This window comes from Mesorhizobium sp. M0340, from assembly GCF_040321535.1.
Classification (GTDB): Bacteria; Pseudomonadota; Alphaproteobacteria; order Rhizobiales; family Rhizobiaceae; genus Mesorhizobium.
Genome location: NZ_JAMYRR010000003.1, coordinates 113,847 through 226,755, shown reverse-complemented (window position 1 = coordinate 226,755; position 112,909 = coordinate 113,847). Strand labels below are relative to the sequence as shown.

Genomic DNA, 112,909 nt, shown 5'->3' with positions numbered 1-112,909 from the left:
TGGGGCGTTGCCCAATAGACACAGCTGGCGGGCGAAGAGCGTTGGATCGCTGCCCTCTTCGGTCAGGTGCCGGCATGGTTCCAAGGATTCATGCCGTGACCTTGGAGCGCCGCAATCTCCGCAAGAGGGCTTGCCCAAGCCTGGAGAGATTGGTTCAGTCGACGCGGTAACTGTAAACACAGCTCGAGGTGTACTGAGATTCAGGTCAGGCCGAGCCGAAAATGGCGGCTTCCGGGAACCGGAGCGGAGCGCACGTTTCTTACGTGAGCACCGGAAGCCGCCGTTTGCAGGCCGGCATCACCTGAATATCAACACACCTTAGAACGGCAGCTTCATTCCCGGCGGGATCGGCAGTCCCGCGGTCAGCGCCTTGGTCTTCTCCTGCATGATCTGCTCGACCTTGGTCCTGGCGTCGTTGTGGGCAGCGAGGAGCAGGTCCTCGAGAATCTCGACCTCGTCCTCCTTGAACAGCGCCGGGTCGATCTTCAGCGACTTCATCTCGAATTTGCCGGTCAGCGTCACGCTGACCAGGCCGCCGCCGGCCTGTCCGGTGGCTTCCAGCGTGGCAATCTCATCCTGCATGGCCTGGAACTTGGCCTGCATTTCCTTTGCCTTGCCCATCAGGCCGAGAAGATCTTTCATCGCACGGTCCTTTGCAGTTGGTGCTGGTTGTTCAGGTTTCGTCGTCGTCGGCCGGCGGCTCGACCGGCACTTCGGCCTCTGCCGCATCGGCTTCCGGCGCGTCGGGAATGCGCACGTCGATGATCTTGGCGCCGGGAAAGCGCGCCAGGATGGCGGCGACCGTCGGGTCGCTCTTGGCATCGAGGAAGGCGTTTTCGCGCTTTGTCGATTCCATCTCGGCCAGCGTCTGGCCGCCCTCCTCCTTCGACAGCGACACCAGCCAGCTGCGGCCCGTCCAGGCGCGCAGCTTGGCGGTCAAATCGTTGAGCAGCATCTTCGGCGCATCGTCGGTCAGGCTGACGTCGATACGGCCGGGCTCGATGCGCACCAGGCGCACGCAACGCTTCACCAGCACCTTGAAGGCCATGTCGCGCTGGGCGTCGGCAAGGGCGACAATATCGGCCAGCGATTTCACCGGCACCGGCGGCGCCTCGACCACCGGCTCCGGCGGAGCAACGAAGTTGGTCGGCACGGGCTCGGCCTCGACCAGGCGCATCGTCTGCGCCCCGCCATTGGCCGTCGGCATCCGCGTCTGCGCCACGGCACCGGCACCACCGCTTGCAGGCGCATGGTTTGCGGGGCCGGGGCTTGCCGGCGCGCCATTCACGCGCGGCGCGGCGCCCGGCGGCGAAACGCCGTTCTCCAGCGATTTCAGCGCCTCGTCCAGCGTCGGCAGGTCGGCGGCATGCGCCAGCCGGATCAGCACCATCTCGGCGGCGCTGACCGGGCGGTTGGAGGTCTGCACCTCGGGAATGCCTTTCAAGAGCATCTGCCATGTCCGCGACAGCACCTTGACCGACAGCGTGCTGGCGAAATCGGCGCCGCGCCGGCGCTCGTCCTCGGACAGCGAGGCGTCGTCGATGGCAGCCGGCACGAAACGCAGACGGGTGACCAGATGGTTGAACTCGGCAAGGTCGGTCAGCACCGCGGCAGGATCGGCGCCGGTATCGTACTGGGCACGGAATTCGGCAAGCGCGGCGGCGACGTCGCCCTTCATGACATGCTCGAACAGGTCGACGATGCGGGCGCGGTCGGCAAGGCCGAGCATGGCGCGCACCGCTTCGGCGCTGACTGCGCCGCCGCCATGGGCGATCGCCTGGTCGAGGATCGACTGCGCATCGCGCATCGAGCCTTCGGCCGCGCGGGCGATCATCGCCAGCGCATCGTCTTCAACTTCGATGCCCTCCAGACCGGCTATCCTGGCAAGGTCGGCCTTGATCATTGCCGCATCGATGCGCCTGAGGTCGAAACGCTGGCAGCGCGACAGGACGGTGATCGGCACCTTGCGGATTTCGGTGGTGGCGAAGATGAACTTGACGTGCGGCGGCGGCTCTTCCAGCGTCTTCAGCAGGCCGTTAAAGGCCTGGTTGGAAAGCATGTGCACTTCGTCGATGATGTAGACCTTGTAGCGCGCCGATACCGGGGCGTAGCGCACACGCTCGATGATGTCCCTGATGTCGTCGATGCCGGTATGCGAGGCGGCGTCCATCTCGATGACGTCGACATGCCGGCCTTCCATGATCGCCTGGCAATGCTGGCCGAGCACGGCAAGGTCGACGGAAGGCTGGTCGACCGTCGGTGTTTTGTAGTTCAGGGCCCGCGCGAGTATGCGCGCGGTCGTCGTCTTGCCGACGCCGCGCACGCCGGTCAGCATCCAGGCCTGGGCGATGCGGCCGGTGGCAAAGGCATTGGTCAAGGTGCGGACCATCGGCTCCTGGCCGATCAGCTCGGAGAAATTCGACGGTCGGTATTTGCGCGCCAGCACGCGGTAGGCGGCAGGCTTGTCCAATTTTCCGGCCTCGTTTCCGGCTTCGCTCATTCGCCCGTCAAGCTCCAAGGGCTGCCACTGGAGGCGGCCGATTCCTGCGCATAGTTTCGCCCGCACGGCTTGGCGCCGTCAATGTCGGGGCAAAAGGCGAAGAGGCGGGAGGCTGGAACAATGACCCGTTCCGGGCTCGTTAGGGCTGCTTCCTTCCGGACCTGACCCGGTTGGCGAGTGGACCGTCCACCACCAACCTCCCAGCCTCCATATCGGCAATCCGGCGATGAAATGCAAGTGCGGATGACAGGGGCCCTGAGCGACGGCGAAAGCTGAAACCAAAAACCCGCCTCGGCGGGCGGGTCGTTGGTGCGAATAATCACCATAGCGGGATTAGTAGCATAGCTGCCGGCACAAAGCAAGAACAAAATGTGGCCGCGATCAAAATCGTCGACCTCGGCGGGGCAGCGCCAACCTGATGCAATTTGCCCGGGCTTCACTTCTTCGCGCACAATCAGCGCCGCGACGGCCAATGTTGCTTGCTGCCCCTTGCGGCCCTTCGGAAGCCGCTCTAGCGTCGATAGAGTTAAAAAAACGTCCAAAAGTGAGGGAAACGCCGATGCTGCCGGGCCTCAAGGCCGGATTCACGCTTGACGCCCAGCTGGAAGCCGACAGCGAACAGCTGATGTGGCTCGGCCTGTGCGAATTGCGCGTCATGAACGACCGCCGCTGGCCATGGCTGCTGCTGGTGCCGCAGCGGCCGGGCATCGAGGAAATCCACGATATGACGCCGCTCGACCAGGCGATGCTGACCTTCGAGACCAATATGGTGGCGCTGGCGCTGAAGCGGGTGACCGGCTGCACCAAGATCAATACCGGTGCACTCGGCAACATCGTGCGCCAGTTGCATGTACACGTTATTGCGCGCTCGGAAGGCGATCCCGGCTGGCCCGGCCCAGTGTGGGGGCACGGCCTGCGCGAGCCCTATCAGCGCTCCGACCTCCGCAAGTTTGCGGAAAAGATCAAGGCAGCGCTATAAGCCTCCCCCGTGTCCATCTTGAACCTTCCCGAGTCTGCATGAGCTTTCGCCTGTTTGACGCGCCCTTGCGCGAGCCGAGCCAGTTTGTCGGCTTCGCCGGCAACATTATCGACCGGCAGTCCGAAAACCGCGCCGACGATTCCGTCGAAAAGGCGCTCGCCGATCCTTCGGCGCGGCTTTTGCTGATGCGTGGCGGCCGGCTCTATCTGAAGCTTGCGCAAGGCGCATTCGACCCCTGGTTCGGCGTGGCCGAATGCCGGCCGCTCGAAGCATCGCTCGAAAACGGCGTGCTGCTCGGTTTTTCCGAAAGCGGCCCGGTGCTGGCGGTGCCGGCCGGAGTCGAGCCCGAGCAGCTTCCCGAGACGATCAAGGCCATCGACTATCGCTCGGTCTATATGCAGGGGCTGATCGACGAAGCGGCCGCCGGCGCGCTGGCGCAAGGGGCGGCGCTGCTTGCCTGGCATGCCAGCCATCGCTTCTGCAGCAAGTGCGGCACCGAAGCCGAGATGCGGGCGGGCGGTTACAAGCGGCATTGCCCGGCCTGCGGCACGGAGCACTTTCCGCGCACCGACCCGGTGGCGATCATGCTGACGGCGACGCGCGAAAAATGCCTGCTCGGCCGCGGTCGGCATTTCGGGCCCGGCATGTATTCGGCGCTCGCCGGTTTCATCGAGCCGGGCGAGACGATCGAGGCGGCGGTGCGCCGCGAAACCCTCGAGGAAGCCGGCATCCGGCTTGGCCGCGTCGTCTACCACGCCAGCCAGCCCTGGCCGTTTCCCTATTCGCTGATGATCGGCTGCTTCGGCGAACCGCTCAACGACGATATCCACCCCGACTTCAACGAGCTGGAAGATTGCCGCTGGTTCTTTCGCGACGAGGTGCTCTCGATGCTGGCCCGCGAGCATCCGGGTGGCCTGGTGACACCGCCGAAGGGGGCGATCGCCTATAATCTCATCCGCGCCTGGGCCGACAGCGCGTGATACGAAGACATCGCAGGAGCAAAAAATGATCCGTCACACCGTCGTGTTCACGCTAAAGCACCCGCCGCATTCGCTCGAGGAAAAAAGGTTCCTCGCCGACGCCAAGACGATCCTCACGGCGATAAAGGGCGTCACGCATTTCGAGCAGTTGCGGCAGGTCAGCCCCAAGAACGACTACCGCTTCGGCTTCTCGATGGAGTTCGCCGATCAGCGGGCTTACTCCGGCTACAACGACCATCCCGACCACGTCGCCTTCGTCCGCGACCGCTGGATCCCGGAGGTCGAGGCGTTTATGGAGATCGACTACGTGCCGCTCGGCTGGGGCTGAGACTGGAAAGCGACGCTCTAAAAAATCAATACCCCGCGTCGCGATCCACCACATTTTCCAGCGCTTCGCCGCGCTCGAAGGCGTCCATCTGACGCAGCATGATCGGCGCCAGGTGGACCGGATCGGAAGTTGCCGCCGCGTGCGGCGTCACGAACACTTTCGGGTGGCTCCATAGCGGGCTGGTCTTCGGCAGCGGCTCGACCTCGAACACGTCGAGGCTGGCTTCCTTCAGCGTGCCGTCGTCCAGCGCGCGCAAAATGTCGGCGTCCTTCTGCAGCCTGCCGCGCCCGGCATTGATCAGCACCGAGCCGCCGAGGCCGTTGCGCTTGCGCAGCTCCTTCAGCACGCCGTGGTTGATGATGCCGTGCGTCTGTGGCGTCAGCGGCAACAGCACCACCAGGATATCGGTGGCGTTGAGGAACGGGATCAGGCCGGCCTCGCCCGCGTAAGTCGAGACACCTTCCATCGGCCGATCGCTGCGCGACCAGCCATTAACGGGAAAGCCGAGCGACAACAGCACCGATGCCGCCGCGCGGCCAAGCGTGCCGAGCCCCATAATGCCGACCGAGATGTCGCCGGCCGGTCGCTGCTGCGGCTCGTGCCAGATCTTCTTCTGCTGCTGGGCGCGGTAGAGCATGCCCTGGCGATGGTGGTCGAGCACCCGCCAGACGACGTATTCGGTCATGTACTGGGTAAGGTTGTCGGCGACCACCTTGACGACCGGTACGTCGGGCAAGGTGGGATCGGCGAAAATGTGGTCGACGCCGGCGCCGATCGAGAAGATAGCCCGCAGATTGGGTAGCGACGACAACAGGTTCGGCCGCTGTTTCCACACCACCGCATAGGTAATCGAGGGATCGCCGGCGCCATTCGGCTCGAGCACCACTTCGCGCTCCGCCGACAGCAGTTCGCGCCAGCGCAGCGGATGAATACCGGTGAGGGCAAGCAAGATGCGGCCTTTTTCCATTGCGGATTGTTTTTCCCTTTTACCAACAGCGTTCGCGTCCGGACTCGCAAGGGCGCGGCAGCGTTTTGATTTTGTGCATGATCTCTGGCGAAAATCTACTCGCTGACGATACCGACCGGCGCCGTTTCGATCTTGAAGGCGGCCGAGATCAACGCCTTTGTATAGTCGGTCCGCGGGTTGCCGAAAATCTGTTCGGAAGGACCGGCCTCGACGATCCTGCCGTTGCGCATGACGATGACTTCGTTGGCGAGCGCGCGGATGACCCTCAGATCGTGGCTGATGAAGAGGTAGGCGAGGTCGTGCTTGGCCTGCAGGCTGCGCAAGAGGTCGACGACCTGCGCCTGCACGCTCATGTCGAGTGCCGAGGTCGGCTCGTCCAGCATGACGAAACGCGGGTTGAGCACCATGGCGCGCGCGATGGCGACGCGCTGGCGCTGGCCGCCGGAGAATTCGTGCGGATAGCGATTGCGCGTCGCCGGATCGAGGCCGACTTCCTTCAGCACGTCGACGACACGCTCGTCGCGCGCATCAGGAGACAGTTTCGGCTCGTGGATCTTCAACCCTTCCTCGATGATCTCGGCGACCGACATGCGCGGACTGAGCGAACCGAACGGATCCTGGAAGACGATCTGCAACTCGCGCCGCAGCGGCCGCATTTCGCTGAAGGACAGTTGATCGATGCCGCGTCCGTTGAACTGGATGGTCCCGGTCGACGAGATCATCCTGGCCAGCGCCAGGCCGAGCGTCGTCTTGCCTGAGCCGGATTCGCCGACGACGCCAAGCGTCTGGCCGGCTCGCACGGTGACGTCGATGCCGTCGACCGCCTTCACATTGTCGACGGTGCGCCGGAAGAAGCCCTTCTTGATCGGAAACCAGACCTTGACGTCCTTGCCGACCATCACCGGCTTGGCGGCCTGGTTGGCCGCCGGCGGCTTGCCTTTCGGCTCGGCGGCAAGCAGATGCCGCGTGTAGGCGTGCCGCGGATTGGCAAATATCTCCTTGGTCGGGCCGGTCTCGACGATCTTGCCCTTGGTCATCACGCAGACCCGGTCGGCGATCTTCCTGACGATGCCGAGATCGTGGGTGATGAACAGCATCGACATGTTCTTGCGGCTTTTCAGGCCGGCCAGCAATTCGAGGATCTGCGCCTGGACGGTGACGTCGAGCGCCGTCGTCGGTTCGTCGGCGATCAACAGTTCAGGCTCGTTGGCGAGCGCCATGGCGATCATGACGCGCTGGCGCTGGCCGCCGGAAAGCTGGTGCGGATAGGCGTCGAGCCGTTTTTCCGGTTCCCGGATGCCGACCTCGTGCAGAAGTTCCAGCGTGCGCGCCTTGGCGTTGCGATCGCCCAGGCCCTGGTGCAGCTTCAGCACCTCGACGATCTGCTGCTCGATCGTGTGCAGCGGGTTGAGCGAGGTCATCGGCTCCTGGAAGATCATGGTGATCTTGTTGCCGCGCACGCGGCGCAAGTCTCTCTCGTCCGCGGCAAGCAGGTCGGCGCCGAGGAACAGGATCTTTCCCGACGGGTGGCTGGCGGTCGGATAGGGCAGCAGCTTCAGCACCGACAGCGCGGTGACCGACTTGCCGGAGCCGGATTCGCCGACCAGCGCCACCGTCTCGCCCTTGGCGAGGTCGAAGGAGATATGGTCGACGGCGATCGACTGGCTGCCGCCTTGCGTGAAGGCGACGCTGAGATCCTGGACCGAGAGGAGAGGGGCGGTCATCTGAACGTCTTGCGCGGATCGAAGGCGTCGCGGGTGGCCTCGCCGACGAAGACCAGCAGCGACAGCATCAGCGAGATGACGACGAAGCCGGAAATGCCGAGCCAGGGGGCGTTGAGGTTGCGCTGCGCCTGCTTCAACAGTTCGCCCAGCGAGGCGGAGCCGGGCGGCAGGCCGAAGCCGAGATAGTCGAGCGAGGTCAGCGTCGAGATCGAGCCGCTGAGCAGGAAGGGCAGGAAGGTCAGCGTCGCCACCATGGCATTGGGAAGCAGATGCCGGAACATGATGGTGATGTTGGGCACGCCGAGCGCGCGCGCCGCATTGACATATTCGAAGTTGCGGGCGCGCAGGAACTCGGCCCGCACCACGCCGACCAGCGCCACCCAGGAGAACAGCAGCATCAATCCGAGCAGGATGAAGAAGCCGGGCGGCAGGATGGCGGCGACGATCAAGAGCAGGTACAGCACCGGGATCGCCGACCAGATCTCGATGAAGCGCTGGAACAGAAGGTCGGTCCAGCCGCCGAAATAGCCCTGCAGGGCGCCGGCCGCCACGCCGATCAGCGCCGAGCCGGCGGTCAGGATCAGGCCGAACAGCACCGAGATCCTGAAGCCGTAGATGACGCGCGCCAGCACGTCGCGGGCCTGGTCGTCGGTGCCCAGCCAGTTCCAGTTGCCGACGTTGCAATTGGGGTCCGCTTCCCCTTTCGGATACTGGTTGCACCGCGTCTTCTTGTCGTAGAGCCAGGACGGCTTGGTCGGTGCGGCTTCGGGAATGGCGTTGTTGACGGTCTGGTAGGAGTAGCGCACCGGCGGCCAGACCATCCAGCCATTGGCATTGATCTCGTCCTGGATGACCGGGTCGCGGTAGTCGGTGACCGCATAGAAGCCGCCGAACTTCTCCTCGGGATAGGCGACCAGGACCGGAAACAGTATCTCGCCCTTGTAGGAGGCGATTATCGGCTTGTCGTTGGCGATCAGTTCGGAAACCAGCGACAGCACGAACAGGAACAGGAAAATCCACAACGACCAGTAGCCGCGCCGGTTGGACTTGAAGTTCTGCAGGCGCCGCTGGTTGAGCGGCGACAGAAAGGGCCGCGCGATCCGAGGCGGCGCCGTTTCGGCTGTCGCCTGCGCCATCAGACGTCTCTCCGCTCGAAGTCGATGCGCGGATCGACCCAGGTATAGATCAGGTCGGACAGCAGCCCGACGAACAGACCAAGCAGCGAGAAGATGTAGAGATTGGCGAAGACCACCGGATAGTCGCGCTGCACCACCGAGTTGAAACCAAGCAGGCCGAGGCCATCGAGCGAAAAGATGTTCTCGATCAGCAGCGACCCGGTGAAGAATGCCGAGATGAAGGCACCGGGGAAACCGGCGATGACGATCAGCATGGCATTGCGGAAGACGTGCCCATAAAGCACCTGCCGCTCCGACAGGCCCTTGGCGCGGGCTGTGACCACATATTGCTTGCGGATTTCCTCGAGGAAGGAATTCTTGGTGAGCAACGTCGTCGTGGCGAAGGCCGACAGCACCAGCGCCGTCAGCGGCAGGGTCATGTGCCAGAAATAGTCGACAATCCGCTGCGGCCACGACAGCTGGTCCCAATTGTCGGAGGTGAGGCCGCGCAGCGGAAACCAGTCCCAGAACGAGCCCCCGGCAAACAGCACCATCAGCAATATGCCGAACAGAAAGCCCGGAATGGCGTAACCGACAATGACGACGCCGCTGGTCCAGACGTCGAAGGTGGAGCCGTCCTTGACTGCCTTGCGGATGCCGAGCGGGATCGAGATCAGATAGGACAAGAGCGTGATCCACAGCCCGATCGAGATCGACACCGGCATCTTTTCCAGGATCAGGTCGAGCACCGAGATGTCGCGGAAATAGCTGTCGCCGAAATCGAAGCGGAGATAGTTCCACAGCATCATGCCGAAGCGCTCGAGCGGCGGCTTGTCGAAACCGAACTGCTTCTCCAGCTTCTTGATGAATTCCGGGTCGAGCCCTTGCGCGCCGCGGTATTTCGAGCCGACGTCGCCGGCGACATCGAAATTGGCGCCGCCGGCATCACCCCCGCCGCCGCCGAGGCGATCACTGCCGCCCTGGTTGGTCAGCCTGGCGATGACCTGCTCGACCGGCCCGCCCGGCGCGAACTGGATGACGGCGAAGGATACCGCCATGATGCCGAACAGGGTCGGGATCATCAACAGGATGCGGCGCAGTATATAGGCGCCCATCAGGTTCCCTGCCTCGCTTGTGCGAAAATGTCAGGCTTTGCCAATCTTTGCCGCCTTGTCTTTGTCGAACCACCATGACGTCTCGACCGGAAAGTCGTAATCCGGCTTTTGAGCGGGAAAGCCGAACATGTCCCAGAAGGCTGCTCGGTGATTCGCCAGATGATATGTTGGAATCCAGTCTAGCCGCGCGCGCAAGACCCGATCGAGCGCGTTGAGCGCGGTGACGAGTTCGATCCGGCTCTGCGCCTTGCCGGCTGCCTCGATCAGCGCGTCGATGGCTTTGCTTTCCGTACCCGGATAGTTGCGCATCCCCGGCGTTTTCGCCATTCGGGAAGCGTAGAGAATCTCCAAACCGTCGGCGGTGGGCGTCGCTCCGATCGACCATGCGAGCATGTTGAAGTCGAAGTCGAAATTGCTCTGCCGCGCCTCAAATTGCGTCGAGTCGACCTGCCGGATCGAAGCGTCGATGCCGATCGCCTTCATATTCTCGGACCACGGCGCGAAAATACGAACGAGACCCTCGTCCTGGGCAAGCATTTCCACGCGCAGGCGCTCGCCTTTGTCGTTGACGACGAAATTGCCCGCTCGCTTCCAGCCGCCTTCGGCAAGCAGCCTCGAAGCCTCGCGCAGCAGCTTACGGTCGTGCCCGGAACCGTCGGAGACGGGTTGCATCACCGGTTCGCCGAAGGTCTCCGGCGGCAACTCGGCTCGAAACGGCTCCAGCAGGGCCAACTCCTTGGGTGAGGGCAGGCCCTTGGCCTTGTAATCCGATCGCTCGAAGTTCGATTGCGAACGCTCGTAGGAGTCGAAAAACAGAACCCGCCTGGTCCATTCGAAGTCGAAGCAATAGGCGATTGCCCGTCTCACGCGAATGTCGCGGAACTGCGGACGGCGCTGGTTCAGCGCGACAGCCTGCATAGATGGTGTTTTCTCGCCGGGAAATTCGCGTTTGACGACCCTGCCATCCTTCAGTGCTGGAAAGTCGTAGCCGGTCGCCCATACCCGCGAGGTGAACTCCTCGCGAAAATGCGTGTCACCTTTCTTGAACGCTTCAAACGCCGCCTGGCGATCAAGGTAGAAATCGATACGGATGCTGTCGAAATTATAACTGCCGCGGTTCACGGCCAGGTCGCGGCCCCAATAGTCGGCGACGCGTTCATATTCGACAGTCTGCCCGGCCACCACCCGTCCAACCCTGTATGGTCCGGAGCTGAGCGGTGGCGTCATCGTCGAGGCGTCGAAATCATTGGCCGTGTAGAAGGCTTTGGACACGATCGGCATCACGACGATGGCGAGGATATTCTGCGCGGACTGTTGGCCGTTGAAGGTGAGGTTGACTGTAAGCGGATCGATCGCGACCGCTTCCGTCATATGCCGCAGCGCTTGGGAAAGGTTCGGATGTCCCCGGTCTTTGTAGAGGGTCAAGGCGAAAGCAATGTCGTCGGCGGTCAGCGGCGACCCGTCATGGAAGCGCGCTTGTGGCCGCAGGCTGAAGCGGTAGCCATTGCGGTCCTGCGACAAGGTAACGGATTCGGCAAGCAGGCCGTAGACCGCATCCGGTTCGTCGACTGCCCTTGCCATCAGCGAATCGAAGCAGAGCTCGGTGCGCGGCGGCGAATCCCCCTTCAACACCAGTGAGTTCAGCGTGTTGAAAGTCAGGAAGCTTTGATTGAGGGTGGAGTTCGGCGGGGCGAAATTCATCCGGCCGCCCTTGGGAGCGTCCGGATTGACATAGTCGAAATGCGTGAAATCCGGAGGATATTTGAGATCGCCAAAAGCCGACAACCCGTGCAGTTTCACGCCGGTTGGAATGGCCGCGAAAGCCCGGCCGGGCAGCAGCGCTGCGGCCGCGGCGGCACCGCCCAGGGCGAGGAAGTCGCGACGGGGCAGCGCCGCCATCAATTGCCGCTCTTGTATTTGGCCGCCAGCGCCTTTTCCTTGGCCGGGTCGATCCACCAGGAATTCTGGTCGACGCCGCTATAGGCGGGCTGCTTTTCCGGCATACCGAACTTGTTCCAGTAGGCGAGCCAGACCACGGCGCGGTAATATTGCGGCACGACGTAGAAATTCCACAACAGCACCCGGTCGAGCGCATGGGTGGCGGCAACGAGATCGGCCCGGTCGGTGGCATAAATGATCCGGTCGACCAGCGCATCGACGACCGGATTCTTGATGCCGGCGTAATTGCGCGATCCCGGCGAATCGGCGGCCTTGGAGCTCCAGAAATCGCGCTGTTCATTGCCGGGAGAGTCCGACTGGCCGAGTATCGAGGTGACCACGTCAAAGTCGAAATGGGTGACGCGGTTGATATACTGGGTCTGGTCGATCAGGCGCAGCGTGGCGTCGACGCCGATTTTGCGCAGATTGGCGATATACGGGCTGGCGATGACCTGATCGGTGTCGTTCCAGCCGAGGATCTCGAATTTGAACGGTTCGCCGGTCTTGGCGTTGACCATCTTGCCGCCCTTGATCACCCAGCCTGCCTTGGCGAACAGATCGACCGCGGCCTTCAGGTATTTGCGCTCCGCCTGCGGGGTGTCGTAGACCGGCAGCTTGAATTCCTGGGTGAAGACTTCGGGCGGCAGCTTGTCGCGGTACTGCTCCAGGATCTCCAGTTCCTTGCCTTGCGGCAGGCCGCTCGACGCCAGTTCCGTGCCCTGGAAATAGCTGCTGGTGCGGGTGTTGGAACCGAAGAACAGGGTCCGGTTCATTGTCTCGAAGTCGAACGGGTACATCAGCGCGGCGCGCATCAGGCGATCCTGAAACATTGGGCGCCTGGTGTTGAGCATGAAGGCCTGCATCGGTTCCGGCGACGCGGTCTTGAATTCCTTCTTGATGACGTCGCCGGCCTGGACAGCCGGGAAATTATAGGCCGTGTTCCAGCGTCTCGAACTGTTCTCCGGCTTGATGTCGTCCAGCCCGCCCTTGGTGAAGGCCTGCCAGGCGGCATTGTCGTCGAGAAAATAGGTGAAACGCTGCCTGTCGAAATTCTCGCGGCCGATTTTCACGGGCAGCTTGGCCGCCCAGTAATCGGGCACGCGCTGCCAGATGATTTCGGAGCCCGGCTTGAAGCTGGCGACCTTGTAGGCGGCCGAGCCGAGCGGCGGCTCCTGCGTCGGCCTGGTGACGTCGCGTTTCTTGCCGCTGGCGTCCGTGCCTTCCCACCAGTGCTTGGGCAACACGACGAGGTCGCCGATGATCTTCGGTAGCTCCCGGTTGCCTTTCTGACTGAAGTGGAACTCGACCTCGCGGTCGGAGATGGCGACGGCGTCGGTGACGTTCTCGAAATAGCGGCTGTATTGCGGACTGTTGGCCTTCAGCACCTGAAACGACCAGATCACGTCGTCGGTGGTGATCGGCTGGCCGTCATGCCACTTGGCCCGCGGGTCGAGCCGGTAGGTCGCCGAGGAATAGTCGGCCGGATATTTGTAGGCGTCGGCGATCAGCGGATGGCTGGTGCTGCCTTCGTCGGTCGCCTGCTCCATCAGCGTGTCGTAAAGCAGGCCGCCGCCGAACTGCGCGAAGCCGGCGGCCGGCGAACCCTGCACGATGTAGGGATTGAAGCTGTCGAACGTGCCAAGCACCACGGAATTCACCGTGCCGCCCTTCGGTGCATCCGGATTGACGTAATCGTAATGCTGGAAATTGTCGCCATATTTGGATTCGCCGATCAGCGACGAGGTCGTGCGCCATTCGTCCGCGAAGGCCACCTGCAGGCCGCCGGCAAAGGCAGCCAGCATCAGCACTGATTTCAGAAGCGTCCGCGCTCGGCCAACCGTCATGCGTTCTCCTCTTCGCGATATAGCGCCGTCACCATAGCGTCTGGGCCCAATCTAGATCATTTGGCGGCGCTGAAAACCGCAACCGAGTGGCTTTGTCGTCGCATATGCATTTTCCCTAACGAAAAAGCCGGGCTGAACCCGGCTTTTTCAAGGATTATGTCATTACAGTTTTGTTATTTTGCGGGTGCGGCCGGAGCGGCCGGAGCCGCGCCTTCTGCCGGCTTGGCAGGGGCTGCACCTTCGGCCGGCTTGGCGGGCGCGTTCTCGGCCGAGGCGCCGGGCGCCGGCAGCGGCTTCGGATTGTCCGACAGCGTGCGCAGATAGGCGATGACGTTGGCGCGGTCCTCATCCTTCGGCAGGCCGGCGAAGCCCATCGCCGTGCCCTTCACGAACTTCTTCGGCGAGGTGATGAAGTGGTTGAGATTGTCGTAGGTCCACTTCTCGCTGCCGCCCTTGGAGAACTCCTTCATGCCGGCCGAATAGGCAAAGCCCTCATGCTCGGCGACCGGACGGTCGATGATGTCCCACAGATCGGGGCCAACCTTGTTGGGGCCGCCTTTTTCGCCGGAGTGGCAGGCCTGGCATTTCTTGAAGATGGCGGCACCCGCTTCGGCGTTGGCGGTGGCCAGCAGCTCGGCGATCGGCTTGGCCTCCGCGGCTGGAGCGGCCGGGCCGCCTTCGGCGGGCTCGGTCGCCTCGATGGCGAAGCCGGGCTTTTCCGGCGTCGGCGAGGCAAACAGCGCGTCAGATACGATGCCAACGGAAAAGACGATGAACACCGTGCCGAGGAAACCGGCGAGCAGCTTGTTGACTTCGTTGGAATCCATACGCCCCAGGCTCCCTTTTCCGGCGGACCGATCCGTCCACTCCGTCCGTCGGTATCGTGAACCACCCTGCGAGGCGGTCAAATCGCGCGGAAACTAGGTCTTTTGCTCCGGCGTTGCAACACCTATAAGGACGCTGCCAGTGAGACCTTTTGCCACTTTTGTCCCCCTCTTTTTCGAGCCCCTGCCCGCCTCATGTCCACGCTCATCCTGATCCCGGCCCGCATGGCCTCGACCCGCCTGCCGGGCAAGCCGCTGGCCGACATTGCCGGCACTCCGATGATCGTCCACGTCGCCCGCCGTGCTGCCGAGGCGGGGCTCGGCCGGGTGGTCGTCGCCACCGATACGCAAGGCGTTGCGGAGGCGGTGCGCGCCCATGGTTTCGAGGCGGTGATGACGCGGGCGGACCACGAAACCGGCTCCGACCGCATCTTTGAAGCGCTGACCATTCTCGACCCTGGCAACAGCGTCGAGACCATCGTCAATGTGCAGGGCGATCTGCCGACCATCGACCCCCTTGTTATCGGTGCCGCGCTGAAGCCTTTCGAGAACGCGGCGGTGGATATCGCCACGCTCTGCGTCGAGATCGTCCGCGATGAGGAAAAGACCAATCCGAACGTCGTCAAGCTGGTCGGCTCGCCACTCTCGACGACGCGGCTCAGGGCGCTCTATTTCACCCGCGCCACCGCCCCTTGGGGCGAAGGCCCGCTCTACCATCATATCGGCCTCTATGCCTATCGCCGCGCCGCACTCGAACGCTTCGTTGCGCTAAGGCCGTCGCCTCTGGAGCGCCGCGAGCGGCTCGAGCAGTTGCGGGCGCTGGAGGCTGGCATGCGCATCGATGCCGAGATCGTGCAGTCGGTGCCGCTTGGCGTCGATACGCCGGACGATCTCGAACGCGCCAGGGCGCTCCTTTCCAACTAAGAAATTCCCCCAATTCCCGAGACTCCGCGCATGCCTGAAAAGACCAACAAAATATCCTTCCAGGGCGAGCCGGGCGCCAATTCCGACACCGCCTGCCGCAACATGTTCCCGTCGATGGAGCCGTTGCCGTGCCCGACCTTCGAGGACGCCTTCAACGCCGTCGAGACCGGCAAGGCCGATCTGGCCATGATCCCGATCGAGAACACCATTGCCGGCCGCGTCGCCGACATCCATCACCTCTTGCCGGAATCGAAGCTGCACATCATCGGCGAATACTTTCTGCCGATCCACTTCCAGCTGATGGTGCTGCCGGGCGTCAGGCGCGACGAGATCAGGACCGTGCACAGCCACATCCACGCGCTCGGCCAATGCCGCAAATACATCCGCAAGAACGGCTGGAAGGCGGCGGTTGCCGGCGACACCGCGGGCGCCGCCAAGATGGTCGCCGCGATGAAGGACCGCACCATGGCCGCGCTGGCGCCGGCGCTGGCCTCGACCCTCTACGGGCTCGACATCATCGAGGAGAATGTCGAGGACACCGACAGCAACGTCACCCGCTTCGTGGTGCTGACCAAGAACAAGCAATGGGCCGAACGTCCCTCGGCCGACGCCAAGATGATGACGACCTTCATCTTCCGCGTCCGAAACGTGCCGGCGGCGCTCTACAAGGCGATGGGCGGGTTTGCCACCAACGGCATCAACATGACCAAGCTGGAAAGCTACCAGCTCGGCGCGTTTACAGCGACGCTGTTCTACGCCGACATAGAGGGCCATCCCGACGATCCGCTGGTGAAGCTGGCACTCGACGAGTTGCGCTTTTTCTCGCGCGAAATGCGCATTCTCGGCGTCTATCCCGCCAGCGCCTCGCGCGAGCAGTGGAAGGTGGCGGATTAGGATCCGGTCAGGTCAGGCCGAGCTTGTTCTTTTTGGCCGGCTTGCCGCATTCGCGGCGGGCAATCGACCGGTTCATGGCGTCGATCTTGCCGCTCGCCTGGTCGGCGTCGCGCTTGGCTTTTGAGCGCATATCCGGCGTGAACGGGCCAAAGCCCGTCGCCGGGTTGGAGAAGGACGGCTTGGCGTCCACCGGTAGATGATATTGCTGCGCCAGGCCGTTTCGTTGCGCCAGCAATTGATCGCAAGGCACCTTGTCATACAGCAGCGAGGACTGGACGTTTTCGTCTTGCCGTTCGGACATCGAATTGCCGACGCAGCCGGCCATCGCCAGGCAAGATGCCAAGACCGTCATGTTCCAGCGCATGAACGTGCTCCTTGTCTTTCGCCGCTGCGGCTTCTCATGCGCAGCGGCAGAAGTCTTAGCCAGATTTTACGCTGCCGGAAAGCAACCTTGCCACTACGGCCAGCCCTTCGACCGGTTCGCGGCGATCCTGCCGGATGATTGTTGCCTGCAGCGACAGGATCGAAAAGCCGTCGGCATCCAGAACCCGCTCTATATAGCCTTGCGAATGCGCGTAGCGGCGCGACGGCTGCAGGGCGAAGCCGGCGCGGTCAGACGATTCTCCGCCCGGGAGCGTCTCGACGGAGAACGCAAACAGACCGCCGCCGGCAAGCATTCCGGCAATCTTGTTCACCACCCTGTCGAGTGCGCCGACATAGATGAACACATCGGCCGCCGTCACCAGATCGGCTTTCGGGCCAGAATAGCAAAAATCCTGCAGGTCCGTCTTGACGAGCAGATCGTAGAGGCCTTTGGCGCGCGCCTGCCTCAGCATGCCGGCCGAGATGTCGTAACCCTCCAGCCGATCGGCGATCGGCCGCAGCTTCTGGCCCATGAGGCCGGTGCCGCAGCCGAGATCGCGCGCCAGCGAAAACCGGCCCGGCCGTGCTGCCTGAATGGCGCGGTCGAGGCATTCGGGCAGACGGTAGCCGAGCCTGTCGACCAGCTCACCCTCGAAGCTTTCGGCATAGTGGTCGTAAAGCGTCTCGACAAAGGCGCTGGGCGGCGCCTGGGCCGCGGCTGCCCTGCCGATCAATTGCAGCTTGAGCACCGCGCCGAGCCTGTCCGCCGGGTCGAGCCGCAGTGCCGTCGTCCAGGCCTGCGCGGCATGATCGGGCGCGCCCGCCGCTTCCTGCATCTCGCCGAGGCGGAACCAGCCGGCTGGCCATTGCGGCGCCAGTTCGAGCGCGCCGAGCAGCAATTCCGCGGCGGCCGCATGATCGCCGGATGCATAGAGCATTTCGGCATAGTCGGCGCGGCGGTCGGCGGTCAAATCGCCGGACGAGGTCTGGAGCGGTTTCATCGTGATCGAGTTCCGCCGGGTGTTTGCAGCCGGCTTGCGCTCTATGCTGGAGTCAGCAGTGACTTACAACAGGCTTCCCGCGCCGGAATTAGCGCCTATCTTGGGGCCATGCGCGCCAGCGACCTGCTTCATCCCCGGCCGGAAGGGCTGTATTGCCCGCCCGGCGATTTCTTCATCGACCCGGTGCGACCGGTCAACCGGGCGCTGATCACGCATGGCCATTCTGACCATGCCCGTTCCGGCCACCGCTCGGTAATGGCGACGCAGCAGACGCTCGATATTATGGGGCTGCGTTACGGCGAAGGTTTTGCCGGAACGACGCAAGCCGCAGTGCTCGGCGAGACGATTGCGCTTGGCGGTGTGGCCGTCAGCTTTCACCCGGCCGGCCATGTGCTGGGCTCGGCGCAGATCAAGGTCGCGCATCAGGGCACATGCATCGTCGCGTCCGGCGACTATAAGCGCCAGAAGGACGCAACCTGCGAGCCGTTCGAGCCGCTCAAGTGCGACGTCTTCATCACCGAGGCGACGTTCGGCCTGCCGGTGTTTCACCATCCACCCGATTCCGAAGAGATCGCCCGGCTGCTGAAATCGACCGAACAGTTTCCCGAGCGCACGCATCTGGTCGGCGCTTATGCGCTGGGCAAGGCGCAGCGTGTCATGCGGCTGCTACGCGATGTCGGCTACGAAAAGCCGATCTACATCCATGGTGCGCTGGCCAAGCTCAGCGAATATTACCAGAGCCAGGGCATCGATCTCGGCACATTGGAACCGGCGACCGTCGAGACCGGCCAAAAAAGCGACTTTGCCGGCGCCATCGTCATCGGCCCGCCATCCGCCTTCGCCGATCGCTGGGCGCGGCGTTTTCCCGATCCGATGTCGTGCTTCGCCTCAGGCTGGATGCGCATCCGCCAACGCGCCAAGCAGGGCGGCGTCGAGCTGCCGCTGATCATCTCCGATCACTCCGACTGGGACGAGCTGACAGCAACGATCAAGGAGACCGGCGCGGAAGAAATCTGGGTGACGCATGGCCGCGAGGAGGCGCTGGTGCGCTGGTGCGAACTCGAAGGCATCGCCGCCAGGCCGCTGCATCTCGTCGGCTACGAGGACGAGGGCGATTGATGGCAATTGTTGAACCACCAATCGCGGGCGCCGCGATCCTTCACACCCCCCTCTGGCCTGCCGGCCATCTCCCCCACAAGGGGGGAGATTGGCTTCTTCGCCGCCGCGCTCATTCCAGCGACGTTCGAGATTGGCGAAACCAGTCGCGACATCCGATCTCCCCCCTCGTGGGGGAGATGTCCGGCAGGACAGAGGGGGGCGCGAAGGATCGCAAACTTCCCCCCTTGGCGCCCCTCCCATGAACCGCTTCGCCGAGCTTCTCGACCGGCTGGTGCTGACGCCGTCGCGCAACGGCAAGCTGACGCTTTTGACCGACTATTTCCGCAGCGTCGAGGATCCGGATCGCGGGCTGGCGCTGGCGGCCATTACCGGCGATCTTTCCATCGCCGCGGTCAAGCCGGCAATGCTGCGCACGCTGGTGGTCGAGCGCATGGATCCCGTGCTGTTCGGCTATTCCTACGATTATGTCGGCGACCTGGCCGAGACCGTGTCGCTGGTCTGGCCGCAATCGCCTCTCGATATTGCGAACCACGCGCCGACGCTGGCCGAGGTGGTGGCCAAGCTGCAGGCGGCAAGCCGTTCCGACGGGCCACAGGTGCTGGCCCGGCTGCTCGACAGCGCCAGCACGTCCGCGCGCTTTGCCATCATAAAGCTGGTCACCGGCGGCCTGCGCATCGGTGTTTCGGCGCGGCTCGCCAAGCAGGCGCTGGCCGATTTCGGCAAGGTCGATATCGCCGAGATCGAGGAACTCTGGCACGGGCTGACGCCGCCTTATGCGGCTCTGTTCGCCTGGCTGGAGGGCAAGGCGGAAAAACCCAGGAAGACGGCGCTGGCGCTGTTCAGACCAGTGATGCTGTCGAACGCCGTCGGCGACGGCGACCTCGAAAAGCTCGACCCGGCCGACTACGCGGCCGAATGGAAATGGGACGGCATCCGCGTCCAGGCGGTTTGCGAAGGCGGCATTCGCCGGCTCTATTCGCGCACCGGTGACGATGTCTCCGGCGCCTTTCCGGATCTTGCCGAGGCGATGGATTTTTCAGGCGCCCTCGACGGCGAGCTTCTGGTCGGTGACCCCAGGCAGGCGACGGGCACGTTCTCGGACCTGCAGCAGCGGCTGAACCGCAAGAGCGTGTCACCCAAGATCCAGCAGCAATACCCCGCCTTCATGCGCTGCTACGATGCGCTGCAGATTGGTGACGAGGATGTGCGCGGACTTCCCTTCCGCGAACGGCGCCGCCGGCTCGAGGCCTTCGTCAGGACGCTCGATCCGAGTCGCTTCGATCTGTCGCCGCTGGTCGAATTCACCACCTGGCAGGCGCTGGAGGAATTGCGCCGCAAGCCGCTGCATCCGGTAATCGAAGGCGTCATGCTGAAGCGCTGGGATTCGCCCTATGTGGCCGGGCGACCGAAGGGCCCGTGGTTCAAATGGAAGCGCGATCCGCACACGGTCGACGCCGTGCTGATGTACGCCCAGCGCGGCCACGGCAAACGCTCGAGCTTCTATTCCGACTACACATTCGGCGTCTGGTCCGGGCCGGAAGGATCGGAGGAGCTGGTGCCGGTGGGAAAAGCCTATTTCGGCTTCACCGACGAGGAACTGAGGCAAATCGACAAATATGTCCGCGACAATACAATTGAGCGCTTTGGCCCGGTGCGCTCGGTACGGGCCGACCGCAGACAGGGCCTGGTGCTGGAGGTGGCGTTCGAAGGGCTTAACCGTTCGACGCGGCACAAATCCGGCGTCGCCATGCGCTTTCCGCGCATTTCGCGGCTGCGCTGGGACAAGCCGGCCGCGGAAGCCGACCGCATCGAGACGCTGCAGGCGCTGCTCGATAGTTAATGCATGTCGCGCAAAAAGTGTGCAGCGGTTTTGCGGTAACGACATGCATCAAAACAAGAACCTAAACTGCGTCGCATGAGGCCGGTCCGAACGCGACGTGCTTTACGGAACGACCGAGACGCGAATCTCGTAGATGTCGACCGACTTGCCCTGCTTGTCGAAGTCGGAATTGATGGCGATGGTGCCGGCAGCACCCGGATGCTTGTCGGGAAAGCGCACGTCGAACAGATATTCATTGCGCTCGCGACCGACGGCATAGCGCTTGCGGCCGCAGTCGCCGAGTTCGCCGAAATTGCAATCGACGGAAATCTGCGTCTCCTGGCCCTCCTCGGAGCGCGCGATGATGTCGAATGTGGCATGCTTGCCGGCGAGTTTTTCCAGCACACCTTGCCCGACGTCGAAGCTGATGGCCGAACCGGATGCACCCGAGCGGATGCGCAGGAAGGAACCGCTTTCGTCCTGGATAACGTCGGCCTTGGCGTCCGACGGTGCATTGACCTGCGTCGGGTCACCCGGCGAAAACACGTTGATCCAGTCGCGCGCCTGGTCCGCCTCGCCCTGCTTTGGCGGCGAAGCGGTGTTGTCCGGCGTGAAATCATCGCCGTCGACCGTTGGCGGCGCTTCCGGCGGCGCCGTGTCGAGTTCGGTCGCCGATTTGAAGACGCCGGTCTGGTTGGCGAAATAAAGGCCGATGCCGGCGGCTGCGAGCAGCGTCACGCCGAAGAAGATCGCGGTCAAAGGCAGGCGCCGCCGCCTCGCCCGCCGGTCGTCGCGGTCGGGCGTCACTTCCGCGTCGTCGGTTTCGGCTTCGGTCGGAGCCGAGGCCCCCATGTCGATCGCCGGCGCCTCGGGAACAGGCGCATCGGGCATTATGTCGGGGACGACCGGCAGGACGCGCGACCGGGGCGCATCGGATTCGGGCGACTGCGCCGGACCGTCAACGACGACATCGGGCGACGGCGCGGGCTCGGCTTCGGCTTCGGCCGGAGGCTCCACCTCCGGTGCTGCCTCCAAACTGTCGGTCGGCGCGGCGACGTCGGCAACCGCCGGCAGGAATTCCGATTCGATTTCGGTGATCTTCGCCTGGACCGCCTTGCGGCGCTTGATGGCGACTTCCACGGTGACGTTTGGATTGGCCTGCAGGGCACGGTCGAGTGCCGCGAAAGCCGATCGGTAGACCCGCTCGCGAAACGCCCGGTCGTCGGCATTGCCTTTCTCGAAGGCGTTGCGGATCGCTTTTTCGATCGCGTCCAAACGAATTCCCTCTGCAATTTCACTCACATTGTCATGATCGTTAGCCGCAGGCGACCAATCAATCAACAAGCGAGCGGGTGCATTCTGCCTTGCCGGGGGAAACAAAGCTCATTTCGGCGGTTTTCGGTAAAGAAATCAACCTTTTTCGCTGATTCTTCCGTCACGGCCACGACGTGACGGACGGGGCGGCCTGCCGATACGGCATCGCATCGGCGCGGCGGCTGCCCTTGTGCCCGTCCTGGGACGGAGACGAATTGCTCGTCCTGAATTCGCGGCAGCCATCTTGAATTCGCGGCCGGTTGCGTCTATCACCCAGCCCATCTTGGAAGCACGGCTTCCCGGGCCGCTTTAGCTCAGTTGGTAGAGCACATCATTCGTAATGATGGGGTCGCGTGTTCGAGTCACGCAAGCGGCACCAAACGACCTTTCCCGCACGCCTGCTTCAACCAGCGCTCAGCCGAGTGGAAAAGCTGATGCTGCCGAGACGAGGGCGAGCATTGCCAGCATGATCCCCGCCGCCCGGCAGATGACGCGATGATGCCGCATCGCGGCAGCGCGCACGGGCGGACGCGAAAGCGCGACGGCCAGAAATCCGTACCAGCCTATGTCGATGATGGCGACGATGGCCGCGACCATCAGCATCTCGTTCGAGGTCCGGATCGGCAGCATCAGTCCCATGAAGGCGACGGCGAAGAAGGCGGCGGTTTCAGGTGAGAGAATGCTGATGAGAAAACCTCCGGCAAACAATCCGGCCTGCCGAGGCGCTTCGCCGATGGCCGGCGGCGCCGTTCTGGCGATGCGCTGGGCCATCCAGCCAAGGGCCGCCGCACCGGCGATCTTGACCGCCGGCACCGACAGCGACCCGGAAAGGTGAACGGCGCCGAACGCCACCAGGATCGCCAGCACGGCGGTTCCGGCGCCAATCCCGGCCACGAGCGGGATCGTCCTGCCAAAGCCGTGCAGGGAGGCAAGGCTGCCGGTCGCGAGTCCAATAGGGCCTGGCGTGATCATGATCACCGTATATGCCGCCAGGAATTGCAGCATGGCGGTCGACAGAAGAAGCGAATTCGACATTGCAGCCCCCGTTTGTTGCGTCGATCACAGGGCGGCGAGGAATTCTCGGCGCCCCAGCGACCGGACGCCGGCGGCGGTTTCCCGCACCGCCGCCGTTGCCCACCTTCTCCCCCGGATCGTGACGGCGTCGTGGTGTCGGGAGGTTCATCCACGCTGCGAGCAGAAGCCTACGCGCAGCGGTGGGCATGCAAATCGGTGCCGCCACCCATTTTTAGGCGGACGATCTCCCAGTTTTCGGGAAAATGTTGCTGCGGGAACTACCCAGAGCCTGTCCCATCCCGACAGAACGGGCTGGGATCAATATCCAGTCTGGTGCGGTTCCAGCGGATGAGTGCCCGTCAGCAGCCACGGCTCGCCGCGCAGGCGCAGGAGGATTTCCATGCGGTTTGTGGTATGAGCTTGCCGAGCAGCGAGGACGCAACAGTGGCGCCGTAGGGCGGGGTATGGTGAGAAGCTAAATGATCATAAAAGCATCTTTCTAGGTAATGTTAATCTCTTCTATGAAAAGTCAGCGTGAGAAAGAATTGATAACTATCATGCTGGTTTTATTTCTGTATTCGTTGGCTTTATAACTATGGTCTTTGCTTTTGTGCTTGCGACTATTCAGGAGAATAAGATTGCGGCGAAGGCGACACCTTGGCCGGTGGTTGAGTCCAGGGTTGTAGATAGATTGACTGCGGCTCCTGATCCTGTCGCGTATAATATAAGAGTGAGTTACTTGTTCGATACCAAGAAATACGACTCAGTAGCTAGGAATTTTTATAGAAAAGAGACGACCAATAAACATGTCGGAGACACTGTGCTCATAAAGGTAAATCCAAGAAAACGGATGAATGCGTACTGTTTTCGTAGGAGTCTGTCGGCAAGGAAGGGGACGCCGGCGGCGGTTCCCCGCACCGCCGCCGTTGCCCGCCTTCTCCCCCGGACCGTGAAGGCGTCGCGGTGTTGGGAGGTTCATCCACGCTGCGAGCAGAAGCCTACACGGAGCGGCAGGCATGCAAATCGGTGCCGCCACCCATTTTTAGTTCTGGCCTAAAGTTCAACAGAGGAGAAAAATGGAAAAGGAAGACGATGTCCTAAGCGACCTGAGCTATGTCGCCGAAAATCTCGATGATGTGGCAAAGGAAACGATCGTCCTGGTGCTGGAGGCGGCGATCGCTGAGATCATTGGCCTGAGAATTGCCGTGCAGACTGCCGCGTCGAAGGCGACATGGACGACAGACTGAGTTGCAGCCGGGTCGAACGAGCGCCTCAGCTTGGCGAGGTGTCGCCCAGCGACGCCACGGTCTTCAGCGCGCCGTCGAGCATGTCGCCCTTCTCGTCCTTCAGCGCCGCTTCGCGCAGGCGCCGGATCCAGTCGGCGGCGTCCGGGCGGCCCTTGACCAGGTCGAGCGCCGACAGCACCCGGTCGAATTTCGACTGCGCGCGGGCGTGGGTGTCGCTGTAACCCTTGATCAGCCGGCGGCAGTTGAGGATCTCCGTACCAAGCGCGTAGTCCTGGCCGACCTGGCCCAGCGCCAGCGCATACCAGCGATCGAGATGCGCGGTCTCGACCTTGTGGCGCAACAGGCGGCGGCGCCAGCGGCGCAGGCCGCCGATGAACCACAAAGCGGCAAAGCCGGCGAAACTGTCGGTGCGGATGTGGCGGCCGCGATTGATGCGGCGGTCGAGAAAGGCGGCGAGCTTCGGCCGGTCCTCGATGTAGCTGCCGAGCCCGGCCGGCAGCGTGCCGCAGAATTCCTCGATGCGCGGATGGAAATATTCGGTCACCTGCAGGACTGAGCCTTGCTTGACACCGACTTCGCGGCGCACGCGCTGGTCGCGCGTCGAGCGTGTCTTCAGATCGGCGACGCGGATCATGTCGTCGTAGCACATGGCGTTGGCCAGATGCTTGGCCGCGGCGATCGACAGCACGTAGTCATGTTCGGCATTGTCCAGGACGACCGCCCGGTCGAACCGGTCGAGATACTCGCCGCCATAGGCGATGTCCTGGTAGTCGACGACTTTTTTCAGGCCGCGAAGCGCCATGTCGTGCACGGGTAAAGGCAAAGCAGCGACGCGCGCCGCCAGTTGTTGCCAGCCCTTCAACAGGCTTTCCGGGCCGCTGACATTTGTCGCCGCGCCCGAGCGGGTTTCAGCGGCCGCCGGCTGTGCAGTCTTGTCGCCCGAAGGCGCACTCGCGATGGCGCGCGCCCGATCGTAGGCGGCGGCGAAGGCGGCAAGGCTTGCCTTGACGCCGCGGCCGCCGGCGCCGATGGCCCGCTCATAGCTCTCGCGTGTAAACGGCAAGGCATCGGACCCGGCCAGCGCGCCGAGCAAGCTGGCCGAGATCATCGAGCCGTTATCGACGGCGATCTTCTCCATGTCGAAGGCGATGAAGCGCTTGGCCGCGGCTTCAGCCGTGGCATGCACCTTCGAGGACGATGCGCGGCCGTCGCCGGGTTCGATCTTCTCGGAGACCGCTGCGATGCGGTGCGACGAGGCGATCAGCGTGGTGCGCTCCGGCGTGACGAACCCGCGGATGATGGCGCGGCCGGCTTCCATCAGTTCGGCGGCGATCAATATATCGACGTCGCCCTGCGACGGCGACAGCGCGAAGACCGGCAGCCGGCCGGTGTCGCGGCACATTTCGACATAGTAGATGGTGGCGCCGGTGCGCTGGGCGACGCCGGCAACCGAGGTCGATTGGGCGACGTAGCCGTTGCGCTCGGCGACGTCGGTGATCCAGTCGGCCAGCACGCCGCCGCCCTGGCCGCCGACCGCTAGCACGGCAAGCTTTATGACGCGCTCATCGTCCAGCGCGCCGGCCTTGGAACGGGTTGATGGGACAGCGTCAAGCATCGGCGAATATCAGCCGCCGGCTCTCGCGGCGGCGCTGCAAGAGGCGGATCGTGGCGCGCCGCGCGGCTTCAAGCAAACGGTCCCAGCGGCTTGGATTATGCACCACGTCGGCTCTGTAGAAGGATGGGCACAGCACCGCCGCATCGGCAACCTCGCCGCAATTGCCGCAGCCGACGCAGCTCTGGTCGATATGCGCCACCGGATCGTCGCGCAGCGGGTCATCGAGCGACTTCACCGACAGCGACGGACAGCCGGAGAGCCGCATGCAGGCATGGTCGCCGGTGCAGATGTCCTCGTCGACGCCGAATTTCGGCTTAACGACCCGCTCACCGCCCTTGATCGCCTTGTCGACCAGCGGCTTTTCGCGGCGCTGCCGGTTGAGCATGCATTCGGACGAGGCGACAATGACTTTCGGGCCCTTCTCGTCCGTCGTCAGCGCCTCGCGCAGCGTGTCCTGCATCCTGGTTACGTCGTAGGTGCGGTCGATGTGGCGCAGCCATTTGACGCCCATGCCCTTCACCGCCTCGGTGATCGGATGCTTGGTCGATTTCGTCTTGTTGCCGGCGCGGGACGAAAGGATGTCCTGCCCTCCGGTCGCGGCCGAATAGAAATTGTCGACGATGACGATGACGCCGTCGTTCTTGTTGAACACGGCATTGCCGACCGAGGAGGTCAGGCCGTTGTGCCAGAAGCCGCCGTCGCCGACGAAGGAGATCGAGCGACGCTTGGCATCGGGCGAGTTGAACGCCGAGGCCGAGGCCGGCCCCAGCCCGTAGCCCATGGTAGTGGCGCCGAGCTCGAAAGGCGGCATGATCGAGAACAAATGACAGCCGATGTCGGAGGCGATGTGGTGCTTGCCCAGCTCCTGCTCGACCAGCTTGGTGGCGGCGAAGATCGGCCGCTCCGGGCAGCCGACGCAGAAGCCGGGCGGCCGGCCCGGGACGACGTTGATCAGGTCGGCGGTGTCGAGCCCGTCGCCGATCTTGTTGGGCGCGCGGACCTCGCTTGGCAGCAGATGCGGGATGGTGGCACGCAGGAACGATCCGATGCCGTCGAGCATCACCTGGCCGGTATATTCGCCGGCCATAGGCAGATGTTCCTTGCCGACGAGCTTGGTGCCGCGGCCGGCCTTGTGCAGCATCGCGGCAAAGGCCTGTTCGATGTAGTTGGGCTGGCCTTCCTCGACGACGAGCACGGCGTCCTTGCCTTCGCAGAAGGACAGGAATTCGTCATCAACCAGCGGGTAGACGGCGTTCAGCACATAGAGCGGCACGTCGGTGTCGCCATAAGTGTCGGCGAGGCCGAGCCGCTGCAGCGCCCGGATGACCGAATTGTACATGCCGCCCTGCATGACGATGCCGACCGAGCCGTGCTCCGGGCCGAAAAACTCGTTGATCTTATTGGTACGGATGAAGTCGACCGCCGCCGGCCAGCGTTTCTGCACCTTTTCCTTCTCGTGCAGGAAGGACGCGGGCGGCAGCACGATGCGGCCGGTGTCGCGGCGCGGCGCCTCGAGCGCATCGGCCACTGTCATTGCCGGGCGCTTGTTGTCCTTGGCGATGAAATGGCCGTGGACATGGCAGCAGCGAATCCGGACCTGCAGCATGACCGGCGTGCTGGAAACCTCGGACAGCTCGAAGCCGTCCTCCACCGCCTCGACGATCGACGGCAGGTTCGGGCGCGGGTCGAGCAGCCAGACCTGGCTCTTCATGGCGAAGGCGTGGCTGCGCTCCTGCATGATCGAGGAGCCTTCGCCGTAATCCTCGCCGACGATGATCAATGCACCGCCAGTGACGCCGCCGGAAGCGAGATTGGCGAGCGCGTCGGACGCGACATTGGTGCCGACCGTCGACTTGAAGGTGGCCGCGCCACGGATCGGATAGTGCACCGATGCCGCCAGCATGGCGGTGGCGGTGGCTTCCGAGGCGCTTGCCTCGAAATGCACGCCGAGCTCGCCCAGAATATCCTGCGCGTCGGCCAGCACGTCCATCAAATGGCTGATCGGTGCACCCTGATAGCCGCCGACATAGCCGACGCCGCATTGCAGCAGCGCCTTGGTGATGGCGAGAATGCCTTCGCCGGAAAACTCCTCGCCGGCGCCGAGCCTGAGCTTTTCGACTTCCTTGGCAAAAGACCGTTCGGCCATTTTTTGCTCCTTCCGTTGCCGCCCCGATGGCGGCGCGTACGATCAGATGTCGTGCTTGCGAATGTTCTTCAGCATTTTTTGCAATGTCGCGATCAGCGCCGCGTATTCGGCATCGTCGACATCATCGAACATTGCCTCGAAAGCGTCGTGCATGGCCGGCCAGGCGCGCGCGAACTCGGCGCGGCCATCGTCGGTCAGGAACACATGGCGGATACGGCTGTCGGTGACCCCCTGCTCGCGCCGAACAAACCCTTGTCCCTCCAGCGTGTCGAGCGTGCGGCTCAAGGTCGACTGCTCGATGACGGTATAGACCGAGAGATCGTTGACGGTGACGCCATCGGTGACCGACAACACGGCCAGCGTGCGCACCTGCGGAATGGTCAGGCCTTGCTTGCGGAAATTGTCGCGCAGCGTGGCGTTGTAGCGGCCCATGATGCGGTTCATCAGATAGGGCGCGAACTGCTGCAGGCCGATCTGGCCCAAAGTCGAGATGCGCTGGCGTTTTTCAACCTTCTGTTCCATCACAGCCTCCCCGCCAGGAGAAAGCCGGAGCCGCCGCCCAAGCCAGCACCCGGATGGGTCGAGGCGCCAATGTGGTAGAGACCCCTGACCCCGGTTTCGTGATTGCGGCTCGTCTTGAGCGGCCGCCACAGAAACGACTGGTCGATGGTCGAGGAACCGCCATAGGGGTCCCCGCCGACCAGATTGACGTTCATCGTTTCCAGGTCGGCCGGCGAACAGGCGCGGCGTGCGATGACGCTGTCCTTGAACCCATCGATATGGCTGGCGAGGATCGCTTCGGCACGGTCGGCATAGGCTTCGCGCAGCGCCTCGGTCCAGCGACCGTCTGCCGGTGTTTGCAGTTTGCCGGCGGCATCGCCCTTGATATGGCGTGGCGCCTCGGGCAGTTGCAGCCACAGGACCGCCTTGCCGTCCGGGCAGCGCGATGGGTCGAGTACGTGCGGCTGGCCGACGCAGATGGTCGGCACCTCCGGCAGCATGCCGCGCACGGCTTCGTTGCAGGCCTTCGAGACGCCGTCGAGCCCCGGCGTCAGATGCAGCAGCGCGACCTTGTCCAGGCCCTCGCCGCGCCATGCCGGCGGCTTGTCCAAGGCATAGTGGATCTGGAAATTGCCCTTGCCATAGCGGTATTTTTGCGCTGCCTCGACGTCGGCTTTCGGCGCCGCGTCGCCGAGCAGCCGCCCGTAGAGCTGGGTCGGCGTGACCGAGCAGATGACGCTCTTGTTCACGCTGATCGTTTCGCCCGAAGCCAGCCGCACGCCGGCGGCGCGGCCTCCGCTTTGGACAATAGCCGCGACGTCGGCGCCGGTGCGGATTTCGCCGCCACGTTCCCTGATCAGGGCTTCGAAGGCAGACAGCAGATTCCTGGCACCGCCCTTGACGATCGGCGCGCCGGCCGCCTCAAGCGCGAAGGCGATGACCTTGGCGATCTGGCCGGAGAACGCGTCCTCAGGCCCAAGGCCGGCATGCAGCACCCAGGGCGCCCACAGCGCGCGCATGGTTTCCGACTGGTAGGTGCTTTCCAACCAACCGCGCGCCGGCACCAGCGCGCTGCCGAGAAAGGCGGCAAGGCCACGCGGGCCGCGCCGCCAGGCTTCGCCCGCGAGCAGCCTGGCCGTCCGGTAAGACCACAGGCTTCCGCCGAGCAGACTGAACAGCAGGCCAGCATTGCGCTCGATCTCGCCGACATCGCTGCGGTGCCGGTCGCCGTCGCCCGCGGCAAGCGCATTGGCCGCCGTGACATTGGCGATACGATCGGTGCGCAGGATGGCGTGGCTGCCGTCCGGGCGCAGCACGCCGGTCGGCGTGGAGGTGTTGCAAAACTCCAGGCCGTGCCGCGCCAGATCCTTGCCCAATGCCGCATAGGCCGGCGAGGTGATGAACAGGACAAAGGTCGTCGCCATCACGTCGTGGATGAAGCCGGGCGCGGTGATTTCTTCGGTGCGCATGCAGCCGCCGATGCGGTCGTTGCGCTCGAGCACCAGCACCTTCGCCCCCTTGCCGCCAAGCATCGCCGCGCAGACCAGCGCGTTGATGCCGCTGCCGACGATGATGTGATCGGGAGCGCTCATCGAGGGTTGCTCCTAACCGGCAGGAGTTCAATTGCAGAGATTGGCGCTCTACGGCGCCCCCCTCTGTCCTGCCGGACATCTCCCCCACTCGGGGGGAGATTAGCGGCTTCGGCGCTCCGCTCGTTCCTACGACGTTGAAGATTGGCGAAGGCAGTATCGACGGCCGATCTCCCCCCTAGAGGGGGAGATGTCCGGCAGGACAGAGGGGGGCGCCGTAGAGCCGCAGCCTTGCAAGACTGCCGCTCCCAACTCGTCACCACAGCATTGCCTGCAAGCATGATCTTCTCCCGAAGACCGCCAGTTGCCCTATTGTCTCGGCACGAGTGCCAGTGCGCGGATCGGGCTGCCGGTGCCGTGCTCGATCTTGAGCGGTGCGGCGATCAGGATCGCGCCCTTCGGCGGCAGCCGGTCGAGGTTGCACAGGCTGGCGAGCCCATAGCGGTTGGCCTTGTGCATCAGGCTGTGCGCCGGGAATGGCGGCTCCATTCCCCCTGCTTTGCCAGCATCCGTGCCGATCGTCTCGCTGCCCCAGCCCTTGATGTCCTTGCTGATCAGATACTGGATGGCCTCGGCCGTCGGTCCGGGCGTGTGCGGTCCGGTCTCATTGGCGTTGAGGAACTCGGCTTCCGAGCCGTTGCGCTTGTACCAGTCGGTGCGCATCACCACCCATTCGCCCGCGTTGATAGCGCCATGTTCGGCTTCCCAGGCCTTGATGTGGTCGACGGTGAGCAGGAAGTCGTGATCGGCGGCGGCTTGCTTCGAGCAGTCGATGACATTGACCGGGCCGACGAAATTCTGAACCGGAATGGTGTCGGTGGCACCGTCCGGATAATCCTTGCCGGTGATCCAGTGCTGCGGCGCGTCGAAATGCGTGCCCGAGTGTTCGCCGAGCTTCAGCCAGTTCCAGGCCCACCACGGACCGTTCTTGTCATAGTGGGAGATGGCGTGGATCTCGACCTTCGGCGTGTCCACCGCCAGCTCCGGCGGCAGCTTGATCAGCGGCGTGTTGGGCCCGAGCGGCGCCGTCAGGTCGACCACCTGGATGGCGCCTGAAAGAAGCTGGCCGGCGACGTCGCCGAGGAGTTGTTGTGTGTCCATGGTCTCTGTTCCCTCTTTCTCGATGGTGCTGAAGGCTCTCGCGGCCCTTAATATCCTACTAGACGAAAACATATGCATCTGCAATTATCTTTAAGCATAAAGGAAATGGGACGGGGCGTGAGCGAGTTCGACGCCATATTTGTCGGGGCAGGTCACAACAGTCTGGCATGCGCCGCGCATCTGGCGTTCAAAGGCTGGAAAACAGCGGTTTTCGACCGCAATCCAACGATCGGCGGCGCCGTCCAGACGCGCGAATTCACGCTTCCAGGCTTCCGGCACGATTTCGGCGCAATGAATCTGGGCCTGTTCGCCGGCTCGGCCTTTCACAGGAAATATGCAAATGAATTGAAAACCCACGGGCTGGAATTCGTGCCGGTGGCCGACTGTTTTGCCAGCGCCTTCCCCGACGGTCGCTGGTTCGGCGTCAGCAGCGACCTGGAGAAGACCACTGGACGGATGACCGCCTTCTCCGCGACCGACGCAGCCACATGGCGCCGTCTGGTTGCGGCATTCCCGGCGGAGGCCGAGCATCTGTTCCGGCTGCTGGGCTCGCCGATGAGTGGGCGTGCGCTCGCCGGCACGGCCTGGAAGCTCTGGCGCAAGAAGGGTATTGGCGGCGCGCTCGATACCGGCCGATTACTGCTTTCCTCACCCCGCGCGTGGCTCGAGCAGACTTTCGAGTCACCGCATGTCAGGGCGACGCTGGCCACCTGGGGCATGCATCTCGATTTCGCGCCTGACATCGCTGGCGGCGCGGTATTTCCTTACCTCGAATCCATGGCCAACCAGTGCTTCGGCATGCTGCTCGGCAGAGGCGGCGCCGACACGATCATCCGCGCTTTGTCGGGCATGCTCACGGCCGCCGGCGGCAAGATCGTCACTGGGGCTGATGTCGCCGAGATCACGGTTTCGGCCGGCAAGGCGACCGGCGTGCGGCTCGCTTCCGGCGAGACTCACACCGCCACCAGGGCCGTCATCGCCGGTGTCGCGCCCAAGGCGCTGCCCGGGAAACTGCTGCCCAATGGATCGGGCGACGCCGGCTTCGACACGGCCATGAAAAAATTCCGCCATGCGCCGGGCACGATGATGATCCATCTGGCACTCGACGATTTGCCGGACTGGCGCGCCGGCGCCGAGCTTCGGCAGTTCGCCTATGTGCATCTCTCGCCGTCGCTCGACGCCATGTCGCGAACCTATCAGCAGGCGATGGCAGGCATGCTGCCGGACGAGCCGGTGCTGGTCGTCGGCCAGCCGACGGCGGTCGATCCGTCGCGCGCGCCGGACGGCAAGCATGTGCTCTGGGTGCAGGTGCGCATGCTGCCGGCCGAGATTGTGGGCGATGCGGCGGGCATGATCGCGCCGGCCCACTGGGACGAGGCCAGGGAGCACTACGCCGAGCGCGTCCTCGACATTATCGAGCGCTATGCGCCCGGCCTTCGCCGGAAGATCCTCGGCCGCGCCGTGTTCTCGCCCATCGACCTCGAACGCGAGAATCCCAACCTGGCCGGCGGCGACCAGGTCTGCGGCAGCCATCATCTGGTGCAGAATTTCCTGTTCCGGCCGGCGCGCGGTTACGCCGGCTGGAACACGCCGATCGGCAATCTGCACCTGACCGGGGCGGCAACATGGCCGGGCGCCGGCACCGGGGCGGCGTCGGGCTTCATGCTCGCACAACAACTTGGCGGGAGGTAGGCTCCATTTTTCATCCAGGGTGAAGGAGGACAAGGCGCGCGGTTGCCCAAGGAGCCTGAACCCACCGATTGACAACGACACCGCGCATAAAAGCAACAGGGGAACGACCATGACAATCAACAGACGAGAATTGCTCGGATACGGCGCGGCCGCACTTGGCGCCACGGCCCTCGGCCTGCCGCAAATCGCCAAGGCTGCCGGCGAACTGACTATCGCCTACAACGTCAACCTGCCGTCCTGGGACCCGACCACCGGGCCTTCGGCGGTCAACCCGACCATCCAGGGTCTCTATCAATCGGTGTTCGACCAGTTCATCCCGCAGAAGCCGGACCTTTCTTTCGCGCCCGGCCTGCTCACCGAATGGGGCTGGAACGAGGATCGCAGCAAGATCATGATGACGGTGCGCGAGGGCGTCACCTGGCATGACGGTTCGCCATTCACGGCCGAAGACGTGGTCTGGTCGCTGCAGCGGGCGGGCGATGAAAAGACCGGCAACCCGATCCAGTTCGTCTGGAAGAACGTCAACAACTTCAAGATCGACGGCAACAAGATCACCGGCGACGTCGTGCAATTCGACCCGGTGTATTTCAAATGGATGTCGTTCCTCACCGGCTACATCATGCCGAAGGCCTATTACGAAAAGGTCGGCGCCGAGGGTTTTGAGAAAGCCCCGATCGGCACCGGGCCCTATATGGTCGACAAATTCGAGCGCAACGCCTTCCTGCGGCTCAAGGCCAACCCCAACTACTGGGGCGGCAAGCCGGCCTTCGAAAGCGTAACCATCAAGTTCGTCACCGATGCGGCGAGCCGCGTCGCCGAGATCGAGTCCGGCTCCTCGCAGGTGACTCTCGAAATCCCCTATGAGGAATATGACCGCCTGATCGCCAAGGACGGACTTGCCGGCTCATGCAAGAATGTTTCCGACATCGGCATGATCTTCTTCAACGACATCGACGTGATGCTGGACAAGAACGTGCGCCAGGCGGCGGTGATGGCGGTCGATAAAAAGCTTTTGGTCGACCGGCTGCTGCGCGGTTACGGCCAGGCCATCGATACGCTGGAGACGCCGGAATACGCCGCCTACGATGCGTCGATCAAGGCCGAACATAACCCGGAAAAGGCCAAGGAATTGCTGGCCGCCTCCGGCTATTCGCCGGAAAAGCCGGTCAAGTTCACGATACAGACGACCAAGGGCTTCAAGCCCAAAGACTACGAGATGATCCAGGCGATCGTCGGCATGTGGCGCAAGGTCGGCATCGAGGCGACGATCGAGGTCTACGAGATCGCCAAGCATTATGAGTTGCGCGCCGCCGACAAGCTGGCGCCGGCCGCCTTCTACAATTGGGGCAACGCCATCGGCGACCCGACCACCTCGACCGGCTTTGCCATGTATGGCCCCAGCCCGCATTCGGTGTGGGACAGTCAGGATCTGATCGACATGATCAACCCGCTGTGGGGCGAGAAGGACGAGGCCAAGCGCATTGCCGGCTGGAAGGCCGTCGACAAGTACATTGCCGAGCAGGCCTATGTACTGCCGCTGATCCAGTATGCGCAGCCAATCGTGCATGCCAAGGGCGTCAATGTGGTGCAGCATGTGTCGGGCGCGCTGTTGCCGGCGCTGATGAGCCCTGCCTGAGACAGCCTTCGGCTTGCCGCGCGCCGTCCGGAATGACGGCGCGCATTTTCTGTCACGGGCGACCATGCTGCTGCAAAGATTCCTGATCCGTCTTCTGACGATGGCGATCACGCTGTTCGGCGTGGCCGTCGTCGTCTTCGTCGTCATTCGTGTCGCGCCAGGCGATCCGATCGCGATGATGCTGCCGCCCGGTGCAACCGATGCCGACATCGCGCGTCTGCGCGCGCTTTACGGGCTGGACAAGACCATCGTCCAGCAATTTTTCATCTGGCTGGCAGGTGTCGTCAGGGGCGATTTCGGCACTTCGATTTCGCTCCGGCAGGATGTTCTGGGCCTGGTCTTCAACCGCCTGCCGGCGACGCTGGAACTCGCGATCGTCGCGCTCTTGATGGCGCTGGCGATCGGCGGCACGACGGCGATCCTCGGCGCGCGCGAACGCGGCACCGCGGTCGAGGCTGGCATCGACATCGCCAGCGGTGCGGCGCTCTCGATTCCCGATTTCCTGTGGGGTTTGGTGCTGATCCTTTTGTTCGGCGTGCTGGTGCCGGTTTTCGACATTTCCGGCCGAGTGTCGCCGCAACTCGATCTGCCCTTCGTCACGCAGTTCTATTTGTTCGAGAGCATCGTGCGGCTGCGCTTCGACCTGACCAAGGATCTGCTGGCGCATGTGCTGATGCCGGCCGTGGCTCTGGCGCTGCCACTCGCCGCGATCATCTCGCAGCTGCTGAAACAATCGCTGAAGGAAGTGCTCGACCTCGACTATGTCCTGCTGGCGCGGGTAAAGGGCTTTTCGGAAACGCAGGTCATCCTACGCGAGGCGTTGAAAAACGCCGCCCTGCCGACGCTCACTCTGGTCGGCGTGCAGTTCACCTTCCTGATCGGCGGCACGGTCATCGTCGAGCGGCTATTTTCCTATGAGGGTCTCGGCAACATGGCGATCGATGCCGTCATCAACCGCGACCTGCCGCTGATCCAGGGCATCGTGCTGGTGTTCGCGCTGTTGTTCGTGCTGATCAACCTTAGCGTGGACATGATGTATGCGCTGCTTAATCCGAGGCTGCGCCATGGATGAGGCCCGCATTTCAAGACATGGCTCGCGGGCACGCCTGTGGCTGGCCGGCGGCTGGCTGCTGATTGCGCTGCTGGCCGCGATTTTTGCGCCGTTGGTCGCGCCGCAGGACCCACTGGCGCAGGATTTGATGCTGGAGCGGCTGCCGCCGTTCTGGCTGAGCGGTGCTGAGCCCGGCTACTGGCTCGGCACCGACAGCCTCGGCCGCGATCTTCTGTCACGGCTGATCTTCGGTGCCCGCATCGCCTTCATCGTCGCCTTCGCGGCAGCCCTTGCCGCCTGCCTGGTCGGCTCGACGCTGGGGCTGATCGCCGGCTATTTCGGCGGCTGGGCCGACCGCATCATCTCGCGTATCGTCGATGTCTGGATGGCGTTTCCCCCGGTGCTGTTTGCCATCCTTCTGGTCGCTGTGCTCGGCACCGGCTTGAGCTCGGTTATCATTGCCATTGCCGTCATCGACTGGACGCGCTTCTGCCGGGTGATCCGCGCCGAGACGATGGGCCAGTCGCGCATGGACTATGTCGAGAGCGCCCGCATCGCCGGCTACGGCCGCATCGGCATCATGCTGCGCGAAGTGCTGCCCAATGTGGTGCCGTCGATCGTGGCACTGCTGTCGCTGGAGATGGGCATTGCCGTCATCGTCGAGGCGATCCTGTCCTTCGTCAATCTATCGATCTCGACCGACGACCCGACCTGGGGCGGCATCATCGCAGAGGGTCGCCTATCGATCCATCAGGCCTGGTGGGTGCTGGTGTTCCCGCTGGTCACCCTGATCCTCACGGTGCTGTCGTTCAGCCAGTTCGGCGAAGGTCTCAGGGCACGTTTCGATCCGGTGCTGCGATGAACGCGCTGGCGAAATCCTGCCTCGACATACGCGACCTTAGCGCGGTGCTGCCTAATGGCTTGCGCGTGTTGCGCTCGGTATCGCTTTCCGTTCAACCCGGCGAGGTCCGCGCGCTGGTCGGCGAGAGCGGCGCCGGCAAGACGATGATCGGCAAGGCGGTGCTCGGTGTGCTGCCAGCCAGCGTGCGCATTGTCGAAGGCGACATGCTGCTCGAGGGCGAGGACCTCGGCAAGCTTCAGCCGAAGGCAAGGCGCACGCTGATCGGCGCGCGCACCGCGCTGATCCCGCAGGACCCGCTGACCGCGCTCAATCCGTCACGGCGAATCGGCCCACAGATGACCGACCGGCTGGTGCGCATCCTCGGCTGGAGCGGTGAGAAGGCCGATACACGCATCCGCCAATTGCTGGACGAGGTGCAGATCCGCGACCCCGAGCGTGTCCTCAAATGCTATCCGCACGAGCTGTCCGGCGGCATGCGCCAGCGCGTGCTGATCGCCGCGGCGTTCGCAGCCGAACCAAGGCTGATCGTCGCCGACGAGCCGACCACGGCGCTCGACGTGACCGTGCAGAAGCAGATCTTGCGGCTGATCGCGCAATTGCAGCGCGAGCATGGCACGGCGATCCTGTTCGTTACCCACGATCTCGGCGTCGTCGCCAAGATCAGCCAGAAAGTTTCGGTGCTCTATGCCGGCAAGGTGGTGGAGGAGGCCGAGACGGCTGCTCTCTTCGCTGCCCCGCAGCACCCCTATACGCGGGCGCTGATGGCCGCGACGCCGCGTTACACCGATCCCCTCGCTTCGCTGAAACCCGTGGACGAGGCGGTACTGGCCGGGCTGGCCGCGGAGATCGCCGCGGCCGATCAGGCCTGGAGGCACCCGCATGGCTGAGCCGCTGTTTTCCGTGCGCGGGCTGAAGGTTGCCTTACCGGACATGACGCGCAAGCCGTTGTTTGGCCGCGCTCCGCTGGCCGAGATCCTGAAAGGCCTGGACTTCGATCTGCCTAGGGGATCGGTGACCGGCATCGTCGGCGAATCCGGGTCGGGGAAATCGACGCTCGGCCGCGCGCTGGTGCGTCTGCTGGAGCCCAGCGCCGGCACGGTCAGCTTCGACGGCCGCGACATCACGCATCTGCCTGAGGCGGAGCTACGGCCCGTGCGCCGCAATCTGCAGATGATCTTCCAGGACCCGATGTCGTCGCTTAACCCACGCCGCACCATCGCCAGCATCATCGCCGCACCACTCAAACAGAATGGCCTCGGCGACAATCTGAAAGCCCGAGTTGCTGAAGCGCTTCAGCGCGTTGGCCTGCCGCAAGGCTTCGCCAGCCGCTATCGTCATGAATTGTCGGGCGGCCAGCGCCAGCGCGTCGGCATTGCCCGCGCGCTGGCGCTGTCGCCGAAACTCGTGCTAGCCGACGAAATCGTCTCAGGCCTCGATGTGTCGACCCAGGCACAGATCCTGACGCTGTTGGAAAAACTCGCCGCCGAGATGGGCCTGACCGTTGCCTTCATCAGCCATGACCTGTCGGTGATCCGGCGGCTCTGCCGGCAAGTGATCGTCATGCGCGAAGGCGCGATCGTCGAAGCCAGTGCGACGGATACTTTGTTCGAGAAGCCGCAGCAGGCTTACACGCGCGACCTCCTCGCCGCCATTCCGCTGCCCGAGATCGATGACGCCTGGCTGCTTCCCGCCGCAAAGGCGCCGGCATGAACACATTCCTACTCGCACACCGAAGAGCGGGCCTCGGACGTGCGCCGACAAGTCAGCTCGCGAAACGGAGGAGAACTGGAATGAAACACGCAATCAGAAAGACGATGCTTGCGGCGCCTCTGGCCGGCTCGATGGGAGCAGCCTCGGCTGATTCGATACCCGGCATGCGTGGCCACGACCACACCGGCGTCACCGTCCCCGACATGCAGCAGGCCTTCGAGTTCTTTACCGAGGTGGTCGGCTGCAAGAAGGCGATGTCGTTCGGCCCGTTCGCCGACGACAAGGGCACGTTCATGCAGGATCTGCTGGGCGTCGATCCCAAGGCAGTGATCGAGGAGATCACCCTGGTCCGCTGCGGACACGGGTCGAACATCGAGCTGTTCAAATACACCGCGCCGGACCAGAAGGACCTGACGCCTCGCAACAGCGACATAGGCGGCTTCCACATCGCCTTCTATGTCGACGACATCGCCGCCGCAAAAGCCTATCTTGACGGCAAGGGCGTCAAGACGCGGATGGGGCCGCTGCCGGTTACCGAAGGCCCGGCTGCCGGCCAGACCATCCTTTACTTCCAGGCGCCGTGGGGCTTGCAGTTGGAAGCGATCAGCTATCCCAATGGCATGGCCTATGAAAAAGATGCGGAGACGGTGCTGTGGAGCCCGAAGAACCCGGAGAAATAGCCCGGAGCTTCCCTGGCCAGCGCAAGCCGACTGCCGGCAAGCTTGGTTTCTGAGGCGGATTGTTTCAATCCTGAAACTTCAAGCTTGAATTAATCTGCTTCAGGCGTAAACTCGACTGACAGAAGCGAAGAGGAGATCGCACGATGAAAGTTGCGGTTCTCGGCGGCGGACCAGCCGGGCTCTACTTTGCAATCTCGCTGAAGCTCAGGGATGCCGTGCATGAGGTCACGGTATTCGAGCGCAACCGTGCCGATGATACATTCGGCTGGGGCGTCGTGCTGTCGGCCGAAACGCTGGAGAACCTGACCAAAAACGACCCGGTCAGCGCCGTCTGGATCCGCAAGCATTTCGCCTATTGGGACGACATCGCCGTCATCCATGACGGCGTGCGAACGGTCTCGACCGGTCATGGCTTTTGCGGCATCGGCCGCAAGCGGCTGCTCACCCTGCTGCAACGGCGGGCGCGCGAGCTCGGCGTCAAGCTGGTCTTCGAATCCGACATCGCCGATCCAAAGCCGTTTATGGAGACGCACGACCTGGTTGTCGCCGCCGACGGGCTGAACTCGAAAGCGCGGGGCACCTTCCTCGACGTGTTCAAGCCCGATATCGACATCCGTAAATGCAAGTTCGTTTGGCTCGGCACCCACCAGAAATTCGACGACGCCTTCACGTTCATCTTCGAGAAAACCGAGCATGGCTGGGTGTGGGCGCATGCCTACCAGTTCGACAGCGATACCGCGACCTTCATCGTAGAATGCAGCGAGCAGACCTGGCAGCGCTTCGGCTTCGGCGCGATGTCGCAGCAGGAATCAATTGCCGTCTGCGAGCGCATCTTTGCCCGTCATCTCGGCGGCCACGCGCTGATGACCAACGCCAATCATATCCGCGGCTCGGCGTGGATCAATTTCCCGCGCGTCTTGTGCGAACGCTGGTCCTACAAGAACCTGGCGCTGATGGGCGACGCGGCGGCGAGCGCGCATTTCTCGATCGGTTCCGGCACCAAGCTGGCGCTGGAAAGCGCGGTGGCGCTGGCCGACTATGTCGAGTCCGAACCGGACCTCGAGGCAGCCTTCCGCAAATATGAGGACGCCCGCCGCACCGAAGTGCTGAAGCTGCAGTCGGCGGCGCGCAATTCGCTCGAATGGTTCGAAGAGGTCGAGCGCTATCTCGGCCTCGATCCGGTGCAGTTCAACTATTCGCTGCTGACGCGTTCGCAGCGCATCAGTCACGAGAATTTGCGGCTGCGCGATGCCGAATGGCTGGCCGGCGCCGAGGAATGGTTCCAGCGCCAGGCCGGCGCCGGCGGCAACAATCTGCGTCGCGCGCCGATGTTCGCGCCGTTCCGGCTGCGCGGCATGGCGCTGCAGAACCGCGTCGTCGTCTCGCCGATGGCGCAGTACAAAGCGGTCGACGGCTGTCCGACTGACTGGCATTTCGCCCATTACGCCGAACGGGCCAAGGGCGGCGCCGGTCTCCTCTACATCGAGATGACCTGCGTCAGCGCGGAGGGCCGCATCACGCCTGGCTGCCCCGGTTTCTATGCGCCCGAGCATGAGGTCGCCTGGAAGCGGCTGGTCGAGTTCGTCCATGCCGAGACCGAGGCCAAGATCTGCGCCCAGATCGGCCATTCCGGTGCCAAAGGGTCGACCAGGCTCGGCTGGCAGGGAACCGACGTGCCGCTGCCCTCAGGCAATTGGCCGGTCATGGCAGCCTCTTCCGTGCCGTGGTCGCCGGAAAACCAGGTGCCGAAGGCGATGGACCGCGCCGACATGGATATGGTGCGCGACCAGTTTGTCGCTTCGGCCGAGATGGCGGCGCGCTGCGGCTTCGACATGCTCGAAATCCACGCCGCGCACGGCTATCTCCTGTCCTCCTTCATCACGCCCTTGACCAACCGGCGCACCGACTCCTATGGCGGCTCGCTGGAAAACCGCATGCGCTATCCCTTGGAAATCTTTCATGCGGTGCGCGCCGCGTGGCCGGCCGAGAAGCCGATCTCGATGCGCATCTCCGCCAATGACTGGCTGGGCATCGAAGGCGTGACGCCGGCCGACGCCGTAGAGATCGCGCGGCTGCTGCATGAGGCCGGCGTAGACATCTGCGGCGTATCGGCCGGCCAGACTTCGGCCGTGGCAAGACCGGTCTATGGCCGCATGTTCCAGACGCCGTTTTCCGATCGCATCCGCAACGAGGTCGGCATGGCGACGATGGCGGTCGGCAATATCTATGAGCCGGACCACGTCAACTCCATCCTGATGGCGGGCCGCGCCGATCTCGTCGCACTGGCTAGGCCGCATCTTGCCGATCCGTACTGGACGCTGCACGCGGCCGTCACGCTTGGCGATCGCGGCGTCAAATGGCCGGATCCCTATCTGCCCGGCCGCGACCAGCTCTACCGGCTGGCCGAGCGCGAAGCGGCAGCGGGGTTGAAAGTATGAGTGCCGTGGCGATGATTTCGGGGCGTCATGCGCTGGTCACCGGCGGCGGCTCCGGCGTCGGCCGCGCGATCGCGCTGGCGCTGGCCGGCGCGGGCATTAACGTGACCATCTGCGGCCGGCGCGTGGAGCCGCTTGCCGAGGTTGCCGCCGAGAACAAGCGCATCTTCGCCGTTGCCGCCGACGTCACCGACGAGGCATCGATGACGGCGCTCTACGAGGCCGCGCAAGCGGCACGCGGAGCGTTCGACATCGTCGTTGCCAATGCCGGCATGTCCGGCAGTGCTCCGGCGCTGCGGACCTCGCTGGCAGACTGGCAGCGCACGCTCGACGTCAACTTGACCGGTGCGTTCCTGACTGTGAAGCCGGCGTTGGCCGGCATGGCGGTGCGCAAGACTGGCCGTGTCATCTTCGTCGCTTCCACCGCCGGACTGAAAGGCTATCCCTATGTCGCAGCTTACGTTGCCGCCAAGCATGGGGTCGTCGGCCTGATGCGGGCACTCGCCGTCGAGACCGCCAAGTCCGGCATAACAGTGAATGCCGTGTGCCCAGGGTTTGTCGAAACCGAGATGCTGGAGAGCGCCGTCCAGCGCATCGTCGAAGCGACCGGCCGCTCGTCCGAGCAGGCACGGGCAAGCCTTGCCGCGACCAACCCGCAAGACCGCTTCATCCAGCCGGAGGAAATTGCGGCCGCGGTACTTTATCTGTGTGGCGACGCCGCCCGGTCGATTACCGGGCAGACGATTTCGATCTCCGGAGGTGAGACATGGTAGCCGGTCCCCTACCCGCCCCGTCCGGACCCGGCAAGGACCGCCTGCGGCTGTGGATTCGCCTGCTGCGCGCCTCGCGCACTATCGAGGCCGAGCTACGTGAACGCCTGCGGCAAGAGTTCAACACGACGTTGCCACGCTTCGACGTGATGGCCGCGCTCTACCGCGCGCCGGAAGGCATGCTGATGAGCGACCTGTCGCGCTTCCTGCTGGTGTCCAACGGCAATGTCACCGGCATCATCGACCGGCTGGTCTCGGAAGGGTTGGTGATGCGGGCCCGACGCAATGGCGACCGCCGCACTTCGATGGTGCGGCTGACGGAAGAGGGATCGAAGACTTTCGCCGTGATCGCCGCCGCGCATGAAAAATGGGTCGGCGAGTTGCTGGGCAATGTGAGCGAGGACGAGGCGCGCCGGCTGACCGGCATGCTGACCTCCTTCCGCAGCAATTGGGAGGGACGGGAATGACGAAGATGGCTGGCCGCAAGCCGAAGCATTTCCTCTGGCAGGTCGAAGGCAAGATCGCAAAAATCCGGCTCGATCGGCCGGAGCGCAAGAACCCGCTGACCTTCGACAGCTATGCCGAATTGCGCGACACTTTTCGCGATCTCGTCTATGCCGACGATGTCGATGCGGTAGTGTTCCTTCCCAATGGCGGCAATTTCTGCTCGGGCGGCGATGTCCACGAGATCATCGGCCCACTGGTCAAGATGGACATGAAGGCGCTGCTCGCCTTCACCCGCATGACCGGCGATTTCGTCAAGGCGATGCTGAATTGCGGCAAGCCGATTATTGCTGCGGTCGACGGCGTGGCGGTCGGCGCCGGCGCAATCATCGCCATGGCGTCCGATATCCGCATCGCCACGCCACAGGCCAAAACGGCTTTCCTGTTCACCCGCGTCGGCCTTGCCGGCTGCGACATGGGCGCCTGCGCGATCCTGCCGCGCATCATTGGCCAGGGCCGCGCCGCCGAGCTGCTCTATACCGGCCGCACGATGAGCGCCGAGGAAGGCGAGCGCTGGGGCTTCTACAACCGGCTGGTCGATGCCGCAACGCTAGAGGCCGACGCGCTCGACATGGCCGCGCGCGTCGTTTCCGGCCCGACCTTCGCCCATGGCATGACCAAGACGCAGCTGAATCAGGAATGGTCGATGGGGCTTGACCAGGCTATCGAATCGGAAGCGCAGGCGCAGGCGATCTGCATGCAGACACGCGATTTCGAACGGGCGTACGAGGCTTTCGTCGCCAAGGAAAAGCCGGTGTTCGAGGGGAATTGAGGATGTTTTCTTCGATAAAGACCGACAGGTTCGCAGGACAGCGCCCCCCTCTGTCCTGCCGGACATCTCCCCCTCAAGGGGGGAGATCGACTTTGGTTCCCACCTTAGCCAATCGCAACCGCCGCAAGATGCGGGCGGACGCCGGAGCTGCCAATCTCCCCCCAAGTGGGGGAGATGTCCGGCAGGACAGAGGGGGGCGCTGTAGAGCGCGAGGCCCGAAGCATAGCGGAGGCAGAAATGCCTGATCGGTCCTTCCTCAACTGGCCGTTCTTCGAGGACCGACACCGCGCGCTCGCCGAACAACTCGAAGCCTGGTGCGGGAAAAACCTGCCGGTCGCCCATGACGATGTCGACGCCGCCTGTCGCGAGCTGGTGGCGAAGCTCGGCCAAGACGGCTGGCTGAAACCAACGGCGCTCGACACGGAAAGCCCCGGGCCGCTCGACGTGCGCACGCTCTGCCTCACGCGCGAGACGCTGGCCCGCCATGATGGGCTGGCCGATTTCGCCTTCGCCATGCAAGGGCTCGGCACTGGCCCGCTCAGCCTGTTCGGCACGCCAGACCAGCAGCACTGGCTGGCGAAGACACGGGCCGGCAAGGCGATTTCGGCTTTCGCGCTTTCGGAGCCGCGTTCGGGCTCGGACGTTGCCAATATGGAAATGACCGCCGCGCGTGACGGCGACAGCTATCACCTATCCGGCGAAAAGACCTGGATCTCCAACGGCGGTATCGCTGACTTTTATGTTGTCTTTGCCCGTACCGGCGAGGCGCCCGGCGCCAAGGGGCTTTCCGCCTTCGTCGTGCCTTCCGAAACCGAGGGGCTGACCATCGCCGAGCGGCTGGAGGTGATCGCGCCGCACCCGCTCGCCCGGCTATCTTTCGACAATGCACGCGTCCCAGCCTCGGCGCTGATCGGCAAACCCGGTGATGGTTTTCGCATCGCCATGTCGGTGCTCGACGTATTCCGTTCGACTGTCGGCGCAGCGGCGCTCGGCCTTGCCCGGCGCGCGCTGGACGAAGGCATCACAAGAGTGGCCGAGCGCAAGCTGTTCGGTGCACCGATGGCCGAGCTGCAGATGGTGCAGGGCCATATCGCCGACATGGCGCTGGATGTCGATGCCGCCGCCTTGCTGGTCTACCGCGCCGCCTGGACCAAGGACATGGGCGCGGCCCGGGTTACCCGCGAAGCCGCCATGGCCAAGCTGTTCGCTACCGACAAAGCGCAAGAGGTGATCGACAAGGCTGTGCAGCTGCATGGCGGCGACGGCGTCCGCAAGGGCCATATCGTCGAAAGACTGTATCGCGAGATCCGGGCACTGCGCATCTACGAGGGAGCGTCCGACGTGCAGAAGGTGGTGATTGCACGGCAAGTGATGGGAGCGGCCTGAGACAGGAGTTTGCGTAAAAAATTGATTGTCCTCGAGTTTTGAGCGACCGGATTTGAGCATTGGGAGGTTTTGACATGCACACCATCCTGCAGCCGGAAGGCTGGGCGAAACCCGTCGGCTACGCCAACGGCGTCGCCGCGCGCGGGCAGCTTGTCTTCGTCGGCGGGCAGGTCGGCTGGAACGGACAGGGCTGCTTCGAGACCGATGATCTTGTCGGTCAGGTGCGGCAGACGCTGGCCAACATTGTCGCCGTGCTCGCCGAGGCCGGCGCCAAGCCGCAGCATATCACCTCGATGACCTGGTACTTTACCGACAAGGCGGAATATCTGGCCAATCTCAAGGGGATCGGCGAGGTCTATCGCGAGGTGATCGGCCGGCATTTTCCGGCGATGGCCGCCATGCAGGTGATGGCGCTGGTCGAGGATCGCGCCAAGGTTGAGATCCAGGCCACGGCGGTTATTCCGGAGTGACGGCAACACGCGGCAATTTTTTAAGCTTAAACTTTCGCCTTGAAAAGCGCGGTACTTTGGATAGCATCCGATGTCTTACGACTGCCGTGCCGGGAGGGCTTTCCGGCAGTCCCGTCACTTGGCGCATCAAAACCGTGCGGGGCCAAACCCGCCCGATCACAACCAGAGGGAACGAAAATGAACTTCACCCGTCGCAACCTGCTTCTTGTTGCTGCCGCCATCGGCATCGCCGGCGGCCCGGCCTACGCCGAAGGCACGCTGAATGTCGGCGCCTATCCGACCAATCCGCCTTTTGAATACAAGAACGAGAGCGGCACGTTCGAGGGTTTCGAAGTCGACATCATCAATGAGGCGGCAAAGCGTATCGGCATGACCACCGACATCGCCGATCTCGGTTTCCAGGCGCTGTTCGCCGCCACCACCTCGAAGCGCATCGACGTCGCCATCTCGTCGATCACCATCACGCCGGAGCGGCTGAAGTCTCAGTCGTTCACGCAGCCCTACTATGATTCCGACATGGGCATCGCCGCGAAGGCCGACAGCCCAATCAAAGCCGAGGCCGACCTCAAGGGCAAGATCGTCGGCGTGCTGTCCGGCTCGACCGGCGAAGCCTGGGTGAAGGCCCACCAGGAGGCGGACGGGTTCAGTGACGTCAAAGGCTACGACACGCAGCAGAATTTGCTGCTCGATCTCAGCTCCGGCCGCGTCGATGCGGCGGTCAGCGATATTCCGGGCCTGGAATATTCTTTCACCAGGATGAAGGATCTCGCCGTAAAAGAGCGCATCAAGACCGGCGAGCAGTACGGTCTGATGATGACCAAGGACCACCCGCTGCTCGGCAAGCTGAACGACGCGCTGACCACGATGAAGAAGGACGGCACGTTGGCCGCGATCCACAAGAAGTGGTTCGGCAGCGACGCACCGGCCGATTCCTCGACCGTCAAGGAAATGCCTGTGCCGAAGGCCTGAGCGGCAGTTCGCGCTTAAATTTCGTGCCGGCTTTCGTACCGGCACGATTTCGGGATTTCGGGCTGGGGCTCGAGCGTCGCGGGACGCCAAACGTTTCGGAAATGCTGCGATGTCGCTGCTGGACACCTTCTTCAACGCCGACGTCATGGTCTCCAGCCTGCCGGCGCTGCTGCGCGGTTTCCTGAACACGCTGCTGCTCGGAATCATGAGCATCGGCATCGGTATTCCCGTCGGCCTCGCGATCAGCCTGGTGCGGCTCTATGCGCCAAAGCCGCTTCGGCTGCTGGCTGTCGGCTACATCGACATTTTCCGGGCGATGCCGGTGCTGGTGGTGCTGATCCTGATCTACTATGCGCTGCCGTTCCTCGGCATTCGCTTGTCATCGTGGACGTCCGCGGTGATGGCGTTCGCCATCATCATGGCGGCCTATTCGGCCGAGGTGTTCCGCTCGGGCATAGAAAGCATTCCGCACGGCCAGTTCGAGGCGGCGCAGGCGCTCGGCCTGCCGTTCTTGCTGACCTTGCGCAAGGTGGTATTGCCGCAGGCGATCCGCGTGGTCATTCCGCCAATGACCAGCAATTGCGTTTCGATGTTCAAGGATACTTCGCTCGCTTCCACCGTGGCGCTGCCCGAACTGCTGAAGGAAGCGACCAACGCACAATCGCTCTATGCCAATCCCTCACCGCTGATCGGCGCGGCGCTGGTCTATCTGATCTTTCTCTGGCCGATGGTCCGACTCGTCAGCCTCCTGGAACGCCGGTTCCAGACCGAAAAGACCCGCTGAGGCCGCCAACGATTTCCGTCCGCCAATTCCCCGAATATCAACTTCCGTTAGGCACTTCGCAGGAGACGAGCTTGAACCAGCATCAGATTTCGAAAACCGGCGATGCCGCAGCTTTCCCGGTCGAGACGATCCGCGCCATGTTTCCCGCCTTGCAGCAAGCCGGAGACTTCGTCTTCATGGACAATGCCGCCGGCGCGCAGATCCCGCAAAGCGTGCTCGATGCGGTCACCAACCATTTGGTCGCGCATAATGTGCAGCGCGGCGGCCGCTATGGCCGCAGCGTCACCGTCGATCAAGCCGTGGCCGGCGCGCGCGAAAGCGTGGCCTTGCTGATCAACGCTACCAACCCGGCGGAGATCTGCTTCGGCATGAACGCCACTTCGTTCATCCGCCTGGTCAGCCTCGGCATCGGCCAGATGCTTTCCGAGCGCCCAAACGGGGAGCGTGACGAGATCGTCATCACCGACATGGATCACGACGCTAATATCGCGACGTGGCTGGCGCTGGCGCCCGCCGGCGCCAAGTTCAAATGGTGGCGGATGCGCGAGGACGGCAATCTGCATGTCGACGATTTGCGCCCGCTGGTCTCAGAGCGGACCCGGCTCGTCGCCTGCACGGTGACGGCGCATTCGATCGGCTCGATTGTCGACGTTGCTTCCGTGGCTGGGATTGCGCATGCGGCAGGCGCCGAAGTGTTCCTCGACTGCGTGCATTACGGCCCGCACGGGTTGATCGATGTGCAGGCCTGGGATTGCGATTATCTGGTCTGCTCCGGCTACAAGAATTTCTCGCCTCATATGGGCTTCCTGTGGGGCCGCTTCGAAACACTGAAGCGCTTGCCGACCTTCCGCGAGGATTTCATCCCCGACGAGCCGCCTTACAAAATCGAGGCCGGTACCTTCATCTACGAGAACGTCTCCGGCATGGATGCCGCGGTGCGCTATCTCGAGTCGATCGGCCGCAATTTTGCTCCAGCCAATAACCGGTCGCGACGCGACAACATCGTCGCCGGCATGAATGCCATCCGCGATTACGAGCAGGTGCTGGCGCGCGAAATGCTGGCGGTGCTCAAGGGTTGCGGCGCGACGATCTATGGTGTCGCCGACGAAGCACGCCTCAGCGAGCGCGTGCCGACTTTCTGTTTCAACATCGGCACGCTGTCGCCGCAGAGGATCGTCGAGGAAATGGCCGAGATGCAGATCGGCATTCGCGACGGCCATATGTATGCGCCGCGCCTGATGAAGCGGCTCAACCTCAGCATGGACAGCGGCGCCGTCCGCGCCTCCCTGGTGCATTACAATACGATTGAGGAAGTTCGGCGTTTCGGCGAGGCGCTGCGTACCATCATCGCCCGGCTGTCCTGATCGGGCTGTCCGGCTGCGCTTGCGCCGTTCTGGTGGAGCGCAAAAGCGGTAGCACCCGGGCTCTCCAGGCCGGGGCGCAACTGCATGCTTGGGATCAGGTAATCGCCGCCATTCTGCTGCCGATAAGGAATGGGCCGGATTGTCTCGAGCGTCCGCATCCTTTCGCGCAGCCGCTCCGCGACAGGTTCGAAATCGGCCTCCCCAAAACGGTCCACTCTATAGACCACGAACGGCGGAAGCACGTCATAGCCCGGATAATAGAGAATCCCGTGATTGATCGGGAACAGCAGGTCGTCGATCGGGCCGTTGACGCCGCGGGCAGAATAATGCTCCTCCCAGCCGCCGGTGGTCACGATCAGCATTGCGCGCTTGCCGGCGAGCGTTCCCTCACCAAAGCGGTCACCCCACCGCTTGTCGCTGTGCTCGCCAACGCCATAGGCGAAGCCGTAGGCGTACACGCGATCGACCCAGCCCTTGAGGATCGCCGGCATGGCGTACCACCACAGCGGGAACTGGAGGATCAGGGTGTCGGCCCATAGCAGCTTGTCGATCTCGGCTTTGACGTCATCGGTCAGAGTGTTGGTCGCAAAAGCCTTTTTGGAGGCGCCGGCCGGCAGGAAGCGTGCTTCGGGCGGCCACGCCGGAAAGTCGGCACGGTCCACCTCGGCTTTCCAGCCGTCGGCATAGAGGTCCGACACCCGCACCTCGTGGCCTTGGGCCTCGAGTTCCCTGATGGCGACGTCACGCAGCGCGCCGTTGAGCGAACGCGGTTCAGGATGAGCAAAAACAAGCAGGACTTTCATGGGTCTACTCCGAAGAAGGACGATAGACACCAAAGGTAGCCAGCCGCGGGCTGATCCACTATATGTAGTAAATGTATAAGATTATGCCGAATAATGGATAGATCGGACGTCACTCTCGAGCGCATGCGCACCTTCGTTCGCGTCGCCGAGCGCGGCAGCCTCTCGGCGGTGGCGCGCGAACTCGGAGTTGGGCAGTCGACGGTCACACGGCATTTGCGAGAACTCGAGGAGGCCGTCGGAGTGCCCTTGCTCAGCAGGACCACCCGGCGTGTGACGATGACCGATGAAGGCAGCCGTTACTATGCCGACAGCGTCCAGATCCTGCGCCTCGTTGAGCAGGCCGGCGATGAGGCGCGGGGCACGCGCGGCGCGTCGGCCGGCACGATCCGGATATCCTGCACGGCGGCGCTCGGGGTCTTGCACGTCAGCCGGTTGATCTTCGCCTTTCAGGACCGCTATCCCGATATCGGCATCGATCTTAGCCTCACCGACGAGCGCATCGACCTTGTGCGGGAGGGCGTCGATATCGCGCTTCGCCTCGGTCCGCTCACCAACAGCTCGATGAAACTGCGGGCGCTCGGCCAGTCCCGGCGTCTGCTGGTGGCGGCGCCGGCCTATCTGGCGGCGCGCGGCAGACCGGCTGTCCCGCACGATCTGCCTGGCCATGAAGGCATCCGGATGTCGAACATCGCGGGAAGCGACATGCTCGTCCTGCAGGGGCCGGGCGGCGAGACCTTTGCGGTGCCCTTTGGCGGGCGATTTCGTGTGGACCATGGGCTTGCCGCGCGCGAAGCCCTTGTCGCCGGACGCGGTATCGCACCCGCGCACCACTGGCTTGTCGACGATCTTCTGGCGGCCGGCCGGCTGGAGGTGGTCATGCCGGGCTATTTTCCGCCTCCCGTCCCATTTAGCATGCTGATCGTCCCGGAACGCGCCGGCATCGCCCGGGTGCAGCTGCTGGTCGACTTTCTCGTCGAGCAGATCTCCGGCATTCCGGGGATCGAGAAGCGGTAGCCGGCCGGCAAACCTCGCCGGATCAGGCGGCCTTCTTTTTCGCCAACCTTGCCTTGATGCTGGCAACGTCGGCACGCGGCGTCGCCGCGAACAGCGTCCTGGTGTAGCTGTGCTTGGGGTCGGCGAAGACCTCGTCGCGCGAGCCGTATTCGACCGCTTCGCCGAAATACATCACCATCACGTCGTCGGCGATATAGCGCACCACCGACAGGTCGTGGCTGATGAAAACATAGGTCAGCTGAAACTCGTCCTGCAGGTCGGCGAGCAGGTTCAGCACCTGCGCCTGCACCGACAGGTCAAGCGCCGAGACCGGCTCGTCCAGCACCAGGAGGCTGGGGTTGAGCATCAGCGCGCGGGCGATGGCGATCCGCTGGCGCTGGCCGCCCGAAAACATATGCGGGTAGCGATTATAGTGCTCGGGGCCGAGACCGACCTTCTTCAGCATCTTCATGGCAAGATCGCGCCGCTCGTCGGCCGTGCTGTCGGTGTTGATGAGCAGCGGCTCGCCAAGCACGTCGCCGACCTTCTGGCGTGGATTGAGCGAACCATAGGGGTTCTGGAAGACGATCTGCACCTTGCGGCGCATTTCCTTCGACAGACCATCCCTCGCGATGTCGACCTTCTTGCCATCGATGAAAAGCTCGCCGGAGGTCGCCGGGTCGATCAGGGTGATGATGCGGGCGAGTGTTGACTTGCCGCAGCCGCTCTCGCCGACGATGGCCAGCGTCTTGCCCTTGTCGACGCTGAACGAAACACCCTTGACCGCATGAACCGTACGGGAGGGGCGGAAAAGCCCGCCGCCGACATGATAGTCGCGCACGATGTTCTTGCCTTCGACTACCGTCACGCTCATGAGGCGGTTCCTCCTGCGGATCGGGCTGCGACTACAGATGGGGCCGGCTCGAACAGCATGTCGGAAACAGTAGGCAACCGGTCGCCGACGGCGTTCTCCGGCAGCGCCGACAGAAGCGCGCGCGTGTAATTGCTCCTGGGGGATTCGAACAGCGACAGCACATCGGCCTCTTCCATCTTGCGGCCCTTGTACTGGACGATGACACGGTCGGCGGTCTCGGCAACGACCCCCATATTGTGGGTGATCATGATCAGGCCCATGCCGTATTTGGCCTGCAGGCCGACCAGCAGGTCGAGGATCTGCTTCTGAATGGTGACGTCGAGTGCCGTGGTTGGCTCGTCGGCTATCAAAAGCTTCGGATTGCAGGCGATGGCGATGGCGATCATGACGCGCTGGCACTGGCCGCCCGACATCTGATGCGGGAACGAGCCCAGCCGTTCCTCGGGGTCGGCGATGCCGACGAGCTTCATCAGTTCAATGGCGCGCGCCCGGCGCTGAGCGCGGTCCATGCCCATATGAAAACGCAGCACCTCCTCGATCTGGAAGCCGACGGTGAAGCATGGGTTGAGGCTGGCGACCGGTTCCTGGAAGATCATCGAAATGTCCTTGCCGACGATCTTGCGCCGCTCGGATGGGCCGAGCTTTAGCAGGTCGATGCCGTCGAAGGCCATGCGGTCGGCCCTCACCGTCGCCGTGTTGGGCAAGAGCCCCATCACCGCCAGCATCGCCACCGATTTTCCGGAACCGGATTCGCCGACGATCGCCAGCACCTCGCGCGGTTCGACCGACAGGTCGATGCCTTGTACCGCCATGAATGGTCCGGCGGCGGTGTCGAAGGAAACGGTCAGGTTCTTGATCTCGAGAAGAGGCATTGGATCATGATCTCTTCAGCTTGGGGTCGAAGGCATCGCGCAGGCCGTCGCCGATCAGATTGATTGCAAGCACAGTGATCAGGATGGCAAGGCCGGGGAAGGTCACCACCCAAGGCGCGCGCAGGATGAATTCGCGCGCCGAAGCGAGCATCGTGCCCCATTCTGGTGTCGGCGGCTGCGCACCGACACCGAGGAAGCCGAGCGCCGCAGCCTCGAGAATAGCGTTGGAGAAGGACAGCGTGGCCTGCACGATCAGCGGTGCCAGGCAGTTCGGCAAGATCGTCCTCACCATCAAGCGAAGATGACCGGCGCCGGCCACCTTGGCGGAGATCACATATTCGCGGTTCTTTTCGGCCATCACGGCGGCGCGGGTGAGACGTGCGAAATGCGGCTGCAGCACCAGTGCGATCGCCAACATGGCATTGAACAGGCCCGGGCCGAGGATCGCCACCAGCACCAGCGCCAGAAGCAGCGACGGGAAGGCCAGGATGATATCCATGATGCGCATGATCAGCGTGTCGACCCAGCCGCGGAAATAGCCGGCGAGCACGCCAAGCACGATGCCGCTGGTGAGTGAGAAGACGACGACCACCAGGCCGATGAACAGCGAAAAACGTGCCCCGAAGATCAACCGCGAAAGCATGTCGCGGCCGACCGCATCGGTGCCGAGCAGGAACATCGATTTGCCGCCTTCCTGCCAGGCAGGAGGCGCCAGCAGTGCATCGCGAAACTGCTCGTCGGGCGAATGCGGGGCGACGAACGGCGCAAAGATCGCCACCAGCACGAGCGCCGAAAACACGACAAGACCGATGACGGCCCCGGTGTTCATCGAGAAGTAATGCCAGAACTCGGCAAACGCCCTTTGCCTGCCGCCTGTCGGGATGGAGGCAGCGGTGGCTTCGGCGGCGGATTCGTCGGTCATCTCACTGCACCCGGATGCGCGGATTGATGACGGCGTAGAGCACGTCGACGATCAGGTTCACCGCCATGACGATCAGCGCGATGATCAGCAATCCGCTCTGCACGACGACATAGTCGCGCTTGCCGATGGCGTCGATCATCCATTTGCCGATGCCTGGCCAGGAAAAAATGGTTTCGGTCAGAATGGCGCCTGCCATCAACGTGCCGACCTGCAGTCCAATGGTGGTGACCACTGGGATCAGCGCGTTGCGAAAAGCATGCAGCCCGATGACACGGCGCGGCGCCAGGCCCTTGGCACGCGCGGTGCGGACATAGTCCTCGCCCAGCACCTCGAGCATCGCCGAGCGCGTCTGGCGCGCTATGACGGCGAGCGGGATCGTCGCCAGCACGATCGATGGCAGGATCAGATGGCTGACGGCGGATTTGAAAGCGCCGCTCCTGCCGGAGATCAGGCTGTCGATGAGCATGAACCCGGTCGTCGGCCTGAAGAAATACTGCAGGCCGATGCGGCCGGAAACCGGCGTCCAGCCGAGATAGCCGGAGAAGAAGATAATGAGCAGCAGCCCCCACCAGAAGATCGGCATCGAATAGCCGGTCAGCGCGACACCCATCGTCGCCTGGTCGAACCAGGAGCCCCGCTTGACCGCAGCGAAAATGCCGGCAGGGATGCCAAGCAGGATGGCGATGATCAACGCCACCGTCGCCAGTTCCAGCGTGGCCGGAAACAGCGCCTGGAATTCGCCGAGCACTGGCCGCTTGGTGGCAATGGATATGCCGAAATCGCCGGTGAGGACCCTGCCGATATATTCCAGGTACTGGATGACATAGGGCCGGTTGTAGCCAAACTGCTCGATGAGCTGGGCGTAGCGTTCGGGGCTGACGCCGCGCTCGCCGGCCAGGGCCAGGATGGGATCGCCGGGCAGAAGCCGGACGAAAGCGAACGCCGCCAGCGATATGCCGAACACGGTCGGGATGATCAAAGCGAGCTTGTGGAGGAGATAACGGAGCATCTTGCTTCATAGAACGGCGGCGCGGGAAGTCCAGCGCCGCCGTTCAATTTCTCAGGACTTATTCGGTGACGTCGACGCCGTCAAACCGATGAATGCCGAGCGGGTCCATAACGAAGCCCGACACCTTCTTGTTCATCGGCATGAAGACCTTGGAATGGGCGATGGTCAGCCACGGAGCCTCACGCTTGAACACCACCTGAGCTTCCTCGTAGATCTTGGTGCGCTCGGCGACGTCCGTCGTTGCCTTGCCTTTTTTCAGCAGGGCTTCGAATTCCTGATTGCACCAGATCGCATAATTGGACTGGCCGATGGCATCGCAACCGAGCAGGAAAAAGAAGTTGTCCGGATCGCCATTGTCCCCGGTCCAGCCCAGTTGGAAGGCGCCGTCGCGATCCTTGGCTTTGCCGCGCTGGCGATACTCGGTCCATTCGTAGCTGACGATCTCCGCCTTGACGCCGACGGCGGCATAGTCGGCCTGGATCAACTCGGCGACGCGCTGGGCGTTCGGGTTGTAGGGGCGGCTGACCGGCATAGCCCAGATCTTCATCGACAGATCCTTGACGCCGGCGTCGGCCAGCATCTTCTTGGCCGCCTCCGGATCGTAGGGATCGTCCTTGATGTCCTTGTTATAGGACCACATGGTCGGCGGGATCGGGTTGATGGCCGGCGTGCCGGCACCCTGATAGACCGCGTCGATGATTGCCTTCTTGTTCACCGCCATGTTGAGGGCCTTGCGGACCTCGACCTTATCGAAGGGCGGCTGCGTTGTGTTATAGGCCATGTAGCCGATATTCAGGCCTTCCTGCTCATCGACCTTGAGGTTCGTGTCGGCCTGCAGTCCGGCAATGTCGGCTGGCGCCGGGTACGACATGATATCGCATTCGCCCGCCTTCAGCTTCTGCGCGCGCACGGCGGGATCGGGCGTGATGGCGAAGATCAGATCGTCGATCTTCTGGCGGCCGCCATAGTAGCCGTCCCATGCCGCGTAGCGGATGACCGCGTCGACCTGGTAGTCGACGAACTGGAACGGACCGGTGCCGACCGGCTTCTGGGTGAACTGCTGCCTGGTGCCGGCCTTGTCGAGCTGGTCGGCATACTCTTTGGAAACGATCGAGGCGAAATCCATGCCGAGGTCCGGCAGGAACGCGACTTCAGGCTTGTTCAGCACGAATTTCACCGTCAGGTCGTCGACCTTGACGATTTCCTTCAGGAGATCGGGGAAGCCCATGCCGGTGAAATATTCCCAGCCGGTGCCTTCCAGATAGCTGTACCACGGGCTTTCTTTCTTCCACTGGCGTTCGAAGGAAAAGATCACGTCGTCGGCGTTGAGGTCGCGCGTCGGCGTGAAATAATCGGTCGTCTGGAATTTCACACCAGGGCGAAGCTTGAAGGTGTATTCGAGACCGTCGTCGGAAACCGTCCAGCTCTCTGCCAGGCCGGGGGAGATGGTGGTCTTGCCATGCTCGAACTCGACCAGGCGCGAATAGATGGTGCGCGACGAGGCGTCGAAGTCGTTGCCGCCGCTCCATGGCGACGGGTCGAAGCCGGCCGGCGAAGCCTCCGAGCAATAGACCAGTTGTTTTGCGTTGGCCATGCCGCCGAGGACGCTTGCAGCCAGCAACGCGGCTGCAAAAGTCAGTTTCTTTTTCATTGAGCACTCCCTGATGTTCTTCCAAGCCCCTCTATCAGGCTCGCGAAGGCCGCATATAAGCACCGTTTTTCTAGCTTTGGAACTGCTTGTTTGCCTAACCCACGGGAAGCAGAAAAAAATCCCGGCACGCGGCAAATTGTGGAAAAAAACGAGCCGAATCCGCAGATCACGACATTATTAGCGACTTCAATTTTTTGTTGATCGGCGATGCCGCCAATTGTGGGAATCGAGCCTTTCGGTTCAAGAGACCCGCGTCCGAAAACCGGTCGCGGCCGAGAGGTTTGACGGCAAGTCTTACCGCACTCCCGGTGCCGAAGGCTTGCATGGCCGCCGCTTGTGGCAATACATAGATAGATGGGCAGCGTGCCGGATTTTCCCGGGTTTCGGGCATTGCGGCAAGCGTTGGGATATCTTTGTTGATCAGGGCGGTGGTGGCGCGCAAGCATGCCGAAACAATAAGAACGATTGAGGGAGCGACAGGTGGCAAAACCGGCAAAGACAACCAGCGCGGCGAAAGCAAAGGCCGAGGCAACATCGAAAGCAGTCAAGTCAAAAGCGGCCGACGCCAAGCCGGCGGCTACCGCGAAGGCAAGCGCGAAGCCGGCGGCGAAGACCACGGTTGGAACGGCTGCTAAACCGGCAACCCGCAAGACGGCGCCTGCTGCAAAGTCTGCCGCCAAGCCGGCGGCGAAGGCAGTGCCGACAGCGCCCCGACCGTCGGCAGGTCCGGCCAAGAGATTACCAAAGGCGATCACGTCGCTGGCCGCCGGCCTGCCGGAAAAACCGTGGCTCAAGAGTTATCCAAAGATCGTGCCGGCCGAGATCGGCGCCCTGCCCGCCAGCTCGATCGGCGACTTTCTCGTCACCGTGTGCAAGCAGTTTGCGAATCGGCCGGCCTTCGTCTGCATGGGCAAATCGATCACCTATGCCGACCTCGAGCGACAGTCGGCCGCCTTCGGCGCCTATCTGCAATCAACGGGGCTGCAGAAGGGCGCGCGCGTCGCACTGATGATGCCGAATGTGCTGCAATATCCGGTGGCGATCATGGCAGTGCTTCGCGCCGGCTATGTCGTGGTCAACATCAATCCGCTCTACACGCCGCGCGAGCTGGAGCACCAGCTCAAGGATTCCGGCGCTCAAGCCATTGTCATCCTCGAAAATTTCGCTTGCACCCTGCAGGCGGTGATCGCCAGGACCGCGGTCAAGCATATCGTGGTCGCCTCGATGGGCGACATGCTCGGTGGGATCAAGGGACCAATCGTCAACTTCGTTGTACGCCGCGTCAAAAAGATGGTGCCGGCATGGTCGCTGCCCGGCCATGTCAAATTCAGCGCCGCGCTGAAGGCAGGCGCCGGCATGGCCTTCAGGCCCGCAGAGGTCGCGGCCGACGACATCGCCTTCCTGCAATACACAGGCGGCACGACCGGCATCTCCAAGGGCGCGATGCTTTTGCACAGCAACATTTTGGCGAACGTCGCGCAGAACGCGCTGTGGGCTGAAGACGCCTTTACCGTCAAGCCTAAGCCGGCGCATCTGAATTTCCTCTGCGCGCTGCCGCTCTATCACATTTTTGCGCTGACGGCGAACGTGCTGGTAGGCATGCAGCAAGGCGCACAGAATGTCCTCATCCCCAATCCGCGCGACATTCCCCGCTTCGTCAAGGAGCTGCAGAAATACCCGATCCACATCTTTCCGGGCCTCAACACGCTGTTCAATGCGCTGCTCAACAATGAGGATTTTCGCAAGCTCGATTTCAAGCCGCTGATCCTGACGCTGGGTGGCGGCATGCCGGTGCAGAGGGCCATCGCCGAACGCTGGAAGGCGCTGACCGGCTGCCCGATCAGCGAGGCCTACGGGCTTACCGAAACCTCACCGGGGACAACCATCAACAAATTCAGCGACGGCGTTTACACCGGCACGATCGGCCTGCCGCTGCCCTCGACCGAGATCGCCATCCGCGACGACGACGGCAACAATTTGCCGCTCGGCGAAGTCGGCGAAATCTGCATCCGCGGACCGCAAGTGATGGCCGGCTACTGGAACCGGCCGGACGAGACCGCCAAGGTGATGACCGAGGACGGCTTCTTCAAGTCGGGCGACATGGGCTTCATGGACGAGCTTGGCTATACCAAGATCGTCGACCGCAAGAAGGACATGATCCTGGTTTCCGGCTTCAACGTCTATCCGAACGAACTCGAGGAAGTGGTGGCACAGCATCCGGGGGTACTCGAAGTGGCGGCGATCGGCGTGCCGGACGAGCATTCGGGTGAAGTGCCGAAGCTGTTCGTCGTCAAGAAGGACCCGGGGCTGACCGCCGAAGCGCTGGCGGCTTATTGCAAAGAGAACCTGACCGGCTACAAACGCCCCAGGCATATCGAGTTCCGCACCGAGCTGCCCAAGACACCGGTCGGCAAGATCCTGCGACGGGCGTTGCGGGGCTAGGCGCAGCTTGAGCGATTGCATCGCCGGCGCCAATGCGGTGGGTATAGGCTCGCGCCCAGATCCGGCAGAGTTCATCCGGGCGAACATGCGGATCGCGGCAGTACCTCCGATTCCCGAAATTCGGCTTTACACCGCCCATCCGGGAAGCGGGCTCAGGCGACTTGTCGAGTGGAACCAACACGCGACCGAAGAGGACGGACCTGAACCGGAGCCACCGTATTGGGCCTATATCTGGGCCGGCGGCGCGGTGCTCGCCCGCTATATTTTCGACCGGCCGGAGACCGTGACCGGCCGTCGCGTGCTCGACCTCGGCGCCGGCTCGGGCCTCGTCGGCATCGCAGCGGCAAAAGCCGGCGCAAGCGCGGTGATCGCGGCCGAGATCGACCGCAACGGCGTTGCCGCGATCGGCCTCAATGCGACGGCGAACGGCGTTGTGATTGCGACAATCGGCGGGGACATAACCAGCGGTCCGCCGCCACCGGTGGATGTCGTGGTGGTCGGCGACCTGTTTTACGCCCATGATCTTGCCGGCCGGGTCGTCCCCTTCCTCGACCGCTGCCTCGCTGCCGGCATCGAGGTGCTGGTCGGCGATCCAGGCCGCGCCTATCTGCCCCGCTCGCGGCTTCGCCTGCTGGCCGAATACGAGGTGCCGGATGTCGGCGAAGGCAGGAATGCGGCGATGAAACCGAGCGGCGTGTTCTCGTTCGGACCAGCTTAGCTGCGAGTCTAGACCGTCTCGCTGACTCGGGCCGCAAGAAAATCGGGCAGATCGGCAACTGAATCGAGGATGACGTCGGCGATCTGCGACAGCGATTCCCGTGTGCCGGTGCCGGACAGCACGCCGATCGCCAGGCCGCAGCCGCCGGCGCGCGCCATCTCCAGATCGTGGCGATTATCGCCGACCATTGCGATCGCCGCCGGCCTAAGCCCTGTCAGATCCGAGAAGGCAAGGATCGTATCCGGCGCCGGTTTTGGATTGGCCACCGCATCGTAACCATAGGCGGCGTCGAAAAGCTGCGCGACGCCCAGCGTGACCAAGGTCTTTTCCGCGCCGCTGGTCGAGTCGTTGGTGGCGACGCCAAGCCGGTACGATTTTCTGTGAAGCAGGCCAAGCGTCTCGACCACACCCGGCAGCGCCACCGCCATTGCCGATCCCTGCGCCGAAGTGATGGCGTTGAAGCGGGCGACGGCAAGCATCTGGTCCTCGTCGGACAGCCGTGGAAACCACAGCTCGACGACGTCCATGTTGGTACCGGAGGCAAAAATCGAATCCGGCTTGAAGCGCTTGGCGGCAAAGTCGAAGCCCGCCGCCGCAAGCAGCCTGTCTGCTTTCCAGCGATCGCCTTCGGCCGCATCCATCGCCATGAAGTCGGCGATGCCCAGCCATGTCGCGTTGAAATCTACGAGCGTGCCGTCCTTGTCGAACAATATTCCCTTGATGTCCGCCAAGCTTTTCACTCCAGGCCGCGCAAGCGGTGGATGTATTCCACCAGTCCGGCAGTCGAGGCGTCCCGCTTTGCGGCGTTCTCCTTGCCTTCAACGACGGGCAGCAGCCCGGTCGCCAGTTCCTTGCCGAGTTCGACGCCCCATTGGTCGAAGGAGTTGATGTTGAACAGCGTGCCTTCGACGAAGACGCGGTGCTCGTAGAGCGCAATCAGCCGTCCGAACGTGTGGGGGTCGAGCTTTCTGTAGAGGATCGTCACCGAGGGGCGGTCGCCGGAGAAGACGCGGTGCGGAGCAATCCTGTCGACATCAGCCGGCTTCATGCCTTTCGCCAGCATCTGTGCGCGGGCTTCCTCAAGCGTGCGGCCCTTCATGAAAGCTTCCGACTGCGCCAGGCAATTGGCAAGCAGAAGGTCGTGGTGATGCTTCAGTTCCGGCTCGTGGCCGACGGCAGCGGCGAGGAATTCGACGGGAATGAAATCGGTGCCCTGATGCAGAAGCTGGAAGAAGGCGTGCTGGCCATTGGTGCCGGGCTCACCCCAGACCAGCGGGCCGGTCGGCGTCGTCACAGCGCCGCCGTCCAGGGTCACGCTCTTGCCGTTCGATTCCATGTCGAGCTGCTGCAGATAGGCCGGGAGCCTGGACAGACGCTGATCGTAAGGGATGACGGCGCGAGCGGGGTATTTGCAGATCACGCGGTGCCACCAGCCGATCAGCCCCATCAGCGCCGGCAGGTTCCTCCCCAGCGGCGCGGTGCGGAAATGCTCGTCCATCTCATGGGCGCCGTCGAGAAAGGCGCGAAAATTCCGCGGGCCGACGGCGATCATCACCGGCAGGCCGATCGCACCCCAGACGGAATAGCGGCCGCCGACCCAGTCCCAGAAGCCGAAGACGCGATCGGGCGCGATGCCGAATTTGGCGACCAGGTCGAGCGCCGTCGAGACGGCGGCGAAGTGCTTGCCGACCGCTCCCTTGCCGAGCGCCTTCTCGACCCATCCGCGCGCGGTCTCGGCATTGGTCATAGTCTCGACCGTGGTGAAGGTCTTGGAGGCGATGATGAACAGGGTGGTTTCGGCGGAAAGTCCCCTCAGCGTGTCGTGGATATGCGCACCGTCGATATTGGATACGTAATGCGCGCGCGGCCCGTCATGATAGGGCGCCAGCGCCAGCGTCGCCATGGCAGGGCCGAGATCGGAGCCGCCGATGCCGATGTTGACGATGTCGGTGATCTTCTTGCCGGTCGCGCCGGCTGCCTTGCCGGAACGCACCGCGTCGGCGAAGGCACCCATCGCGTCGAGTACGGCAAGGACTTCCGCCTTCACGTCATGGCCGTCGAGCACGATGCCCTTGCCGGTCAGGTTGCGCAGCGCCGTGTGCAGCACGGCGCGGCCTTCGGTGACATTGATCTTCTTGCCGGCAAACATCGCGTCGCGCCGGCCTTCGAGGTCGGCGGCCTCGGCCAGCTTCTCCAGCAACTCCATCGTCCGCGCATCGACCGCACATTTCGACCAGTCGAGCAGCAGGTCACCGTCGCTGGCGGAGAATTTCTCGAAGCGCTGCGGATCGGCGGCGAAAGCCTCGCGCATCGAGCTCGATTTGGCCGCACGATGATCGCGCAACGCGCCGAGCTGCTTTTGAAAGGACGGTTGATCCACTGCCTCGCTCCGGTTCTTGAGGTGCATCTTATCAGGCCGGATGTTTCCGGCGCGTGTCGTCGCGGCAAACTATCGGGTCGAATTCCATCTGTTTCAATGCGCAGCGATGCCGCAGCGCAGCGCGGGCCGGCGCAAAGGATCACTGGCATAAATCCCAGCGATCAGAAAAATTGATTGGCGCAACACCTTGTGCCACCGGTACATTCGACTGGTCCAGCCAAGTGAAAAAAGCTGGCCATCGAGGAACATCTCCCATGCCACAGCGAAACGACACGGCCATATGGTCCGGCCTGTTCCGGATTTCGGCGGACTCCGGTCAGACCCTGCAGGCGCAGATCCGCCAGGCGATCGTCGCCGCCATCCTCGACCGGCAGATCGCGGCTTCGATGCCGCTTCCGTCCTGCCGGATTCTTGCCGAAAAACTCGGCGTAGCGCGCGGCACCGTGGTGCTGGCGTTCCAGCAGCTGGTCGACCAGGGCTTCCTGGTGGCGCGCGAGCGCCGCGGCCACTTTGTCAATCCCGAGGTGCTGGCGACGCCGGCCAAGCCGCACCAGAAGGCGCCCGACCAGGCCAACGAGATCGACTGGAAGGCGCGCCGGCAGATCGCAGCGAGCGACATGCCACCGCCGGCCAAGCACGACAACTGGATCAAGTCGTCCTACCCCTTCGTCTACGGCCAGTTCGACCCGGCGCTGTTCCCGACCGCCGAATGGCGCGAGTGCAACCGCATGGCGCTGGCGGTGCTCGAAATCCGCAACTGGGCATCCGACATGGTCGACCGCGACGATCCGCTCCTGATCGAGCAGATCCAGGCCCGGCTGCTGCCGCGGCGCGGCATCTTCGCCAATCCGGACGAGATCATCGTGACGCTGGGCGCGCAGAACGCGCTTTACATGCTGGCCACGCTGTTGATGACCAAGGGCTCCAAGGTGGCGATGGAAGACCCCGGCTATCCCGATGCACGCTCGATCTTCCGGCTGGCCGGCGCCGATATCCAGCCGGTTCCAGTCGACCACTCCGGCATCGTAACCTCTGCCGTTCCCAGTGATTCCGGCTTCGTCTTCGTCACGCCCAGCCACCATTGCCCGACCATGGTGCCGCTGTCGGCGGAGCGGCGGCAGGATCTTCTGGCGCGCGCCAACCGGCACAACCAGATCATCATCGAGGACGGCTATGACAGCCAGCTCCTGGACGAGGCGCCGCAGCAGGCGCTGAAGAGCCTCGATCGGTCCGGCCGCGTCGTCTACGTCGGCTCGATGTCGAAGACGCTGGCTCCCGGCCTCAGGCTCGGCTACATCGTCGCCTCGGCCGGGCTGATCTCCGAGCTTCGGGCGCTACGCCGCTTCATGCTGCGCCATCCGCCGGCCAACAACCAGCGTGCCGTAGCGCTCTTCCTGTCGCTCGGCCATCACGAGGCGCTGGTGCGACGGCTGTCGAGCGCCTTCGACGAGCGGCGCAAGCGTCTGGTCCATGCGATTTCCGCCTTCCTGCCTGAGTGGCGCTCGACCGATTCGGCCGGCGGTACGTCGCTCTGGCTCGAGGGGCCGCGCGGCACCGATTCGCGCGGACTGGCGGAGGCCGCAGCCTCGCGCAGCGTCATCATCGAGCCCGGCGACCGCTTCTTCGATCGTACCGAAAAGCCATCGCGTTTCATGCGCTTGGGCATTTCCTCGATCGCGTTGCAGCACATCGAACCCGGCATCCGCGAACTGGCCACGGCAGCTGGACGCAGGCCGGCAGCGGCCTGATCTCCCTTCCCCGACCGGAGCCTGGCGCGTGTAGTGCGGCTCCGGTTCTTTAGCACCTTGGCATATGCGACGGGATCGGCTGGCACATAGGCTGTGCCAATGCCGGCGGCATAGTCGGAGTATAGGGGACGAAGCGGGCAGATGGTGGACCAACCGCCGCGCCCGCTCCGCAGCTAAAGTTGGAGTGCCTTCATGCCAATGGCCCATGAGAAGCAGGACGTGTCCGCAGACCAGCGTTCGCGGCGGTCCGGCGGGCGCGAGGCGCGCCGCGCCATGCGGGCGGCACCGCTTGCCGACGACGTCAAGCCGGTGCGCGCCGGCCTCGAAGGCGGGAGCTACAGCCCGCTCAGCGGCAATGATTGCGAACGTATCCATGAGGCCGTGCTTACCCTTCTGGAGACAGTCGGCTTCGCCAATGCCATCCCCTCCTGCATCGAGGCACTGGCCAAGGCGGGCGCGACCCTCGGTGAGGACGGCCGCCTGCGCTTTCCTCGCGGCCTTGTGCTCGACACCATCAAGAACGCGGCGCGGCATTTCACCCTGCACGGCCAGGATCCGAAGCACGACATGGTGATCCAGGGCAAGCGTGTGCATTACGGCACGGCTGGTGCTGCGGTGCATCTTGTCGATGTCGAAAAGCGTGAGTATCGCGAGTCGCTGCTGCAGGATATCTACGATGCCGCGCGCCTGGTCGAAGGGCTCGACAACATCCATTTCTTCCAGCGGCCGATGGTGCCGCGCGACATTCCCGACCCGCTCGATATGGATTTCAACACGCTCTACGCCTGCGTCTTGGGTACGTCGAAGCATGTCGGCACCTCGTTTACCGTGCGCGAGAACGTCAAGCCGGCGCTCGATATGCTCTATGCGATCGCGGGCGGCGAAGCGAATTTTCGCGCCCGACCTTTCGTCTCCAATTCGAACTGCTTCGTCGTGCCCCCAATGAAGTTTGCCGAGGACGCCTGCGGCGTTCTCGAAGCCTGCGTCGAGGGCGGCATTCCGATCCTGCTGCTGTCGGCAGGACAGGCGGGTGCGACGGCACCGGCGGCGATTGCGGGCGCCGTGGTGCAGGCAGTCGCCGAAGTGCTCGTCGGCCTTATCTATGTCAACGCGATCAAGCCCGGCCATCCGGCGATCTTCGGCACCTGGCCGTTTGTCTCGGATCTCAGGACCGGCGCCATGTCGGGCGGTTCGGCCGAGCAGGCGGTGCTGACCGCGGCCTGCGCGCAGATGGCGCAATTCTACGACCTGCCGGGCGGTTCGGCCGCCGGCATGACAGATTCGAAACTGCCTGACATTCAGTCCGGCTACGAAAAGGGCATAACCGACGTGATGGCCGGTCTCGCCGGCCTCAACCTGGTCTATGAGTCGGCCGGCATGCACGCCTCGCTGCTCGGCTTTTGCCTTGAGAGCCTGATCATCGACAACGACATGCTCGGCCACTGCCTGCGCTGCGTGCGCGGCATCGAAGTGACGGACGAGTCGCTGTCGATCGACACCATTGCCGATGTCTGCCTGAAAGGGCCGGGCCATTATCTGGGCAACGAGCAGACGCTGCGGCTGATGCAGACCGAATATTTCTATCCGGCCGTCGGCGACCGCTTTTCGCCGAAGGAATGGAATGAGAAAGGCAGGCCCGATATCCTGCAACGGGCGATCATCGAGAAGAAACGCGTGCTTGCCGAACGCTTCCCGCGCCATGTGCCAAAACCGGTCGACGACAAATTGCGCGCCCGCTTCGGCGATATGATCAAGCTGCCGCGCGACAGAATGGGCGGCTGAGCGTTACCCGCTCGCCGCGAGCAACAACACACCGGCCAGCGCCGATCCGGCAAGCGTCGGCAGCATGCCGATCTTCAGCTTCAGGATGGCGATCATCGAGGCACAGGAAAGCAGCGCCGCGCGCCAGTCTATCGATGAAAGCACCGGCACGTCCATTCCAAGCCCGACATTGCGCACTTCGCCGAAGATGACGTGCAAGCCGAACCATAGAGCGAGGTTCATGATGACGCCGACGACGGCGGCGGTGATCGCACCGAGCGCCGCCGACAGCGCCTTGTTGCCGCGCAGCGCTTCGATGTAAGGCGCGCCAAGGAATATCCACAGGAAACATGGGGTAAACGTCGCCCACAGCGTAAGCAGCGCTCCAAACAATCCGGCAAGAAGCGGCGCGAGCGCGCCGGAGTGGCGGAAGGCGGCGACGAAGCCGACAAACTGCAACACCAGGATGAGCGGACCCGGCGTCGTTTCGGCAAGTCCGAGGCCGTCGACCATTTCACCCGGGGCGAGCCAGCCGAAGGACTCGACCGCTGCCTGCGCGACATAGGCAAGGACGGCGTAGGCGCCGCCGAAGGTGACGACCGCCATGACACTGAAAAAGCCACCGATTTGCGTCCAAACGCTGGCAGAGCCGGTAAAAGTCCAGACCAGCAGAACAGGCCCGAGCCAGATCGGCAGCCAGATCGCCAAAATGCGCGGCGCATGCCATCGCGTCGGTCTGACGTGAGTCAGTTCGCCGCGCTCGAACATCAGATCGACCGCGCCTTTGACGTCGGGAACATCGCCCTTGCCCTGTGGTGCGCCGGAAAAAAATGCCGGCGCACTACGGTTGCCGATCCAGCCTGCCAGGCCGGCAAGCAGCACGATCAGCGGAAACGGCACGTTCAACGCGTAGATGGCGATGAAGGCGGCGAGTGCGATCGACACCATGACCGGGTTTTTCAGCGCGCGTCTGCCGATCCGGATCACCGCCTCGATGACAATGGCGAGCACGGTTGCCTTGACCCCGAAAAACAGCGCCGCGACGAGTGGTACATCGCCATAGAGCGCATAGAGGCTGCTCAGGACGAGCATTACAAGCGCGCCCGGCACGACGAAGAGAATGCCGGCAACAAGGCCGCCGACCGTTTTGTGCAGCAACCAGCCGATATAGATGGCAAGCTGCTGGGCCTCGGGGCCAGGCAGCAGCATGCAGTAGTTCAACGCATGCAGGAAGCGCTGTTCGCCGATCCAGCGCCGTTCCTCGACCAGTTCCTTGTGCATGAGCGCGATCTGCCCGGCCGGGCCGCCAAAGCTGAGCACCCCGATTTTCGCCCAGACCTTCACGGCCTGCCGGAAGCTCGGCACAACCGGCTCCCGGATCTCCGCCGGCTTTTTCGAAAGGACGGCGCTCACGATGGTTTGCCCGTGCCGAGACTGACTGCGCCGGCGGCCGGCCAGTTATGCGTCTCCTCGGTGGCATCGCGGCACCAGCGGAAGAACGCATCGTAGAGCAGCATGCCGGCCTCGAGCTGCTCCAGATCGTCGCGAAACATCCGTGACAGGCCAAGCGAGGCGGCCAGGAAGCCGGCCGCCTGTGGAACAAGATCGAGGCTCGCAGTATCGGCAGCGCGTATGATCGTGGCCAGGCGATCGAGCGCTTCCGATTTGAGCCCGAACTCCTCGATCATGGTGTCGAATGTGCAGCGTTCGCCGCGGTGGCTCCAGAACACGTTCTCGATGTCGAACGGCACGGCCTGAAAGCGATCGGCGACGGCCGACACTTCAGCCGGCTCGACGAAGAGAAAGACCGCGTGAGGATCGATGAAGCGCCGGATCAGCCAGGGGCAGGCGATGCGATCGACCTTCGGGCGCGTACGCGTCACCCAAACGGTGCGGCCCTTGGCGTCGGCGGGCGGTATCTTGTCGGCGTGAACGAGAAGGCCCTTGGCATCGCGCCATGCTTCAAACCCGCCGTCGACCGATTCGGCGGCTATGCCCTCGTGCCGCAGCCATGCGGCCACGCCTTGCGAGAGCTTTTTCCCCTGCTGGCAGACGACTGTCACTTGCCTGCCGGCGAAGTCGGCAGCCCAGTTCGAGACAGTCCTGAAATCACGCCGATCCGACCCCGGCAGCAGGCGCGGATCGGCGTTGTAGTCATCATCGATGCGGACGTCGATGATTGCGGGCGCACCCGGCAGCCCAATCAGACGGGACAGTTGCGATACGGTGATAGCGGTTGTTGACGGCATGGCGTCCACCTCCTTGAAAGAGAAGCTTGGACGCGAACGTTGGGCTGACGCCTCACGGGGTCGTCGCGATGCACCCCTTGCGATGATCGTGGATTTGTCACGCTCGCTTGTCAAGCATTTGTCCCTGCTGTCGCGGGACAATCGTTTTTGACAAACGATCGCGTCCAACTCTGTGCCGGGCATTTCTCCCCGTTAGCGGGCTGTTAACGGGGAGAAATGAGGAGACCGCAACACCGGCGACCTGACGGCTGGCCCGTGCGATGGACCCTGGTCAGTGATTGTCCCTCGGCACGCCGCTGGTATGCGCCACATCCTGGTATTTCACCGCCGGCTTCAGCACCATGCCTTCGGAAAACTGGTCGACCATGCCGCGCTGGATTTCCTGCCAGGGCGTCTGGTGCTTCGGATAGTGATAGCCGCCATTGTTCTGCAGCTCGGCGCGGCGCCGCGCGATCTCGTCGTCGCTGACGAGCATGTCGGCGGTGCCCTTGCGCAGGTCGATGCGGACGCGGTCCCCGGTCTTCAGCAGCGCCAGGCCGCCGCCGATGGCGGCTTCCGGCGAGGCGTTGAGGATCGATGGCGAGCCCGACGTGCCCGACTGGCGACCGTCGCCGATACAGGCCAGCGCGTGGATGCCCTTTTTGATCAGATAGGCAGGCGGCTGCATGTTGACGACTTCGGCGCCGCCGGGATAGCCGATCGGACCGGCGCCGCGCATGAACAGGATGGTGTGCTCGTCGATGCCCTGTGCCGGGTCGTCGATGCGGGCGTGATAGTCCTCGGGGCCGTCGAAGACCATGGCGTTGCCCTCGAAGGCTTCGGGGTCCTTCGGGTTCGACAGATAGCGCTCGCGGAACTCGGGCGAGATGCCGCTGGTCTTCATGATCGCCGAATCGAACAGATTGCCCTTGAGATTGATGAAGCCGGCATTGGCTTTCAGCGGCTCGGCAACCGGGCGGATGACGTCGAGGTTCTCGTTAACGGCGCCGCGGCAATTGTCGCCGATGGTCTTGCCGTTAGCGGTCGTGGCTTCCGGATAGGGCAGCAGGCCGCCCTTCATCAGTTCGGCGATCACGGCCGGCACGCCGCCGGCATGGTGATAGTCCTCGCCGAGATATTCGCCCGTCGGCTGCAGATTGACGATGAGCGGTATGTTGAGGCCGACCTTCTGCCAATCGTCATTGTCGAGCGGCACGCCGAGATGGCGGGCGATGGCGTTGAGGTGGATCGGCGCATTGGTCGAGCCGCCGATCGCCGAGTTGACGACGATGGCGTTCTCGAAGGCCTTACGGGTCATGATGTCGGAGGGCTTCAGATCCTCATGCACCATGTCGACGATGCGCTTTCCGGTCTCGTAGGCGATCTGGCCGCGTTCGCGATAGGGGGCGGGGATAGCGGCCGAGCCCGGCAATTGCATGCCGAGCGCCTCGGCCAGCGAATTCATCGTGGTGGCGGTGCCCATCGTGTTGCAATAGCCGGTCGACGGCGCCGAGGAGGCAACGATATCCATGAACTCGTCATAGCCAATCTCGCCGGCCGACAGGCGCTGGCGCGATTCCCAGACGATAGTGCCGGAGCCGGTGCGCTTGCCCTTGTGCCAGCCGTTGAGCATCGGCCCGACCGAAAGCGCGATAGCCGGGATGTTGACGGTGGCCGCGGCCATCAGCATGGCCGGCGTCGTCTTGTCGCAGCCGATGGTGAGCACCACACCGTCGAGCGGATAGCCGTAGAGCACCTCCACCAGGCTGAGATAGGCAAGGTTGCGATCAAGTGCAGCAGTCGGCCGTTTGCCGGTCTCCTGGATCGGGTGGCAAGGGAACTCGAAAGGGATGCCACCCATCGAGACAATGCCTTCGCGCACGCGCTTGGCCAGTTCAATGTGGTGGCGGTTGCAGGGCGACAGGTCCGAGCCGGTCTGCGCGATGCCGATCAGCGGCTTGCCGGACATCAGTTCGGCCCGCGTCAGCCCGTAATTCAGGTAACGTTCCAAATAGAGTGCCGTCATGCCCGGATTGTCGGGATTGTCGAACCACTCCTGCGAGCGAAATTTTTTCTTGCTGGTGGGGGCGCCTGCCATCGTGGTCTCCGTATTTGTATGACAAATCGATATGACAACGCGCGGGAGCAGGCAAGGGGCACGCGCCATCCGAATCCGCACTTTGGTGCGATAGACACACATCTGCCTCCGCGCTAGACGAGATCGTGGTTTGTCAGCCGCGCTATCCCGGAAAAGCTGGAACGTGTCGCCGCGGACCTACCCGGCCGTTCCGGCCGCCCTCCCCTCAAGGTCCCACTTGGGGGAGGACATCCGCATCACTCGAACACGATGCTCGGCACTGCAGCCTCGGCCGCGCCGCGCTCTTCATTGACGCGGTCCCAAACCTTGGCGGCGATGTCGCGGTAGATTTTCGCCTCGGCGCCATCGGGTTTCGAGACCACCACCGGCGTGCCAGCATCCGAGCTTTCGCGGATGCCCATCTCGAGCGGCACTTCGCCAAGGAAGGTGACCCCGAGACGCTCGGCCTCGCGGCGCGCGCCGCCATGGCCGAAGATGTCGTAGCGTTTTCCCGTATCGGGGGCGAGAAAATAGCTCATATTTTCGACGATACCCAATAGCGGCACGTCGACCTTTCTGAACATGTTGAGGCCTTTGCGCGCATCGATCAGGGCCAGGTCCTGTGGCGTCGAGACGATGACGGCGCCGGCCAGCGGCACCTGTTGGGCCATGGTCAGCTGGGCGTCGCCGGTGCCGGGCGGCATGTCGACGACGAGCACATCGAGCGGTCCCCATTCGACCTCGCGCAGCATCTGCGTCAATGCCGACATCACCATCGGCCCGCGCCAGATCATCGGCGTCTCCTCATCGACGAGGAAGCCCATCGACATGACCTTGAGGCCATAATTCTGCATCGGTTTCAGGATCTTGCCGTCGACGGTCTGCGGCCTGCCACGAATGTTGAGCAGACGCGGCATGGAAGGGCCATAAATATCGGCATCGAGCACGCCGACCCGCAGCCCGTTGGCGGCAAGCCCAAGGGCGATATTGACGGCGGTGGTCGACTTGCCAACCCCGCCCTTGCCGGAAGCGACGGCGATGATGGCCTCGATGCCGGGTACGCCGCGCTTGCCCTGGCTGTGCGAGGCGGGCGCCTGTGGGGCGGGACGGGCAGGTGCGGCCGGTGGAGCGGGCCTCTGAGCCGGTCTTTGCGGAACCGGCGCCTCCATGCCGCCGCCCTTCTTTTCCGCCGTCAGCGCGACCACGGCGCCGGCGACACCGGGGATCGCCTTGACAACACGTTCGGCCGCCGCACGCAGCGGCTCCATCTCCTGGGCACGGGCAGCGGGAACGGTGATCGAGAAGAACACCTTGGCGTCGGCAATGAAAATCTCGGAAACCATGCCGAGATCGACGATATTGCCGGTGAAATCCGGCCCATTGACCGTCTTCAGGCGCTCGATAACCATTTCCTTGGTCACGTTTTCATGGGCGGCGGGCATGAGTTTTTCCTCTACTTTTCCGCTCCAGATAATGCAGTTCCGGAACAGAACCAAGCGATGGACCAACAGTTGCAGCGGCGTATCGGGGAGGAAGCGACCATACGGCAGCATTTCCAGCGGGAGTGGCCGTCGCCAAATCGTCAACGCAACCTATTTCAGTGGACATGGAATGAACGCCAGGGAAGGAGACGAATCATGCTCGCAAACAGCAACGCAACGGCCAATCTCGCTGTGAAGGACCTGGCCAAGGCCAGGGCTTTTTACGAAGGAACGCTCGGCCTGAAAGAAGTGCACAATGAGGGTGGTGAACTGATCGTCTATGAAAGCGGCGATACCGCCATCAACGTGTACCGTTCGAACTTCGCCGGGACCAACAAGGCGACCGCTGTGACCTGGACGGTCGGCGATGAACTCGGCAAAATCGTCAAGGCATTGAAATCGAAGGGCGTGACCTTCGAGCATTACGACATGCCAGGCCTGACGCTTGAGGGCGATGTCCATGTCGGCCAGGGCATGAAGGTCGCATGGTTCAAGGATCCGGACGGCAACATCCTGAACCTTGTGGATAGGTAGATACGGCGCATCGCCTGCCGCGCAGTGCTACGGTGCTGTCACCATGCCAGGCCGACCGCGAGGTAGGTGAGAGCCGCGATGGCCGCGGTTGCCGGCAAGGTGACGATCCATGCCACCACGATGTTGCCGGCAATGCCCCAGCGAACGGCGGAGACGCGGCGGGCGGCGCCGACGCCGATGATGGCGCCGGTGATCGTGTGCGTGGTCGATACAGGAATACCCAGCCAGGTGGCGGCGAACAGGGTAATCGCACCGCCGGTCTCGGCGCAGAAACCCTGCATCGGGTTCAGCCGGGTGATCTTGGAGCCCATGGTGTGGACGATGCGCCAGCCGCCGAACAATGTGCCCAGCGCCAGCGCCGACTGACAGGTGATGACGACCCACAGCGGCACGTAAAAATTCGCGCCGAGCATGCCTTGCGAATAGAGCAGCACGGCGATGATGCCCATGGTCTTCTGCGCGTCGTTGCCGCCATGTCCAAGCGAATAGAGCGAGGCGGAAAAGAACTGCATGACGCGGAAGGTGCTGTCGACGGCAAACGGTGTCTGCCGCAGGAACAGCCAAGAGACCGCGAGGATCAGGACGAGCGCCAGCAGAAAGCCTGCCGCCGGCGATAGCACGATTGCCGCCGTGGTCTTGCCCAACCCGGCCCAGACAATGGCGCCGGTGCCTGCCTTGGCGACGCCGGCGCCGACCAGACCGCCGATCAGCGCGTGCGAACTGCTGGACGGGATGCCGACGAGCCAGGTGACGATGTTCCAGACGATGGCGCCGACAAGTGCTGCGAAGATCACTGCCGGCGTGACGATGCTGGCGTCGATGATGCCGGTTCCCAGCGTCTCCGCCACGTGGAGACCGAAGAACATGAAGGCGATGAAATTGAAGAAGGCCGCCCAGAACACCGCATAATGCGGCCGCAGCACCCTGGTGGAGACGATGGTGGCGATGGAGTTGGCGGCATCGTGCAGGCCGTTGAGGAAATCGAAGAACAGCGCGACGACGACAAGGCCGACCAGCACGGGAAAGGCTATCGCGGCTTCCACTATACGTTCTCGATGACGATGCCGCTGATTTCGTTGGCAACGTCCTCGAAGCGGTCGACCACCTTCTCCAGCTGGCCGTAGATCTCGCTGCCGATCAGATAGGCCATCGGGTCGCTGCGGCCATGCCGCTTGAACAGGTCCTTCAAGCCTTGCTCGTGCAGGTCGTCGGCCCGGCCTTCGGCGCGCATGACTTCCTCGGCGATGGCATTGAGGCGCACCGTGTGCGCCCCGACCTTGCCGAGCAGCGGGATCGCCTCGGCCACCAACTTGGCGGCCTCGACGATGACGCCTCCCATTTCCTGCATCAGCGGGTCGAATTCCTTCTTCTCGAACAGCCTTACCGTCTTGACGGTCTTGTGCATCATGTCGATGGCATCATCCATCGACTGGATCAGGTCCTTGATGTCGCCGCGATCGAAGGGCGTGATGAAGGAGCGCCGCACCGCAAGCAGCACCTCCGCGGTGATCTGATCGGCTTCGTCCTCGAGATCGATGATCGTCTGACACCAGCGGTCGATGTCGTTGCCCTGCAGAAGCTGCTGCAGTGCCTCGGCGCCACCGACCACGGTGCGGGAATGCCGCTCGAACAGGTCGAAGAAGCGATCTTCGCGCGGCAAAAGCTTGCGGAACCAGCCCAGCATGTTCGGTCTCCCGTCGTGTCCAGTCCACGACCCCGTCTGATCCACATAGCGCCGCATTCCATTGCGGGAAACAGTAAGCCGGCTGAAAGATGTGGATGCGGACGATTTACACAGGCGGCTTGCGGCCGAAGGCGATTTCCACGACCTTGCGCGCTACGACAGGACATATCGTCCGTGACAGGCTCCCGACGGCATGATCGACAAGCTGGAATTCTTCATAGCACTTGCCAAGGAAGAGCATTTCGGCCGGGCGGCCGAAGTATGCGGCGTCACCCAGCCGACACTTTCGGCCGGCATCAAGCAGCTGGAGGGCCAGCTCGGCGTGATGCTGGTGCTGCGCGGCTCGCGCTTCCAGGGGCTGACGCCGGAAGGCAAACAGGTGCTGGTGTGGGCGCGCCGCATCGTCGGCGACAGCAGGACCATGCGCGAGGAGATGCGGGCGGCGCGTCACGGCCTGTCAGGGCGTATCCGCATCGCGGCGATCCCGACGGCGCTGGCCATGGTGGCGCGATTGACGACGCCGTTTCGGGCAAAACACCCCGGCGTCACCTTCTCGGTGCTGTCGCGGACCTCGATCGAGGTGCTGTCGCTGCTCGGCAATTTCGATATCGACGCCGGCATCACCTATCTCGACAACGAGCCGCTCGGACGCGTCACCAGCGTGCCGCTCTATGACGAGCGCTATCAGCTGATCACCGCCGTCGGGAACCCGTATTTCGACCGCGACAAAGTGACATGGGCCGAGCTCAGTCAGCTGCCGCTCTGCCTGCTGACGCCGGACATGCAGAACCGCCGCATCATCGACCAGCATCTGGCCGAAGCCGGCGTGCAGGTGCGGCCGACATTGGAATCCAACTCGATGATCGTGCTGTTCTCGCATATCCGCACCGGCAAATGGTCGTCCATCATGCCGCTTAACCTTGCGGAAACGTTCGGCTTTTCCGAGCCGATCCGGGCTATCCCGATCGTCGAGCCGGATGCCAGCCACACCGTCGGGCTGGTGGCGGCGCCGCGCGAACCGCACACGCCGCTGGTCTCGGCGCTGTTGGACGAGGCAATGGCGCTGGCGGACGATTTCCGCACCCGTCGCTAGGCTAGACAATGCTGGTGATCGCGAACGATAGAAAATTTCTATCGAGCAACGGATCGGCTTTATTGATTTAGCGGGTTTCCTCTGATTTCCTAAGCACTTAGTGGAAGACCGCCACGACCAGGGAGGGCGCTGCATGACGATGCAGCCTGCAAGTACCGAGATCGCATCGCGCACCGCGGCGATCATCCACGAGCTGAAAGGCCTCGAAGGCCCGCTGTTGCCAATCCTGCACGGCATACAGGAAGAGTTCGGCTATGTGCCGCAGGACGCGCTGCCGGTCATCGCCGAGGCGCTGAACATTTCCAGGGCCGAGGTGCATGGCGTCGTCACCTTCTATCACGATTATCGCAGCCAGCCGGCCGGCCGGCATGTGCTGAAGCTCTGCCAGGCGGAAGCCTGCCAGTCGATGGGTTCGGATGCGATTGCCGCCAGGCTCAAATCATTGCTGGGCATAGGCTTCCACGAGACAACCCGCGACGGTTCGGTGACGCTGGAGCCGGTCTATTGCCTCGGCCTTTGCGCCTGCTCGCCGTCGGCGATGCTGGACGGCGAGGTGATCGGGCGGCTCGACGACGAAAAGCTCAATGAAATCGTTGCCGAGGTGCGCTCATGATCCCGCGTATCTATATTCCCGGCGATTCCGGCGCGCTGGCGCTGGGTGCGGAAAAAGTCGCCAAGGCGGTTCGGGCGGAATTGGCCGAGCGCGGCATCGAGGCCAAGATCGTGCGCAACGGCTCGCGCGGCGCCTATTTCCTCGAGCCGATGGTCGAGGTGGCAACGGCCAATGGCCGTGTCGCCTATGGGCCGGTGAAGCCATCCGACGTCAAAAGCCTGTTCGACTGCGGCTTCCTCACCGGCGGCCACCACAAGCGCTGGCTCGGCGCTCCCGACAAGATCCCATTCCTGGCCAGGCAGACGCGGCTGACCTTTGCGCGCTGCGGCGTCACCGATCCGCTGTCGCTCGATCACTACAAGGCGCATGGCGGGCTGAACGGCCTGCAGAATGCAGTGGCGATGACGCCGGCCGACATCGTCAAGCAGGTGACCGAGTCCGGGCTGCGCGGTCGTGGCGGCGCCGGCTTCCCGACCGGCATCAAATGGAAGACGGTGCTCGATACGTCGGCCGAGCGCAAATACATCGTCTGCAATGCCGATGAAGGCGATTCCGGCACGTTCGCCGACCGCATGATCATGGAAGGCGACCCTTTCGTGCTGATCGAAGGCATGGCGATCGCCGGCATCGCCACCGGCGCGACGAAGGGGTTCATCTATATCCGCTCCGAATATCCGCATGCGGTGGCGGTGATGCAGAAGGCCGTCGAGATCGCCCGCAAGGCCGGCGTGCTCGGCGTCAATGTGCTCGGCTCGGCCAATTCATTCGACATGGAAGTCCGCGTCGGCGCCGGCGCCTATGTTTGCGGCGAGGAGACGGCGCTGCTCGACAGCCTCGAAGGCAAGCGCGGACAGGTGCGGGCCAAACCGCCACTGCCGGCGCACAAGGGCCTGTTCGGCAAGCCGACGGTGATCAACAACGTCATCTCGCTGGCCTCGGTGCCGGTGATCATGGACAAGGGCGCCGCCTTCTACAAGGATTTCGGCATGGGCCGTTCGCGCGGCACCATCCCGATCCAGATTGCCGGCAACGTCAAATATCCCGGTCTCTACGAGGCGGCGTTCGGCATGACGCTGGGTGAGATCGTCGACGATATCGGCGGCGGCACGGCGACCGGGCGTCCGGTCAAGGCTGTGCAAGTGGGTGGCCCGCTCGGCGCCTATTTCCCGCGCGCGCTGTTCGACACCCCGTTCGACTACGAAGCGTTTGCCGCCAAGGACGGGCTGATCGGCCATGCCGGCATCGTAGTTTTCGACGACAGCGCCGACATGCTGAAGCAGGCACGCTTTGCCATGGAATTCTGCGCTATCGAAAGCTGCGGCAAGTGCACGCCGTGCCGCATCGGCTCGACGCGCGGCGTCGAGGTGCTGGACCGGCTCGCCCAGAACATCGAACCGGAAAAGCAGATCGCACTGGTCACCGACCTTTGCAACACGATGAAGTTCGGCTCGCTTTGCGCTCTCGGCGGCTTCACCCCATATCCAGTGATGAGTGCACTCAACCATTTCCCGGACGACTTTCGGCCGACGCCGGTCGCCGAAGCAGCGGAATAGGAGCGGACAGGCATGAACGCGGCATTCGACATCAAATCGCTGGTCCAGGAAATCGACTACGGCACCCCCGCCTCCGAAGCCGAACAGCAGGTAACGCTTACAGTCGACGGCAAGTCGGTGACGGTGCCGGCGGGCACCTCGATCATGCGCGCTTCGATGGAAGCGGGCGTTGAAATCCCGAAACTCTGCGCAACCGACATGCTGGATTCGTTTGGCTCCTGCCGGGTCTGCCTCGTCGAGATCGACGGGCGCGGCGGCACGCCGGCCTCGTGCACGACGCCGGTCGGCGAGGGCATGGTCGTGCACACACAGAGCGACCGGCTGAACGCCATTCGCCGCGGCGTGATGGAACTCTACGTCTCTGACCACCCGGTGGCGTGGGGCGAAAAGGCCGGCACCGGCGGCAGCGAGTTCGACAAGGTCGTCAGGACGGTCGGCCTGACCGAGAACCGCTATGGCGTGGACGGGCGCAACCACGTCAAGCGGGAAAACGGCGTGGCGCCCGGCCATGGCTCGCTGACCATCGACTATATCGCCCGCGATGAATCCAACCCCTATTTCACCTACGATCCGGCGCAATGCATCGTCTGCTCGCGCTGCGTGCGCGCCTGCGAGGAGGTGCAGGGCACGTTCGCGCTGACCATCGAGGGCCGCGGCTTCGAATCCAGGGTCTCGGCCGGCATGCACGAGGCGTTCGTCGATTCCGAGTGCGTGTCGTGCGGGGCCTGCGTGCAGGCCTGCCCGACCGATGCGCTGAGGGAGAAGACCGTGCTGGCGAAAGGCCTGCCCGAGCGCTCGACCGTCACCACCTGCGCCTATTGCGGCGTCGGCTGCTCGTTCAAGGCCGAGGTCAAGGGCGACGAGGTCATCCGCATGATGCCCTACAAGGCAGGCAAGGCCAACCACGGCCACTCCTGCGTCAAGGGCCGCTTCGCCTATGGCTATGCGACGCACAAGGACCGTATCCTGAAGCCGATGATCCGCGAGCGGGTCAGCGATCCGTGGCGCGAAGTGTCGTGGGAAGAGGCGCTCACCCACACGGCGAATGAATTCCGCCGCATCCAATACCAGTACGGCCGCACCTCGATCGGCGGCATCACCTCCTCGCGCTGCACCAACGAGGAGACCTACCTCGTCCAGAAGCTTGTCCGGCAGGGCTTCCGCAACAACAATGTCGACACCTGCGCCCGGGTCTGCCATTCGCCGACCGGCTATGGTCTCGGCCAGACCTTCGGCACCTCAGCCGGCACGCAGGACTTCGATTCGATCGAGCAGACGGACGTCATCCTGCTGATCGGCGCCAATCCGACCGATGCGCATCCGGTGTTCGCTTCGCGCATGAAAAAGCGCATGCGACAGGGCGCCAAGCTGATCGTGCTCGATCCGCGCCGCACCGACATCGTGCGCTCGGCCCATGTCGAGGCTCAGTACCATCTGCCGCTGAAGCCGGGCACTAACGTCGCCATGCTGACGGCACTTGCCCATGTCATCGTCACCGAAGGCCTGTTCGACGAGGCCTTCATCCGCGAGCGCTGCGACTGGGACGAGTTCCAGGACTGGGCGTCGTTCGTGGCACTGCCGGAAAACAGCCCGGAGGTCGTCGGCCAGCTTGCCAATGTCGATCCCGACGACATACGCGGTGCGGCCCGGCTCTACGCTCGCGGCGGCAACGGCGCGATCTATTACGGCCTCGGCGTGACCGAGCACAGCCAGGGCTCGACCACCGTCATCGCCATTGCCAACCTCGCCATGGCGACCGGCAATATCGGCCGGCCGGGCGTCGGCGTGAACCCGCTGCGCGGCCAGAACAATGTGCAGGGCTCCTGCGACATGGGCTCGTTCCCGCACGAGCTTCCCGGCTATCGCCACATTTCCGGCGACGCCGTGCGCGCCATCTATGAGAGCCTGTGGGGCGTCAAGCTCGACGACGAGCCCGGCCTGCGCATCCCCAACATGCTGGACGCCGCCGTCGACGGCTCGTTCAAGGGGCTCTATGTGCAGGGCGAGGACATCCTGCAGTCGGACCCCGACACCAAGCATGTCGCCGCCGGCCTTGCCGCGATGGAATGCGTGGTCGTGCACGACCTCTTCCTCAACGAGACGGCCAACTACGCGCATGTCTTCCTGCCCGGCTCGACCTTCCTCGAGAAGGATGGCACCTTCACCAATGCCGAGCGCCGTATCAACATGGTGCGCAAGGTGATGGAGCCGAAATGCGGCTATGCCGACTGGGAAACGACGCAGGAGCTCGCCAAGGCGCTCGGCCTCGGCTGGACCTACACGCATCCGTCGCAGATCATGGACGAGATCGCCAAGACGACGCCGAGCTTCGCCGGCGTTTCCTTCGACCTCCTCGACAGAGTGGGCTCGGTGCAGTGGCCCTGCAACGAGAAGTCGCCGGAGGGCACGCCGATCATGCATATTGGCGGCTTCGTGCGCGGCAAGGGCAAGTTCATCCGCACCGAATACGTCGCGACCGACGAAAGGACCGGGCCGCGCTTCCCGCTGCTGCTGACCACTGGCCGCATTCTGTCGCAATACAATGTCGGCGCGCAGACCCGGCGTACTGAGAACGTGGTCTGGCACAGCGAGGACCGGCTGGAGATCCATCCGCACGACGCCGAAAATCGCGGCCTGCGCGACGGCGACTGGGTGCGGCTGACCAGCCGCTCCGGCGAGACGACGCTGCGCGCGCTGATCACCGAGCGGGTGTCGCCAGGCGTCGTCTATACGACCTTCCACCATCCCGACACCCAGGCCAACGTCATCACCACCGACTTCTCCGACTGGGCGACCAACTGCCCGGAATACAAGGTGACCGCAGTGCAGGTGGGCGCGTCCAACGGCCCGTCGGAATGGCAGCGCGACTATGACGAGCAGGCAAAGCAAAGCCGCCGCATCGCGAAGTTGGAAGCGGCGGAGTAGTCCTTGACCGCGCGCCGCAAAGCCATTGCGCAGATCTCGCGGCTGGCGCGCCGCGCGGGCGGCACCGCGGCCGCCAACCGGATGGTGCCGGAAGAGACGCCGGTGGCGTTCTCCTTTGCCGGCACCACGCATGCGGTGATGATGGCAAGCCCGGCCGATTTCGAGGATTTCGCGCTCGGCTTCTCGCTGACCGAAGGCATCATTGCCTCGCCGGACGAGATCGAAGCCATTGAGGTCGAGGATCACGGCGCCGGCATCGACATCCAGATCCGGCTGAAGGACCAGGCCAACACCCGCTTCGAAGCGCGGCGCAGACGGCTGGCCGGCCCGGTCGGCTGCGGGTTGTGCGGCATCGAATCGATCGAAGAGGCGATGCGCTCGGTAAACCCTGTTGGTGCGTCAACACTTACGCTTCAGCCCGATGACATCGTCCGCTCGGTCAAGCTTTTGTCGAAGCTGCAGCCGCTGCACACCGAGACTGGCGCGGTCCACGCCGCCGGTTTTTACCTTCCCGACAAGGGCATCGTCATGGCGCGCGAGGATGTCGGCCGCCACAATGCGCTGGACAAGCTGGCCGGCGCGCTGGCCAGGGCCGGTATCGACGGCGCCGGCGGTGCCGTCGTCGTCACGTCGCGCGTTTCGGTCGAGATGGTGCAGAAGACGGCGGCAATCGGTGCTGCCGTCATCATCGCCGTCTCGGCGCCGACCGCACTTGCCATCCGCACCGCGGACGACGCCGGCATGACGCTGGTGGCGCTGGTGCGCGGCGATGATTTCGATATTTTCACGCATCCTGACCGCGTGGTTTCCGGAGTTGCCAGGCATGTCGCATGACGAAGGCCATCTCATGAGCACCAGCGAAAAGCTGGTTCGCATGGCCAACCAGATCGCCGCCTTTTTCCACTCCAAGCCGCGCGAGCAAGGCATTGCCGGCGTCGCCGAGCACATCAACAAGTTCTGGGAGCCGAGAATGCGCCGGCAATTGTTCGAGATGCTTGACAGCGGCGGCGAAGGTTTCAACGAGCTTGTCGTCGCGGCCGCGCCACACATCAAGCGGCCGGGCGCGCCGGAGGGCGCAGGTTTTAGCGTCGGCGGAGCGAACATCGAGACCGCCGCGTCACAGAAGTAGGCGTCGCCGGCCCACATTCACTCGCGCTAAAGTTTCATCTGCCGCAAGCTGCGCGGCTCTGCTATAATCCGGCGATAAGAAATCGTCGGGTCGGGCGGACAATTCGTGAGGCCGATCGAAACTCGATACGCGCTCAGTGGCGACGTGCGGATCGCCTATCAGGTGGTCGGCCAGGGATCGCTCGATCTCGTCTTCGTGCCGGGTTTCATTTCCAATCTCGACCTGCACTGGGAAGACGAGGGCTACAGCCGGCTGCTGAAGCGGCTTTCCGCGTTCTCACGGCTGATCCTGTTCGACAAGCGCGGCACCGGCCTGTCCGACCGCGTCGATGTCCACCACCTGCCCAGCCTCGAAACCCGCATGGACGATGTGCGCGCCGTGATGGATGCGACCGGCAGCGGCCGCGCCGCCTTGCTCGGCGCTTCGGAAGGCGCGCCGATGGCAATGCTGTTCGCCGCCACCTACCCGGAGCGGACGCCGGCGCTGGCGCTTTATGGCGGCTATGCGCATTTCCACAAATGGGTGATGCCGCCGGAACGCCTCGAGGCCTTCATCGCGACGGCGGAGACCGCATGGGGCACCGGCGCCACCCTACCGCATTTCGCGCCCGGTCGCGTCGACGATCCGCGTTTCGCCACATGGTGGGCGCGCTTCGAGCGGCTGTCGGCGAGCCCGACGGCGGCTATCGCCCTGGCCCGCATGAATGCAGCAATCGACGTGCGCGGCGTGCTGGCGACGATCAGCGCGCCGACGCTGCTGGTCCACCGCCGAAACGATGCACGCGTCGACCCGGAGGCCAGCCGCTTCCTGGCAAGGAATATCCCGAATTCGCGATTGGTCGAGGTACCCGGGCGCGACCACCCGATCTGGACCGGCGATGTCGACCGGGTGGCTGATGTGATCGAGGAATTCCTGACCGGAGCGCGCGCCGTCGCCGAGGCCGAGCGCGTGCTGGCGGCACTGCTGGTCACCCGGATCTACGACACGGCGCGGCTTGGCGACCGCATGTGGAGCGAGCGCAGCCAGCGTTTTCAGGAAACATGGCGCCTGCTGGTTGGGCGCCATGGCGGCCGCCCGGCCGGCACGCATGGTGAGCTGATGATGGCGCGCTTCGACGGCCCGGCGCGGGCCGTACGCTGCGCGGCGGCGCTGCGCGATGCGGCGCAGGAGATCGGCGTCGCCAGCGCGCAGGGCGTGCATGTCGGCGAGGTCGAGTTGCGTGGGCCGCCGACGGGATTGACGACGCGCGTGACGATGCAGCTTGCCGCGCATGCCGGGCGCGGCGACATCCTCGCATCGCGGCTGGTCGCCGACCTCGCCGCCGGTTCAGGCCTTCATTTCAATGACGCCGGGCGCATCGCACTTGACGAGCTGGATGAGCCGCTGGCGTTGGTGCAGGCGACCTCGGAACAGCATCTGGAGCCGGCCTTCCGGCTGAAGGCCAAGGCTGCCGAGCCGGCCGCACTGACAGCGCGCGAAAGCGAGGTGGTGAACCTCATTGCCGACGGCAAGAGCAATGCCGCGATCGCCGCCGAACTGGGGCTGAGCGAACACACGGTCAAGCGCCACGTCGCCAATATTCTGCTCAAGCTGGACCTGCCGTCGCGGGCGGCGGCGGCGGCGTTCTCGGCCCGGCACGCTGGCCCGCACGGGCCATAGCAGCCATGGCGCTTTCGGGCGAAGCGGCTGGGCATGCCTGAGCGCTATCACTTCGTCCCATGCAGGCCAGGCGGATATCGCCGGGAAAGGCGCTGCGAAGGGAGAAATAAAATGCTGAAGTCGACACTCAAATCGCTGGTGCTGGCGGCAGGCGTCGGCGCGCTGCTGGCGATAGTTCCTGCCAAGGCCGAGGACGCCTCGGCGACGGCCGCCTACAAGGATATCCAGGCCACGCTCGGCTCGGTGCCGGACATGTTCAAGACGCTGCCGGACGTCGCTGTCGCCGGCGCCTGGGCCGAGATCAAGGGCGTGCAGCTCAACCCGAACACCGCTCTCGACGGCAAGACCAAGGAATTGATGGGCCTCGCCGTCGCCTCGCAGATCCCCTGCCAATACTGCATCTATTTCCACACGCAGGCGGCCAAGCTCAATGGCGCCAGCGACGAGGAAATCAAGGAGGCGGTGGCGATGGCCGCGATCGTGCGCCACTGGTCGACGATGCTCAACGGCAGCCAGGTCGATCTCGCCACCTTCAAGGAGCAGTCCGACGAGGTGTTCGCGGCCGTCAAGGCGAAGTCGCAGTGAAAAACCGCCCGGCGGCGAACGCCGGGCAGCGCTGATCAAGCAACCGCCCGATCGTCAAGACGGGCCCATGGAGGACAAAATGCCGACCAAGACACAGGCGGTAGACGGCGCGGCGATCAAGAAGGCAATCGAGGGCCGTGATGGAAAATTGCTGGCGAGCTTCTATGCCGACGACGCATTGGTGCGGGTGATCGACCGCAACAACCCGCCGAGCAAGCCGCGCGAGATCCGCGGGCGCGCGGCGATCACCACGTTCTGGGATGACATCTGCAGCCGGGCGATGACCCACAAGGTCGACACCACCATCGCCGACGGCAACAATCTCGCCTTCACCCAGGCGTGCGCTTATCCGGACGGGACCAAGGTGTTCTGCGCGGCGATGCTGGAGCTGAAGAACGGCCAGATCGCGCGGCAGACCGTCGTGCAGGCGTGGGACGAGTGAGGCGGCCATGTTCGGTACCAGATGGGCATTTGCCAGGCCGCGTACCCCACCCCTAACCCCTCCCCACAAGGGGGAGGGAGACGATGCCGCTGCTGTTTCGGCTAGAATTGTCGAAGTTAATGCTAAGTGGCGCTGCCGCTGCGAAGTTCCCCTCCCCCTTGTGGGGAGGGGCTAGGGGTGGGGGTCTTCGTCGCAAGAATCCGCTGCGGTGCACGGGAGCAGGTGGCGGCAGCCGGGTAGCGCAACCCTCCATTACGCCGAACGAAATCCTACTCGCTTTCACCCTCCAGCGCCGGCACCGACACCCCGGCAAGTTCCGCCGCCAGCAGCCGCGCGGCACCAGCCCGCGCGATCCTCAGCATCAGCGCCTTGCGTGTCGCGGCCGCCATGCGGTGCTCGGGCGCATCGCGCAAAATCTCGGCACCATAGCCGTCGGAGAGAATGAAGCCGCATTCTTCCGGAAAGATTTCCTGGGGTACGCCGGGATGGGTGGCGAAGAACAAGCGGTCGGAATGCAGCCGGTAGTCCGGCCATTTGCGGTCGACCCTGAAATCCTCGATCGAGGATTTGATCTCGATGATCCAGATGTCGCCCTGGCGGGTCAGCGCCACGAGATCGGCGCGCCGCCCGGTGGCCAGCGACAGTTCGGGCAAGACATGCGCGCCCATGTCCTTGAGCAGCCGCTGCACACCACGCCTCACCAGCATGGCGCGCTCCGACTGGCGGCCGTCGATGAGCGGGTTGAGGGGAATCGGCGAGATGATCGGCATGGAAGCACCATGCCAGATTTTGTTCACGGTTTGAACCCGGTTTTTCAGCGCGATTATCTGGTTTACAAACCCAACCTAATTACGTAGGGTCAGGACATAGGAGATTTCCATGTCCATCCTGTCCCGCCCCGAATTCCACGACGAAGCCAAGGCTTTCGAACACGTCGAGGCGATCTTGTGGCCGAATGGTCCGGTTTGCCCGAAGTGCGGTTCCGTGGACAAGCATTACAAACTGAAGGGCGTCCGCACCAAGCCCTCTAAGAAGAACCCGAACGGGGTCGAGCGCCATGGCCTGTACAAGTGCGGCGCTTGCCGTTCGCAGTTCACCGTCCGCATGGGTTCGATCTTCGAAGAAAGCCATTTGCCGCTCACCAAGTGGCTACAGGCAATCCACCTCATGTGCGCCTCTAAGAAGGGCATCAGTGCTCATCAGATGTACCGCATACTCGAATGCACCTATGAGACCGCTTGGTTCCTGTGCCACCGCATTCGCCTTGCAATGGCGTCTGGGGAACTCTCCCCGCTTGGCGGCAACGGCAAGACCGTTGAGGTGGACGAAACTTACATTGGCCGCCTGACCAATACCCCGATAACTCGCGGCACCGGTCACAAGAACACTGTCGTCACGCTGGTTGAGCGCGGAGGTCGCGCCCGTTCCTTTCACGTCGATACAGCTCGCATCGGCACGATCATGCCAATCGTGCGCGCCAACATCGCCAAGGAAACCGCATTGATGACGGACGAGGCTGGCCTGTATCGCCGCGTCGGCCAGGAATTCGCCTCGCACGATTTCGTCACGCATTCTAAGGACGAATACGTTCGCGGCACCGTCCACACCAATACCGTGGAAGGCTTCTATTCGATCTTCAAGCGCGGCATGAAGGGCGTCTATCAGCATTGCGCCGAACACCACCTGCACCGCTATTTGGCTGAATTCGATTTCCGCTATTCGAACCGGATTGCGATGGGCGTTGATGACGGCACCCGCGCATTCATCGCCCTGAAGGGCGCTGCCGGTAAGCGCCTGACTTATCATAGACCTACTTGACGAGAAGCGGACGCACTTCCGAAAGCCTGTGCAGCTAGAGTTGCCGCTCTGGCCGAAGCGCGGTCACCGCCGGTAACGCGCTTAAACGAGCGTAACAACTTTTTTCGTGTTACGGCGTTGCGAATCTACGAGGCGCCTGTTATATGACTCCTCCAGTAGCCCAATTGTGGGCTGGAGGTGCCTAAAAATGGGCGAACCTGTCGAAGACGAAACTGACGATTCTGCGGTAAGCGAGACCGCCGCTGGGCGGAAGCGTGACCGGTCACAGATCGAATTTCCCTATTCCGACTTGGAGCGATCTATCGAATTGGCTACTGTTCTTTTGCGAGAGGGTGGCCAAGCGAAGATTGATCAGACGCAACTGGCCGTAGCCATGGATCAGTCCGCCACAGGTGGAACGTTTCGAGGGCGGCTGGGCGCGGCTCGTATGTTTGGATTGATCGAAACAGACGCGGGCAGGGTCGGTCTCACCCAGCTTGGCCTTCAAGTGACCGACCAACAGTCATCTGCCGCCGCCAAGGCCGAAGCCTTCCTTAAAATCCCCCTATATAAGGCGATGTTTGATCGCTACCAAGGTTATGCGTTGCCGCCGCCGGCGGCAATTGAGCGCCAAATGGAATCGCTGGGCGTACCGCCCAAACAGAAAGAGCGAGCCCGCCAAGCCTTTTCCGCTTCGGCCCAACATGCGGGGTATATTGCGGCGAATGGACGGTTCAGCAAGCCGACCCTTACCGGGGTGCGAGCAAAAGAGGAATTGCCCGCCGATCAAGTAGATAACGGTAGCGGTGGAGCTGGCGGATCTGGCGGCAACGGTGGAGGTATTGGCTCGGAAAATGCGGGGCAGCAGCGCGTCGAGCCGGGCAAGGCGCTTGAATACCAACTCATCGACCTGATGACTGAACCGGATATTGACGACAACGTGAAGCAGTCGATTTGGGCGTTGGTCCAATATCTGACGGCGAGGAAGATGAAAAAAGCGACGGCATCCAAGGACACCGCCGCTTCCTGATTTTCGAGTGTGTCGCGCTTTTGCTGGCCAGCGGACCGCGACACAGAACCCAAGCGAGAGAAAGGAGGATGCGTCATGTGGTTCATGACCCGGAGAATACCGGTAGCCGCCTGATGGCGGTTCACCCTGCCCCCTTCCACAAGGGGTAAGAGCGAAAGCGGCGGTGCGTCCATAGCATCGGCGCTTTCGCGCCGTTACATAGCAATTTTACTCGATTCCGTCTAGGGTTACGAACCATGCCCGACAAAAAACCGCAGATCGACAAGTTCCGAGACGCGGCGCGCGAACTGAAAACCGATCAATCCGACGCCGCCTTCGAAGCCATTGTGCAGAAGATCGCCAAGGCCAAGAAACTCACGCCCGAACAGATAAAAGAGTTTGTGCGGCGGGAGCGCGAGGCGAAGGACTAGTCGTAGCGCGCAAGCAACTGAAGCGTGAATGGCAGCCAGCGATCTCTGATTATCTCGTCAACGACCTCGGCTGAAAGCCAGTGCCGGCCATCATTATCCACTGTAGGCTTGGGCAAGACGAAGATGTGCCCGTCCGACGTGTACCACCCCTCGGAGGAGTCAGTCTCGTCGCCGTCAAATTCGCAGCCTAAACCTGCCAATGCCACGTAGACATCAGTCGCTAGGTAGCGCAATCAGGCGTATCGCCGCTCGGCTTGCATTTCCTTGTGCGCATTGCGAGCAGCCTGCCGCTCTTTCATGCGTTCAATCATGTCCAGGGTAGCCTGAATCGAGTCGTATGCGGCTTGCTTATCCACGTTGGCGACGTGTAGCTCAGGCACGGCAGGCGAAGTCAGCACGTACATACCGCCAACTTCCTTGCATAGGATTTGGATATCTTTAACCTGGATGCCCATTTCGGCCTCCCCGGCCTGCGTGGCTACTCATACAAACTAACGCTTCGCCAGTTAATGTGTTCCTAACTTGGCGAACACCCTCATGTATGTCTGCATAACAACAGGGAAAAGGGTCTGCGTCAACATAGGTTCAAGATCCGGCCCGCTTTGTGGAAGGGCGGGCCGATTATAGATTCTGTAGCGCTGGCCATTCCCCTACGGCTGGGTAGCGCGGCCCTTGGTGATATCGGCTATCCCCATCGCGGAAGATCGTAGAAGACATATTCCCCATTGCGCCCCGTCTTAACACGCCAATCCTCTTCCAATTTTGCAAGCTCTGCGTTGACCCAATCAACTGGAGGCTGTTCAAGCCCCATTTGCATCCGCCGTGGAGCATCCTTGTGTTCGTGGAGATACTGGCCAATCAATCGACCGATAAGGAAGTTTTTGCCAGCGGTTCCGTCGCCTTCCTCTTTGTCCGATGATTGTTTCTTCAGTTCCGCGATTTCGTCGTCTCGGCGTTCAATGCGGCTTTTAAGATTGAAAATTCGCTCGCCATACATGAACCTGCCCGCCGCCCATCCAAGGATAAGCAGCGCTAGGCTAGCAGACAGGAAACCCCACGGCGCTTGCATTACAAGCGGCCATACGGATTGAATCTGTGTGATGAGTTCATCCACGCGCCGTTCATATCAGCACGGCCTTGATTCGCCAACGGGTTTGTCAACCAGATAATCACCTTTTTCAGGGTGATTTATCCTGCTGGCAAGCCCGGCCTTAACTAACCGGCATCATCCCCTCCAGAGCAATGATTCTCGTCTTTGCGCAGCGTTCGCGGATGGCTTTGAGGCGGCCGTATTCTGGAGAGTCGTACCATGCCAGGAGGGAAGCCATGTCCGGGAATTCGACGATGACGAGGCGATGAGGTTCCCAATCGCCTTCCAGAACTTTGGTGGCCCCGCCGCGAGCGATATACCTTCCCCCGTAGCGGGCTTCGGTTGCCGGCACATCCTGGCGGTATTCCTCGAAAACGGCGGCGTCGGTTATATCTACATCAGCAATGAGATATGCGGCCATTGACCTTACTCCCTTGGGAAAGGCAATTGAAACAGGTCTATTAGCGGCCCCGCAACTAAGCCAGCGGTACTACGCCTCGGAAACGACTCGCGTTCTCCCGAATTGGGGCGCTTAACTGTCTTGGTGGGGGCAGCTCTGGGAGGAGACGAACCATGCCGATGTATCTCACACGATTCAGCTACAGGCCCGAAACCTGGGCGCGCTTGATGGATAATCCCGAGGATAGACGCGAGGCTGCCCGCTCCTACATCGAGTCGGTCGGCGGAAAGCTGCACGGGTTCTGGTATGCCTTCGGAGAGTACGATGGCTGGAACCTGTGGGAGGCGCCGGACAACGTGTCCATGGCATCGGTCATGCTTGCCATCGGCGCCGGCGGCGCACTCAGCTCGTACGAGACCACCGTCCTGTTAAGTGTCGAAGAGACGATGGAGGCGCTTGGGAAAGCGAAGTCGATCCGGTATCGCCCACCGGGATCGTGACCGCCGCCCGCGCTTTGCGTAGTGTGGAAGGCTAAGTAACGCTTGCTCGCGAACGGCGCCCGTCGCTAAACTTTTGCGCAAAATCCGCTGCGGCTCTTGGCAGCGCCGGCAGCTTGCGCTTTCAATGTCGACCACGGATTCTACGAGGAGCATTAGATGACGGAAGATGACGTCCGGAAATCAGCGACGCCGGAGGAAATCCGCTCAGCCATCAGAGGATGGGCGGTGCTTGGGGCAATCATCGTTGCCGTGTTTGGTGCCGCTTACGTCATGATCGATAGTTGAATGGCCGACGATCCTGGTCGCCCCGATGGACTGCCTGAAACGATCGGCACGGTCCTTGGCGCATTGGTGGTGATTGGCACGTTCGGGCTTCTGGCTTGGACCGTGCTTCGCGGCGTCCTTTATTGAACCCGGCCCGTCAGGATTATCTCCTGCAGCGGCCGCGTCTCAGGCCGATCGCCTCGTAGCAACGTATGGTCTTGGCCGCAGGCCGGAGCGCCAGGCAGCGTCACCGACATTCACGGTGATGTCCTCGTCTCCTGGTTCTTGTTCTTGGCCCATTGATTTTGCAACATAATCCTGTGGGGGCTGTTGCCGAAATACCATAGTCGCAGGTTTACCAGCACGCAAGCCCAAGGATATAGGCATCGCCCGCTTGGCAAGCAAAGCAAATGCCAGCATGAATGAAGATGAAAAAGCGGCCGACTCGAGCCGCTGTAGTTTGGGCAGGGCATCGGACCTTTTCATGCGCATGAAGTCACTTGCAATCGTCGCGGCCCTGGCGCTGTCGACGGCTGTCGCCGGTTGCAGCACCATCGGCTCGCAGATCTTCACTAACAATTACGGCGCGGTGACCGATGCCGGCTATCACCTGCCGCGCGTTCCGATCGAAAAGGTGCCGTTCAAATACCGCCGGCAGATCGTCGACTACGACACCAAGGAAAAGCCGGGCACCATTATCGTCGATACGCAGAACAAGTTTCTCTACTTCGTCATGGGCGACGGCCAGGCGATGCGCTACGGCATCGGCGTCGGCCGTGAGGGTTTCGAATGGCACGGCACCGCCCGTATCGCGCTGAAGCGCGAATGGCCGACCTGGACACCGCCTTCGCAGATGATCAAGCGGCAGCCGGAGTTGGCCAAGTTCGCCGGCGGCATGGAGCCGGGGTTGAAGAACCCGCTCGGCGCGCGCGCCATGTACCTGTTCAACAAAGGCGGCGACATGGGCTACCGCCTGCATGGCAGCCCGGAATGGAATTCGATCGGCAAGGCGATGTCGTCGGGCTGCATCCGGCTAATGAACCAGGACATTATCGACCTCTACGACCGCACCTCGGTCGGCGCCAAGGTCATCGTTCTGTAAGACCATGATCCCGAAAAGTGGGATTTCGGACAAAACCATGGTCAAACAAGAAGAGCTTTATACGCGGACCGTCTAGGCAACACACAGACGTCGCAAACAGAAAACCGGGCATTTTTGCCCGGTTTTTTGTTGTCTATCGATGTTGACGATGGAACGGCGCGTCAGGAGACCTGTTCGACGTGCTGCACTTCCGGCACAAAGTGCCGGAGCAGGTTCTGGATGCCGTGCTTCAGCGTCGCCGTGGACGACGGGCAGCCGGCGCAGGCGCCCTTCATGTGCAGGAACACTGTGCCGTTCTCGAAGCCACGGAAGGTGATGTCGCCGCCATCCTGGGCCACGGCCGGGCGCACCCGCGTGTCGAGCAGCTCCTTGATGGTGACGACCAGCTCCTCGTCGGCCTTGTCGTAGAATTCGCCGGTCTGGCTGGTCTCGGCGGCGGGCCCGGCCTTGGCCATCACCGGGGCGCCGGACATGAAATGCTCCATAATGGCGCCGAGGATAGCCGGCTTCAGATGCTGCCAGTCGGGGCCGTCCTTGGTCACGGTGATGAAATCATAGCCGAAGAAGACGCCGGTGACGCCGGGAATCTCGAACAGCCGGCCGGCCAGCGGCGAAGCCGTCGCGGCACTGTCGGCATCGCGGAAATCGGCGGTGCCTTCTTGCAGCACTTCCTTGCCGGGCAGGAATTTCAGCGTCGCCGGGTTTGGCGTCGACTCGGTCTGGATGAACATGGCCGTCTCCGTGCCCATTTCGGGCAGCTAGTTTGGAATAGTTCTAATTAGGCTTTATCCGCCCGACATTCAAGCGAAAGCCATCGCCGGGAACGGCTGGCTGGCGGAATGTTTTGCTAGCGCCCTGAAACGCTTGGAGATGTGTTGAGATTCAGGTCAGGCCGAGCCGAAAATGGTGGGTTCCGAGAACCGGAGCGGAGCGTACTTTTGGTACGTGAGCACCGGAAGCGCAGGAAGCCGCCAATTGCAGGCCGGCCTCACCTGAATATCAGCGCATCTCAGGCGAGGCTGTCGATCTCTTCGTCCGACAGGTTCTGCGGCACAACCGTGACGGGAATCGGAAAGGCGGCGCCCTTGCCGGCAACCGCGCCGACCAGCGGCCCCGGCCCCTCCTTGCCGGCGCCTGCCGCCAGCACCAGGATGGCGATGTCCTGGTCTTCCTCGATCAACTTGTGAATCTCTTCGGTCGGCTTGCCTTCGCGCACCACCAGTTCCGGCTCGATGCCGAGCTTCTGGCGCACCTTGTTGGCATAGCTGTCGAGTGCGGCACGCGCCGTGGCGGTCGCCTCCTCGCGCATGATCTTCTCGACGCCCAGCCAGTGCTGAAAATCATCCGGCTCGATGACATAGAGCAGCACAAGCACGCCGCCCGTGCTTTGCGCCCGCTTCGAGGCGTAGGCGACGGCGCGCTCGCATTCCGGCGTGTCGTCGATGATCGCCAGGAATTTGCGGCGATGACCGGCTTCCCGGCTGAGGCGTTTGGAGACCATATTCACCCTGTTCGATGGTTTCGGTCGCAATCTGCCACCGCCACAGCCCGTCCGCAAGCGACAGGCGGCTGTGGCGATATCGGTGCGGCTTGAAGCCCGTCGCGTTCGACCAGCGACGCGCTTCAGGTTCTTGTTTTATGCATGTCGTTATCGCAAACCGCTGCACACCCTCGGGTCAAGCCCGAGGGCATGCTTTTGCGCGACATGCATTAGCCTTGCAGCAGGCCGATAATGTCGCGCACGGTCTTCATGGTCGCTTCGGCCAATGTGCCGGCACGCTCGCCGCCATCCCGCAGCACCGCGTCGACATAGGCGCGGTCGCCGGAGATGCGGCGCATCTCACCGGCGATCGGCGCCAGCTTTTCCACGGCGAGATCGGCAAGCGCCGGCTTGAACACCGAAAACTGCTGGCCGCCGAACTCTTGCAGCACCGCCTCTTTCGATATTTCGGCGAGGCCGGCATAGATGCCGACGAGGTTCTCCGCTTCCGGCCGGCCGGCAAGGCCGTCCAGTTCGCCGGGCAAAGCCTCCGGATCGGTCTTGGCCTTGCGGATCTTCTTCGAGATGGCATCGGCATCGTCGGTCAGATTGATGCGCGACAGGTCCGACGGGTCGGACTTCGACATCTTCTTCGAACCGTCGCGCAGAGACATGATGCGTGCCGCCGGGCCGCCGATGACCGGCTCGGTCAGCGGGAAATAGCCGTTCACCGTCTCCTCGCCGACCTGCATCTCGACGCCGACGCCAAGCGCTGCGATGCGGTCCGAAAAGTCGTTGTTGAATTTCTGCGCGATGTCGCGGGTCAGCTCCAGATGCTGCTTCTGGTCGTCGCCGACCGGCACGTGGGTGGCGCGGTAGACGAGGATGTCGGCGGCCATCAGGGAGGGATAGGCGAGCAGGCCGAGCGAGGCGTTCTCGCGGTCCTTGCCGGCCTTGTCCTTGAACTGCGTCATCCTGTTCATCCAGCCGATGCGCGCCACGCAGTTGAAGATCCAGGCAAGCTCGGCGTGCTGCATCACCCGCGACTGGTTGAAGACGATGTGCTTGGTCGGGTCGATGCCGGAGGCGAGAAACACCGCGGTGATCGACCGCGTCTGGTCCTGCAGATCCTCATGGACGAGCTGTGCGGTCAGCGAATGCAGGTCGACGACGCAGTAGATGCAGTCGGAGGTGTCCTGCAGGGCGACGAATTTCTTGATGGCGCCGAGATAATTGCCGAGATGCAGATTGCCGGTTGGCTGGACGCCGGAAAAGACGAGCGGTTTGAAGGCGGGCTGATCGGTCATGGTGTTTCCATGGCTTGTGGAGGGCCGTTTCGCGCGCGGCGAAAGTCTTGCGACGGCGCGCTTATGGACGAGAGCGAGGAGACGATCAAGAGGGCGTCAGCTGCGTTACGCAGGGCTTTGACTTCGGCCGAGCAGAAGGCTGTTTGAAGGGGGTGGCGCCGACCAGAAACAAAAAACCGCCTTGCGGCGGGTTCTCGGCGCCAATCAGCACCATACCGAAATTAGTAGCATAGCTGCCGGCACAAAGCAAGAACAAAATAGCTCGCCTTGGCAATCGCTTCGATTTGGCTCAGCACGCCACGTTGACGGATTGATGTAGATAGCTACATAATAGTTGCTACATGGGAACCAAAACAATGACGATCAACATCAATAACAAGGAAGCGGACAGCCTGACGCGGGCTTTTGCCAGGCTTGAGGGGGTCGGGATCACCGAGGCGATCATGATCGCCATGCGCGAAGCTCTGGAGCGCCGGCGCAATCGCGAGACGCCGCTGGAGACGGCGGCACGGCTCCGAGCTGAATTCGGTATTGAGCTGAGCGAGCAGGCGCGCAAGCCGCTCCCGCGCTCGGTCTACGACGAATTGTCCGGTGAAGACTGATGTTCATCGATGCAGCCGCTATCGTTGCAATACTGAGCAACGAGACCGAAGCCCAGCGCTGCGCGAGGGCGGTCATGAAAGCGTCGGCTCCGTTCACGTCGGCTATCGCGGTTTGGGAAGCCGCGATGGCGCTTTCGCGATCGGAAAAGCTAGCCATCCCGGTCGCCACAAGCCTCAAAATAGTCAGCCGTTTTCTCGAAGAGCGTGGAATCACCTTGCGGGAGCTTCCGCCTGCCTCTGACGCAGCATCTCTGGCTGTTGAGGCTGCATCGCGGTTTCGCAACAACGCTGGCCGCCTGAACCTGGCCGACTGTTTCCACTACGCTTGCGCGCGCTACTACGCCGTTCCGATGCTTTCGACGGCGGACGAATTCCGCTTCACGGATCTGGAGACTGTTGCTTGACCGGCTGGGACGCCTTCCGCCCGATATTGCGGCGGATCATGCCGAAATCGGCGCCGCCAGTGGCGAAGGCGATGACGAAGTAAAGCAGCGCCCCGCCGGCGACGAGCGCAAGCAGGGTTACCGCCTTGATCACCAGCGGCGAGCCGGAGCCGAGACTTGCGGCGAACCAGTGTTCGGCAAAATAGAGCGCCGCGGCCATCACCGCCGCCGACAGCACCAGTCGCGGGATGCGCTTCATGAGCGGCACGTCGCGGCCCCAATGGCCGCGCCGGATCAGCACGGCGAGCAGCATCGCCGCATTGACCCAGCCGGCGACAGCGGAGGCAACGGCAATGCCGGGCGCGCCCATCGTCGGAAACAGCGTCAGTGCCGTCGTAATGTTAACCGCCACCGAGATGGCGGCAAAAATCATTGGTGTGCGCGTGTCCTCGCGGGCGAAATAGCCCGGGGTGAACGCCTTGATCAGCACGAAGGCCGGCAAGCCGAGGCCAAAGATCGCCAGGATTGCCGCGACCGTCGCCGTCGAATTGTTGGCGGCGAAGGCGCCGCGCTCATAGACCAGCCGCACGATCGGCTCGGACATGACCAGCAGCGCGGCCGCCGCCGGCAAGGTCATGAAAAGGGTAAACTCGACCGAGCGGTTCTGCAGATTGGCGGCCTCGACCAGATTGCCTGATTTCAGCGCCCGCGACAGTTCCGGCAGAAGCACGATGGCGACGGCGACGCCGACGACGCCCAACGGCAGCTGGTAAACGCGGTCGGCATAGGCCAGCGACGACACCGCGCTGTCCTGCGCCGACGCGATCGCGGTGCCGATCAGCTGGTTGATCTGGGTGATGCCGCCGGTGATAGCCGCCGGCAGCGCCAGGATCAGCAGCCGCTTGACGTTCGGCGTCATCTTCGGCCGCCGGAAGCCGATCGAGATGCCGGCATGGCGCACCGCCGCCCAGACGATCGCCAGCTGCACCAGGCCGGCCGCCAGCACACCCCAGGCCAGGCCGAAACCAACGGTGCGGGCGTCCGAACCGTTGTACCAGGCATAGGCGAGCACGGCGATAAGGATGACGTTGAGGAACACCGGTGCAACCGCGGCGGCGAAGTAGCGGCGCAGCGAGTTCAGCATGCCGGCCATCATGGCGCCGAGCGACATGCAGATCAGGTAGGGGAACATGACGGTCGCCAGCGCCACCGTCGTTTCGAATTTTCCCGGCGTATCGGCAAAGCCCGGCGCCACCAAGTAGCGCACGATCAGCGGCATCGCCAGTTCCATGGCAATGGTCAGCACCAGAAGCGCCGTGAACAAGACGCCGAACACCTCTTCGGAAAAGCGCTTGGCGCCGTCGGTGCCGTGCGTCTCGATCTCCTTGGCGAACAGCGGCACGAAGGCGGCATTGAAAGCGCCTTCGGCAAACAGCCGGCGAAAGGTGTTGGGGAACTGGAAGGCGGCGTTGAACGCGTCGGCGATAGGCCCGGTGCCGAGTGCGGCGGCCATCAGCATCTCGCGGCCGAAGCCGAGAGCCCGGCTCATCAGCGTGCCGGAAGCGACCGTGGCGAATTTCTTGACAAGGCTCATGCGCTTGAAGACTGCCTGTGGGATTGGGGCAAATGGAAGGTAACAGTCACTCGGCGGCCGTTTTGGTCTTGCCGCGCTCGGACGCCGTGCCCTCGAGCACCGCGATCAGCCTGTTGCGGATGGTCGCCGTACGCGACGGGCTGTCGATTTTCTGGCCGGTGAGATCGGTGACGTAGAACGTGTCGATGACCTTTTCGCCGAAGGTGGTGATGTGGGCCGAGGCGATGTCGAGCGACAGGTCCGACAACATGCCGGTGATCTCCGACAGAAGGCCCGGCCTATCCAGCCCCTCGACTTCGATCACCGAGAACCGGTTCGACAGGGTGTTGCGGATCTCGGCACGTGGCGGGATACGGAAAACCTTGGCGCCGCGCCGCGGCTTGGTGCGCTTCTCGATCATTTCAGGCAGCCAGCTCTTGCCCGACAGCACGTCTTCGATGAGCCGGCCGACGCGCTCGGCGCGGCGGCGCTCGTCCTCGTCGCGGTCGAACTCCCTCGAGATCAGGATGGTGTCGAGCGCGCGGCCATCCGAGGTGGTGAAGATCTGCGCGTCGACGATGTTGCCGCCGGCCGCAGCACAGGCGCCGGCAATCACCGAGAGCAGGCGCGGATGGTCCTGCGCCAGCACGGTGATTTCGGTCACCGCCTCGAACTGGTGAGTCTTGACCATGGTGGCGAGCTTCTTGCCGGCATGGTCGGCCTCGCGGATGAATTCGGCATGGCGGAGCTGGTCGGGAAGATCGACCGCCAGCAAATAGTTCTCGTAGTGCTGGCCGACATAACGCTTGCGGGCCTTTTCCGGCCAGTCGGCAAGCGCCTCGGCCAGTTGTTCGCGCGCCGCCGCCGTCCGTTTGGCGCGCGACACCTCCGAAAACCCGCCGGTCAACAAAAGCTCGGTCTCGTAGTAGAGCGTGCGCAGCAACTGGCCCTTCCAGCCGTTCCAGACACCAGGCCCGACGCCACGGATATCGCAGACGGTAAGCACTAAAAGCATCTTCAGCCGTTCGACCGACTGCACGATGGCGGCAAAGTCCTCGATCGTCTTGCGGTCGTTGAGATCGCGGGTCTGCGCCGTCATCGACATGACGAGGTGGTTCTCGACCAGCCAGGCAACCGTTTCGGTGTCGGCCGGCGAGAGCCCCATATGCGGGCAGATGCGCCGGGCGATCCTGGCGCCGGCTTGCGAATGGTCCTCCGGCCTGCCTTTGGCGATGTCGTGCAGCAGCACGGCGACATAGAGCGCCTCGCGGCTCTTCTTCAGCCCCGGCATCAGCGAGTGGGAGAGCGGATGGACCTTTTCGCCGTCGCCGCGTTCGATCTCGGCCAGTACGCCGATGCAGCGGATCAAATGCTCGTCCACCGTGTAGTGGTGGTACATCGAGAATTGCATCATGGCGACGATCTTGCCGAAGTCCGGGATCAGCTTGGCAAGCAGTCCGGCCTCGTTCATGCGCCGCAAATTGAGCTCGGCGTTGCGGTCCGAGGTCAAGATATCGAGGAACAGCCGGTTGGCCTCCTCGTCGCGCCTGAGCGCCTTGCCGACGAGGCCGAGCGAACGGGTGAGAAGCTTCAGCGCATCGGGGTGGAATTCCAGGCCGTGCCTGTCGGCAAACCAGAACAGCCTGAGCAGGTTGACCGGATCGCGCTCGAACACCTCGTCGTCGGCAATGTTGATGCGGTGGTTGTCGACGATGAAATCGGCCGTGCCGGCGAGCTTGCGTTTGCGCCGCGAGAAGGTGAGGAAAATGCGGTTGAAGCCCGGCACATGCTTGGCCTGCTCCTCCTCGAGCGCGGCGCAGAAAATGCGGGTCAGGTCACCGACGTCCTTGGCGACGAGGAAGTAGTGCTTCATGAAGCGCTCGACCGCCGACAGGCCGGGATGGGTGGTGTAGCCGAGCCGCTCGGCAATGTCGCGCTGGATGTCGAAATGCAGCCGCTCCTCGGCCTTGCCGGTGAGGAAATGCATGTGGCAGCGCACCGCCCACAGGAAGTCCTCGGCCTTCTGGAATTCCCTGTATTCGGCGTCGGTGAAGACACCCTTTTCGACCAGTTCCTCGCCGGTGCGCACCCGGTAGAAATATTTGCCGATCCAAAACAGCGTCTGCAGGTCGCGCAGGCCGCCCTTGCCGTCCTTGACGTTGGGTTCGACCAGATAGCGGCTCTCGCCGGCCTTGGCGTGGCGCTCGTCGCGTTCGGCGAGCTTGGCCTGGACATATTCGGGGCCGGTGGTGCGCACCACTTCGTGGTCGAAGCGCTGCAGAAGCTCGTCATAGAGTTTTTGCTCGCCCCATAGGAAGCGCGCTTCCAGGATCGAGGTGCGGATGGTGACGTCGGTGCGCGACAGTCTGAGGCATTCGTCGATGTTGCGCGTGGCGTGGCCGACCTTCAGCCCCAGATCCCACAGCATGTAGAGCATGTATTCGACAATCTGCTCGCCCCACGGCGTCTGCTTGTAGGGCAGCAGGAACAGGAGATCGATGTCGGAGCCCGGCGCCAGCGTGCCGCGGCCGTAGCCGCCGACGGCGACGACCGCCATGCGCTCGGCGGATGACGGGTTTTTCACGCGATAGACGTGGGTGGCGGCGAAATCGTAGAGCGCGCGGATAATCTCGTCCATCAGATGCGACAGCCGGGCGGCGCAGGCGGTGCCGCTGCCGTCGTCCATCAGCATGCGTTCGGCGACCGTGCGGCCGTCGGCGAGTTGGCTTTTGAGGAGCTTGAGAACACCGCTGCGCGCGGCCTTGCCCGAACCGTCGCCTGCCGTGGCCGCGGTCAGTTCGGTCATCTCGCGACGCAAGGCTTCGCCGTCGACCAATTCCTCGAGCTTCAGTGATATTCTTGCCATAGATGCCGTTCGGCCTCGCCGTTTCGGCGGCGTCTATAGCGCGTTTTCGCGGCGCTGGGTATGGGGCTGACGGATGCGTTCTCCGCAGCGGTGGAACAGGACGATCGTCTCGTGCCCGCAGCCGGTTCGGCTTGGGATTGGCCGCGAAAAATCGAAAATCGGCCCTTGACCTTCCAGTTACTGGAAGCACTACCTCCGCCGCAACATCGAAATACAGGGGCTTTCGGCATGACGCATTCCGACCACCATCATCACGCCCATGGCAGCTGTTGCTCGGCAAAAGGCGCCTCCTCTGCTGCGGACGCCGTCGCCCGCGATCCGGTCTGCGGCATGACCGCCGATCCGGCCGCCGGCAAGCCGACGGCCGAGCACGACGGCCATCGCTATCATTTCTGCAGCGAAAGCTGCCGCTCGAAATTCATCGCCGAGCCGGAAAAATACCTGACGGCCAGCGATCCCGTCTGCGGCATGAGCGTCGACCGCGCCACGGCCAGGCACTTTTTGCGGCACGCGGGCCAGGGTTTCTATTTCTGCTCCGCCGCTTGCCAGGCGAAATTCGAGGCCGAGCCGGCAAAGTATCTCGGCGACAGGCCGGCGCCGCAGGCGATGCCCAAGGGCACGCAATACACCTGCCCGATGCACCCGGAAATCATCCGCGACAAGCCCGGCTCCTGCCCGATCTGCGGCATGGCGCTGGAGCCGATGGGGGTGCCTACCGGGGACGAGGGACCGAACCCCGAACTGGTCGACTTCACCAGGCGCTTCTGGGTGAGCGCGGTGCTGTCCGTGCCGTTGCTGGTCATCGCCATGGCACCGATGCTCGGCCTGACGTTCCAGGCCTTCATCGACGACCGTGCGAAGGTCTGGTTGGAACTGGCGCTGGCCAGCCCCGTGGTGCTGTGGGCGGCATTCCCGTTCTTCCACCGCGGCTGGGATTCGATCCTCAACCGCAGCCCCAATATGTGGACGCTGATTTCACTCGGCGTCGGTGCCGCCTATCTCTACAGCATCGTCGCCACCCTGTTTCCGGGCCTCTTTCCGCACCAGTTCCGCGGCCATGACGGCACCGTGCCGGTCTATTTCGAGGCGGCGGCGGTGATCGTCGCGCTGGTATTCCTCGGCCAGGTGCTGGAATTGCGCGCCCGCGAGAAAACCGGGTCGGCGATCCGTGCGCTGCTCGACCTGGCGCCGACGACGGCGCGGCTGATCGGCGCGGACGGTTCCGAAAACGACGTGCCGCTCGATACGATCAAGGCCGGCGACCGCTTGCGCATCCGCCCCGGCGATGCCGTGCCGGTCGACGGCATTGTGCTCGAAGGACGCTCCTCCATCGATGAATCGATGATCACGGGCGAGCCGCTGCCGGTCGAAAAGACCGAAGGCGACAACCTCACCGGCGGCACGCTCAACAAGAACGGTTCGCTGGTCATGCGCGCCGAAAAGATCGGCGCCGAGACGACGCTGGCACGCATCGTCGAGCTGGTCGCCAAGGCGCAGCGTTCACGCGCACCGATCCAGGGGCTGGCCGACCGCGTCTCGTTCTACTTCGTCCCGGCTGTCGTGCTGGTCGCGATCATTGCGTTCGTCGCCTGGGCGATCATCGGACCGCAACCCAGCCTGGTCTTTGCCATCGTCGCGGCAGTCTCGGTGCTGATCATTGCCTGTCCGTGTGCGCTCGGCCTTGCCACGCCCATGTCGATCATGACCGCCACCGGACGCGGCGCGCATGCCGGCGTGCTGATCAAGGAAGCGGCGGCGCTAGAACGTTTTGCCTCGGTCGACACGCTGATCGTCGACAAGACGGGAACGCTGACGGAAGGCCGGCCGCGACTGACCGACGTCGTCGCCGTCGAGGGTATGGCACAGGACGAGCTGCTGGCGCTCGCCGCCGGGCTGGAAAAAGGCTCGGAGCATCCGCTGGCCGAGGCTATCGTCGACGGTGCCCACGAACGCGACGTGAAGGTCCCCGACGCGAGCGGCTTCGAGGCCGTCACCGGCAAGGGCGTTTCCGGCACGGTCTCGGGACAGAAAGTGGCGCTCGGCAATGCCGCGATGATGGCCGATCTCGGCATCGACACGGCATCGGTCCTGGCCAGTGCCGAGGCGCTGCAGGCCGACGGCAAGACCGCGATGTTCGTCGCTGTCGCAGGCAAGCTCGCCGGCCTCGTTGCCGTCGCCGACCCGATCAAGGCGACGACCGCCGAGGCGATCAGGGCGCTGCATGACAGTGGGCTGAAGATCGTCATGGCGACCGGCGACAATGAGCGCACCGCCAAGGCCATCGCAGCCAAGCTCGGCATCGACGCGGTGCGTGCCGGGCTTTTGCCCGAACAGAAGAACGCGCTGGTCGAGGAATTGCGTGCCGGCGGTGCGGGCGTCGCCATGGCCGGCGATGGCGTCAACGATGCGCCCGCACTTGCCGCCGCCGATGTCGGCATCGCGATGGGCACAGGCGCCGATGTTGCGGTCGAAAGTGCAGGAATAACGCTGGTCAAGGGCGATCTCAACGGCATCGTCAGGGCCAGGACGCTGGCCCGCGCGACGATCCGCAACATCCGCCAGAACCTGTTTTTCGCTTTCCTCTACAATGTGCTTGGCGTGCCGGTCGCTGCCGGCGTGCTCTATCCGCTCACCGGCACGCTGTTGTCGCCGATGCTCGCGGCGGCGGCGATGAGCCTGTCTTCGGTTTCGGTCATCGCCAACGCATTGCGGCTCAGGACGTTGAAACTCTGAGTAAAACTTCCAGATAGACCCTGTTCAAAAAGGAGACGATGAATGACCTTGGCCAAGAAGATCGTGCTGCTGATGATGGCGGCGGGAATGCTGCTTGCTGTTTTCCTCGAAAGCGTTCCGGCACAAGCCGAGGAGATGAAGCACGACATGGGCGCAATGGGCGCGCAGAGCCCCTCGACCGAGGGCTACAAGGCGGCGATGGACAAGATGCATACCGACATGATGGCAATCGAATATTCCGGCAATGCCGATGTCGATTTCGCCCGCGGCATGATCCCGCATCACCAGGCGGCCATCGATATGGCCAAGATCGAGCTCGCCAATGGCAAGGATCCGGAAATCCGCAAGCTGGCGCAAGCGGTGATCGCCGCGCAGCAAGCCGAGATCAAGCAGATGCAAGACTGGCTCGCCGCCCATCCGGTGAAGTAGGCGTCACGCTGTCGGCGAGAGGCTTCACCTGGATTTCTGCTTCACCTGGATTTCCCTTGGCGGCTATGGTGCTACCCGGGCCTCGGACTGGAGCACGCCATGCCATCGACGATAAGAACGACCACCCTGCCCTGCGGCGAAGCCGTGCCGGTGCTCGGCCAGGGCACCTGGAAGATGGGCGAGGACGGCCGCCGCCGCGCCGACGAGGCCAATGCCCTGAAGCTAGGGCTGGATCTCGGCATGACGCTGATCGACACCGCCGAAATGTATGCCAGCGGCGGTGCCGAGCAGGTGGTGGCGGAGGCCATCGCCGGGCACCGCGACGAGGTTTTCCTGGTCTCCAAAGTGCTGCCGTCCAATGCCTCGCGCGCAGGCGTGAAACGGGCCTGCGAGAACAGCCTGAGGCATCTCGCCACCGACCGCATCGATCTCTATCTCTTGCATTGGCCGGGCAGCGTTCCTTTGATGGAAACGGTCGAGGCGTTCGAAGCGTTGAAGGCGGCCGGCAAGATCCGCCATTGGGGCGTCAGCAATTTCGATACCGATGAGATGGAAGAGCTGGTTCGGTTGCCGGCCGGCGGCAACGTCCAGACGAACCAGGTGCTCTACAATCTGTCGCAGCGCGGCGTCGAGTTCGACCTCGCCCCGTGGAGCCGGCAACGCGGCATGCCGCTGATGGCCTATTCGCCGGTCGATCAGGGGGTATTGGCGCGCAACGCCAGGTTAGATGCCATCGCCGCCCGCCACGGTGCGACGCCGGCGCAGATCGCACTTGCATGGGTGATGGCGCAGGAGGGCGTGATCGCCATTCCGAAGGCCAGCCGCCCGGAGCATATCCGGCAGAATGCCGCGACGTTGGACATCGAGCTCACGAGCGAAGATTTCGCCGAAATTGACCGCGCCTTCCCACCGCCGAGGCGGAAGTCGGGCTTGGCGATGATTTGAGGGTGAAGCTGCCAATCTCCCCCTCGTGGGTCCCTCGTGGGGGAGATTGGCGGTTTCGGCGACGCCGCTCCGATTGCAGAAGCCCTACTTCGCCAGCATCCCCTTCAATCTGTACAGCGCCTCCAGCGCCTCCCTTGGCGTCATCTCGTCGGGATTGATCTCCGCTAGCGCCAAACCCAGCCCATCACTCTTCGCCGGCTTCGACGCTTCCCGCTGCGCCGCCACAGAAAACAGCGGCAGGTCGTCGACCAGACGGTTGGCCTTGCCCGAGACCTCGCCGGCTTCGAGCTGGTGCAGCACTTCCTTAGCCCGGCCGACGACGGCTTCCGGCAGGCCGGCCAGCCGCGCCACCTGGACGCCGTAGGAACGGTCGGCCGCACCCTTGCCAACCTCGTGCAGGAAGACCACGTCGCCTTCCCATTCCTTGACCCGCATGGTGACGTTGTGGAGCCGTGTAAGTTTCCCGGCCAGCGCCGTCATTTCGTGGAAATGCGTGGCGAAGATCGCCCGGCAGCGGTTCTTCTCGTGCAGATATTCGACCGCCGCCCAGGCAATCGACAGGCCGTCGAAAGTGGCGGTGCCGCGGCCGATCTCGTCGAGGATGACCAGTGCGCGCTCGCCTGCCTGGTTGAGGATCGCCGCCGTCTCGACCATCTCGACCATGAAAGTCGAGCGGCCGCGCGCCAGGTCGTCGGAGGCGCCGACCCGCGAAAACAACCGATCGACGACGCCAATATGGGCTGATGCCGCGGGCACGAAGGAGCCGGTCTGGGCAAGGATGGCAATCAGCGCGTTTTGCCTGAGGAAGGTCGACTTGCCGCCCATATTGGGGCCGGTCAGCAGCCAGATCGCGCCGGTCTTGGCATCGCCTTGCGGCGACAGATCGCAATCATTGGCGACGAACGGGCCTTCGCCGGAACGCCGCAGCGCCTGTTCGACCACCGGGTGGCGTCCGCCCGAAATCTCGAAGGCAAGGCTCGCATCGACCAGCGGCCGGCACCAGGCCTCGCTCTCAGAAAGCAAGGCAAGTGCGGCCGAAACGTCGAGCACGGCGAGCGCTTCGGCGCCGGCACGGATCCTGTCGGCGTGGCCGACCACTTGCGCCGTCAGCGCCTCGAAAGCGGCAAGCTCGATCGCCAGCGCCCGGTCGGCCGCGTTGGCGATCTTGGTTTCCAGCTCGGCGAGTTCGGTGGTGGTGAAGCGCATGGCGTTGGCCATGGTCTGGCGATGGATGAAGCGCGCCCTGGCGCCGTCGCTGCCGGTCATCAGCGCATGATGATTGGCGGTGACTTCGATATAATAGCCCAGCACATTGTTGTGCCTGATCTTCAGCGAGCGGATGCCGGTCTCGTCGATCAGCGAGCGCTCCAGCCCGGCGATCACTTTTCGCGACTCGTCGCGCAACGCCCGCATCTCGTCGAGTTCGGCGTGGTAGCCGCCGCGGACGAAGCCGCCGTCACGCTTGAGCAACGGCAGCTCGTCGCTCAGCGCCTGCGCCAGATGCGCCGCCAGTTCATTGGGCAGCGCCTTGATAGCTCCCAATGCCGCGGCCAGTTCGCCCGGCAAGGCGATCTGGCCGAACAGTTCGGCGATGGCGCCGGCCGCTTCGAAACCGGCGCGCAGCGCGCCGAGGTCGCGCGGGCCGCCGCGGTTGAGCGCCAGCCTGGACAGCGCGCGCGGCATGTCGGCAACGCTCTTCAGGCTTGCCCGCACCGCCTGGCAAAGGCGCGTCTCGGAGCGGAAGAACGACACCGAGTCCAGCCTTGCAGCGATTGCCGCCGGATCGGTCAGCGGCGCCATCAGCCGGTCGGCGAGCAGCCTTGCACCGCCGCCGGTCACCGTGCGGTCGATCGCCTTGAACAGCGATCCGTCGCGGCTGCCGGACAGCGTGCGCAGCAGTTCCAGGTTGGCGCGCGTCGCCGGGTCGATGAACAGCGTCGAGCCCTGCTCCTCGCGCTCCGGCCGCGACAGCGGCGGCCGCTCGGCTTTCTGCGTCTTTTCGACATAGGCGATGACGCCTGAGATCGCCGACAGCTCGGCGCGCGAAAACGAGCCGAAACTGTCAGGGGTCGCCACCTCGAAGAAGCGGGCGATGCGGCCGGCGGCCGAAGCCGAATCGAACAGCGACGGCGGCTGCGGGCTGGCGACGCGGCCGAGCACGTCGAAGACCGGTTTCAGCTCCGGGTCGTAAAACACCGGCTCGGCGACGATCAGCTCGCGCGGGTCGACGCGGAAGACATCGGCGAGCAGCCGGTCGGCGGTGGTCTCGGCGACGCGGAAGACACCGGTCGAGATCTCGATCCAGGCCAAGGCAAAGGAATGCTCGGCCCCGCCCTTGACCCGTCCCAGCGCCATCAGAAAACTCGATTCCGACGGCGCCAGCAATTTGTCTTCGGTGATGGTGCCGGGCGTTACCAGCCGCACCACGTCGCGGCGCACCACCGATTTGCCGCCGCGCTTCCTGGCCTCCGCCGGATCCTCGATCTGCTCGCAGACGGCGACGCGGAACCCCTGTCCGATCAGCTTCTGCAGATAATCGTCGGCGGCATGCACCGGCACGCCGCACATCGGGATGTCGAGCCCCTGGTGCTTGCCGCGCTTGGTCAGCACGATGCCGAGCGCCCGGCTTGCTTTCTCGGCGTCGTCGAAGAACAGCTCGTAGAAATCGCCCATGCGGTAGAACAGCAGCGAATCCGTGTTCGCCGCCTTGATCTCGATATACTGCTCCATCATCGGCGTCGCAGGCGCGAAGGCCGGCGTGGCGTTGTCGCTTCGAATGGGCGTCTCGTCGTTCAAGAAGCTGCTTCCAAAATTTTCCAGGCCATGCTTGGCGGTTTACAGCGGCGAAGTGTAGCCTTAATCCCGAACCTTCCACAAAAGAAAGCATGCGCACCCATCCCAAGCGGTGCCGTACGGGCGAGGAACCGAAAGCATCATGGCCAAGAAATCCGAAAGCAACGGGCCCTCCGTCAGCGCCCAGGAGGCATTGGAATTCCATGCCATGGGGCGGCCGGGCAAGCTGGAGATCGTCGCCACAAAACCGATGGCGACGCAGCGCGATCTCAGCCTCGCCTATTCGCCGGGCGTCGCCGTGCCGGTTCTCGCCATTGCCGAGGATCCGAGCCGCGCCTTCGACTATACGGTTCGCGGCAACATGGTCGCCGTCATCTCCAACGGTACCGCCATCCTTGGCCTCGGCAATCTCGGCGCGCTTGCTTCGAAGCCAGTGATGGAAGGCAAGGCGGTGCTGTTCAAGCGCTTCGCCGACGTCGATTCCATCGATCTCGAGGTCGACACCGAGGATGCCGACGAATTCATCAACTGCGTGCGTTTTCTCGGCCCCTCCTTCGGCGGCATCAACCTCGAGGACATCAAAGCGCCGGAGTGTTTCATCATCGAGCAGCGGCTGCGCGAGCTGATGGACATACCGGTCTTCCATGACGACCAGCACGGCACCGCCATCATTTCGGCCGCCGGCCTGATCAATGCGCTGGAAATCACCGGCCGCGACATGAAGACCACGAAAATGGTCTGCAACGGCGCCGGCGCTGCCGGCATCGCCTGCATCGAACTGATGAAGGCGATGGGCTTTGCGCCAGAAAATATCATCCTGTGCGACACCAAGGGCGTGGTCTTCCAGGGCCGCACCGAAGGCATGAACCAGTGGAAATCGGCGCACGCCGTGAAAACCGGTGCGCGCTCGCTGGCCGAAGCGCTGGACGGCGCCGACGTGTTCCTCGGCCTCTCGGCCAAGGGCACGCTGACCACCAGGATGGTGCAGTCGATGGCCAAGAACCCGATCATCTTCGCCATGGCCAATCCCGACCCCGAGATCACGCCGGAGGAGGTCGCCGAGATCCGCACCGACGCCATCATGGCGACGGGGCGGTCCGACTATCCCAACCAGGTCAACAACGTGCTTGGCTTCCCCTACATTTTCCGCGGCGCGCTCGATGTGCGGGCGACCACCATCAACGACGACATGAAGATCGCCGCGGCCAAAGCGCTCGCCGAACTGGCGCGCCAGGACGTGCCCGACGACGTCGCCGCCGCCTATCAGGGCATGCGGCCGAAATTCGGTCCAAACTACATCATCCCGGTGCCGTTCGATCCGCGCCTGATCTCGGCGATCCCGATCGCGGTCGCCAAGGCGGCGATGGACTCCGGCGTCGCCCGCAAGCCGATCCTCGATCTGGACCGCTACGCGCAGGAGCTTTCCGCCCGCCGCGACCCGATCGCATCGACGCTGCAGCGCATCTACGACCGGGTGCGCCGCCAGCCCAAGCGCATCGTCTTTGCCGAGGGCGAGGAGGAGCAGGTGATGCGCGCCGCCGTCTCCTATGTGAACCAGCGGCTCGGCACCGCCATCCTGCTCGGCCGCGACGACATCATCAAGGAAAACGCCAGGAACGCCGGCATCGACCTCGGCAAGCAAGGCATCGAGATCATCAATGCGCGGCTGTCGCGGCGCAACTCGGTCTACGCCGACTATCTCTACGAGCGCATGCAGCGCAAAGGCTTCCTGTTCCGCGACTGCCAGCGGCTGATCAACAACGACCGCAACCATTTCGCCGCCTGCATGGTGGCGCTGGGCGATGCCGACGGCATCGTCACCGGTGTCACCCGCAACTATTCGACGGCGCTCGATGACATCCGCCGCGTCATCGACGCAAGGCCCGGCCACTGCGTTATCGGCGTGTCGATCGTGCTGGCGCGGGGCCGCACCGTCCTCGTTGCCGACACCGCCGTGCACGACATGCCGAATGCTGAACAGATCGCCGACATCGCCGAGGAGGCCGCCGGCTTTGCCCGCCGCATGGGCTACGAGCCGAGGCTCGCCATGCTCGCTTATTCGACCTTCGGCCATCCGCAGGGCGAGCGCTCCGAGCGCGTCCAGGAAGCGGTGCGCATCCTCGACAAGCGCCGCGTCGATTTCGAGTATGACGGCGAAATGGCCGCCGACGTGGCGCTCAACGCCCGTGCCATGGCGCAATATCCGTTCATCAGGCTGACCGGCCCGGCCAACGTGCTGGTGATGCCGGCCTTCCACTCGGCCTCGATCTCGACCAAGATGCTGCAAGAGCTCGGCGGCTCGACCGTCATCGGCCCGCTGCTGGTCGGCCTGAACAAGCCGGTTCAGATCGTCTCGCTCAATGCCAAGGACAGCGATATCGTGAATATGGCGGCGATCGCGGCGTATAGCGCGGGAGCTTGAGGAGCACGTAGCGGCACCTCTTCCTTCTCCCCTTGTTGTGGGAGAAGGTGTCGCCGAAGGCGACGGATGAGGGGTGCTCCAGCTTGGCTCGGACGGCATTCCTTCCAACACCCCTCATCTGTCTCGGCGCTGCGCGCCGATCCACCTTCTCCCACAAGAAGGCACAAGAAGGGGAGAAGGGAAGAGGCGCCGCGCTACAGCAACCCCGCCTGTTCGGCCTCGCGGCGCAGATTCTGCCGTGGCCTTGGGCCGATCTGCTGGATGACCAGCCCGGCCGCCAGCGAGCCGAGGTCGCCGCACTGCTTCAGGCCGCGGCCTTGCGTGTAGCCGTAGAGGAAGCCGGCGGCGTAGAGGTCGCCGGCGCCTGTCGTGTCGACCAGCTCGCGGATCCTGGTCGCTTCGATGGTGACGGTCTCGTCGCCGCGCACGATGATCGAGCCCATTTCCGAGCGGGTGACGGCGGCGATCTTGCAGTCCTTGCGGATCTGGGCCAGCGCCTCGTCGAAGGAGGCGGTCTGGTAGAGCGCCTTGATCTCGTGGCTGTTGGCAAAGACGATGTCGACGGTGCCCGAGCGCATCAGGTCCAGAAATTCGTCGCGGTAGCGGTCGACGCAGAACGAATCCGACAGCGTCATCGACACTTCGCGGCCGGCGGCGTGGGCGAGTTTCGCCGTCTGCCGGATCGCTTCCTTGGCGCGCGGCGGGTCCCACAGATAGCCTTCGAAATAGGTGACGGCGGCGCCCGACGCCTTGTCGGCCTCGACGTCCTCCGGGCCGAGTTCGACGCAAGCGCCGAGATAGGTGTTCATCGAGCGCTCGCCGTCCGGCGTGACAAAGATCATCGAGCGCGCCGTCGGCGGTTCGCCGTTGAGCGGCTTGGTGTCGAAGGCGACGCCCTGGGCATGGATGTCATGCGCGTAGATTTCGCCGAGCGCGTCGTTGGAGACCTTGCCGAAGAAGGCGGCGCGACCGCCGAAGGAGGCAACGCCCGCCGCCGTGTTGCCGGCGCTGCCGCCCGAGGCTTCGATGGCCGGGCCCATGCGGCTGTAGAGCAGTTCGGCGCGCCTTGTGTCGATCAAATTCATCGCGCCCTTGATGATGCCGTTGGTCTCCAGGAACGCCTCGTCGCACTGGGCGATGATGTCGACGATGGCATTTCCGATACAAAGCACGTCATAGTCCGGCATCAATTCATGTCTCCGCCAAAAGCCACCGGCTTTCTGCCACGCCGGGCGCGGGCGGGTCTAGCGATTTGATGCGGCTTTGCCTAGCGGCGATCCGACGAATGTCAGCATAGCGACCATCGTTGGATGGCGGCCGAAGCATTTCCCGCGTGCCTGGCTTACAAGCATCGCTGAGATGAGCGATGCCCAGAGGTTCCAGCCGGCCATGTCCATGAAAACCGACACGAGGATCGAGCTGGTGCTGCTCGTCGTATTGGCGCTGCTGTGGGGCGCATCCTACAGCTTCATCAAGATCGGCGTCGCGACGATCCCGCCAGTGACATTGATCGCCGCGCGAACCCTGGTCGCGGGTGGCATCCTGTTCGCCCTGATCCGCTGGCGCGGGCTGGCCTTGCCGCGTGATGCCGCAAGCTGGCGCCGGTTTGCATTCCAGGCATGCCTCAACAGCGTCGTGCCGTTCACGCTGATCGCTTGGGCCGAGCGCTCGCTGGATGCCGGGCTGGCCACGATCCTGAATGCGACCTCGCCGATCTTCACCTTCTTGCTGACCGCCCTGATCACCCGCCATGAACCGGCGACCATGCGCAAGCTGTTCGGTGTCGCGGCGGGAATCGCCGGAATATGCCTCGTTGTCGGCGCCCCAGCGCTTGGCGGCCTCGGACAGCAATTTTTGCCGCAACTTGCCGTGGTCGCGGCGACGATCTGCTACGCCGGCGCTGCCGTTTTCGGCCGCGGCTTCAGGGGGCTCGACCCGATGGTGCCGGCCGCCGGTTCGATGCTCTGCGGCGCCGCGATGCTGATCCCGTTGAGCCTTGCGTTCGACCGGCCATGGACCCTGGCGCCGTCGACAACTTCGGTCCTTGCGCTGCTCGGGCTTTCGGTGTTTTCGACCGCGCTGGCCTTCTCGATCTATTTCCGCCTCCTCCATACGCTGGGCTCCGTCGGCACCACCTCGCAAGCCTATCTGCGGGTGCCGATCGGCGTTGATATCGGAGCCGTGTTCCTTGGCGAAAGCCTTGGTCCGAGCGCGTGGTGGGGAATGGCCCTGGTCGTCGTCGGCGTGGCGGCGATGACCATTCCCCAGGCGAAGGTCGCGCGCTAGGAAGCCGCGCTTGCGACTTGGGCGGTCTCCGCCTATTCGGAGATATCAGCCACGGGCATGTTTGACATGGAATTGGAAACGCCGTGATCCTCGACGCCGCCCGCGCCGCCTTGAGCCGGCTGTTCTCGCCCGAATTCCGTTCCGTGTTCGTGAAGACACTGGGGCTGACCTTGCTGGCACTGGCGGCGCTGTGGTTCGGGATAAAGAGCCTGTTCGAATGGCTGGCCTGGCCGTGGATCGATGCATGGCTGCCCGCCCTTCCCTCCTGGGCCGGATGGCTGGGCGCCGTCGTCGCCGGCGTCGGCCTTGCGCTGGGGCTGGCGCTTTTTATCGCGCCGGTGACGGCAATCATCGCCGGCCTGTTCCTTGACGACGTCGCCGAAGTGGTCGAGCGCACCGACTATCCCAACGATCCGCCCGGCCGCGCCGTGCCGGCGCTGCGCTCGCTGGTGCTGGCGATCAGGTTCTTCGGCGTCGTCATCCTCGGCAACATCATCGCTCTGCTGCTTCTGCTGGTGCCGGGCATCAACATCGCCGCCTTTTTCATCGTTAACGGTTATCTGCTCGGGCGCGAGTTCTTCGAGTTCGCCACCATGCGCTTTCGCCCGGAGGCCGAGGCCAGGGCGCTGCGCAGAAAGCACGCGGTCACCGTATTCCTGGCCGGGCTGGTCGTCGCCGCTTTCCTGGCCGTGCCTCTGCTCAACCTTTTGACGCCGCTGTTCGCCGCCGCCATGATGGTGCATCTGCACAAGGCGATCTCGGCGCGGGAAGGGAGCTAGCGCAGCAGGAAACCCCTGCCCAGGTCATCATCGTCCTCGACGATGAATTCGGCCCGTCCTGAGTAATAGGCGCGGCCGCCGACGCGGGCGATGATGGCATCATGCGGCCCGGCTGTGGCCGTGCGTGCGACCGCGCCGGAAAAGCGCGAGCCGGCGATGCTCTCGAACAGCCGCGTCCGGCCAATCTCGATCTGGCCTTTGGCGTGCATTGCCGCCAGCCGCGCGGTGACGCCCGAGCCGGTCGGCGAACGGTCGACCTCGGCTTCGGCGAAAACGCAGATGTTTTTGGTCGGCGTATCGGAGAACCCATCCTGTCCGTCGGTCAGGATGGTGCCGTAGAGAAAGGCGAGATCGGCGTGATCGGGATGCGACAGCGGCAATTCGGCCTTGAGCTTATCGGTCAGCGCGGTCGCTGCATCGACGAAATCGCGCACCCGATTCCTGCCGAATTCCAGCCCGAACTGGCGGCAGTCGGCGAGCGCATAGAAGGCGCCGCCATAGGCGATGTCAAAGCCGACCGGACCATAGCCCGGCAGCTCGATCCGCCGGTCGCGGGCGAACAGAAACGCCGGCACGCTTTCGAAGGACACCGCACCGGCCTTGCCATCCCTCACCTCGACCGCAGCCGAGATCAGCCCGCATGGCGCCTCGATGTTGACGGTCGTCAGCGGCTCGCGTGGCGCCACCAGCCGCTCGTCGACGGCGTAGCGGCCGAGCGCGACGATGGCGTGGCCGCACATCGTCGAATAGCCCTCATTGTGCATGAACAGCACCGCGAGGTCGGCGCCCGGCAGGTCGGGCTCCACCAGCAGCGCGCCATACATGTCGTAATGGCCGCGCGGCTCGAACATCAGGACCTTTCTGAGATGATCGAGATGGTCGCGCACATAGGCACGCTTTTCGAGGATCGTGCCCTTGGGAATATCAGGGTAGCCGCCGGTGACGATCCGCAGCGGCTCGCCGCCGGTGTGCATGTCGACGACGGTGAGGGTCATTCGTCGGCCCGAGCTAGGCTGAAGATTTGGCAAACAGCGCCTGCAGCTTGCCGAACGGCATGGCCGCGCGGGTGAAGCCGAAGGTGCCATCCTGCTGGATCTCGCGCGCCGCGGTCTCCAGCATGCCGAAGGCGAAATTGGTGAGCCATGGACCGAGCGAGACGCGCTTTACCCCCGCCGTGGCCAGGTCGGCGATGGTGAAGCCGGGCCTGGCCATGACGTTGACCGGCTTGGTCAGCGCCGAGCAGACGGTTCGCACCATCTCGATGTCGCCCAGCCCCGGTGCATAGAGCACGTCGGCGCCGGCCTTCTCGAAGGCCTGCAGCCGCTTGATCGTATCGTCAAGATCGGGCTTGCCCCACAGGAAATTCTCGGCCCGCGCGGTGAAGACGAAATCGCGTTTCAGTGCCCGTGCCGCTTCTGCAGCCGCCGCGACGCGCTCGACGGCATGCGCAAAATCATAGATCGGCTTGTCGGGCTCGCCAGTATGGTCCTCGATCGAGCAGCCGGCGAGGCCAGCCGCCTCGGCGGCGAAGATGGTCTCGCCGGCACTTGTTGCGCTGTCGCCCTTGCCCTTTTCGAGATCGGCCGAAACCGGCAGCCCGGTCGCCGCCGACACTTCACGGCAATGATGGATCATCGCCTCGAACGTCACCGCACCATCGGGCAGGCCGCGCGAAAAGGCAAAGCCGGCGCTGGTCGTGGCCAGCGCCTTGAAGCCGAACGAAGCCAAGAGCTTGGTCGTCCCGACGTCCCAGGAATTGGCCATGACGAAGATCGAGGCATGCAGGTCGCGAAAAATCTTACCCTTGTCCATGGATGCTCCCCTCCAGTGCAGAATGTGAGGCAAATTCTAGCCCGGCGGAAGGCGCCGGGCAAACAAATGCGGTTGGCTCAGAAGCGTTTGGCGTTGTCATCTGCCAATCGGTCCAGCGCATCGGAATCCTTGACGTAGCGCGAAGCATTTTTGTCCCAATGATAGGTGACGGAAATGTCGCGCGAAGACGCCTTTGGCGGCTGCTGGCCGTCGCAGCTTTCTTCTCCCGGTAGCGTCGCGTCGGTCACTGTGACCTTGATGGCCGCATAAGGCTGGCCGTCGGCCATCACCTGGAACGCCGCATTCTGTGTCCGCCTTTGAGTGCAGAGGTTTTCGTCGAACGTATAAATCATGTCGATCAGCTCGAACCTGTCGTTGCGAACCATGATCAGCGGCGTGATCCCATAGCCCTGGCTCGAATTGAAATGCATGCTCATGCTGATGATAGCGTCGTCACCAGGCCCGATCGCCAGCTTGCCCGGATCGCGAAGATAGGTGATGCGGTCGACGGCGACATTGACCGCGTCGAGCAGCGCCGGCTTGCCGGTGATGTCGTAGAGTGCCAGCACGGCATAGCCCTCGGCGCTGTCAGGCGAGTCGCCAAGGTCGAACAGCATGGTCAGCCGCTCCTTGCCGCCGGCCTTGATGCCGAGCACGCCGGCGTTGGAAAGACCTGATGTCGCCGGCGGGGAGCCGTCGTAGTCCGGACCAGCGATGTGGCGCATCTCGATCGGCGTCGAACCCCGGAAAAAGCCGTCCTTGTCCGCGGCCAGATCGGGAATGACCATCCTGGCGAGGTCGAGATAGGTGACATCGCCGTGGCCGGGGACAGCGCTGCCGAGCTCCGGGAAACTGACGGCCTCGGCGCTGGCCGTCGTCCAAAGACAGGGCAGCAGCAGGCAGGCAAGGATGAAACGAAGCAGGGAGAAGGCCATGCGCGCGCTCGTTATGTCGGGCGCGCGCAAGCTAGAGCATTTTGTGGCCAAGAGGAAACACCTGGCGTTGCCTCGCTATGTTGGTTTGGCTTGGCTCGCCAGGGTCTGCTGGAAAACAGGCACCAGCTGATCCATGGCGGCTGCGAGCCACGCGCCGAGTTCGTCCGGCAGAGTGTCATGGATCCAGACCAGGCGGCTCCGGCCCTCGCCCTCGGCAAAGACCTGCATGGAGGTGTTATCGTGAGTGACCTCATCGCCGAGCCACCCCCACACGATGCGCCGGCTCTGCTCGTCGCGGGCGATGAGCCGCTCTCGCACAATCTTGCCGTCGGCGAAAGTAAGGGCCCGTACGTCGTCCTCATCCACCCTGCAGTCGACGAAAACGCCTGGGGCTATCCGTTGGGCGCCGCCGGCGAAGTCGCCGACCGTCGCCCATACGCTTTCCGGTGAAGCATCTACGATGATTTCCCTGACTATCGAAGCCATGTTCGCCTTTCCTTCATTAGTAGGTAGACCTGTCTGTCTACATATGGATGTATACAGACCTGTCTGCTATATAGTCAAGGCATGTCCGCAGCCCGAATCAACGATCGTCCCGAAAGTCTTGCGCGCCGTCGCATCCTCGATACGGCGACCGCGCTGTTTTCTCTGGAGGGGGTGCGCGCAGTCGGCATCGACCGCATCATCGCCGAGGCCGGCGTTGCCAAGGCGACGTTCTATCATCATTTCGCAGCCAAGGACGATCTGGT

Annotated in this window: 104 protein-coding genes, 1 tRNA gene and 1 other RNA gene (1 of these 106 running past the window's edge); 56 read left to right on the top strand and 50 right to left on the bottom strand. The window is 63.5% G+C overall.

Annotation, left to right across the window (positions count from 1 at the left end):
* Nucleotides 1-318 precede the first annotated feature (318 nt).
* The 3 genes from NKI79_RS05835 to ffs all read right to left on the bottom strand — a co-directional run bounded on the left by NKI79_RS05835 (nt 319) and on the right by ffs (nt 2,701).
* On the bottom strand, nt 319-642 hold the full coding sequence (locus tag NKI79_RS05835) for a YbaB/EbfC family nucleoid-associated protein (RefSeq protein WP_254816197.1): 324 nt from the start codon (nt 640-642) through the stop codon (nt 319-321).
* A 31-nt stretch (nt 643-673) separates the two neighbouring features.
* A complete protein-coding gene (locus NKI79_RS05830) occupies nt 674-2,500 on the bottom strand; it encodes a DNA polymerase III subunit gamma/tau (protein ID WP_352800406.1) in 1,827 nt (608 codons plus the stop codon).
* Between the two features lie 104 nt (nt 2,501-2,604).
* Nucleotides 2,605-2,701: signal recognition particle sRNA small type (gene ffs, locus NKI79_RS05825), an RNA gene on the bottom strand.
* Between the two features lie 358 nt (nt 2,702-3,059).
* Here ffs and NKI79_RS05820 point away from each other — a divergent pair.
* The 3 genes from NKI79_RS05820 to NKI79_RS05810 are packed head-to-tail and all read left to right on the top strand — an operon-like array spanning nt 3,060 to nt 4,787.
* A complete protein-coding gene (locus tag NKI79_RS05820) occupies nt 3,060-3,479 on the top strand; it encodes an HIT family protein (RefSeq protein ID WP_023676868.1) in 420 nt (139 codons plus the stop codon).
* Nucleotides 3,480-3,517: 38 nt separating this feature from the next.
* Nucleotides 3,518-4,459 (top strand): NAD(+) diphosphatase, encoded by a 942-nt coding sequence (gene nudC, locus NKI79_RS05815; RefSeq protein ID WP_352506120.1) that lies wholly within the window; start codon nt 3,518-3,520, stop codon nt 4,457-4,459.
* 25 nt (nt 4,460-4,484) lie between these two features.
* On the top strand, nt 4,485-4,787 hold the full coding sequence (locus NKI79_RS05810) for a Dabb family protein (RefSeq protein ID WP_254816201.1): 303 nt from the start codon (nt 4,485-4,487) through the stop codon (nt 4,785-4,787).
* Between the two features lie 25 nt (nt 4,788-4,812).
* On the opposite strand, the gene NKI79_RS05805 is transcribed toward NKI79_RS05810, so the two are convergent.
* From NKI79_RS05805 to NKI79_RS05775, 7 genes are all read right to left on the bottom strand, one after another.
* The gene (locus tag NKI79_RS05805) at nt 4,813-5,754 is read right to left on the bottom strand and encodes a 2-hydroxyacid dehydrogenase (RefSeq protein WP_254816202.1); all 942 of its coding nucleotides are present in this window, start codon (nt 5,752-5,754) and stop codon (nt 4,813-4,815) included.
* A 95-nt stretch (nt 5,755-5,849) separates the two neighbouring features.
* Entirely contained in the window at nt 5,850-7,478 is a 1,629-nt protein-coding gene (locus tag NKI79_RS05800) for an ABC transporter ATP-binding protein (protein ID WP_352800403.1), read from the bottom strand.
* Nucleotides 7,475-8,614 (bottom strand): ABC transporter permease, encoded by a 1,140-nt coding sequence (locus NKI79_RS05795; protein WP_254816204.1) that lies wholly within the window; start codon nt 8,612-8,614, stop codon nt 7,475-7,477. Before NKI79_RS05795 ends, NKI79_RS05800 begins: the two co-directional genes overlap by 4 nt.
* A complete protein-coding gene (locus tag NKI79_RS05790) occupies nt 8,614-9,708 on the bottom strand; it encodes a microcin C ABC transporter permease YejB (RefSeq protein ID WP_254816205.1) in 1,095 nt (364 codons plus the stop codon). The genes NKI79_RS05795 and NKI79_RS05790 overlap by 1 nt, the downstream gene beginning before the upstream one ends.
* Nucleotides 9,709-9,738: 30 nt before the next feature.
* Nucleotides 9,739-11,607, bottom strand: coding sequence for an extracellular solute-binding protein (locus NKI79_RS05785; protein ID WP_352800401.1), 1,869 nt, complete (start codon nt 11,605-11,607; stop codon nt 9,739-9,741).
* Nucleotides 11,607-13,490 carry an extracellular solute-binding protein gene (locus NKI79_RS05780; protein ID WP_352800399.1) on the bottom strand — a complete coding sequence of 628 codons (1,884 nt, stop codon included), beginning with the start codon at nt 13,488-13,490 and terminating at the stop codon, nt 11,607-11,609. Before NKI79_RS05780 ends, NKI79_RS05785 begins: the two co-directional genes overlap by 1 nt.
* 173 nt (nt 13,491-13,663) lie before the next feature.
* Entirely contained in the window at nt 13,664-14,317 is a 654-nt protein-coding gene (locus tag NKI79_RS05775) for a c-type cytochrome (RefSeq protein WP_352476004.1), read from the bottom strand.
* Between the two features lie 192 nt (nt 14,318-14,509).
* On the opposite strand from NKI79_RS05775, the gene NKI79_RS05770 reads away from it, so the two are divergent.
* Nucleotides 14,510-15,238, top strand: a complete 729-nt coding sequence (locus tag NKI79_RS05770) for a 3-deoxy-manno-octulosonate cytidylyltransferase (protein WP_023676856.1) — start codon at nt 14,510-14,512, stop codon at nt 15,236-15,238.
* A gap of 30 nt (nt 15,239-15,268) precedes the next feature.
* On the top strand, nt 15,269-16,132 hold the full coding sequence (locus NKI79_RS05765; RefSeq protein WP_254816209.1) for a prephenate dehydratase: 864 nt from the start codon (nt 15,269-15,271) through the stop codon (nt 16,130-16,132).
* A gap of 7 nt (nt 16,133-16,139) precedes the next feature.
* Here NKI79_RS05765 and NKI79_RS05760 read toward each other — a convergent pair whose 3' ends face one another.
* Together NKI79_RS05760 and NKI79_RS05755 are read right to left on the bottom strand one after the other, a co-directional pair.
* The gene (locus tag NKI79_RS05760) at nt 16,140-16,496 is read right to left on the bottom strand and encodes a hypothetical protein (RefSeq protein ID WP_352476005.1); all 357 of its coding nucleotides are present in this window, start codon (nt 16,494-16,496) and stop codon (nt 16,140-16,142) included.
* Between the two features lie 55 nt (nt 16,497-16,551).
* Entirely contained in the window at nt 16,552-17,496 is a 945-nt protein-coding gene (locus NKI79_RS05755; protein WP_352800397.1) for a methyltransferase domain-containing protein, read from the bottom strand.
* A gap of 108 nt (nt 17,497-17,604) precedes the next feature.
* On the opposite strand from NKI79_RS05755, the gene NKI79_RS05750 reads away from it, so the two are divergent.
* Both NKI79_RS05750 and NKI79_RS05745 read left to right on the top strand, forming a co-directional pair.
* A complete protein-coding gene (locus NKI79_RS05750) occupies nt 17,605-18,615 on the top strand; it encodes a ligase-associated DNA damage response exonuclease (RefSeq protein ID WP_352800395.1) in 1,011 nt (336 codons plus the stop codon).
* Between the two features lie 238 nt (nt 18,616-18,853).
* Nucleotides 18,854-20,455 carry a cisplatin damage response ATP-dependent DNA ligase gene (locus tag NKI79_RS05745; protein WP_352800393.1) on the top strand — a complete coding sequence of 534 codons (1,602 nt, stop codon included), beginning with the start codon at nt 18,854-18,856 and terminating at the stop codon, nt 20,453-20,455.
* 102 nt (nt 20,456-20,557) lie between these two features.
* Here the strand turns inward: NKI79_RS05745 and NKI79_RS05740 are convergent, their stop codons facing one another.
* Nucleotides 20,558-21,709 (bottom strand): hypothetical protein, encoded by a 1,152-nt coding sequence (locus NKI79_RS05740; RefSeq protein ID WP_352800391.1) that lies wholly within the window; start codon nt 21,707-21,709, stop codon nt 20,558-20,560.
* 342 nt (nt 21,710-22,051) lie between these two features.
* Here NKI79_RS05740 and NKI79_RS05735 point away from each other — a divergent pair.
* Nucleotides 22,052-22,127, top strand: a tRNA-Thr gene (locus NKI79_RS05735).
* Nucleotides 22,128-22,162: 35 nt separating this feature from the next.
* Here the strand turns inward: NKI79_RS05735 and NKI79_RS05730 are convergent.
* Nucleotides 22,163-22,783, bottom strand: a complete 621-nt coding sequence (locus NKI79_RS05730) for a LysE family translocator (protein ID WP_352800389.1) — start codon at nt 22,781-22,783, stop codon at nt 22,163-22,165.
* Between the two features lie 1,055 nt (nt 22,784-23,838).
* Between NKI79_RS05730 and NKI79_RS05725 the strand changes: the two genes are divergently transcribed.
* On the top strand, nt 23,839-24,009 hold the full coding sequence (locus NKI79_RS05725) for a hypothetical protein (RefSeq protein WP_254816217.1): 171 nt from the start codon (nt 23,839-23,841) through the stop codon (nt 24,007-24,009).
* 25 nt (nt 24,010-24,034) lie between these two features.
* Here NKI79_RS05725 and NKI79_RS05720 read toward each other — a convergent pair whose 3' ends face one another.
* The 5 genes from NKI79_RS05720 to NKI79_RS05700 all read right to left on the bottom strand — a co-directional run bounded on the left by NKI79_RS05720 (nt 24,035) and on the right by NKI79_RS05700 (nt 30,961).
* Nucleotides 24,035-25,624 carry an indolepyruvate oxidoreductase subunit beta family protein gene (locus tag NKI79_RS05720; RefSeq protein ID WP_352800387.1) on the bottom strand — a complete coding sequence of 530 codons (1,590 nt, stop codon included), beginning with the start codon at nt 25,622-25,624 and terminating at the stop codon, nt 24,035-24,037.
* Nucleotides 25,617-27,770 (bottom strand): thiamine pyrophosphate-dependent enzyme, encoded by a 2,154-nt coding sequence (locus NKI79_RS05715; protein ID WP_352800385.1) that lies wholly within the window; start codon nt 27,768-27,770, stop codon nt 25,617-25,619. The genes NKI79_RS05720 and NKI79_RS05715 overlap by 8 nt, the downstream gene beginning before the upstream one ends.
* 42 nt (nt 27,771-27,812) lie before the next feature.
* Nucleotides 27,813-28,292: a MarR family winged helix-turn-helix transcriptional regulator gene (locus NKI79_RS05710; protein ID WP_352455076.1), complete on the bottom strand. Its 480-nt coding sequence runs from the start codon at nt 28,290-28,292 to the stop codon at nt 27,813-27,815.
* A complete protein-coding gene (locus tag NKI79_RS05705) occupies nt 28,292-29,863 on the bottom strand; it encodes a phytoene desaturase family protein (RefSeq protein WP_352800383.1) in 1,572 nt (523 codons plus the stop codon). Before NKI79_RS05705 ends, NKI79_RS05710 begins: the two co-directional genes overlap by 1 nt.
* A 306-nt stretch (nt 29,864-30,169) precedes the next feature.
* Complete coding sequence (locus NKI79_RS05700) at nt 30,170-30,961, bottom strand: cyclase family protein (protein WP_254816222.1); 792 nt, start codon at nt 30,959-30,961, stop codon at nt 30,170-30,172.
* Nucleotides 30,962-31,078: 117 nt separating this feature from the next.
* Between NKI79_RS05700 and NKI79_RS05695 the strand changes: the two genes are divergently transcribed.
* From NKI79_RS05695 to NKI79_RS05620, 16 genes are all read left to right on the top strand, one after another.
* Nucleotides 31,079-32,653, top strand: a complete 1,575-nt coding sequence (locus NKI79_RS05695; RefSeq protein WP_352800381.1) for a phytoene desaturase family protein — start codon at nt 31,079-31,081, stop codon at nt 32,651-32,653.
* 109 nt (nt 32,654-32,762) lie between these two features.
* Nucleotides 32,763-34,289 carry an ABC transporter substrate-binding protein gene (locus tag NKI79_RS05690; RefSeq protein WP_352800379.1) on the top strand — a complete coding sequence of 509 codons (1,527 nt, stop codon included), beginning with the start codon at nt 32,763-32,765 and terminating at the stop codon, nt 34,287-34,289.
* A gap of 64 nt (nt 34,290-34,353) precedes the next feature.
* Nucleotides 34,354-35,361 (top strand): ABC transporter permease, encoded by a 1,008-nt coding sequence (locus tag NKI79_RS05685; RefSeq protein WP_352800377.1) that lies wholly within the window; start codon nt 34,354-34,356, stop codon nt 35,359-35,361.
* Complete coding sequence (locus tag NKI79_RS05680) at nt 35,354-36,202, top strand: ABC transporter permease (protein ID WP_352644466.1); 849 nt, start codon at nt 35,354-35,356, stop codon at nt 36,200-36,202. Before NKI79_RS05685 ends, NKI79_RS05680 begins: the two co-directional genes overlap by 8 nt.
* On the top strand, nt 36,199-37,089 hold the full coding sequence (locus NKI79_RS05675; protein WP_352800372.1) for an ABC transporter ATP-binding protein: 891 nt from the start codon (nt 36,199-36,201) through the stop codon (nt 37,087-37,089). Before NKI79_RS05680 ends, NKI79_RS05675 begins: the two co-directional genes overlap by 4 nt.
* A complete protein-coding gene (locus NKI79_RS05670; RefSeq protein ID WP_352800370.1) occupies nt 37,082-37,912 on the top strand; it encodes an ATP-binding cassette domain-containing protein in 831 nt (276 codons plus the stop codon). Before NKI79_RS05675 ends, NKI79_RS05670 begins: the two co-directional genes overlap by 8 nt.
* Nucleotides 37,913-37,992: 80 nt before the next feature.
* Entirely contained in the window at nt 37,993-38,592 is a 600-nt protein-coding gene (locus NKI79_RS05665; RefSeq protein WP_352800368.1) for a VOC family protein, read from the top strand.
* A gap of 143 nt (nt 38,593-38,735) precedes the next feature.
* On the top strand, nt 38,736-41,030 hold the full coding sequence (locus tag NKI79_RS05660; RefSeq protein WP_352800367.1) for a bifunctional salicylyl-CoA 5-hydroxylase/oxidoreductase: 2,295 nt from the start codon (nt 38,736-38,738) through the stop codon (nt 41,028-41,030).
* The gene (locus NKI79_RS05655) at nt 41,027-41,800 is read left to right on the top strand and encodes an SDR family NAD(P)-dependent oxidoreductase (protein WP_352800365.1); all 774 of its coding nucleotides are present in this window, start codon (nt 41,027-41,029) and stop codon (nt 41,798-41,800) included. The genes NKI79_RS05660 and NKI79_RS05655 overlap by 4 nt, the downstream gene beginning before the upstream one ends.
* Entirely contained in the window at nt 41,794-42,264 is a 471-nt protein-coding gene (locus tag NKI79_RS05650; RefSeq protein ID WP_254816232.1) for a MarR family winged helix-turn-helix transcriptional regulator, read from the top strand. The genes NKI79_RS05655 and NKI79_RS05650 overlap by 7 nt, the downstream gene beginning before the upstream one ends.
* Nucleotides 42,261-43,073, top strand: a complete 813-nt coding sequence (locus NKI79_RS05645; protein ID WP_352476021.1) for an enoyl-CoA hydratase family protein — start codon at nt 42,261-42,263, stop codon at nt 43,071-43,073. The genes NKI79_RS05650 and NKI79_RS05645 overlap by 4 nt, the downstream gene beginning before the upstream one ends.
* Before the next feature lie 237 nt (nt 43,074-43,310).
* Nucleotides 43,311-44,459, top strand: a complete 1,149-nt coding sequence (locus NKI79_RS05640; protein WP_352800362.1) for an acyl-CoA dehydrogenase family protein — start codon at nt 43,311-43,313, stop codon at nt 44,457-44,459.
* A 74-nt stretch (nt 44,460-44,533) separates the two neighbouring features.
* Nucleotides 44,534-44,929, top strand: a complete 396-nt coding sequence (locus NKI79_RS05635) for a RidA family protein (RefSeq protein ID WP_254816235.1) — start codon at nt 44,534-44,536, stop codon at nt 44,927-44,929.
* Nucleotides 44,930-45,106: 177 nt separating this feature from the next.
* On the top strand, nt 45,107-45,898 hold the full coding sequence (locus NKI79_RS05630) for an ABC transporter substrate-binding protein (RefSeq protein ID WP_352800360.1): 792 nt from the start codon (nt 45,107-45,109) through the stop codon (nt 45,896-45,898).
* 109 nt (nt 45,899-46,007) lie between these two features.
* The gene (locus NKI79_RS05625) at nt 46,008-46,682 is read left to right on the top strand and encodes an amino acid ABC transporter permease (RefSeq protein WP_352800358.1); all 675 of its coding nucleotides are present in this window, start codon (nt 46,008-46,010) and stop codon (nt 46,680-46,682) included.
* A 71-nt stretch (nt 46,683-46,753) separates the two neighbouring features.
* Complete coding sequence (locus NKI79_RS05620) at nt 46,754-48,046, top strand: cysteine desulfurase-like protein (protein WP_352800356.1); 1,293 nt, start codon at nt 46,754-46,756, stop codon at nt 48,044-48,046.
* Here NKI79_RS05620 and NKI79_RS05615 read toward each other — a convergent pair.
* Entirely contained in the window at nt 47,977-48,849 is an 873-nt protein-coding gene (locus tag NKI79_RS05615; protein WP_352800354.1) for an NAD(P)H-dependent oxidoreductase, read from the bottom strand. The two genes, NKI79_RS05620 and NKI79_RS05615, sit on opposite strands and share 70 nt — an antisense overlap.
* Before the next feature lie 93 nt (nt 48,850-48,942).
* Here NKI79_RS05615 and NKI79_RS05610 point away from each other — a divergent pair, with 93 nt between their 5' ends.
* Entirely contained in the window at nt 48,943-49,863 is a 921-nt protein-coding gene (locus tag NKI79_RS05610; protein ID WP_352800352.1) for a LysR family transcriptional regulator, read from the top strand.
* A gap of 22 nt (nt 49,864-49,885) precedes the next feature.
* Here the strand turns inward: NKI79_RS05610 and NKI79_RS05605 are convergent, their stop codons facing one another.
* The 6 genes from NKI79_RS05605 to NKI79_RS05580 are packed head-to-tail and all read right to left on the bottom strand — an operon-like array spanning nt 49,886 to nt 55,964.
* Nucleotides 49,886-50,716: a dipeptide ABC transporter ATP-binding protein gene (locus NKI79_RS05605; protein ID WP_352800351.1), complete on the bottom strand. Its 831-nt coding sequence runs from the start codon at nt 50,714-50,716 to the stop codon at nt 49,886-49,888.
* Nucleotides 50,713-51,588, bottom strand: a complete 876-nt coding sequence (locus NKI79_RS05600; RefSeq protein WP_352506082.1) for an ABC transporter ATP-binding protein — start codon at nt 51,586-51,588, stop codon at nt 50,713-50,715. The genes NKI79_RS05605 and NKI79_RS05600 overlap by 4 nt, the downstream gene beginning before the upstream one ends.
* Before the next feature lie 4 nt (nt 51,589-51,592).
* Nucleotides 51,593-52,510 carry an ABC transporter permease subunit gene (locus NKI79_RS05595; protein ID WP_023676823.1) on the bottom strand — a complete coding sequence of 306 codons (918 nt, stop codon included), beginning with the start codon at nt 52,508-52,510 and terminating at the stop codon, nt 51,593-51,595.
* A gap of 1 nt (nt 52,511) precedes the next feature.
* Nucleotides 52,512-53,519: an ABC transporter permease subunit gene (locus tag NKI79_RS05590; protein ID WP_254816243.1), complete on the bottom strand. Its 1,008-nt coding sequence runs from the start codon at nt 53,517-53,519 to the stop codon at nt 52,512-52,514.
* Between the two features lie 58 nt (nt 53,520-53,577).
* Nucleotides 53,578-55,170 (bottom strand): ABC transporter substrate-binding protein, encoded by a 1,593-nt coding sequence (locus NKI79_RS05585; protein WP_254816244.1) that lies wholly within the window; start codon nt 55,168-55,170, stop codon nt 53,578-53,580.
* A complete protein-coding gene (locus NKI79_RS05580; protein ID WP_352800349.1) occupies nt 55,167-55,964 on the bottom strand; it encodes a hypothetical protein in 798 nt (265 codons plus the stop codon). The genes NKI79_RS05585 and NKI79_RS05580 overlap by 4 nt, the downstream gene beginning before the upstream one ends.
* 16 nt (nt 55,965-55,980) lie before the next feature.
* Here NKI79_RS05580 and NKI79_RS05575 point away from each other — a divergent pair, with 16 nt between their 5' ends.
* Both NKI79_RS05575 and NKI79_RS05570 read left to right on the top strand, forming a co-directional pair.
* The gene (locus tag NKI79_RS05575) at nt 55,981-57,612 is read left to right on the top strand and encodes a long-chain-fatty-acid--CoA ligase (RefSeq protein WP_352476031.1); all 1,632 of its coding nucleotides are present in this window, start codon (nt 55,981-55,983) and stop codon (nt 57,610-57,612) included.
* A gap of 7 nt (nt 57,613-57,619) precedes the next feature.
* The gene (locus NKI79_RS05570; protein WP_352800348.1) at nt 57,620-58,330 is read left to right on the top strand and encodes a class I SAM-dependent methyltransferase; all 711 of its coding nucleotides are present in this window, start codon (nt 57,620-57,622) and stop codon (nt 58,328-58,330) included.
* A gap of 8 nt (nt 58,331-58,338) precedes the next feature.
* Here NKI79_RS05570 and NKI79_RS05565 read toward each other — a convergent pair whose 3' ends face one another.
* From NKI79_RS05565 to NKI79_RS05555, 3 genes are all read right to left on the bottom strand, one after another.
* Nucleotides 58,339-59,061 (bottom strand): HAD family hydrolase, encoded by a 723-nt coding sequence (locus NKI79_RS05565; RefSeq protein ID WP_352800346.1) that lies wholly within the window; start codon nt 59,059-59,061, stop codon nt 58,339-58,341.
* A gap of 5 nt (nt 59,062-59,066) precedes the next feature.
* Nucleotides 59,067-60,710 (bottom strand): glucose-6-phosphate isomerase, encoded by a 1,644-nt coding sequence (gene pgi, locus NKI79_RS05560; RefSeq protein WP_352800344.1) that lies wholly within the window; start codon nt 60,708-60,710, stop codon nt 59,067-59,069.
* A 93-nt stretch (nt 60,711-60,803) separates the two neighbouring features.
* The gene (locus NKI79_RS05555; protein ID WP_254816186.1) at nt 60,804-60,959 is read right to left on the bottom strand and encodes a hypothetical protein; all 156 of its coding nucleotides are present in this window, start codon (nt 60,957-60,959) and stop codon (nt 60,804-60,806) included.
* 5 nt (nt 60,960-60,964) lie between these two features.
* On the opposite strand from NKI79_RS05555, the gene pdxR reads away from it, so the two are divergent.
* The gene (gene pdxR / locus NKI79_RS05550) at nt 60,965-62,458 is read left to right on the top strand and encodes a MocR-like pyridoxine biosynthesis transcription factor PdxR (RefSeq protein WP_352800342.1); all 1,494 of its coding nucleotides are present in this window, start codon (nt 60,965-60,967) and stop codon (nt 62,456-62,458) included.
* Between the two features lie 192 nt (nt 62,459-62,650).
* Complete coding sequence (locus tag NKI79_RS05545) at nt 62,651-64,240, top strand: trimethylamine methyltransferase family protein (RefSeq protein ID WP_352800340.1); 1,590 nt, start codon at nt 62,651-62,653, stop codon at nt 64,238-64,240.
* Nucleotides 64,241-64,243: 3 nt separating this feature from the next.
* Here the strand turns inward: NKI79_RS05545 and chrA are convergent, their stop codons facing one another.
* The 4 genes from chrA to NKI79_RS05525 form a co-directional block, all read right to left on the bottom strand.
* On the bottom strand, nt 64,244-65,632 hold the full coding sequence (gene chrA / locus NKI79_RS05540; RefSeq protein WP_352800338.1) for a chromate efflux transporter: 1,389 nt from the start codon (nt 65,630-65,632) through the stop codon (nt 64,244-64,246).
* Nucleotides 65,629-66,468, bottom strand: a complete 840-nt coding sequence (locus tag NKI79_RS05535; RefSeq protein ID WP_352800336.1) for a chromate resistance protein ChrB domain-containing protein — start codon at nt 66,466-66,468, stop codon at nt 65,629-65,631. The genes chrA and NKI79_RS05535 overlap by 4 nt, the downstream gene beginning before the upstream one ends.
* Nucleotides 66,469-66,739: 271 nt before the next feature.
* Nucleotides 66,740-68,545 carry an IlvD/Edd family dehydratase gene (locus tag NKI79_RS05530; protein WP_352800334.1) on the bottom strand — a complete coding sequence of 602 codons (1,806 nt, stop codon included), beginning with the start codon at nt 68,543-68,545 and terminating at the stop codon, nt 66,740-66,742.
* A 236-nt stretch (nt 68,546-68,781) separates the two neighbouring features.
* Nucleotides 68,782-69,966 carry an Mrp/NBP35 family ATP-binding protein gene (locus NKI79_RS05525; RefSeq protein ID WP_352476039.1) on the bottom strand — a complete coding sequence of 395 codons (1,185 nt, stop codon included), beginning with the start codon at nt 69,964-69,966 and terminating at the stop codon, nt 68,782-68,784.
* 195 nt (nt 69,967-70,161) lie between these two features.
* Between NKI79_RS05525 and NKI79_RS05520 the strand changes: the two genes are divergently transcribed.
* Nucleotides 70,162-70,539, top strand: coding sequence for a VOC family protein (locus NKI79_RS05520; RefSeq protein ID WP_352476079.1), 378 nt, complete (start codon nt 70,162-70,164; stop codon nt 70,537-70,539).
* Nucleotides 70,540-70,577: 38 nt separating this feature from the next.
* Here the strand turns inward: NKI79_RS05520 and NKI79_RS05515 are convergent, their stop codons facing one another.
* Nucleotides 70,578-71,582 carry an inorganic phosphate transporter gene (locus tag NKI79_RS05515; RefSeq protein WP_254816178.1) on the bottom strand — a complete coding sequence of 335 codons (1,005 nt, stop codon included), beginning with the start codon at nt 71,580-71,582 and terminating at the stop codon, nt 70,578-70,580.
* Nucleotides 71,582-72,223 (bottom strand): DUF47 domain-containing protein, encoded by a 642-nt coding sequence (locus NKI79_RS05510; protein ID WP_254816177.1) that lies wholly within the window; start codon nt 72,221-72,223, stop codon nt 71,582-71,584. Before NKI79_RS05510 ends, NKI79_RS05515 begins: the two co-directional genes overlap by 1 nt.
* 193 nt (nt 72,224-72,416) lie before the next feature.
* On the opposite strand from NKI79_RS05510, the gene NKI79_RS05505 reads away from it, so the two are divergent.
* The 9 genes from NKI79_RS05505 to NKI79_RS05465 all read left to right on the top strand — a co-directional run bounded on the left by NKI79_RS05505 (nt 72,417) and on the right by NKI79_RS05465 (nt 82,222).
* Nucleotides 72,417-73,316, top strand: a complete 900-nt coding sequence (locus NKI79_RS05505) for a LysR family transcriptional regulator (protein ID WP_254816176.1) — start codon at nt 72,417-72,419, stop codon at nt 73,314-73,316.
* A 133-nt stretch (nt 73,317-73,449) separates the two neighbouring features.
* A complete protein-coding gene (locus tag NKI79_RS05500) occupies nt 73,450-73,929 on the top strand; it encodes a formate dehydrogenase subunit gamma (RefSeq protein WP_352702411.1) in 480 nt (159 codons plus the stop codon).
* A complete protein-coding gene (locus NKI79_RS05495; RefSeq protein ID WP_352800332.1) occupies nt 73,926-75,482 on the top strand; it encodes a formate dehydrogenase beta subunit in 1,557 nt (518 codons plus the stop codon). Before NKI79_RS05500 ends, NKI79_RS05495 begins: the two co-directional genes overlap by 4 nt.
* Before the next feature lie 12 nt (nt 75,483-75,494).
* Nucleotides 75,495-78,407 (top strand): formate dehydrogenase subunit alpha, encoded by a 2,913-nt coding sequence (gene fdhF / locus NKI79_RS05490; protein WP_352800331.1) that lies wholly within the window; start codon nt 75,495-75,497, stop codon nt 78,405-78,407.
* A 3-nt stretch (nt 78,408-78,410) separates the two neighbouring features.
* Nucleotides 78,411-79,241, top strand: a complete 831-nt coding sequence (fdhD, locus tag NKI79_RS05485) for a formate dehydrogenase accessory sulfurtransferase FdhD (RefSeq protein WP_352800329.1) — start codon at nt 78,411-78,413, stop codon at nt 79,239-79,241.
* Nucleotides 79,231-79,536 (top strand): formate dehydrogenase subunit delta, encoded by a 306-nt coding sequence (locus NKI79_RS05480; RefSeq protein ID WP_352644508.1) that lies wholly within the window; start codon nt 79,231-79,233, stop codon nt 79,534-79,536. Before fdhD ends, NKI79_RS05480 begins: the two co-directional genes overlap by 11 nt.
* 105 nt (nt 79,537-79,641) lie before the next feature.
* Nucleotides 79,642-81,195, top strand: coding sequence for an alpha/beta fold hydrolase (locus NKI79_RS05475; protein ID WP_352800328.1), 1,554 nt, complete (start codon nt 79,642-79,644; stop codon nt 81,193-81,195).
* A 111-nt stretch (nt 81,196-81,306) separates the two neighbouring features.
* Nucleotides 81,307-81,780, top strand: a complete 474-nt coding sequence (locus NKI79_RS05470; protein WP_352800327.1) for a carboxymuconolactone decarboxylase family protein — start codon at nt 81,307-81,309, stop codon at nt 81,778-81,780.
* 79 nt (nt 81,781-81,859) lie between these two features.
* Entirely contained in the window at nt 81,860-82,222 is a 363-nt protein-coding gene (locus tag NKI79_RS05465) for a nuclear transport factor 2 family protein (protein ID WP_352800326.1), read from the top strand.
* A 269-nt stretch (nt 82,223-82,491) separates the two neighbouring features.
* Here NKI79_RS05465 and NKI79_RS05460 read toward each other — a convergent pair whose 3' ends face one another.
* Nucleotides 82,492-82,992, bottom strand: coding sequence for an MmcB family DNA repair protein (locus NKI79_RS05460; RefSeq protein ID WP_254816394.1), 501 nt, complete (start codon nt 82,990-82,992; stop codon nt 82,492-82,494).
* 109 nt (nt 82,993-83,101) lie between these two features.
* Between NKI79_RS05460 and NKI79_RS05455 the strand changes: the two genes are divergently transcribed.
* From NKI79_RS05455 to NKI79_RS05445, 3 genes are all read left to right on the top strand, one after another.
* Nucleotides 83,102-84,040, top strand: a complete 939-nt coding sequence (locus NKI79_RS05455; protein WP_352800324.1) for an IS1595 family transposase — start codon at nt 83,102-83,104, stop codon at nt 84,038-84,040.
* 187 nt (nt 84,041-84,227) lie between these two features.
* Nucleotides 84,228-85,049 (top strand): hypothetical protein, encoded by an 822-nt coding sequence (locus NKI79_RS05450; RefSeq protein WP_352800322.1) that lies wholly within the window; start codon nt 84,228-84,230, stop codon nt 85,047-85,049.
* 236 nt (nt 85,050-85,285) lie between these two features.
* A complete protein-coding gene (locus NKI79_RS05445; protein ID WP_352800320.1) occupies nt 85,286-85,459 on the top strand; it encodes a hypothetical protein in 174 nt (57 codons plus the stop codon).
* Between the two features lie 233 nt (nt 85,460-85,692).
* Here NKI79_RS05445 and NKI79_RS05440 read toward each other — a convergent pair whose 3' ends face one another.
* The 3 genes from NKI79_RS05440 to NKI79_RS05430 all read right to left on the bottom strand — a co-directional run bounded on the left by NKI79_RS05440 (nt 85,693) and on the right by NKI79_RS05430 (nt 86,970).
* On the bottom strand, nt 85,693-85,914 hold the full coding sequence (locus NKI79_RS05440; protein WP_352800319.1) for a hypothetical protein: 222 nt from the start codon (nt 85,912-85,914) through the stop codon (nt 85,693-85,695).
* A gap of 230 nt (nt 85,915-86,144) precedes the next feature.
* A complete protein-coding gene (locus NKI79_RS05435; protein WP_352800317.1) occupies nt 86,145-86,573 on the bottom strand; it encodes a hypothetical protein in 429 nt (142 codons plus the stop codon).
* Between the two features lie 97 nt (nt 86,574-86,670).
* Nucleotides 86,671-86,970: a DUF1330 domain-containing protein gene (locus NKI79_RS05430; protein WP_352800315.1), complete on the bottom strand. Its 300-nt coding sequence runs from the start codon at nt 86,968-86,970 to the stop codon at nt 86,671-86,673.
* Between the two features lie 152 nt (nt 86,971-87,122).
* On the opposite strand from NKI79_RS05430, the gene NKI79_RS05425 reads away from it, so the two are divergent.
* The 4 genes from NKI79_RS05425 (at nt 87,123) to NKI79_RS05410 (ending at nt 88,815) form a co-directional block, all read left to right on the top strand.
* Complete coding sequence (locus NKI79_RS05425) at nt 87,123-87,449, top strand: GYD domain-containing protein (protein ID WP_352476054.1); 327 nt, start codon at nt 87,123-87,125, stop codon at nt 87,447-87,449.
* 156 nt (nt 87,450-87,605) lie between these two features.
* Complete coding sequence (locus tag NKI79_RS05420) at nt 87,606-87,734, top strand: hypothetical protein (RefSeq protein ID WP_352476055.1); 129 nt, start codon at nt 87,606-87,608, stop codon at nt 87,732-87,734.
* The gene (locus NKI79_RS05415; protein ID WP_352476056.1) at nt 87,735-87,860 is read left to right on the top strand and encodes a hypothetical protein; all 126 of its coding nucleotides are present in this window, start codon (nt 87,735-87,737) and stop codon (nt 87,858-87,860) included.
* 337 nt (nt 87,861-88,197) lie between these two features.
* Nucleotides 88,198-88,815, top strand: coding sequence for a L,D-transpeptidase (locus tag NKI79_RS05410; protein WP_254816165.1), 618 nt, complete (start codon nt 88,198-88,200; stop codon nt 88,813-88,815).
* Nucleotides 88,816-88,976: 161 nt separating this feature from the next.
* Here NKI79_RS05410 and NKI79_RS05405 read toward each other — a convergent pair whose 3' ends face one another.
* The 3 genes from NKI79_RS05405 to trpS form a co-directional block, all read right to left on the bottom strand.
* Nucleotides 88,977-89,546, bottom strand: coding sequence for a NifU family protein (locus tag NKI79_RS05405; RefSeq protein WP_023676386.1), 570 nt, complete (start codon nt 89,544-89,546; stop codon nt 88,977-88,979).
* 278 nt (nt 89,547-89,824) lie between these two features.
* Nucleotides 89,825-90,316, bottom strand: coding sequence for a universal stress protein (locus NKI79_RS05400; RefSeq protein WP_023717912.1), 492 nt, complete (start codon nt 90,314-90,316; stop codon nt 89,825-89,827).
* Between the two features lie 209 nt (nt 90,317-90,525).
* Nucleotides 90,526-91,602 carry a tryptophan--tRNA ligase gene (gene trpS / locus NKI79_RS05395; protein WP_352800312.1) on the bottom strand — a complete coding sequence of 359 codons (1,077 nt, stop codon included), beginning with the start codon at nt 91,600-91,602 and terminating at the stop codon, nt 90,526-90,528.
* Nucleotides 91,603-91,958: 356 nt separating this feature from the next.
* Here trpS and NKI79_RS05390 point away from each other — a divergent pair, with 356 nt between their 5' ends.
* A complete protein-coding gene (locus tag NKI79_RS05390) occupies nt 91,959-92,204 on the top strand; it encodes a type II toxin-antitoxin system VapB family antitoxin (RefSeq protein WP_254816163.1) in 246 nt (81 codons plus the stop codon).
* Complete coding sequence (locus NKI79_RS05385) at nt 92,204-92,608, top strand: type II toxin-antitoxin system VapC family toxin (protein WP_352800310.1); 405 nt, start codon at nt 92,204-92,206, stop codon at nt 92,606-92,608. Before NKI79_RS05390 ends, NKI79_RS05385 begins: the two co-directional genes overlap by 1 nt.
* Here NKI79_RS05385 and murJ read toward each other — a convergent pair.
* On the bottom strand, nt 92,583-94,181 hold the full coding sequence (gene murJ / locus NKI79_RS05380) for a murein biosynthesis integral membrane protein MurJ (RefSeq protein ID WP_352800308.1): 1,599 nt from the start codon (nt 94,179-94,181) through the stop codon (nt 92,583-92,585). The genes NKI79_RS05385 and murJ overlap by 26 nt on opposite strands.
* Nucleotides 94,182-94,227: 46 nt before the next feature.
* The gene (locus NKI79_RS05375; RefSeq protein WP_352800306.1) at nt 94,228-97,026 is read right to left on the bottom strand and encodes a [protein-PII] uridylyltransferase; all 2,799 of its coding nucleotides are present in this window, start codon (nt 97,024-97,026) and stop codon (nt 94,228-94,230) included.
* A 228-nt stretch (nt 97,027-97,254) separates the two neighbouring features.
* Between NKI79_RS05375 and NKI79_RS05370 the strand changes: the two genes are divergently transcribed.
* The 3 genes from NKI79_RS05370 (at nt 97,255) to NKI79_RS05360 (ending at nt 101,133) form a co-directional block, all read left to right on the top strand.
* On the top strand, nt 97,255-99,759 hold the full coding sequence (locus tag NKI79_RS05370; protein WP_352800304.1) for a heavy metal translocating P-type ATPase: 2,505 nt from the start codon (nt 97,255-97,257) through the stop codon (nt 99,757-99,759).
* 42 nt (nt 99,760-99,801) lie between these two features.
* On the top strand, nt 99,802-100,188 hold the full coding sequence (gene copM / locus NKI79_RS05365; RefSeq protein ID WP_254816158.1) for a CopM family metallochaperone: 387 nt from the start codon (nt 99,802-99,804) through the stop codon (nt 100,186-100,188).
* Nucleotides 100,189-100,287: 99 nt separating this feature from the next.
* Entirely contained in the window at nt 100,288-101,133 is an 846-nt protein-coding gene (locus NKI79_RS05360) for an aldo/keto reductase (protein WP_352800302.1), read from the top strand.
* A gap of 84 nt (nt 101,134-101,217) precedes the next feature.
* Here the strand turns inward: NKI79_RS05360 and mutS are convergent, their stop codons facing one another.
* Nucleotides 101,218-103,866 (bottom strand): DNA mismatch repair protein MutS, encoded by a 2,649-nt coding sequence (gene mutS / locus NKI79_RS05355; protein WP_352800605.1) that lies wholly within the window; start codon nt 103,864-103,866, stop codon nt 101,218-101,220.
* Nucleotides 103,867-104,068: 202 nt separating this feature from the next.
* On the opposite strand from mutS, the gene NKI79_RS05350 reads away from it, so the two are divergent.
* Nucleotides 104,069-106,348, top strand: a complete 2,280-nt coding sequence (locus NKI79_RS05350; protein ID WP_254816156.1) for an NADP-dependent malic enzyme — start codon at nt 104,069-104,071, stop codon at nt 106,346-106,348.
* Between the two features lie 194 nt (nt 106,349-106,542).
* On the opposite strand, the gene NKI79_RS05345 is transcribed toward NKI79_RS05350, so the two are convergent.
* The gene (locus tag NKI79_RS05345; protein WP_352800300.1) at nt 106,543-107,535 is read right to left on the bottom strand and encodes an adenosine kinase; all 993 of its coding nucleotides are present in this window, start codon (nt 107,533-107,535) and stop codon (nt 106,543-106,545) included.
* A 208-nt stretch (nt 107,536-107,743) separates the two neighbouring features.
* On the opposite strand from NKI79_RS05345, the gene NKI79_RS05340 reads away from it, so the two are divergent.
* Both NKI79_RS05340 and NKI79_RS05335 read left to right on the top strand, forming a co-directional pair.
* Nucleotides 107,744-108,634, top strand: coding sequence for a DMT family transporter (locus tag NKI79_RS05340; RefSeq protein ID WP_502909787.1), 891 nt, complete (start codon nt 107,744-107,746; stop codon nt 108,632-108,634).
* Nucleotides 108,635-108,717: 83 nt separating this feature from the next.
* Nucleotides 108,718-109,413, top strand: coding sequence for a sulfate transporter family protein (locus tag NKI79_RS05335; RefSeq protein ID WP_352800297.1), 696 nt, complete (start codon nt 108,718-108,720; stop codon nt 109,411-109,413).
* Here the strand turns inward: NKI79_RS05335 and NKI79_RS05330 are convergent.
* From NKI79_RS05330 to NKI79_RS05315, 4 genes are all read right to left on the bottom strand, one after another.
* Nucleotides 109,410-110,408 carry a proline racemase family protein gene (locus NKI79_RS05330; protein WP_352800296.1) on the bottom strand — a complete coding sequence of 333 codons (999 nt, stop codon included), beginning with the start codon at nt 110,406-110,408 and terminating at the stop codon, nt 109,410-109,412. The genes NKI79_RS05335 and NKI79_RS05330 overlap by 4 nt on opposite strands.
* Before the next feature lie 13 nt (nt 110,409-110,421).
* Complete coding sequence (locus tag NKI79_RS05325; RefSeq protein WP_352506934.1) at nt 110,422-111,225, bottom strand: isocitrate lyase/PEP mutase family protein; 804 nt, start codon at nt 111,223-111,225, stop codon at nt 110,422-110,424.
* Between the two features lie 77 nt (nt 111,226-111,302).
* Entirely contained in the window at nt 111,303-112,160 is an 858-nt protein-coding gene (locus NKI79_RS05320) for a hypothetical protein (RefSeq protein ID WP_352800295.1), read from the bottom strand.
* A gap of 75 nt (nt 112,161-112,235) precedes the next feature.
* On the bottom strand, nt 112,236-112,646 hold the full coding sequence (locus NKI79_RS05315) for an SRPBCC family protein (protein ID WP_352800293.1): 411 nt from the start codon (nt 112,644-112,646) through the stop codon (nt 112,236-112,238).
* An 81-nt stretch (nt 112,647-112,727) separates the two neighbouring features.
* Here NKI79_RS05315 and NKI79_RS05310 point away from each other — a divergent pair, with 81 nt between their 5' ends.
* Nucleotides 112,728-112,909, top strand: partial view of a TetR/AcrR family transcriptional regulator gene (locus tag NKI79_RS05310; protein ID WP_254816145.1) — the beginning only. It continues 403 nt past the right edge of the window; the window shows 182 of its 585 coding nt (coding positions 1-182); its start codon is at nt 112,728-112,730; its stop codon lies off the right edge, out of view.

What these genes read in the sequence shown, in the direction of transcription:
- NKI79_RS05670 (WP_352800370.1), top strand. Translation starts at nt 37,082, where the DNA reads ATGGCTGAGCCGCTGTTTTCCGTGCGCGGGCTGAAGGTTGCCTTACCG.
- NKI79_RS05320 (WP_352800295.1), bottom strand. Translation starts at nt 112,160, where the DNA reads ATGGCCTTCTCCCTGCTTCGTTTCATCCTTGCCTGCCTGCTGCTGCCC.
- NKI79_RS05350 (WP_254816156.1), top strand. Translation starts at nt 104,069, where the DNA reads ATGGCCAAGAAATCCGAAAGCAACGGGCCCTCCGTCAGCGCCCAGGAG.
- NKI79_RS05795 (WP_254816204.1), bottom strand. Translation starts at nt 8,614, where the DNA reads ATGGCGCAGGCGACAGCCGAAACGGCGCCGCCTCGGATCGCGCGGCCC.
- NKI79_RS05505 (WP_254816176.1), top strand. Translation starts at nt 72,417, where the DNA reads ATGATCGACAAGCTGGAATTCTTCATAGCACTTGCCAAGGAAGAGCAT.
- NKI79_RS05750 (WP_352800395.1), top strand. Translation starts at nt 17,605, where the DNA reads ATGCGCGCCAGCGACCTGCTTCATCCCCGGCCGGAAGGGCTGTATTGC.
- NKI79_RS05445 (WP_352800320.1), top strand. Translation starts at nt 85,286, where the DNA reads ATGCCCGACAAAAAACCGCAGATCGACAAGTTCCGAGACGCGGCGCGC.
- NKI79_RS05430 (WP_352800315.1), bottom strand. Translation starts at nt 86,970, where the DNA reads ATGGCCGCATATCTCATTGCTGATGTAGATATAACCGACGCCGCCGTT.
- NKI79_RS05590 (WP_254816243.1), bottom strand. Translation starts at nt 53,519, where the DNA reads ATGCTCCGTTATCTCCTCCACAAGCTCGCTTTGATCATCCCGACCGTG.
- NKI79_RS05415 (WP_352476056.1), top strand. Translation starts at nt 87,735, where the DNA reads ATGGCCGACGATCCTGGTCGCCCCGATGGACTGCCTGAAACGATCGGC.
- NKI79_RS05705 (WP_352800383.1), bottom strand. Translation starts at nt 29,863, where the DNA reads ATGAGCGCTCCCGATCACATCATCGTCGGCAGCGGCATCAACGCGCTG.
- copM (WP_254816158.1), top strand. Translation starts at nt 99,802, where the DNA reads ATGACCTTGGCCAAGAAGATCGTGCTGCTGATGATGGCGGCGGGAATG.
- NKI79_RS05385 (WP_352800310.1), top strand. Translation starts at nt 92,204, where the DNA reads ATGTTCATCGATGCAGCCGCTATCGTTGCAATACTGAGCAACGAGACC.
- mutS (WP_352800605.1), bottom strand. Translation starts at nt 103,866, where the DNA reads ATGATGGAGCAGTATATCGAGATCAAGGCGGCGAACACGGATTCGCTG.
- NKI79_RS05685 (WP_352800377.1), top strand. Translation starts at nt 34,354, where the DNA reads ATGCTGCTGCAAAGATTCCTGATCCGTCTTCTGACGATGGCGATCACG.
- NKI79_RS05410 (WP_254816165.1), top strand. Translation starts at nt 88,198, where the DNA reads ATGCGCATGAAGTCACTTGCAATCGTCGCGGCCCTGGCGCTGTCGACG.
- NKI79_RS05405 (WP_023676386.1), bottom strand. Translation starts at nt 89,546, where the DNA reads ATGTTCATCCAGACCGAGTCGACGCCAAACCCGGCGACGCTGAAATTC.
- NKI79_RS05480 (WP_352644508.1), top strand. Translation starts at nt 79,231, where the DNA reads ATGTCGCATGACGAAGGCCATCTCATGAGCACCAGCGAAAAGCTGGTT.
- NKI79_RS05510 (WP_254816177.1), bottom strand. Translation starts at nt 72,223, where the DNA reads ATGCTGGGCTGGTTCCGCAAGCTTTTGCCGCGCGAAGATCGCTTCTTC.
- pdxR (WP_352800342.1), top strand. Translation starts at nt 60,965, where the DNA reads ATGCCACAGCGAAACGACACGGCCATATGGTCCGGCCTGTTCCGGATT.
- NKI79_RS05420 (WP_352476055.1), top strand. Translation starts at nt 87,606, where the DNA reads ATGACGGAAGATGACGTCCGGAAATCAGCGACGCCGGAGGAAATCCGC.
- NKI79_RS05605 (WP_352800351.1), bottom strand. Translation starts at nt 50,716, where the DNA reads ATGAGCGTGACGGTAGTCGAAGGCAAGAACATCGTGCGCGACTATCAT.
- NKI79_RS05715 (WP_352800385.1), bottom strand. Translation starts at nt 27,770, where the DNA reads ATGGCCGAACGGTCTTTTGCCAAGGAAGTCGAAAAGCTCAGGCTCGGC.
- trpS (WP_352800312.1), bottom strand. Translation starts at nt 91,602, where the DNA reads ATGACCGATCAGCCCGCCTTCAAACCGCTCGTCTTTTCCGGCGTCCAG.
- NKI79_RS05340 (WP_502909787.1), top strand. Translation starts at nt 107,744, where the DNA reads ATGAAAACCGACACGAGGATCGAGCTGGTGCTGCTCGTCGTATTGGCG.
- NKI79_RS05400 (WP_023717912.1), bottom strand. Translation starts at nt 90,316, where the DNA reads ATGGTCTCCAAACGCCTCAGCCGGGAAGCCGGTCATCGCCGCAAATTC.
- NKI79_RS05315 (WP_352800293.1), bottom strand. Translation starts at nt 112,646, where the DNA reads ATGGCTTCGATAGTCAGGGAAATCATCGTAGATGCTTCACCGGAAAGC.
- NKI79_RS05530 (WP_352800334.1), bottom strand. Translation starts at nt 68,545, where the DNA reads ATGGCAGGCGCCCCCACCAGCAAGAAAAAATTTCGCTCGCAGGAGTGG.
- NKI79_RS05765 (WP_254816209.1), top strand. Translation starts at nt 15,269, where the DNA reads ATGCCTGAAAAGACCAACAAAATATCCTTCCAGGGCGAGCCGGGCGCC.
- NKI79_RS05635 (WP_254816235.1), top strand. Translation starts at nt 44,534, where the DNA reads ATGCACACCATCCTGCAGCCGGAAGGCTGGGCGAAACCCGTCGGCTAC.
- NKI79_RS05325 (WP_352506934.1), bottom strand. Translation starts at nt 111,225, where the DNA reads ATGGACAAGGGTAAGATTTTTCGCGACCTGCATGCCTCGATCTTCGTC.
- NKI79_RS05440 (WP_352800319.1), bottom strand. Translation starts at nt 85,914, where the DNA reads ATGGGCATCCAGGTTAAAGATATCCAAATCCTATGCAAGGAAGTTGGC.
- murJ (WP_352800308.1), bottom strand. Translation starts at nt 94,181, where the DNA reads ATGAGCCTTGTCAAGAAATTCGCCACGGTCGCTTCCGGCACGCTGATG.
- NKI79_RS05640 (WP_352800362.1), top strand. Translation starts at nt 43,311, where the DNA reads ATGCCTGATCGGTCCTTCCTCAACTGGCCGTTCTTCGAGGACCGACAC.
- NKI79_RS05625 (WP_352800358.1), top strand. Translation starts at nt 46,008, where the DNA reads ATGTCGCTGCTGGACACCTTCTTCAACGCCGACGTCATGGTCTCCAGC.
- NKI79_RS05610 (WP_352800352.1), top strand. Translation starts at nt 48,943, where the DNA reads ATGGATAGATCGGACGTCACTCTCGAGCGCATGCGCACCTTCGTTCGC.
- NKI79_RS05690 (WP_352800379.1), top strand. Translation starts at nt 32,763, where the DNA reads ATGACAATCAACAGACGAGAATTGCTCGGATACGGCGCGGCCGCACTT.
- NKI79_RS05370 (WP_352800304.1), top strand. Translation starts at nt 97,255, where the DNA reads ATGACGCATTCCGACCACCATCATCACGCCCATGGCAGCTGTTGCTCG.
- NKI79_RS05650 (WP_254816232.1), top strand. Translation starts at nt 41,794, where the DNA reads ATGGTAGCCGGTCCCCTACCCGCCCCGTCCGGACCCGGCAAGGACCGC.
- NKI79_RS05780 (WP_352800399.1), bottom strand. Translation starts at nt 13,490, where the DNA reads ATGACGGTTGGCCGAGCGCGGACGCTTCTGAAATCAGTGCTGATGCTG.
- NKI79_RS05660 (WP_352800367.1), top strand. Translation starts at nt 38,736, where the DNA reads ATGAAAGTTGCGGTTCTCGGCGGCGGACCAGCCGGGCTCTACTTTGCA.
- NKI79_RS05495 (WP_352800332.1), top strand. Translation starts at nt 73,926, where the DNA reads ATGATCCCGCGTATCTATATTCCCGGCGATTCCGGCGCGCTGGCGCTG.
- NKI79_RS05680 (WP_352644466.1), top strand. Translation starts at nt 35,354, where the DNA reads ATGGATGAGGCCCGCATTTCAAGACATGGCTCGCGGGCACGCCTGTGG.
- NKI79_RS05525 (WP_352476039.1), bottom strand. Translation starts at nt 69,966, where the DNA reads ATGCCCGCCGCCCATGAAAACGTGACCAAGGAAATGGTTATCGAGCGC.
- NKI79_RS05720 (WP_352800387.1), bottom strand. Translation starts at nt 25,624, where the DNA reads ATGCTTGACGCTGTCCCATCAACCCGTTCCAAGGCCGGCGCGCTGGAC.
- NKI79_RS05460 (WP_254816394.1), bottom strand. Translation starts at nt 82,992, where the DNA reads ATGCCGATCATCTCGCCGATTCCCCTCAACCCGCTCATCGACGGCCGC.
- NKI79_RS05665 (WP_352800368.1), top strand. Translation starts at nt 37,993, where the DNA reads ATGAAACACGCAATCAGAAAGACGATGCTTGCGGCGCCTCTGGCCGGC.
- NKI79_RS05450 (WP_352800322.1), top strand. Translation starts at nt 84,228, where the DNA reads ATGGGCGAACCTGTCGAAGACGAAACTGACGATTCTGCGGTAAGCGAG.
- NKI79_RS05545 (WP_352800340.1), top strand. Translation starts at nt 62,651, where the DNA reads ATGCCAATGGCCCATGAGAAGCAGGACGTGTCCGCAGACCAGCGTTCG.
- NKI79_RS05535 (WP_352800336.1), bottom strand. Translation starts at nt 66,468, where the DNA reads ATGCCGTCAACAACCGCTATCACCGTATCGCAACTGTCCCGTCTGATT.
- NKI79_RS05675 (WP_352800372.1), top strand. Translation starts at nt 36,199, where the DNA reads ATGAACGCGCTGGCGAAATCCTGCCTCGACATACGCGACCTTAGCGCG.
- NKI79_RS05500 (WP_352702411.1), top strand. Translation starts at nt 73,450, where the DNA reads ATGACGATGCAGCCTGCAAGTACCGAGATCGCATCGCGCACCGCGGCG.
- NKI79_RS05755 (WP_352800397.1), bottom strand. Translation starts at nt 17,496, where the DNA reads ATGAAACCGCTCCAGACCTCGTCCGGCGATTTGACCGCCGACCGCCGC.
- NKI79_RS05655 (WP_352800365.1), top strand. Translation starts at nt 41,027, where the DNA reads ATGAGTGCCGTGGCGATGATTTCGGGGCGTCATGCGCTGGTCACCGGC.
- NKI79_RS05710 (WP_352455076.1), bottom strand. Translation starts at nt 28,292, where the DNA reads ATGGAACAGAAGGTTGAAAAACGCCAGCGCATCTCGACTTTGGGCCAG.
- NKI79_RS05785 (WP_352800401.1), bottom strand. Translation starts at nt 11,607, where the DNA reads ATGGCGGCGCTGCCCCGTCGCGACTTCCTCGCCCTGGGCGGTGCCGCC.
- NKI79_RS05520 (WP_352476079.1), top strand. Translation starts at nt 70,162, where the DNA reads ATGCTCGCAAACAGCAACGCAACGGCCAATCTCGCTGTGAAGGACCTG.
- NKI79_RS05630 (WP_352800360.1), top strand. Translation starts at nt 45,107, where the DNA reads ATGAACTTCACCCGTCGCAACCTGCTTCTTGTTGCTGCCGCCATCGGC.
- NKI79_RS05820 (WP_023676868.1), top strand. Translation starts at nt 3,060, where the DNA reads ATGCTGCCGGGCCTCAAGGCCGGATTCACGCTTGACGCCCAGCTGGAA.
- NKI79_RS05585 (WP_254816244.1), bottom strand. Translation starts at nt 55,170, where the DNA reads ATGAAAAAGAAACTGACTTTTGCAGCCGCGTTGCTGGCTGCAAGCGTC.
- NKI79_RS05800 (WP_352800403.1), bottom strand. Translation starts at nt 7,478, where the DNA reads ATGACCGCCCCTCTCCTCTCGGTCCAGGATCTCAGCGTCGCCTTCACG.
- NKI79_RS05725 (WP_254816217.1), top strand. Translation starts at nt 23,839, where the DNA reads ATGGAAAAGGAAGACGATGTCCTAAGCGACCTGAGCTATGTCGCCGAA.
- NKI79_RS05700 (WP_254816222.1), bottom strand. Translation starts at nt 30,961, where the DNA reads ATGGACACACAACAACTCCTCGGCGACGTCGCCGGCCAGCTTCTTTCA.
- NKI79_RS05730 (WP_352800389.1), bottom strand. Translation starts at nt 22,783, where the DNA reads ATGTCGAATTCGCTTCTTCTGTCGACCGCCATGCTGCAATTCCTGGCG.
- NKI79_RS05760 (WP_352476005.1), bottom strand. Translation starts at nt 16,496, where the DNA reads ATGCGCTGGAACATGACGGTCTTGGCATCTTGCCTGGCGATGGCCGGC.
- NKI79_RS05775 (WP_352476004.1), bottom strand. Translation starts at nt 14,317, where the DNA reads ATGGATTCCAACGAAGTCAACAAGCTGCTCGCCGGTTTCCTCGGCACG.
- NKI79_RS05375 (WP_352800306.1), bottom strand. Translation starts at nt 97,026, where the DNA reads ATGGCAAGAATATCACTGAAGCTCGAGGAATTGGTCGACGGCGAAGCC.
- NKI79_RS05555 (WP_254816186.1), bottom strand. Translation starts at nt 60,959, where the DNA reads ATGTTCCTCGATGGCCAGCTTTTTTCACTTGGCTGGACCAGTCGAATG.
- nudC (WP_352506120.1), top strand. Translation starts at nt 3,518, where the DNA reads ATGAGCTTTCGCCTGTTTGACGCGCCCTTGCGCGAGCCGAGCCAGTTT.
- NKI79_RS05745 (WP_352800393.1), top strand. Translation starts at nt 18,854, where the DNA reads ATGAACCGCTTCGCCGAGCTTCTCGACCGGCTGGTGCTGACGCCGTCG.
- NKI79_RS05425 (WP_352476054.1), top strand. Translation starts at nt 87,123, where the DNA reads ATGCCGATGTATCTCACACGATTCAGCTACAGGCCCGAAACCTGGGCG.
- NKI79_RS05470 (WP_352800327.1), top strand. Translation starts at nt 81,307, where the DNA reads ATGCTGAAGTCGACACTCAAATCGCTGGTGCTGGCGGCAGGCGTCGGC.
- NKI79_RS05345 (WP_352800300.1), bottom strand. Translation starts at nt 107,535, where the DNA reads ATGCCGGACTATGACGTGCTTTGTATCGGAAATGCCATCGTCGACATC.
- NKI79_RS05330 (WP_352800296.1), bottom strand. Translation starts at nt 110,408, where the DNA reads ATGACCCTCACCGTCGTCGACATGCACACCGGCGGCGAGCCGCTGCGG.
- NKI79_RS05360 (WP_352800302.1), top strand. Translation starts at nt 100,288, where the DNA reads ATGCCATCGACGATAAGAACGACCACCCTGCCCTGCGGCGAAGCCGTG.
- NKI79_RS05615 (WP_352800354.1), bottom strand. Translation starts at nt 48,849, where the DNA reads ATGAAAGTCCTGCTTGTTTTTGCTCATCCTGAACCGCGTTCGCTCAAC.
- NKI79_RS05465 (WP_352800326.1), top strand. Translation starts at nt 81,860, where the DNA reads ATGCCGACCAAGACACAGGCGGTAGACGGCGCGGCGATCAAGAAGGCA.
- NKI79_RS05830 (WP_352800406.1), bottom strand. Translation starts at nt 2,500, where the DNA reads ATGAGCGAAGCCGGAAACGAGGCCGGAAAATTGGACAAGCCTGCCGCC.
- NKI79_RS05595 (WP_023676823.1), bottom strand. Translation starts at nt 52,510, where the DNA reads ATGACCGACGAATCCGCCGCCGAAGCCACCGCTGCCTCCATCCCGACA.
- NKI79_RS05810 (WP_254816201.1), top strand. Translation starts at nt 4,485, where the DNA reads ATGATCCGTCACACCGTCGTGTTCACGCTAAAGCACCCGCCGCATTCG.
- NKI79_RS05805 (WP_254816202.1), bottom strand. Translation starts at nt 5,754, where the DNA reads ATGGAAAAAGGCCGCATCTTGCTTGCCCTCACCGGTATTCATCCGCTG.
- NKI79_RS05455 (WP_352800324.1), top strand. Translation starts at nt 83,102, where the DNA reads ATGTCCATCCTGTCCCGCCCCGAATTCCACGACGAAGCCAAGGCTTTC.
- fdhF (WP_352800331.1), top strand. Translation starts at nt 75,495, where the DNA reads ATGAACGCGGCATTCGACATCAAATCGCTGGTCCAGGAAATCGACTAC.
- NKI79_RS05645 (WP_352476021.1), top strand. Translation starts at nt 42,261, where the DNA reads ATGACGAAGATGGCTGGCCGCAAGCCGAAGCATTTCCTCTGGCAGGTC.
- NKI79_RS05835 (WP_254816197.1), bottom strand. Translation starts at nt 642, where the DNA reads ATGAAAGATCTTCTCGGCCTGATGGGCAAGGCAAAGGAAATGCAGGCC.
- NKI79_RS05600 (WP_352506082.1), bottom strand. Translation starts at nt 51,588, where the DNA reads ATGCCTCTTCTCGAGATCAAGAACCTGACCGTTTCCTTCGACACCGCC.
- NKI79_RS05770 (WP_023676856.1), top strand. Translation starts at nt 14,510, where the DNA reads ATGTCCACGCTCATCCTGATCCCGGCCCGCATGGCCTCGACCCGCCTG.
- NKI79_RS05790 (WP_254816205.1), bottom strand. Translation starts at nt 9,708, where the DNA reads ATGGGCGCCTATATACTGCGCCGCATCCTGTTGATGATCCCGACCCTG.
- NKI79_RS05390 (WP_254816163.1), top strand. Translation starts at nt 91,959, where the DNA reads ATGACGATCAACATCAATAACAAGGAAGCGGACAGCCTGACGCGGGCT.